The following is a 115,343-nucleotide window of genomic DNA, read 5'->3' as shown; positions in this document are numbered from 1 at the left end:
GCAGCCGACATGGGAGCTTCCCGACGTCGACACACCGGCCTACGAACCCGTCACCCCGACCTGCGCAGTCAACGGAGGCACCTTCTGGCCCTGTCCCTGGGACAGCCCTGGCAACGAGGTCATGTTCCCGGCCACCGAGGCCGCCACGACGCTCACCTACGACATCCGTGTCGACGCCGACAGCCGTGCCGCCGTGATGGGAAACCTGACAGCCACCCTCGAAGTGACCGACGGGGCCGGGGCCGTCATCGGCAGCGGACCCGTCGCCTTCCGCTTCGCCAAGGGCACCCCCGAGGACTACCGGCGGACCACGGTCCTCGCCCGTGACAAGGCCGGTGTGCTCTGGCAGCACGAAAGCACGGGCCTCCCCGACAAGCCGCTCAAGGCTCGCCAGCGCATCGGCGGTGGCTGGAACACCTACACCGCGAGTACCGGGGCCGCAAGGACGAGCCGAAGGGCTTCGGCTGGCGCGACGTCCGCGACCTGGTCGTCCGCGCCCGGATCCAGCTCGGGGGTCCGATCGTGCTGGTCTGGGACAACGTCCGCCTCCACCTGACTGCCTGGATGAAGCCGTTCATTGCGGCGAACCCCGAATGGCTGACCGTGTTCCAACTCCCGGCCTACGCTCCTGACCTCAATCCGACCGAGGGCATCTGGGCACTGGTGAAGTGCGACCTGGGCAACCTGGCCGCCGCGGACCTCGGCGAGATCACCAGGGCTGTGAAACGTCGACTCAAGAAGATCCAGTACCCCCCTGACCTCGTCGATGGGTGCATCGCTACCACTGGCCTGAGCCTGGACGGCTGACCGAATACGGGGATAGGTCCCGCATCACTCGTCCCAGTCCGCGTAGTCCCCCATCTGAACGTCATCACAGAACGTCTCCCAGAACCCGTTCGTCACCAGAGCGGTCTCGTCGATGCCGGAGACGAGATCGCGCAACTCTTCCGCCACCCCATCGCACCTCTCCTCGTCGTCCACCGCGTAGAACGGCCAGCGTGCGATCACGGCCTCAACGCATCGGCTGAAGGAGTCGAGGTCTCTGTTTACGTGACTGGCCGTCGCTGACTCGATCGTGGGAACCTCCACCACGCGACCACTGGCCACTTCGACGCCGATGCGACCGAACAGGCCACTCGTCGCGATGACGACCAGCCCCCGCTTGCTGATTCCCCCGAGGTACACCGGCTCGCTCAGCAGCCGGTACTCGTATCCGATCAACCCGACTGGGATGCCGGTGTCCCGGAGGTTGACAGCGATCCGGCTGGGCACCTCGGGTGGCACCTCGACGCGGGTCAAGACGAACTCGGGCTTCGGCAACTGCGGCAGGGGCTGGCTCACAGGACGATCCTCTCCCGACGGGCTGCCCGGCAACACCCATGGACCCGCTAGACGGACCAGTCCAGCCCCGACATCACGCATTCAAGTTCAGTACCCTCGCTCAGGGCCTGGCTGTACGTAGTGAGTAAGGGACGAAAGCCCAAGCCGAGTTCCGGGTATGGCTTCAGCGACTCGGCATCGGCCCCGTCACCTGAAGCGCCTACGGCGCCCCAGCACCCGTCCTGCTCAGCAGGTTCGTAGCTGACGATTGCCGTGGGGCTGTCCTCGGCGAGCCCGAGGACAGCCTGGCGTTCGGAATCATCGAGATTTTCGTCATCGCTTCGGCGCCCCCGGTCGACGGACCACGCCACCGTGACATCGGAGTGAGCGATGCGCGAGATGTGCGATGAGTCAGAGACCGCAGACCGGCTGCGGGTGCCGGTCGCGGCAGGGCACGGGCCACAGCCTCAAGCGTGGCCCCGCCCGCCGATACCGGGGCCCGGCAGTAGTCCCTGGCAGGCTCAGAACATCAGATCGTAGACGTTCCAGCCGCCGCCGATGAGGCTGCGCTTGGAGCCGGGAACGGTACGGCCCCACAAGGAGCCGGGCTGGTAGACGTGCACGCCCTGGTAGAGCCAGAGCTTGCCGGCGGCGTCGCGGGCGACCAGGTCGGGAAATTCGTCCCGTCCGAGTTCCGCCGTACCGGCGAGGACGGTGTAGATGTTCCAGCCGCCGCCGATACGCTGCCTCGGCTCGAACGGCGCGCAGGGGATGCAGCCCTGGGGGTTGTACTTCCACAGCACGCCGTCCTTGTCGCGGCTCAGAACCCCATCCCACCCGCCCGACTTGACGAGCGCGTTGTATGTGTTCCAGCCGCCACCCACACGCGCGCGTGGCTTGAACCGGCTGTAGCTGTCGTAGGTCTTCTCGTAGGTCCACAACACGCCGTCCCTGTCACGGGCGACCAGGCTCCCGTCGCCCGTGCCGACGAGGGCGGTGTAGATGTTCCAGCCGCCGCCGACGCGTTCACGGGGAGCGAACGGGGCGGCGGGTTTTCCGGTGCCCTCGTAGTACCACAGCACTCCGGCCCGGTCACGGGCCACGAGACTGCCGGTCCCTCCGGCGGTGGCACTGAACAACGGGGTGACGACGGTGTATCCATTCCAGCCGCCGCCCACCCGCTTGCGCGTTGCGAACGGCCGGGTCACGTCACCGGTGCCCTCGTATCGCCACAGCACTCCCTGCTTGTCCCGGGCGTGCAGCGCACCACGCTGACTCGCAGGAGGTGTCGCGAGGACGAAATCGAGGCGGACCGTCCCCTCGGCCACCACCGTGCCCTCGCTGTCCTTCAGCTCGACCCGGGCGTCGGGGCGGCCCAGCGCCACCGCGGTCCGGTCCGCGTCCATGGTCACGGCATAGGCCAGGGTTCCCGCGGCCGGCACCGTCGGGAGATCGAGTGACGGCGGATCCACCTCCTCGCCCGCGCGCACGTAGGGCATGTGCCACGGGCACGCCCCATACGCCACGCCGTTGACCGTGCAGGTCGAACGGATCACGTCCTCGCTCACCGGCGAACCGCCCGCACTCGCCGCCAGCCTGCCGGGCATGCGGAGCACCGCAGTCACGGGCCCCCGTGTCCCCGCCGGCAGCGTGGCCGTGAAGCGCAGCGTCACCGCCCCTTCCTCACCGGCCGGCACCGTCAGCCGGCCGCCCTCCTGGACGACCGTCCCGACCGATCCCGCCTCCGCCGAGGTCCCGGCGGCCGCCGTCGGCACAGGTGCGGCGACGGCCGCCGCACCCCCGAACGTCAGCGGCGCCAGGGCCGAGACCAACACCGCCGCGGCCACGGCCGTACGTATTCGTGCCACAAAGCCCTCCAAGCCATCCGATGCTGTACACCTGTTCGACTTCCTGACGTCGCGAAAGGTTGTACTGAAGCCCTGTCGAGGCCGGCCGTGAACTGCCGTCCTGTCGGGGCCACGACGACCGCGCGACACACCACTGCGGTTCCTCTCGATGTACTCGTCGGCTTGCTCGGCGGCCGCCCCCTGCTGACACCTCAGGCCGGCGCGACCCAGACCGTGTCACCCACACCGCGCACAGGGACGACGCGATCAGACGCGCTTGAAGCAGCAAATCTTTCTTCATGACGGGAACCGATCCGGTCTGTGCCTCCGGAGCCCGGGTGATCTTCCTGCTTGGCTGTGGCATCGGCCGGGGGAGCCCCAGGGCGCGCCCGGTTCCACCACTCCGACTCAGCCCTCGGCCTCCCGGTCGATGGTGGTCGAGATCGTCGGCTACGACCGGGACAACGCCTAAGGGTTGTCCCGTAATGATCTTCGAGTCTCCTCGGACACGATGGGCCGCCGCGCGGCGCGTTGATCTAGCCGGCGAGGGTGAGGTCGTACATCCGGGCGATGCCGAGCATGGCGTGGTGGACGCCGTCGTCTTCGAGGTGGCAGTCGCTGAGGATCTTCCGGGTCTTGATACGGGCGAAGACGTGCTCGACGCGGGCCCGGCCCTGCTTGTGGGACTCCGTCGGTCCACTGGCCGAGGATGTCGCGGATGAATCCGTCCTCGTCGCGGCCTCCGCCAGCAGGGACGTTGAAGCTGAGCCGTGGTCGCATTCTTCTGCAGGAAAATCCCGCCCGAGTTCACCGAGGTACACCTCGACAAGTCGTGCAGGTTGGTGCCGATGGACTCCCCCACAGGCTGAGGCAGCTCACCCGGCCGGCTTCGATCCGGTAGCGGGGGGCTGGGCGGTGTACCGGTGGAGGACCTCGCGCCGGATGTAGACCCGAGTCAGGTGGTGCGGGGTGACGCGGTCGGCGAAGTAGTTGCTCAGTTTCTTGGGGTCGCACGTTGAGGTGATGGGCTGGCCCGTCGAGCCGTCCATGGCGATGGTGTACTCCGGGAGGAGTCGCACGGAGGTGTGCGGGCGGGCCAGGTCGGCCGATTCTCGTCGAGGGGCAGCACGATCTGCTTGCCGACCGGGGGTACGACCACGACACATACTTCGCCGGGCCTGGCCTCAGGGCGTCAAACCGGTGATAGCCCGCCGTGGCCTCCCGCACGGCTACGGACTCGGCGTCCACCACTGGGTCGTCGAGCGCACGATCGCCTGGCTGCACGGCTCCGACGCCTCCGCGTCCGCGTCGGCGTCCGCTGGGAACGACGCGACGACATCCACGAGGCGTTCCTCCGCCTCGCCACCTGTCTCATCACCCACCGACACGTCCCACGTCTTTGTCAGGACGTTCAGGGCTGCGGCTGCCCCGTGCCACCAGGCCATTCGGGGACGCGGAGCTCCCGGGTCCAGCGCCGCCGACGGCCGACCACCTACGCCGCCGGGCTCTCCTCACCGCCGAATGGCCGCTCGCCTCGCCCCTCGGCGGACCTGGTGTCAGGGTCGAGTGGTCGGCGTCCCCTCCTGGGGGCAGCGGCAGGTCGGGAGGCGGCGGTGTGCGCGCCCGCGTACGCGTCGAGTGCCAGGGCGCGGCAATCGGAAGGAGTCGTCATGCCTCGCGGATCGAGCCCCGTGCGGGAACGGCAGCACATCGAGGAGCGCGCGGAGGACCGCGAGGAGGGCCCGAAGCGTGCCGAGGGGATCGCCGTGCGTACGGTCAGCAAGGAGCGGGCGCGTTCCGGTGGGTCGAGGACCGCGAGTGGGACCTCCGCCCGGGGCACGTCGTCGCCGAAGCGGGGTGGGCAGCGCTCGTCGGGCGGTGCGAGGGGCCCCAGGTGAGCTGGACGAGGAGGCGGAGCGCCGGGGGATCCACGGGCGTTCCTCGGTGAACGAGTCCGAGCTCAGGCAGTCACTGGGCCACTGGCCTGCCACGGCCCTGGGCGGCGCCCGGCGGGCGCCGATCCTCTGGGCGTGTCGTGAAGTTCGTGGAGGCGAGCGATGACCTTCCCCCTGCCCGACAGCGTCGACGCGCTCAAGGACATGATCGGCCGAGAGATCACCGCTCTGCGTACGGCGGTGCGCCGGCACGCGGAGCGTCCGCGCGGTGTGTCGGCGGCGAACAAGCTCGCCTCGCCGGTGCAGTCCCTCTCCGTTCTTCCGGCCTCGCCGGAGACGGGTGGGGCGGTCCCGTGTCTGTGTGGGGTGCACGAGCCGGGCGGCAGCGGATTCTGCTCGGTCCTGGCCGCCGTTCCGGCGTCGGCCATGCTCCTCGAGCCGATCCAGGACGATACGGGGGCCGTGCTGGACTTCCGCATCGTGGCCGGCAACCGCGTCCGGTCGGCGGACTGGCTGGAGGCGCCGGACCAGCAGGTCGGGCAGCGGTTCCTGGAGGCGCGTCCCGGCGCGGCGTCCTCGGGGCTGCTGGCGGCACTCGTGAACGTCGTGGACACCGGAAAGCCGCTCGACGGGCTGGTCGTGGACTACACGGAGCAGCGGCTGGGCCGGATCCACCGGGCGCCCCTGCTGTACTCGGCGGCGCGCTGCGGAGTACAGGTGCTGGCGACGTGGCAGCCCGTGCAGACCCGGGCGGAGCTGCTCACCATCGACGCGCAGTTCCTGGCCTCGATGGGATGGGGGCACTGGGACTTGCTGTCCGGGAAGGTCACGTGGTCGGAGGGGCTGAGTCGCATCTTCCACGCCGACGTGCGCATGCCCTGGGCGCTGGAGCAGTTGTGCGACGCGCTGCTGCCCGACGACCTGCCGGCGCTCGCGGAGTTCCTGAGTTCGGTCCTGGCGGGCGAGGAGCCCGCCTGGACCCGGATCCGGTTCCTGGTGCTCGGCGAGGTCCGTACGCTCGACCTGCTGGGGCGTCCGGTCACCGGGACGGACGGCAGGACGTGGGCGGTCAACCTGGTGGCCCGCGACCTGACACCGCAGATCCGCAGCAGGCGGCGGCTCGCGGAGACGGAGCGGGAGTCCGATCGGCTGCGCCGGCAGTCGGAGGCCGAGCGGAGGGTCGCGGACGCGCTGCGCGAGGCGCTCCTGCCCACCCACTCCGAGGCTCTGGCCGCCGTCGGGCTGACGGTCGCGGCCTCCTACCGGCCGGCCGAACCCGACGCCGCGGTGGGCGGTGACTGGTACAAGTGCCGGCTGTTGCCGGGCGGGCGGGTCCTGGTCGCCATCGGCGACGCGTCGGGCCACGGTCTGGACGCCGTGGCCCGGATGGCGCAGCAGCGGCACGCGATGGCGGGGCTCGCGCAGACGGGGGCGTCCGCGGGCGAGATCACGACCTGGCTGAACGAGCTGGTGTGCAGTGATCCGGCCGGCCAGACGGCGACGGTCGTCGTCGGCCATCTCGACGAGGAGAAGGTCCTGCACTGGGCCGACGCCGGTCATCCGGCGCCCCTGCTGCTCCGTGAAGGAGGCATCGAGCCGCTGACGACCGACCGACGCGGTCCCCTCCTGGGCGCCCTGCCGGGGTACGCGTACGAGACCGCGTCGACGCGGCTGCGCCCGGGCGATCTGCTGGTGCTCTACACGGACGGCATGGTGGAGCGCCGGGGCGAGGACGTGACGCAGGGGATCGAACGGTTGGCCTGGGCGGTGGCCGCGGCCCCACGGGATCCGCAGGGGCTGATCGACTCGTTGCTGGCCGACCCCGAGTTCGCCGGCCACGAGGACGACGCGTGCGTCCTGGCCATCAGGGTGGACTGAAGGGGGGTACGGGCCCCGTGCGAAGCTGCGGAGCGCGCCTGGCGAAGCGGCTGGAGCGGACGGCGATGCAGGTGCCGGAGCCGGACGAGGACGAGGAGAGTCCGGGGCGGGACGCGTCGTTCGCCGCTGTGATCGCGGCGTCCTTTGCGCCCGCCGCGCAGCTGCACGCCGAGCATGGCGACGTGCCGGGCGCCCGGAAGACTCTGGGCGGGGCGGAGGAGGCCATGGTCGATGTCCTGCGGGGCATGCACGCCCTGCGCGTCGCCATCGGCGACGCGCGGGGGAACATCGAGGAGTGGCCTGCCCCGCGATGAGCGGTGAGCGAGCCAGGTCCGGATGCGGTCCAGCTCGTCCCACAGGCTGCGGGGGCCGCCCTGGTGGACGGTGGGCAGCTCGCGTGCGCCCGGCGCCTGTGGCGCGGGACCAGGAGCCGCCGGCGTGCGGCACGTAGGCAGTTCGGGAGCCGTCCTTGGTCTTCTCCGTGCGGTGCTGAATGCCCGGGGCGATGAGTTCGAGGGTGGAGCGGACATCCCGTGTCGATGCCCGAGGCCCCGCGGGACGACTCTCCGCGGGGCCTCGGCGGTCACCGGCTCAGATCACGAGCGGTGCCTCCGACCAGCGGCGCACCCGGTACGGCGCCCACCACAGGTGGTCGCCGAAGCGCAGGACGAGGGTCTCCGCCATGAGGTCGTCCAGGATCGGGCGCCCGATCGCGTCGACGGTCGCGCCGTCGGTGAGGGCCGCGACGGCCTCGTGGTACTCCGGTTCGTCGATGGTGAAGCGGCGCAGCTCGCCGTAGCGCCGGTCGCGGACCTGGATGAACCCGGGGCCGTAACGGTAGACGCACTTGCAGATGTAGTACGTGGTGCGCCAGGCGAGCGCCGTCGCCACCGGGTCCGTGGTGCCGAGGACGGCGGTCGGGGGGTGGAGGTGCCCGAAGTGGCGCCAGGCGTCCGGGTCGGAGCCGGTGTGGATCTGCCAGTCGACCGAGACGGCCAGGCTGGAGAGGTCGCCCACGAAGCTCAGCGCCCTGACCGTCCAGGCCGCGTCGGCGGTGTCCGTCAGGTCCACGGGGCGGGGCAGGGTGACGTGCCGGGCCCCGGCGGCGAAGAGCCGTCGGGCGGCCTCGCCGCCGGACATGTCGATCTCGAAGCGGCCCAGGGACATGGCGGGCAGCGTGCCCACCTCGGGGTCGTAGTCCCGTGAGGCGGTCACGGTGAAGGGGGCGGTGCCGGTGAGAACAGGAGTCATCGTCGTCCCTCGGTCGGGCGGTCGCGCGGTCGTCAGACGGTCGTCGGGGCGAGTTCCGCCTCGCGGGCGGCGGTGTGCCGCATGAAGTCGATCCGCAGGAACTCCTCGTTCAGGGCAGGCGGCGCGATCTGCACGAACTGCCCGCTGTCCTCGAACACGATGCCGAGCTCCCGCCACCGCTTGAGGACCCCCAGCAGGGCGGCCTCGCCGAAGTGGTGGTCCGCCTCCAGCTTGCGCGCGGCCGCCTTCACCGTGTGCGGCTGGTCGAGCAGCCGGAACAGGGCCAGTTCGCCCGGGTCGGTCAGTTCCAGGTGCGTCCAGTCGAAGGCCCGTCGCCTGCTGACCAGGACGATGAGGTCCTCCAGGTCGAAGTGGGTGAGGCGGCTGCCGGCGTAGTTCCGCCTCCAGTGCCCGATGCCCTCGTCGAGCCGGGCGACGACGTCCTCGCCGATTCCCCGGGGCGGTACGTCGAAGACGTACGCGAGGTCGAACATCTCGGCGTCGGGGAGGTCGTAGGTGAGCCGGTACGGCTCGGCGGGGCGCAGCTCGGAGAAGCCGAGGCCGGGGTCGTTGAAGTACGGGCTGAACCGCTCGATCGCGATCCGGGAGGAGGGGCCCACGGGCGGGTTCAGATGCTCCAGCGCGGCGAGCTGGTCCACCACGTCGTCGTAGTCCTCGGCGTCCTCGCCCGGGAAGCCGTGCAGGTAGTTCCAAGCGACCGAGAGGCCGACGGTGGCCGCGTCGCGGAGCATCCGCACGTTCTGGCCGCCGGTCACACCCTTGTCCATCAGGGTCAGCACCCGGCTGTTGAGACTCTCGATGCCCGGCTGGACGAAGATCAGCCCCGCGTCCGCCAGGGTCTGGAGCTGTCCCCGCCGCATGTTGGACTTGATCTCGATGTGCATCCGCAGGTCGTACCCGCTGTCGATGATGCGGGGCAGCACCGACTTCACGTACCCCATGTCCAGGATGTTGTCCACGACGTACATGTCCAGGACCCGGTGCCTGCGCGCCAGTTCCATGATCTCGTCGTAGAACACGTCGGGGCTCTTGCTGCGGAACTCCATGAACGAGCCGTTCAGCCCGCAGAAGGTGCAGTGGTGCTTCTCGCCCCACCAGCAGCCCCGCGCGCCCTCGACGACCAGCTTCGGCTCGACCCAGTTCCGGGCGTGGGAGGAGGCGAGCCGTTCGAAGTACCCGGCGTAGTCCGGCGGCAGGATGGCGGCGGGCGGCAGCGGCTTGGTGTTCATGGCGTTCACCACGGAGGTGCCGTCCGTGTCGCGCCAGCACAGCCCGGGGATCTCCGACAGCGGCTCACCGGCGTCCAGGGCTCTGACCAGCGCGGGGAACGACACCTCGCCCTCGCCGCGCAGCACATGGTCGACGAAGGGGAAGTTGCGGTGGACGGCCTCGCCCTGCTTGCCGTCGCAGTTGGCGCCGCCCATGGCCGTCACGATGTGCGGGGCGAGCCGCTTGACGTACTTGGCGGCCGCCAGGGCCGCGGTGTTCTGCTGGAACGTCGAGGTGAACCCGACGACGTCCGGGGCGAGTTCCACGATGCGTTCCGCGATGTGCCGGACGAAGTCGGGCGCGGTGACGTGCAGTGCCTGCGTCATCTCCATGCGGGCCCCGCGCACCCGGTTGGCCATCGCCGCGGTGAACTCGGGTACACGCCATTCGGGATCGTCGTAGAGCGCGGAGGAGAAGACCCAGTCGCCGCATCCCAGGAAATAGGAGCCGAGCGCGTAGTAGGAGTAGTCCTCCAAAGTGAATTCCGTGTTCTTGGTGATCCAGTCCACGTATTCGATATTCGCGTGCAGAACGTCCGCCGTGGCGTTCGGCACGCGCTCGTCGACACTGCGCTTGAGAATTCCGAGAGCCAGCGACGGGAGATCGATCGGGGCCCAGGGCATGTTCACCAGGAGTACGCGCACGGCTCGCCTCTTCTCATGTGATCAGTGCACGGAATGACGTATCGGTCGGGCATCGGCAGGGAGGTCGTCGGGCGCCGGGCTGGGCGCCCGACGACCTCCGTGACCGGACGCCGGTCGGGATTCCGGCCGGGCTTCCGTCCGGACGGGGGCCGGCCGCGTACGGACGCGGACCGGCCCCTGGGGCCTCGCGTGCGGATCCTGGCGGGCTCGCGTGCCCTGATCCGGACGAGTGTCCCCGGCCGCTACTTGTCCTCGTCCTCCATCTCCTCCGCGGAGCGGAGGTAGACGACGACGCCGACGCCGGGCTTGCGGCTCTCCTCGTCACCGTCGAGCGGGTCTCCGTGGATGATGTCCTTCTGCATGATGTTCACCTCCTCTCCGGGGGCGGGGGCGGCTCGGCCTGATCGGGCGCGGAAGGCAGCCCGCCGCCGAGAAACTGGAGGGACCGTCGTATGACGGCCAGGTGCTCGGCTCCGTCGTAGCCGTCGTGGCCCGAGTCCAGCCACATCACCTCGTGGGGGACACCGCCCGCGCGCAGCACGGCCAGGTACGCCTCGATCTGCTCCGGCGGGCACTTGGCGTCCCGCCGCGCGGCGACGACCAGCAGCGGGGAACGGATCGCGGCGGCGTACGAGGACGGGGAGGCGTGCGCGTAGGCGTCGGGCACCTCGTCCGGAGTGCCGCCGAACAGCGAGGTGTCCAGCGCCTGGAGGGCGGGCGTGGAGTGCCGGAAGGCGGTGGCGCAGTCGGCGAGCGGCTTGACGGCCACCCCGACGTCCCACAGGTCGGGGTGGGTGCCCATGGCCAGCAGCGTCAGATAGCCGCCCCAGGAGGTGCCGCACAGGCCCACGGCGCCGGCTCGGCCGATGCCCCGGTCCAGCAGGTCGGCGCGGGCCCGCACCAGGTCGGCGACCTGCGTGTGGCCGACGCCCTCGGACCAGGCGGAGCGCCAGCGCGGCCCGTAGCCGGTCGAGCCCCGGTAGTTGACGCGGGCCACGGCGTACCCCGAGCCGACGAGGGCCTGCACCATCGGGTCGTAGGCGTCGCGGTCGTGGTCGGCCGGGCCGCCGTGCACGAGCAGCACCAGCGGGTGCGGCGCGGGGCGGTCCGAGGGCACGGTGACGAAGGTGTGCACGGGCCCGTCGGGTCCCGGGGTCCACAGGTCCCGGCGGTGGCCGAACCGGGGAAGGCGCCACTCGCTCTGCCCCGGCAGCGACGCACCCGACAGGGACAGCGCGCGGGGCACGTTCACCGCGTCGGTCCAGATGAGGTGCACGTCGCCGCCGGCGGCGGGCGACGCGGCCAGGATGCTGCCCTCGGGGGTGGGCACCCGGGTCAGCTCGCCGCGGTCCAAGTCGGCGGTGAACAGCCTGCTGCGGCCGTGCCGGTCCTGTCGCAGCAGGACCCGCGCACTCCCCGGGCCGGGGTACCAGCGGGCGGTCGTCTCGGTGTCGAAGGAGCACCAGGGCAGCAGCTCCAGTCCGCCGCCCGGGGTCCAGACTCCCAGGTGGTAGCGGCCGGCCCGTTCGCGCATGACCAGCAGCAGCGTGCGGCCTGACGTACCGCCGAGGCCGGAAGCCGACGCGGCAGCGGGCGCGAACCCGAGCGCCCAGGTGCGTTCCGCGGTGCCGGAGAGCACCGCGGCGGTGGCACCGTCCGGGGTCAGCAGCGTCACGGCCCGTGCGGAGTGCGCGGGCCCGGACACCGCCAGCAGTCCGCCGTCCGGCGCCAGATCGCACAGGGTGGCGGAGTCCGTCGTGCGCAGGACGGAGGTGCCCCTGCCGCCGCGCCGCCCCAGGTGCACGCTGAATCCCTCGGCGCCGCGGATCCCGACGGCCACCGTGCCGCGTTCCGTCAGCGCCAGCCCGGCGGGCCGCCCGGCCGGCACCCCGGCCAGCGCCGTACGGTCCGGGCCGCCGTCGAAGTCCTGGGTGCGCCAGGCGCCGCTGCCGCCGCGGTCCTCGTCGAACCACCACACGGCCTCGTCGCCGTCGATGTCGCACAGCAGCGTGCCGTGCGGACGGTCCGTCAACTGCCGTCCGCTGCCGCTGGACCGGTCCCAGGTGAAGATCTCGCACCGGCCGTCGGCATCCCCCGTGTACACCATCCGGTCCGGGTTGCGAGGGCTGGTCACCGGCAGCACCGGGCGGTAGACGCCGTAGGTGCGGGTCGCCGTTCCCGGCGCGGGCGGTGTCACGGCGCCTCCCGGACGACGAGTGCGGACCTGGCCGTCGCGTACAGCGCCAGCCCTGCGAACGCGCCGGCGCAGCCCAGCGCGACCGAGCGGCCCCCGTACGCGGCCACCAGCACCCCGGCCAGCACCGGGGCGAGCACGGCGACGCCCTGTCCTGCCGTGCCCAGCACCGTGCCCATCCGGGCCAGCAGACGGTCGGGGGTCACCAGCACCGCCCGGGTCTGGAGCACGATCGCCACCGACGGCACGATCAGCGACACCCCGCTCAGCAGCAGCCCGTAGGCCCAGGTCTGGGAGGCGAAGGCGAGCCCGGCCGCCGTCGGCACCATGGCCCACGAGGCGCCCGTGACGATCCGGGTGGCCGGCACCCGCCGCACCAGCCACGGCGCGGCGAGCGCGCCCAGCAGCCCGCCGACGCCCGCGAGGGTGAGGATGAGGCCGATCGAGGAAGGACTCGCGCCCTCGGCGTGCGAGGCGAAGACCGCGTGGAAGTACAGCGCTCCCAGCAGGGCATTGATCCCGGCCGTCCACACGACCACGAAGCGCAGGAACGGCTCCGCCCACACGAAGCGCAGGCCCTCGGCGAGCTCACGGGTGAAGGACGCCGCGGGCCCCTCCCGTTCGGGCGTCAGGTCCGCGCGGATCGCCCGGCTCAGCACGGCCACCAGCAGGAACGACACCGCGTCCGCGAGCAGCGGCACCCACCGCGCCATCTGGTAGAGCACACCGCCCAGCGTCGGCCCGACGATCTGCACCGCCTGGTCCCGCGCCTGGAGGTACCCGATCGCCCGGGGGTACTCCTCGGGAGGCACGAGCCGCCGGATCGTCCCGGAGGCGGCCGCCCCGTAGGTGGCGCTCGCCGCCTGCTCGACGACGGCCGCGACGAGGACGAGGACGAGGACGACATGGCCGAGTGCCACCGTCACGAACACCGTGCCCGTGGCGCCCGCGGCGACCAGGGCCGCCGTGTACATCATCGGCTTGCGCGGCAACCGGTCGGCGAACACGCCCGCGATCGGCGAGACGACGAGCCCGCTGACCAGGGCCACCGAGGCGACGAGGCCGGCGAGCCCGGACGAGTATCCGGCGCCCAGGAGGATCAGCGGAAGGAACAGCGACGACGCACAGGTCCCGAGACCGTCGATGGCGCCCGCCGCCCAGAAGAGCGAGAAATCCCGTCTTCGGAAAGGAGAAGAAGGCGAGCCTTTCGATAATCGCTCGTCTTCTGCTAATTCAGGGACGGAAGACGCGGATTTCCCCTCGACCTCGCCCATCAAGAATCCCGCTCGGGGAGTAATTCTGACGCTGACGCACCCACATCGCCCCCTGCAATGAGCGGACTTACGGCCGGTGAGGGTTGCGATCGTAGCGAAGGGATTGTCGTGGCACAATACCGTCCCTGGAATGGAGTTTTCGATCAAGAAAGGACCCGGAAATGCCCGGTGACAGGTGCTTTGGTGCTGCCGTGCCGCATCGCCCGGCCGGAAATTCCGGAACGGGCGCGAGGGCGTGAGCGCGGGCCGCGCTGCCGTCGCCCGCCGGCACGTCCCGGCGTGCACTGGCCGCTGCTCCGGCGGGTGATCGTGCCTGGCCGGATGGCCCTGGCCGCCGCCACGCGGAGCCCGTACCCGCCCGCGGCGTCCACCGCGGGCGGGGGCGCCCGCGCCTCACGGAGTAACGGAGTCCCCTTCCGTTTGCGCGGCGGGACCCCGGTCGGCTGGTGGGCATCGGGGATACGGGCTCTCCGCCGAGGCAGACCAGCAGCCCCTGCCGTCACGGGGTGGCCCGATCGCCGCGGTGGTCACCCTCGGCCGCGGCAGCGGCAGGGCTTCCGTCAGCCCGTCAGCCCGACCCCCGCGCCCATCGGGCCCGTGCCGCCCGGGATCGGCGGCCTCCACCACCGCCCGCGACTACCGTCACGTACCGGTGTCCGGCGGCACCGGACCCCGCCCCCCGCTGGAACGTACGTCCCGGCGGCCGCCCATGAACTCGGCCGATCGCGCCGCTTCTTCAGCCGTCGCTTCGGCCGTCCTCCGGCGTACGGGAACGCTCGCGCGAGGCCGTCGAGCGGCTGGGGACCGGGGCACTGCTGCCGGTGTAGGAGGGGAGGTCGGCGACCAGTTTCGTGAGGTCGGGGTCGCCCGCGTAACGTCGCGCGTGAAGGTCTGCGATCTTCTCGGCGATGGCGGGGTCGTCCGTGTCCGTGGTGTCGTAGGAGACGAAGGACTCCAGCAGCGGAAGACCGATCCGGTCCGTCCGGGCATGCGAGGGCGCCATGAGGTACTCCCAGTACCCGTCGAGATCCTCGATGACGAAGACGGCGCCGTACTCGAACTCACCGCCCACGTCTCGGCCCACGACGTACTGCGTGACCGCGTCGATCGCCTCGCCCTGCTCGCGGAGACTCGCGAGGGCCTCCTCTCGCTGTGAGGCAGTGGCCGTCTCCTTGAAGGTGAAACGGTTGTGGTGGTAGATCATGTCTCTCCCCTGACGGTGTGTGAGTGCGCTTCGGCATTCGCGGGTCGGGCCGACCAGTGGGCAAGGAGCGCCGTCACCGCCTGGTCGGCCAGGTGCGAGGCGCGGTCGAAGCCGATGTCCTCGATCGTTCCGATGCCTGCCAGGCCGTGCAGCGTGGCCCACAGCAGGTCGCAGGCGTCCTCCGCGCAGGGAGGCTCGCAGGCGGTTGCGGCCGCCCACTCGCCGATCAGCTGCCTGGTGAAGGTGATGACGTCGGCGGCCGCGGCGCGGCGAGTGGAGGCGTCGATGCCCGTGCCGGGTGCGCCCGAGATCAGCTGGTACAGGCTGGGGCGCGACCGGGCGAACTCCAGGTAGGCGGCCGCCGCGAGGTGCGGGGTGCGGGAAGCCGGTCCGCGGGCCACCGCGGCCCGCATGCGGTGCGCCAGCTCGCCGTTTCCCCGCACGAGCAGCGTGTGCAGAACCGCCTCCTTGCTCGGGAAGTGCTGGTAGATCACCGGCGCGCTGTAGCCGATCTCCGTGGCGATGCGCCGGATCGTCACGGCTCCCCATCCCTCCCGCTCAGCCAAGCGGTCCGCCGTCTCCAGGATTTCGGCGTACGTCCGGCGGCGTACCTCGTCCCGCTTCCCCACCCGCAACCCCTAACGCTGTTAGGACATCTAACGTAGTTAGTGTTTGACTTCATCCCCTGCCTGTCAAGCATCGAGTGCCTGCGGGCGTTGGTGGAGGAGCACCGCGACCGCCTGGAGGAGTCGCTGCGCGCGTACGGCGCCTCGCGCGGCCGGTCCTCGCTGAGCCCCGACAAGGAGAGTTCATGGCTCGGCCGGGGCCCCGGCCGCCGTCGCATCTGCTACGCCCTCATCCCTGGGGGACTCCGCGCGGCAGCCCACGAGGTCCGGCACCACAGAGCGTGGACTGCCTCGAAAAGGATCACGGGCGTTTGACTCGGCTCATCCACCATGGCGCATCCGGCGGCGCAAACGGATCATTCACGGTTCGCCTCAGGAACCGCTCATCGAGTGGTTCGATGAGCGCCCGCAGGTCCCGTGCCGCTCTCGGAGAAAGGGCGTGCAGGAGCGTTTCCAGGACACCGCGGCACCGCTCCGGACCCGTGTCCTCGCCTGTTTCGTGGTGGTACCAGTTGTCGTACTGCGTCGTCGCCCTCGTGTACATCACGCCACGTCCAGAGCGTCGACAGATCTTCTGCCACTGCTCCAGAGCTTCGTGGGTAGCGCCGATCCACAAGCGCCGCCGCTCGAAGCGAGCGATCTCCGCCAGTGCACGGGACGACAAGCCAGGCACCGTGGCTCTGCGTTCCCATGGCCGCAGGGGTCGTGGCAGATCACGCCGGACCTGCAAAGGGCGCCTACGAGGCATGAGCCTTTCGTGTGTTGAACATGGCGACCATCATGCCCGCCGTCACGACACCCGTCATCCCTCTGCGGCGGTGACCTGCGCTCTGTGGCCGAGACGCTCAAGGAATCGAGCATCTGGACCAAACGCCGAGAAAGCGGCCAATCTGCCCAGGTCAGCGACGACCCATCAGACAAGAAGGACGAGAACCCAGGACGTCTCCCGCCGACGTCCCCGGGGAACGTCGGGCCCGCGAGGTCTGACACCCTGCACGCGGGTGGGCGTCCGTGGGCCGGCGCCCGCTTCCTGTGAGGCAGGTCACCGGAACCGGACGCGCCCGGTGGACAAGGCAGTGCGTGAACTACTCATTGCAGAACCGGATACGCGCCGGGGATCCCGAAGCGTTCAGGGAACTCTTCCGTGACCACGCCCCGCTCGTCCACCGGCACACCGTCCGCGTGACCGGTGACCGCGCCCTCGCCGAGGAGGTCGTCTCGCTGACCTTCCTGGAGGCCTGGCGGCTGCGCGAGCGGCTCCTCGACCACGAGGCAGGCCCGCGCCCGTGGCTGATGGGCATCGCCGTCAACGTGCTGCGCAACACCCGTCGCGCCGCGCGCCGCCACCAGGCGGCCCTCGGGCGCCTGCCGGTCCGTGACACCGTTCCCGACTTCGCCGACGAGCTCGTCGGACGCCTGGCCGACGCCGACCAGCTCGCCGCCGCCCAGCGGGCGTTGCGGCGGCTGCGGCGCACCGAGCGCGAGGTGTTCACCCTGTGCGTGTGGTCCGGGCTGGCGTACGCGGAGGCCGCCGCCGCCCTCGGCGTCCCCGTCGGCACCGTACGCTCGCGCCTCTCCCGCGCCCGCAGCCGCCTGCGCAAGCTCGCCGAACAGGAACTCACGAAGAACCGGGAACCGCTTCCGCGCCCCGGACAAGCACAGGGTGGCCGCACTTCCGCGGCCCGGTCGTACGAGTCGCACGAGGAGACGTACGGATGACCCGCACGTTCTGGAATCGGGCCGAGCCCATGGCCCACACGGAGCCGGACCACGCCGGGCCGGATCACGCGGAGCTCGCCCGGCTGCTGCCGGCCCCGTCGGCCCCCGAGATGTCGCCCGACCGCCAGTTGCTGTTCGAGGAGCACCTGTTGAACGAGATCCAGACGACCATCCCCCGGCCCGCGGCCGGGAAGAGGCCGCTCCGGCGTGCCCTGTTCATCGGCGTTCCGGTCACCGCCCTCGCGCTCACCGCCGCCGTCTTCACCGCCGGCACGCTGACCGGCACGGACGACGGCGCACCGGCATCGGTGGAGGCGCCCGTCGTGGCGATCGAGGCCGGCAGCACGGTTCAGCTCGCCTCGACCGCCCAGCGGATCGCCGGCGCCGCGAGCACGCGGCAGGTCCCGGAGCCCGGCCCCGGCCAGTTCATCTACGTCAGGAGTACCGTCTCCTGGCAGGCCTCCTCGTTCAACGGCGAGACCGACGAGTCCAAGACCTGGGTGCAGCCGCTGCACCAGCGCGAGATCTGGAGGTCACCCGACGCGAGCAGGGGCTGGCTCGACGAGCCCGGCTACCAGGCGAAGGGCGGCGTAGGCCTCGGCAGCGACGGCCCCCGCTCCAAGCCGGTGAACGGCAAGGACATCGAGGGCGACGCCACCCTCCGGTCCTACAACTGGCTCAAGGCCCAGCCGACCGATCCGCAGGCACTGCTGAAGACGATCTACTCGAGGCTGAGCGGCCCGCGCGACCGCGACCAGCAGGCGTTCGAGGAGATCAAGCAGCTCATCAACGAGCAGCTCGTCCCGGCCCCGACCGCGGCCGCGCTCTACCGCGCGACCGCACAGATCCCGGGCGTGGTCCTCGTCCAGAACTCCCAGGACGCCGCCGGCCGCAGCGGCCTGGCCCTGGCCCGCCTGGACGAGAAGACCGGCGAGCGCACCGAGCTGGTCTTCGACCGCACGACCTTCGCCTACCTCGGCAGCCGCGGCGTCCAGGTCAAGGAGTTCGGCGGTATCAAGCCCGGCACCGTCGTCGAGCGCACCGCCGTCCTGGAACGGGCCGTCGTGAACGCCGAAAAGGAGCGCCCCGCGAAGGGCGGCACGGCCTGAGCCCACGCCCCGGCACGGAACACCGCGGCGCCCGGGAGCCGGCTCGGTACGGAGGGCCGTCCCGGGCAGTCGCGTCGACGAAGCGGACGTCTTCTTCCTTCCACACCTTCTCCTGGCCGGGGCCGCTCGTCGTGCACGGCCCCGACCGGGGCTCAGAGGGTGAGGTGCTGCTTGGCGCCGGAGTCGTCGGCAGTCGTCTCGGGGGTGATGCCGTGCTGCTCTTCTTCGGGGCGGCCCTTCCGGGGCAGCAGGAAGGTGATCGCGAAGAAGAGCACGAGCAGACACGCCTGGACGATCAGCGCGCGGTGGAAGCCGCCGGTGAAGTCACCGGTCTCGGCCTGGCCGAAGAACACCGAGCCGAAGACCGCGACGCCGATGGAGCCGCCGACCGCCTGGACCGCCGACAGGACACCGGACGCGGATCCGATCTCGTCGTCGTCGACCGCGGCCAGGATGAAGCTGAACAGGGCGGCGATCACCATGCCGGCGCCGACGCCCGCCACCGCCACGCCGGGGACGATGTCCCAGACCGAGAACGAGGCAGTGTCGAGGCCGTCGAGCTCGAACCACAGCACGGCGGCGCCTGCCAGCTGGACCAGCGGTCCGATCTGGAGCACCTTGCGGCCGATCCTGTCGGCGAGGAACGCGCCGCTGATGGCGCCGCCGATCGCGGTTCCCACGGCGAGGGGCAGGTTGCCGAGTCCCGCTTCGCCGGCGGTGAAGTGGTGGCCGATCTGGAGAAACAGGGTCAGGACGAGCTGGGTGCCGACGAGTCCGCCGAAGAACAGGGCGATGCCGCCGAGGCCGACGGTGAAGGCGGGTTTACGAAGCAGGCCCGGGGTCACCAGCGGATCGCGGCCCGCGGCGGCCGTGCGGCGCTGTTGGAGGGCGAAGAGGGCGAACCCGATGGCCGAGGCGGCCATGGACAGCCACGTCCACAGCGGCCAGCCGTTCTCCTGCCCCTGGTTGAGCGGCAGCACGAGCAGGGCGCAGGAGGCCACGATCAGCGCGGCGCCGGTCATGTCGACCCGCACGGTGCGGTCGCCCGCCTTCTTGGGCACGAACGTCGCGGCGACGATCAAGGCCGCGATTCCGATGGGCAGGTTGATCAGGAACACCGACCGCCAGCCCAGGCCGAAGAAGTCGCCCTCGACGAGGAAGCCGCCCAGGACCGGGCCGATGATGCCGCCCAGGCCGAGGACGGGTCCGAAGATCGCGAAGACCTTGGTGAGTTCGGGGCCAGAGAAGTTCTCCCGCAGCAGGCCCAGGCCCTGGGGCAGCAGCATCGCTCCGGCGATGCCCTGCAACAGGCGGAAGGCGATCAGCGACTCGATGTTCGGCGCGATGGCGCACAGCAGCGAGGCCGTGGTGAAGGACGCGAGGCCGATCAGGAACATCCGGCGCCGCCCGTAGCGGTCGCCGAGCCGGCCGCCGAGTACGAGCCCGGCACCCAGGGTGAGGGCATAGCCGCCGATCACCCACTGTAGTCCGACGGATCCGGCGCCGAGGGATCTCTCGAGGTCCGGTCCTGCGACGTTGACGATCGAGGCGTCCAGGAGATCCATGATCTCCGCGACGATCATCACCGCCAGGATCAGCCATCGCCACCGGTAGGGCTCGGTCGTCTCCACGGGGGTGGGGGACGGGTCACGCATTCCTGATACCTCCATGGTGAAGTAATTCCACCATGAAGGTAAAATGATGGCGGTAGGTTGTCAAAGCGGAGTAGCCGTGCGGACCGCGTGACGCGGAGGGACAGGGAAGGGCTGAGCCGTGGAGGAAGCAATGCGCGACGGCGTCGCGGAGCAGCGTGAGCGGCTGATGGAGTCGCTGAGGATCTACGGCGGTCACTACGCCGAGCTCAGCCGGCGCTTCGCCGCCTGGCTGGGCCTGCACTCCACGGACGCGACCGCGGTCCTGGAGATCGCCGCCGCCGAGGAGCGCGGCGCCCCCCTGTCGCCGGCGCGGCTGAGCGAGCGGATCTCGCTGTCCACGGGCGCCACCACCGCCCTGCTGAACCGCCTCGAAGCGGCCGGACACATCTCGCGGGCCCGCGAGCACTCCGACCGGCGCATCGTCACCCTGCGCAGTGGCGGGCACGTCCAGGAGAGGGCGGACGAGTTCTTCGGCCCGCTCGCCCACCGCCTCGACGCCGCGATGTCGCCCTACCCGCCCCAGTTCCTGGAACAGGTCGAAGCGTTCATCGCCGACCTGAACACCACCATGGACAGCCACCTCGCGGAACAGGACGCAGTGGCACCGCGCTCCCCCACCCTCCCTGATGGACGAACTCCCTGACCGGCTCGCTCCCAGCCGGCTCATCCTCACCCGCTGCTCCTCTTCGCCCGCGCACCGCCCTGCGCACCCGAGGGGCGGCCGCCTTCGCGACGGCGGAAGACTCGTACGCGACCGGGGATCGCGAAACACGCCCTCGCGCAGTCGCGACGACAGCCACGGCGAAGCCAAGTAGCCCTCGACCCAGGATCGACGCAGGAGAGACCCAGGTCAGCCAACCCGCCCCCGGGCCTTCAGCGGAGTTGTCGAAGGGCACGGGATGTCGCCAACTTCCTCCAGCGCGGACGTCTCCGGTGCCACTATGTGTTCTCAACCGGCGTGGGCCGCTCCGCCGGTCGTGCGCGAGGGGGAGAGACGATGGCGGATGAGCCGTCCGCGCCGTTGGACGTCGGAAAGCTCCTCGTCGGCCCGCGGCTCCCGATGGGGGAACGGTCGGCGCCCCGCCAGGCCCTGTTGTCGACCGCACAGCCCGCACTCGCGTACCTGCGCGGGAGGATCGCCGCTGAGGACGTGGCCGCGCTCCGTCTCGTGCGGGACGGGACGACCCAGGTCCACACGCTCATGACGCCCCGCGCGGCAGCGCGGACCACCGTCGCCGACCTGGCGGACCATCCGCCCTTCCGCCCGGCGAGGGACGCGGAGCCGGGGGTCGTGCAGGCGCTTCGCGCGTCCGCCGCGCTCGGGCTCGCCCTCGTCGACGACCTGGACGGTGCCGCGGCACAACTGACCGCAGGCATCCTCTGGCTCGACAAGTCCTGGGCTCGGCTACCGTCCCCCGACGGGCCGGTGGAGGGCCTCCTCCGCTCCTTACCGTCCGGTGGTGCCGGTCACCCCGCGCGGATCCGGCGCCTGCTCGACGGCCTCGGGCCACCGGACCGGGACGCGTCGCTGCCCCTGCTGCTGTGGTTGCTGACACTCGACGGCGCACTGCCCGAGCCCAGGCCCGTGGCATCGGCGAGCGTGCTGTTCGACGGCGGGAACACCGGAGTGCGCGGCGCACTGAGCGTGGCGGTGCTTCCGGAGGGGCCGCCCGCGCTCGTGCCCGATCCTCGCACCATGTCGGGCTTCCGGGCCGACGAGAAGTTCCACGCCTCGCTGCGTCATGCCTGGATCGCGGCGGGCGGCGATGTGCGGGGAACCGTCCTCTGGTCGCTCACCGACGACGAGGGGGTCACGGCGATGGCCACCGACCCCTCACTGGGCTGCGCCTTCGCCGTACTCCTGCACGCGGTGAGGCGAGCTCAGAGCGGACGCGTGCGTCGCCTCACGACCGGCTGGCGGCGGCTCAACCCCCGGATCGCCCTGATCGGCGCGCTCGACGGGAGCACGGAGGGCCGGCTGACCTCGGTGGGCGGCTACGAGGCGAAGCTCAGCGTCGTCGACAACGGACAGACCGTCGTCCTCCCCCACGAGGACCGGCTGCGGGCTCTGGAGGCCTGGGAGGGCGACCGCTCGGCCCGGTTGAGACCCGTCCACACCATCGCAGAGGCGGCCAAGGCCGCCCACACCGTGGACATGCCGGCCGTCCTGCGGTCTCTCCGGCCGGTCATCGCGGTCCTGCTCGCGCTGGCAGTCATCGGCCTCGGAGCGACGTACGCGCAGTACCTGCGCGGCGAGACGAAGGACCGTCAGAAGCGCGCAGCCGACCTCGTGGCCAAGGCGATGACCCGGCGCGGCAGCGAGCCGAGGCTGGCCGGGCTGCTCGCGCTGGCCGCGCAGCGGATCGCAGCCGACACCCCTAACGCCGAGCAGGCCATGCGGGACGTCCTGGAGGCCAACTCGGGGCTCCGGATCTCCTGGAAGGCCAGCCCCGGCAGCGTGGACAGCGTCGCCGTCGACGACGCGCGGGACCGGGTGTACACGACCGGGAGCGATCCCTACCTCAAGTCCTGGGACCTGCGGACCGGCAAGCCACTGGGATTCGTGAAGGGGGAGTTCGGCGGGCTGGTGTTCGGCCCCAAGAGCGGCATGCTCGCCGCTCGCGGGAAGGACGGCACCCTCCTGTTCTCGGCCCAGGGCGCCGTTCCCAAGCTGCTCGGAGCCCTCCCCGGCCCCACCTGCGCGGGCCCGGACACGTACCCGGTGGCGACCGCGTTCACCGAGAGCGGGAGCCGGCTGGTCGAGGTGCGCAACGACGGGACGATCGTCCAGTACGACCTGCTCACGCGCGAGCAGTCCGCCTGCCACAGGGCCGGTCCGGGCGGTGACACGCGGAACCGGTGGAGCGTCGTCGACGCCGCGCTGGCGACGAGCCCCTGGGTCTCGGGGCAGCTTCCGGCCGAGGAGCGGGCCGTACTGCTCCTCGACGACAACACGGTGGTCTCGGTCGGCCTGGACAGCCACAAGGTCCAGGCCGAGATCGAGAACCAGGACATCCCGGGCCGGGCCACCGCCATCGGGGCCGACGACGGTCTCGTGATGCTGGCCACCCCGGGCGGAGTGCTGGCCTGGGACCGGGTGAGGAAGCGTCCACTCGACTATCCCGTCGGCGGACTGGCCGACTCGCCGAAGGTCCTGATCGGGCACGGCGGGAGCGTCGTCATCGCGGGTGACGAGGGCGCCGCGCTGATCCCCCTGGGCACCGGCGGCGACGCGGCCGCCAGCCGGGGCCTGGAAAGGCCGCGCGGAGGGGCGACCGGGGCGGCCGCGATCGGCGAGAGCTTCACCGTGGTCACGGCCGGACGAGACGGCTGGGTCGGCGTCCTGGACCGGCGTCCCGGACCACTCGGGCTCCTCCCTGGAGAGGCGTCGAGCACCGCCACGTTCGACTCGGACGGATCCCTGCTGCTCACGGACGTCAGCGGCAACCTCTCCTACGGTCTTCAGCGCATCCGGCCGGGCCCGCTCGCCTACCAGCAGGACCCGGCGATGGCCGAGTACCCGATCCTGACGGAGTATCCGGCATCCGGCCACTTCATCAACGACGCGGCCTCCTCCCCCGCGTTCGTGGCCGCCGCGGGTCAGTTCCGGGGCGCCTCGCACATCGTCGTGTGGAAGCGGGACGGAACCTGGCTGAAGGATCTCCGCCCCCCGAACGCCGACCAGGGCACCAGCTCCCATCGCATCGCCGTCGGCGTGGGGTTCGTACCGGACAAGGAACTCCTCGTGGCCCGGCACGTCGACGGTCCCCTGTACCTGTGGTCCACCCGCACCTGGAAGCCGCTGGGCACCGTGGCGCTCGGCGCGAGCGAAGGGCTCGGTTTCACCCTGCACGAGAGCCGGCCGCTCGCCCTCGCCCTGGAGCGGCCCGGTGCCGCGGACGCCCGTCTCGTCCTCGTCGACCTCGTCACCCGCACCACCCGGGCCGTGGACACCCCACGGGTCCACCGATTCGCCTGGAGCCGGGACGGGAAGCGGGTGGCCCTCCTCGGTCTCGACAACACCGTGCGGTTCCTCGACGCCGACCTGCACGGGACAGGAGCTCCGCTGCGCCTCACGGGCGCGGTGACCGAACCGTCCTCGATCGCCCTGTCGCCCGACGGTGCGCGGGTCGCGGTCGGGTACGGCGACCGCGTCACCGTGCGGGACACCGGCACCGGCGACCCGCTCCTGCCGGAACTCCAGGTCTCCGGGACCGACCGCATCATTCATCTGCGCTGGTCCCCCGACGGCCAGGTGCTGGCCGGGATCACCCGTTCGTCCGTGGGCCGGGAGGGCGACCGGCCCGCCGGTCCGGTGGAGCTCTGGCGGGTGGGCTCCGTCGACTGGGGCGAGGTGCTGTGCCGTTGGACCGGTTCCGGACTCACCGAAGAGGAATGGAAAGAGTTCGTCGCCCCTGAGCCGTACGTCGATCTGTGCGCCGAGAAGAAGTGAGACCGTCATGGCACCCGTACGTCCTTCCGGTCCCGGCCCTGCCTCCCCGCACGACCCGTCGCTCCCGCTCCGGGAACCGGCCGGACCATCGGGCCACCCCGCCTCCGCCCGTACTCCGGTCGGCCCGGCCGTCCGGCGGAGCGCCTCAGGTGAGGCCAGGCCGCGCCCGGAGCACCGGGGCGGACGACGTTTCCGGCGGCTGGTGGCCCTCGTCCTCGCGGGGACGATCGCCGCGGTCGGCTGCACGGCGGACGACGACGCTCCCCCGGCCGGGCCCCGCCCCGCCACCGGCGCGCCCGGTGCGGAACCGGAACACGCCCACCCGGTGCTGGCCTTCGTCCAGCCGCGGAAACGGACCGTGATGCTGGCGGACGCGGCGGGCCGCACATGGCTCGCCGCCCGGACCGGGGCCGCGCCGCCCACCAAGGTCGTCTGGTCGCCCGACGCCCGCCGCCTGGCCTGGCTGGACGAGGAGAGCTCGGGAGGCACGGGTGAGATCCACATCTACGACGTGGCCACGGGCAAGCCCTACTCCCAGGCCTGCCCCTGCCACGGCCTCGGCTTCCTCGGCGAGGACCTGGCGACCCTGGCGGCCGACGGCTCCTCCCTCGCCCTGTTCCCTCCGGGCTTCCCGGCGGAGCCCGCGCGCCGCGTGCCGCTCAGCGCGGGCCGCGGCGCGTACGCCCGGCTCGCGGCGGGCGGACCCGCTGACGTCGTCGTCTTCGCCCCGCTGCCCGAGGGCCCGGGCGTCACCCGGGGGCAGGGAACCCTGGCCGCCATCGACCGGCGCGGCACCGTTCGCGAGCTGCTGCCGGCGAAGCGCCCCTCGACGTTCACCGACGCTCTGCGCTCCCCCGACGGCAAGGCCCTCGCGTGGGGCACCGCCGACAGCGGCGGCGCCTGCTGGACCCGGTCGACCCTGCTCACCCACTCCGGTCGTACCGCCACGGACCCGGTCCGGAACCTGCCGGACGACCTCCCCTTCCGCCGGGCCCTGATCGGCGACCGACAGCGCACGGTGTCCTCCTTCGCCTGGGCCGGCGACGGGGTCACCGTGACCTACGGCCCCCTCCAGAGCTGCCAAGTCCTGGGTCCCGACAGGTTCGTGTCGTACTACGTGCGGGACGGCGCCCGGACGTTCCTCGGCACCGGCATGCTCGGGATCGCGCTCGGCGCCGACGGGCGGGTGGCCAGGCTCGCCGGGGACGCGTCCTCCCTGGGTCTGACCCGGGCGCCGTCCGGAGTCGCCGACTACACCGGGACCCTGACCCTGACCTCGTCGGACCGGAACCACACCCTGGCCCAGGGAGTGTCCGCGTTCACGTTCACCCCTGCCGAGAGCGCGGCCGCCCGGCGACCGGCCGCCGCCCCGCAGCCACCGGCCCCCGCGGTGACCTCCGTGGACGACCACGGCAAGCACCTGCCGGACGCCGTGATCCGACTGGCGCGCCGGATCGAGGAGGCGGCCGTACGCGGCGACACCGCCGGGTTGGTCGCCCTCTGCGGCACCTGCGGTGCGGGGGTGCACGAGTGGATCCGCGGCGAGGACGGTCCCGCAGCCGTCCTGCGCGCCATCCGCACACACCCCGGACGCAACGGCGCCGAGGGTCTGATGTATCCGGGGCTGAGCAGCTGCGTGGACGAGCCCGGACAGGACATCACCTGCACACCACAACAGCTCCGGGACGTCGCCCTGCTCGGCGCGCGCCCCGACGAGAGCAACGTGGACTACGGCGGGGTCGTCTACAACACGTGGGGCGGCGGCCTTGTCAAGGTACCGCTCCTCTTCCGGACGGACGCGAAGGGAGAAGCCCTGTGGACCGGACTGGCGGCGGGCTGAACGACCGGCTGACCGGGGACTCGGGAGTGCCGGCCCCCAGAGCGCCGGAGCGGGAAGCGGGGACAGCGGAGGCCGGTGAGCGGGCGGCCGAGGCCCGGAGCACCGGGGAGCAGGTGACCGGGGAGGTGTCGCCGCGCCCCGGGCCGGGGCCGATCATGACCGGCGATGTCGTGGACGACCGTCGGGTCCTCGGCTTCGGCCACCGCGTCGGCCCCCTGCCCCGCACCCAGGGCGCCGGACACGCGGCGGACCGGCTCGGGGACCGCCTGCTGCTCGACGGCGACGAGGACGCGAGCGGACCGCCCGAGCGGAGCGCCGACCCGACCGACCATCCCACGCTGGTACGCGCGGGCCGGGCGCCGAACCACCAGCTGGACGACCGGCACGTGCTCGGGGCGAGCGACATCGGTCCCGGACTCGTCGCGTCCCTCGACGGACTGCTGTACGGTCCGGAGGCCCCCGGCTACCTCGGCAACCTCGTGGACCGGCTCGCCTCGGACGGTCACGGCGTCTGGCTGGCGGGAGGAGCACCCCGCGACCTCGTCGCGGGCGGTGTCCCCGAGGCGGTACGCGACCTGGACGCCACCGGCACCGCTCCGGCGGGCGTCTTCCTGCGCGCGGTCGACGCGGTGCTCGCCCTGGACGGCGACAGTGCCGAACTCCCGCCCCGCTTCAGCCCTCGGTCCCTGGTCTGCTCCGTCCTCACCGTCCACCGCGACCGGCGGACCCTGGAGTACCGGGGCCTCGGACTCACCGGCCTGCCCTATCCGGCGACGGGAACCGACCTGAAGGAGGACGCCCGCCAGCGTGACCTCACCGTCAACACCCTGCTGTACGACCCCGTGCGACAGCGCGTACTGGACCCGCTCGGACACGCCCTCGCCGACCTCGGACACGGCACGGAGCGGCCACGGCGTCACCTACGGCTGGTCCCGCCCGGACGCCCCGGGGATCCCGTCACCTGCGCCGAACTCCTGCTGCGCGCGGCGAAGTTCCTGATCCGCTGGGAGACGAGGCCCGGCCTCGACACCGACGGGCTGCTCGCCTGGGTGCGCGAACTCCCCGCGGACCTTCCGGCGCGCATCGACGCACGCGACACCGGCCCGGACGAATGGCTCCGGCTCGCGACGCTCTGGGAGGCGTGGGTTCCGGGCGGTCCGACAACCGCCCAGGTCGAGTCGCTGCGCGCGTTCGGGCCGGCCGCGTCCGGGCTGCTCGACAGGCTCTCCACGCCCGACCGGCGGATCGACGCCGCCCCACCCGGCGGATCGGACGGACCGGAGACGCGTGACACGCCTGAGGGCCACCACGACCACGGCCCTGGGGTCCAGCCGGCCCCGACCGCCCGGCCGGACCGGAGCGGAGCCGTCTGATGCCGCGAACCGGCGGCGCATCCCACCCCGTGCACCGCCCGCTCAGTGGCTGGGTCGCGCGGCTGAACCCGGGGACCACCCCTGGCGCACCAGGACACCTCGGCCCCATCAACGACGGTGACGAACGAGCAGACGCCCGGACCTCCGCGCGCTTCCTCACCCCCGGTTGGACCCGCGCGGCCGCAGCCGTGCGGCAGCCGGCGGGCGACCCCGTACGCGCCCTGGCCCTGCGGGCCCCGGACGACTCGCTGGTGGTCGAACTCGACGACCGGGGCGCACCGGTGGAGGTCTCGGCGAACGGCGCCGAACTCGTCGCGCGGTTCGAGGAACGGTGGTCCGCCCCTCCCGCCGACACCACGACCGTGGAGCGGCTGACCGGCGAAAGCCTGGAGTTGCGGTACTTCCTGCTGCACCGGCTCGACCGGGAGACCACCGCCCCCGCGACCGTCTTCCACTGCCTGCCGTGGCACCGGGTCGAGACCGCCGCCCGCGCGACCGCGGCACTCCTCGACGAGGCCGGCCCACCGTCCGCCGCGTTCCCCGCCCCGGACGGTCCCCTGCGCCACTGGTTCACCCCCGCCGCCACCTCGCTCGCCGGACCGCTGTCCGTCCTCGAATCCGGACTGCGTACGCAACGCCCCGGACCGTGGTTCGGCCGGGAGGCGTCCGCCCTGATCGCCGGGCTGCTGGCGGCCGATCCGCACCGGCTCCCCACACCGACCCGCGCCGCACTGGCCGGGCTCGCCCTCCGCATGGGCGCGGACCCGGTCCTCCATCACAGCGCACGGCTCGCCGCCGCCCGGCTGAGCGCCCCGGAGCCCCGTGCGGCCGACCACCTCGCCCTCCTGGCGCGACTCGACTCCACCTTCGTCCTCCGCGCCGCCGACGACGACGAGGACGGGCCGACATCCGTCTCTCTGGGGCAGGGGCCGGTCGAAGCGGAGGTGACCGTCACACGAGGGGGCCGGGTGACCGTCGAGCTGGAGATCGATCCCGCCGCGACGGAGGTGTCTGGGGCCCTCGCCGGCCGCCGAGCGGACGCGGCCGAGGGGCCCGCGTGCTACCCGGTGCGGCTCGCCCCGGCGGGCGTCGCCGCCGGAGCACCCGGCGGCGATCGCTACTGGATGCTGCTGGACCGCGTCGGCCCCGTCCTGCACGGCCGGATCGCCGCGCCCGCGCCCACCGGCGGGTTCGACGTGGATCTGGACGGGCCCCCGCTCCCCCTGTTGTTCCTCGACCGGGTACCGGCGGCGGAGCTGCTCGCCTCGCTGCGGGCCAACGAAGCGATCGGTGCGGAGCGTTGGCACGAGCTGGTCGACGGACTGCCGGCCCGTCATCCCGCCCACGCCGCGCTGGCCACCTACGAGGAGGAACTGCCCCCGTAGTATCGGTCGTTCCGCCTCCTGACCCAGCATGGCCGGATACCGTGAGCGGGTGGAGACCACACCAGGCGACACAGAGACGGCCCCGACCACCCACGGCCTGGAGGACCCTCCGGGCGGGACAGCGGCGTCCGGCGCCGACGGGGGCGAGAGGCGTCTGCGTTCCGTCGACGCCGAGTTCCGCCGGCTGGAGGAGAGCGCCATGTGGAGCGCGCAGTGCCAGTTCGAGGAGGGCAAGCGCTGGCGGGCGACCCACTGGCTCCTCGGCCTGCCCGCGACACTGCTCGCCGCCATCGCCGGGACGACCGCCCTCGTCGAGTCCACGGGCGCGACGGCGGCCGGCATCCTGGCCCTTCTGTCGGCGGGCCTCGGGGCGGTCCTCACCACCGTGAACGCACCTCAGAGAGCGACGCAGGCCATCACCGCGGCCAATGCCTATCTGGCGATCCAGACGGCCGCACGGCAGCACCGCGAGATCGATCTCCCCGACTGGAGTCCCGTCGAGGCCCGCGCGGCGCTGGCCGCCCTGACCACCCGCCGCGACGAGCAGAACGCCACCGCCGAGCCGCCCAGCCGCCGCGCGTACCGCAAGGCCCGGGCCAACATGGGGGCGGGCGGACAGACCTATTCCGTCGACCGGACGCCTTCCCCGTGACCAGAGCGGCCGCTCGCTGCCGCCGACGACGCCCCCGCCGGTGGGCCCTGGACGCCCCCGCCGCGTCATCCACGAGGACGAGGACGAGTACCAGGTCGTGGTCATGCCAGAAGCAGGGCTGTCGATGTGACGTCAGCCCTGGGAACGGGCAGGAGCCGCGGTCGTGCGGGCGTCACCGGTCCCGCGGTGCCACACTGAAGGCATGACGCAGTCGGATCGGCAGCTCGCCCGGCGACTGGAGACGGCCACCAGGAACCTACTCGAGCGGCGCGCGGAGACGGCCTCGATCTGTCCGTCCGACGTGGCACGCGAGGTCTACGACGGAGACGACGACGGATGGCGGGACCTGATGGAGCCGACCCGCCAGGCAGCCTGGCGCCTGGCGGCGGCCGGTGAGGTCGAGGTGACCCAGGGCGGACGACCTGTCACGGAGAACGAGGCACGGGGACCACTGCGCATCCGCCGCGCACGCCACTCGGGCTGACGCCGGTGGTGCTGGTTCACACGTCCCGCCGTCCTGGGCCTCCTGCCGCACTTGGCGCTCGCTCACGGTGCGTCCATGCTGACCACAGTGCACACCGGTACACGAGACGAACCGGACGGATACAGCCGATCGGTTGACCACGGCTGGGGCCAGCAGCGCTCAAGCCCGGTCCCACTCTCGTGGTCCGGAGAAGCCGGGCTTGAAGGCGCGCTTTGGCATCGCCAGACGTCCGAGAATGCAGCAGCAGCCATCAGCGGTGCGGCAGTTCCGGGAAGCGACCGCAGCCCATCGATAGGCGGCCAGGACCTGCCCTGGCGATCATCCGACAAAGCGCCTCGGTGATACTTCCACCGTAATCGTGGGAAGGGACGGGCGAATCCATGGACAGAGACCTGCGGCGTGCCGTGGTCGTGACGCTCGGCGAACTCGCGCGAAGCGACCACTGGCGTGACCGAGCGGATGCCGGTCATAGCCTGGCAGGGTTCGCCGAGATGCCGGAGGCTGTCGGGCTACTGCTGGGCCTTGTGCTCGACCGTGGTGACACTTTCGTCACCCGGTGGACCACAGAGGCCTTGCTTCGGCGAAAGGACAGGGCCGGACTGTCGATCGTGGCGTCCGCACTGGCAGTCGCCCAGGACAATCACGCCGATTACCTCAACACCGCGATCTTCGACGTCTTCAGCATCTTCGCGCACGATCTGGACGAGGCTCTGCGGATCTGTGACGAGATGTCGGGCGACATCGACGACCGTGTTGCCCTGGGGGCCCGTCGGCTCCACGAGAGCCTGGCCGAGATCGATCCCGTTCTCCGCCCCGCATAGCGGCGTTCACCGGCCAGCCCGCCGCGCTTCTCCACCGCGCGTCGATCGGCACCGGCACGGGCTCCAGGGGCGAGGCGGTCCCGGGGTGGCCGAGGGGAGAGCCACTCGCTGATGCCGAGAAGCGGGCCCCACGAGAGGCCCCGGCCACCGCGTCACCCTTTCGAAGCGGGGGCCGCCGCGCGCCACGATCACGGAGAGAAGCTGTTACGGGATCCAGGACTCCGGCCCCAGCTCGGTGGACCTGCTGGTGGGCGCCGGCAAGCCGAGGAACGGCAGAACGGTTACGTACGGAACTGGCCCGCCCAGCGGGGCGGACGCCGTCGGCCGCGGGGCGAAGGAAGCCCACCGGGCCGACGCGCCCGAGCCGTTCTCCGACCCAGCCGCCGAAGGGGTCGCCGAGTCGGAGATCCCGATCGTCGCCGTGGTGGTGGGCCGGGTGGTCCTGATGGGCCTCCCGGCCCTCGTGGTGTCGTCTGTTGCCCCCGTGGGCGGGCGTCAGGCCCAGGGCTCGGCGCCCCCAGGGCTCGGCGCCCCCCCTGACCGGTGGGTCAGCCGCGCACGGCCTTGAGCAGTACCTTCACGTCGTGGCCCTTGTGCCAACCCGTGTTCACGAGCGGGCTGTGGTGGCTCTCGTTGCCCCAGGCGTAGTACTTCTCCCACGACTGGTACCACCGGCCGTTCAGGTTGGAGCCCGTGGCCGTGTAGACCTGGGCCACCTTGCCGTCGTGACGGTTGTCCCAGATGTAGAACTCGGCCCTCGTCTGGGTGTTCAGCCCGCTGTACCGGTCGCACTCGCGGTACTTGACCCCTGCGGCGTTGTTGTCGACCTGGATGACCCGCCACCCCGTGCACGCCTCCGTCGCGACCGCGGGTGCGGCGGCGGCCGAGGGGACCAGCGTGGCGGCGGCCGCCGCGGCGAGTGCCACCGCCGCCAGCGCCATGCGGCCGCCCGAACGTATCGTGCGTGCGCTCGCGTGGTGCTCCGTGGTCCCGCGTCCGTTCTGCTTGAGCATGTTCACCCCGTGCCTTCCGTTTCGATGCCCATGAGCTGAACGGCCCCGCCCGGCACTGCGGATTCCTCCCAGCGCCTCGGCCGCGGTGGTCGTCGACCGGGCCCGGCCGGGGCCTCTTGCAGAAACGTACGGGGGTACGGACGTCACGTCGTCCAGCACTGGTCTGACATCGCGGTCCACCCGCAGCGGTACGTACGCGTCACCTACAACTCCTGCGGTACGGGCGCCCGTCAGCGGCTTCGCTGCTGGTCGTAGTCGTCCCGGTCGCAGTCGACCTGGCCCGGCCCGACCAGCCCGCACTCGTACGCGAAGATCACCGCCTGCACCCGGTCGCGCAGCCCCAGCTTGGCCATGACCCGGCCCAGATGCTTCTTCACCGTGGGTTCCGCGAGACCGAGGTCGGCGGCGAGTTCCGTGTTGGTCAGGCCCCGGGCGGCCCCCAGCAGGACCTCCCGCTCGCGCGCGGTCAGCACACGCAGCCGCTCCGCGCCGCTCCCGCCACCGTCGTCCCCGGCGGCGGGGAGCCGGTGCGCGAAGCGGTCCAGCAGCCGCCGGGTCACCCGGGGCGAGACCACCGCGTCCCCCCGGGCCACGTCGCGGATCGCCCCCAGCAGCTCCTCCGGCCGGCTGTTCTTCAGCAGGAAGCCGGAGGCCCCGGCACGCAGCGCCTCGAAGGCGTACGCGTCCAGGTCGAAGGTCGTGAGCACCAGCACCCGCGTCCCGGGCACCTCGCGCCGCAGCCGCCGGGTCGCCTCGATGCCGTCGGTGCCCGGCATCCGTACGTCCATCAGCACCACGTCCGGCCGCAGCCGCCGCGCCAGCTCCACCGCCGCCGCCCCGTCGGCCGCCTCCCCGACCGGCTCCATGTCCGGCTCGGCGCGAAGGATCATGCCGAACGCCAGCCGCAGCAGCTCCTCGTCGTCCACCAGCAGCACCCGGACGCTCACGGCGAGCTCCAGGGATCCAGCCGTACGAAGACCCGCCAGCCGCCGTCCGGCCGCGGGCCCGCCTCCAGCGCCCCGCCGAAGGCCGCGGCGCGCTCCCGCATCCCCGCGAGCCCCCGCCCCGACCCGGCGGTTCCCGGCCGCCTGGTCCCGCCGGCCCGCCCGTCGTCGGTCACCTCGACCGTCACGGCCCCCGGCACGCAGACCACCCGTACCTCGGCGCGCGACGCCTCTGGCGCGTGGCGCAGCGCGTTGGTCAGCGACTCCTGGACGAGCCGGTGCACCGTCAGCTGCGCCGCGGCCGGCATCCCGGCGGCCTCACCGTCCACTCTCAGTCGGGTCGCGAGGCCCGCTGCCTCCATCCGCTCGCACAGCGCCCCGAGCTGCCCGATCCCCGGCGGCGACCGCCGGTCGTCCCCGGGCCCCGCGTCCGGACCGGCGTCCTGGAGCAGGCCCAGCGCCCGCCGCATGTCGGTCAGCGCCTGCCGCCCGGTCTCCGCGATCCGGGCCGTCACGTCGGAGGCGTCGGCCGGGCGGGCGTGCCCGAGCGCGTCCGCGAGTGCCACCACCACCGACAGGCCGTGCGTCACGCTGTCGTGCAACTCCCGGGCGATCCTGGCGCGTTCCTCCTCCACCGCCCGGCGCTCCCGCTCGTCGCGGTCCCGTTCCAGCCGCGCCAGCCGCTCCGCCCGCGCGGCCCGCCGGATCCGGGCGTTCGCCCCGAGCAGCGCGCTGGCGGCGACCGCCGCCGTCATCGCGGCGGCCGAGGCGAGGAACCGGCCCTCGGGCGCCCAGCGCGCCGCCGCCAGCACCGCCCCGGCCTCCGTCAGCAGAGCCGCCGCCCACACCGACCGGTACGGCGCCCGCGCGGTCACCGTCCCGAGGGCGATCAGCAACGCCGCGTCGGCGGGCAGCTGGACACCCAGCAGCCACTGCGCGAACGCCGTTGCGGCGATCACCGCGAACGTTGCCCGGGGCGCCTGCCGCCGCCACACCAAGGGCAGCACCAGAGCGGTCTGTAGCGCGAAACCCTTGCTGTCCGCCACCCGCCCCGGCCCGAGCGTGACCAGGAACAGGGCGGCCGCGAGCGCCGCGTCCGCCGCCAGGGGCGGCACCCGCCCCGGCAGCCAGGTGAGGGCGCCCGGCGGGCCCATTCGTACCGCGCCGGTGTCGGTCATCGTGTCCGTCCTCGCGTCGTCGCGTACCCACGTATCCACGTCGTCGCGCACCCGCGTACCCGCGTTCACACGGCTCGCGTACTCGTGTACTCGTCGTCCGGCGTCCTCGCCGGAGCCACAGGGTAGGGCCCCGGGACCCGCCGAGGCGTCCGTCCGTGGGCGGACACCGGTGGAGACTCCGGGACACCGGGGGCTCCTCCGTGCGGAGGAGCGGACGCTCCCCGGGGCGCCCCGCGGCCATCCTCGGGATCGTCCCCCGGCAGGGCGCCACGCACCCCCCGGCGGCGGAACCCTGGTGGCGACCCCGCAGCCGTACCGCCTGAGGAGCCCACCCATGCCCCCGACCCGCCGCGCCCTGCTCGGCACGCTCGGCGCCGCCGCGCTCACCACCGTGGCCGCCGCCCCCGCACACCGCACGGCGGCATCCGACCCGGGAGGCCGCCCCGCCGCCCCGGCCGGGGTACGCGGTCCCGCGCCCGCCCCCGGCACTCCCGTCCCGCTGCGCCTGCCCCCGCCCACCGGGCCCTGGCCCGTCGGCACCGTCGCGCTGCACCTCGTCGACGACAGCCGCCCCGACCCCCTCCTCCCCGCCAAGCCTTACCGGGAACTCATGGCCGGCCTCTGGTACCCGGCGGAACCCGGCGCCGGGCACCCGACGGCGCCTTGGCTGCCCGAGGCCGCGGCGGCCGACTGGGACGCCCACTCCGCACCGGCCCTCGGTGTCCCCGCCGGCGCCGCCGACTGGCGGGGGATCAGGACCCACGCCCGCACCGGGGCGCCCGTCGCCCGCCGCGCCGGCCGGCTGCCGGTGGTGCTGTTCTCCTCCGGCGACGGCGGCTCGCGCGCCCTCGGCACCACCCTGGTCGAGGAGCTGGCAAGCCACGGTCACCTCGTCGTCGCCCTCGACTCCACGTACGAGGCCGAGCAGGTCGAGTTCCCCGGCGGGCGGGTCGAACGCGCCCTCCCGCTCCCCGACGACCTCACCCCGGAGGTCATCGCCGCCCTCCTCGCGGGGCACTCCCGGGCCCGCCTCGCCGATGCCCGATTCGTTCTCGGCGCACTCGACCGGCTCGCGCGCGGGCACCGCCCCGACACGGGCACCGACCCGCTTCCGGAGGGGCTCGCCGAGGCCGCCGACCCGGCCAGGACCGGCGTGCTCGGGCAGTCCCTCGGCGGCTCCGTCGCCGCCCAACTCGCCCACGACGAACCCCGCGTCCGCGCGGCGGCCGACCTCGACGGCGCCCTCCTCGGACCCGTCGCCGACAGCGGCCTCGCCAAGCCCTTCCTGCTGATGGCGTCCGGCACGAAGACCCTGCGCGGCGAACCGAGCTGGGCCTCCTGCTGGGCGGCGTCCACCGGCCCCCGGCACGCCCTGCGGCTGCGGAACGCCGCCCACGGCTCGTACACGGACCTCCAGGTCCTCCTGCCCCAGCTCGTCCGCTGCCTCCCGGTCCCCGACGCGGCCGGACTGATCGGCACCGTCGACCCCCGGCGCTCCCTGGCCGCCCAGCGGACCGCCGTCGCCGCCTTCTTCGGGCGGTACCTGAAGGGCCGGCCCACCGGCTTCCTCGACCGGCCCGGAGACGACTGGCAGGAACTGGAGGTGCTGCGCTGAACCGGCTCGCCCGATACGTACGGTCCGGAAGCCGCGCAGGCAGAGGTACTTCCAGCGCGATCACCGCGGCCGCTGTCGGCCCGAGCCGGCTGATGCAGCGCTCGACGAGGTTGAGCTGCCGGTGGGCGGCCCGGTCGAGGCGGCAGACCGTCGCGCCGCGGCGCATGCGTTCGTGGATCTCCCCCACCGAGTACGGCCTCGGCGTAGGAGGTGGGTCGTGGGCCTTCGGGCCGCGCGCCGGCGATGCCGAGACCGGGAGTCCAGGCGCAGGCAGGTGAGGCGCGGAGCCCGCACACGTGCCGGGGCAGTACCGCCCGATCGCCGCGCCTCCCGGTCACCTGCGTCGACGGTGCATGTCGCACTGCGGATGTCCGCCCCGGCGGGACGACGACCCGGACGGCGCGGCTTCGGCCTCCGCCACGTTCTAGCCCTGTTTGATCGCGGAGATGTCGAACTCGAGGACGACCTTGTCACCGACCAGAACGCCGCCTCCCTCCAGGGCCGCGTTCCAGGTGATGCCCCACTCCTTGCGGGAGATCGTCACCGAGCCTTCGAGGCCGACCCGCAGGTTGCCGTACGGGTCGGTGGCGTTGCCGGTGTACTCGAAGTCGATGGTGAGCGGCTTGGTGGTCTCCTTGATCGTGAGATCGCCGGTGACCTGGTAGTCCGTGTCGGACTTCTGCTCGATCTTGGTGGTACGGAAGGTGATGTCGGGAAAGTTCGGCGCGTCCAGGAAGTCGTTGGTGCGCAGGTGCTCGTCACGCTGCTCGACGCCGGTGTCAATGCTCCCGGTCTTGATCACCAGCTGCCCGGTGGACCTGGACGGGTCACCGCCATCCAGGTGCGCGGTGCCTTCGAACTGGTGGAACGCGCCGCGCACCTTGGTCACCATGGCGTGGCGCGCGACGAACCCGATGCGGGTGTGGGCCGGGTCGAGGACGTAGTCCCCCGTGAGTTCCGCGAGCGTGACGGTCATGAGCAGATGCCTCCATGGGATCATGACCCCGACGGCAGCCCGCCCGGATCGATGCGGTTCACGGTAAGGGGCCGACAGCTCCACGGCCCGGCCGAACGCGCCTGGTCACAGGGGATTCCACTCCGATTGGTCATCCCGATGCGCAGCCCTGGCGCACCGCCCGCGCCCGGTCGGCCGGTCGTGGCCTTCTGGAGAGAGACCGCCGGATACGCCCGGTCGGACGGAGGTGAGGCCACCGGCGCCCCGCCGAGCAGCACCCCGGCCGAATTCGAGGCGGACGGCGTCGACGCCTTCCGCGCAGGAGGCCCGCACCCGAGCCCCCGGTGACACACCGCTACGCACCACCGACCTTGGTCACTCACCGGCCCGGCCCTTCGTCGCCCCCCTGCGAAGTAGCAGATCCACACCTCCATGGCGCCTTGGACTCGCGCGGCACCCGGTCCGGACCGCCGCCTCAGACGTACGCTGGGAGACAACGGGCATCGACCCAGCAGGGGGTCGGCCTCTGTAGCCGATGCCTTGGGATCCACGCCCAGGGGAAGGCCACGGGAGACCACCCAGCCGTCCTCGCACGCGCCTCATGCCACTCCGGCGGCGTCGGGCACGCCGTTCGATCGGCACACAGCGGGGCCGAGGCTCCGAGCAGCCCCGTCGGCCCAGCGGCTCTGCGTCGATCGGCAGCGAGCGAGGAGAACGATCATGGCCACGAAACGCACCGTCTACCACGTCGCCCCGTCAGCCGATCGCGCGGCAGCCGCGGGATTGAAATGGCAGGTCGAGGGCAGGGAGGGGCGCCGTCTCCTGCACGAGCCCCACCACACGCAGAGAGAAGCGATCGACTCCGCACGCCGGCACGCGAAGGCGCACGTCCCCGCACAGGTAGTGGTCCACGCCCGCGACGGGCACATCCGCACCGCGTACGCCTACGGTGAAGCTTCCGAAGCACCCCGCGGCGAGCGTGGGCGCAGGGCTGGTGCACGCGGCGGCATGTTCTAGCCCAGGCCCCTCGTAGGGCTGGTTCCCGGTCGCCCGGGTGGCGCAGCCTTGAGGAGCCCCCGCCAGGGGTGCCGTATTCCGGCCACGAGCAGCGCCCCTGGTGGAACCGTGCGCTGCGAGCGGGGGCTTGCTGAGGTAAGAAGGTAGGTGCCCCCGCCGGGCCGCCCTCCGAGGTCCCCCACCCTCGGCTCGCCCGCCTTCCCGCTCGCCGGTCCGTACCTCGGAACGAGTGCCGCGATCACCTCGAAGAGAGTCGGTCGCGGCACTCGGCCTGGGTACGGGCCGTCCGTAGCGCCGATGGGCAGGGACCGGCATTCGAGGAAAGGATCAGCCATGACCGATCTTCCAGCCCCCACCACGCCGTACCTGGAGCCTGAGGCGAGGGAGCTCGCCGACGCCACCGATCCACACCCGCGGATCTACGAGGTGCCGCCCGAGGAGGGGCGCAAGATCCTCAGCGATCTACAGAGCGGCGCGGGCGTCGCACGCCCGGAGGTCGACGAGCAGTGGGTCGACATCGACGCCGGCGAGTGGGGCACCGTCCGCACCCGCATCATCAAGCCCAAGGGCGCCACGGACCCGCTGCCCGTGGTCTTCTTCATCCACGGCGCCGGGTGGGTCTTCGGCGACGACAAGACCCACGACCGTCTCTTCCGCGAGCTGGCCGTCGGGGCCGGTGCCGCCGGCGTCTTCCCCGTCTACGACTGGGCACCCGAGAAGGGTTATCCCACCCAGGTCGAGCAGAACTATGCCGTCGGCCAGTGGCTCCAGGCCAACGGCGCCGACTACGGCCTCGACACCTCCCGCGTCGCCGTCGCCGGCGAGTCGGTCGGCGGGTGCATGTCCGCGGTCTTCGCGCAGATGAACAAGGACCGCGGCGGGCTCGCGCTCAAGGCGCAGATCCTGCTCTACCCCGTGACCGGGCCGGACTTCGACACGCAGTCCTACCACCAGTTCGCGGAGCACTACTACCTCACCCGCGACGGGATGAAGTGGTTCTGGGACGCGTACACGACCGACGAGTCCCAGCGCGAGGAGAAGTACGCCTCTCCGCTGCGGGCGACCCTCGGGGACCTCGCGGGCCTGCCGCCCGCCCTGGTCATCACGGCGGAGGCGGACGTTCTGCGGGACGGGGGCGAGCTCTACGCCGCCAAGCTCCGTGAGGCCGGCGTCGAGGTGACCGCCGTCCGTATCGGCGGGACCGTCCACGACTTCATGCTGCTGGACAGCCTGCGGGACACCCCGGCCACCAACGTCGCGCGCCAGCTGTCCGTCGACGCGCTGCGAAAGGCGCTCCACCAGGGGTGAGTGCAGCCAGGCACACGGGCGGCAGACCGAAAGGGGTCTGCCGCCCGTCGCCGCGCCGGCCGACCCCGGGCGTCGAGGGGGACACGACGAGCGCCACCGCGACAGGTCCACGCGTCGACGCGACCGGAGGAGTTCACGCTCCCGCCTCCAGCACGGCGACAACGCCATCCGCGCGGTGCGGACCCAGCCGTACGCCTGTCTCCAGGAGCCCCGCTCCGCCGAGCGCGCCGCGCAGACCTACGAGCGCGGCGGCATCGTCTCTTCGGTCTGCCACGGCTACTGCGGCCTGCTCGGCTGCTCGGCTGCTCGGCTGCTCGGCTGCTCGGCTGCTCGGCTGCTGCGACATCTTGCGGGAGTGGAGCAGAGACGTCTCTCCGCCGCCGGCCCGGTCCCCCGTGCGGGGGAGGCGGATCATCATGCAGTGTGACGTGCCGGGCCGGGCGGTACGAGAGATTCAGATCATGACGACGACGGATCCCTCCCCGCCCGCATCCCGCGTGCTGCCGGTCCCGCCGCCCCCGCGCTGGGCGGTGCGTGCCGCCCGCATCGTGGTCTGGTCAACCGTTCCCTCCGGGGTGTGGCGCATCGCGCTCGTACTTGGGGTGCCGGTCGGGGTGATGGAGCGAGAAGAGTTCCTCGCCGCCTTTCCGGACAACTCCGTTTTCATTGCACTGACTTACGTACTGCTCATAGGCGCACTCACGGAAGCCGCGTCATACCTCACACTGGGCCTGGTACGGCCTTGGGGGGAGGTGATGCCGCGTTGGATTCCGATGCTCGGAGGCCGCCCGGTCGACCACAGGATCGCGGTCGTCGTCGCTTCCCTGGGCGCCTTCGTGGTCACCTTCCTGTGGTGGGTGCTCTTCCTCGGAGGATTACTGACGTCCCCCAGTCCGGATCCCGGCATCTCGGCCGGCGAAGCGCTCTTCGTCGCCGCGTACGCCCCACTCCTGTTGTGGGGTCCACTGCTGGCGGCGGTGACCTGGTCCTACCACCGACGACACAAGGCTCGTCCGTGCACGCGACGGGATCCGGGACCCGTCGCTGATGGTGGAGGGATCGACACGACTACGGTCGTGGACGGAAGGGGCGGCGCATGGCCAGGGTGACGGATCTGATCTGCTATCCCGTCAAGGGGTGCGCGGGCACGTCGATGACCGCTGCGCTCCTGATGCCGGCGGGGCTCGCGCACGACCGCAGTTTCATGGTCATCAGCGAGGACGGAATCTTCCGCACCCAGCGACGGCACCCTCGCCTCGCGCTGATCCGGCCCACCATCAGCGCCGACGGCACCCGCCTCACACTGGACTCGGCCGTCAGCACGGACCATCACGGCACGGTCCACCTCGACGTGACGACGTCCACGGCACGCCGTGACGTCGATCTGTTCGGCACCTCCTTCCAGGGGATCGACCAGGGTGACGACGTAGCCGCCTGGCTCTCGGACGCCCTCGGCACCGCCAGCCGTCTCGTCCGCGTGCCGCCGGAACACGACCGGATCGCCGACGGCCTGACCGCCGGCCCGTCCGGCTACGCCGACAGCAGTGCCGTGCACCTGCTGTCCCGCGCCTCCCTCGCCCACCTCAACCGACGGATGACCGACCGAGGCGCCCCGCCCCTGGCGATGGACCGCTTCCGCCCGAACATCGTCGTCGACAGCCACGACCACAAAGGGGACGCCGACTGGGCAGCCCTACCGCACGCCGAGGACCGCGCGCGCCGCATCACCATCGGCAGTGCCGAACTGGGCTACGCCAAACTCGCGGTGCGCTGCGCCGTCACGATGGTCGCGCAGGACGTCGGAGCGCGGCAGGGGCCGGAGCCCTTGCGCACACTCGCCGGCTATCGACGAGCGGCGAGCGGCGGCGTCGTCTTCGGCGCGAAGTTCTCTGTGCTGACGCCGGGGAAACTGTCGGTCGGAGACGAGGTCGCCGTCACGGAGTGGGGCGACGCCGAGCTGTGAGGACACCGGGGGTGAGGACGTCAGGCGCCCTCTGCCCGCCCTTGGTCGCCGCGGACCGCACAGGACCTCTCAGCGCTCCGGTCGGTAGGTCGCGATGATGACTCCGCTGCTCGTGGGCCGGGCACTCACCAGCTCCATCTTCTTCAGGGCGGCATCGTCGGCGAACAGCTTCTTGCGCCCCTCACCGGCCACCACCGGGTGGATCAGCAGGACCAGTTCGTCCAGGAGGTCCAGCTCCAGCAGCGAGCGCACCAGTGTCGGGCTTCCCGCGACGGTGATGTTCTTCCCCTCGCTCGCCTTCAGCTCCTCGATCGCGGTCGCGAGCTCGCCACGGACGAGTGTGCTGTTCGCCCAGCCGTCGACGCCGTCCAGGGTCGACGAGACCACGTACTTGGGCGAGTCGTTGATCCACTTGGCGAAGGCCGCGTCGTCCCCGCTGGTCACCGTCGGCCAGTAGCCGGCCCATTCGGTGAAGGTCACACGGCCCAGCAGGATCGCGTCGGCCGTCTCCAGAGTCTCCGCGAGCGCGGCGCCCATCTCCTCGTCGAAGGCGAACTGCCATTCGTTCGGCGACTGGGCGACACCGTCGAGCGAGACGAACAGACCGGAAACGACCTTGCGCATGATTCCTCCACGATGCGTACGGGTTTGTCGCTGCGTCAGGAGGCTACGCGTGTGCCGTGGGCGAGGGCTTGTACAGAAGCGACAGCGGCTCGGCCGTGTCCGGTGCGCTCAGCCGAGTGGCGGTGCGGCCGATGTATCGGGTCAGGGACCGCGCCAGGTGCGGCTGGTCGAAGTACCCCAGCTGGTGGACGACGTCCTGTGCCGCGACGCCCTCCTGGATCAGTACCGCCGCATGGCGGGCCCGGCGGATCTGTCGTAGGGCGCCCTGGGTGAGGCCCGTCGCGGCGGCGAAACGCCGCTGGAGGGTGCGTTCGGAGACGTCGGGAACCTCCCCGGCGAGGACGGCGGGCACGATCGGGTCGCGGTCCACGATGCCCTCGCGCACCAGCCGCCGTACGAACGCCTCCGCATTGTCGTAGTCGGGCACGTGCCACGCTGAGCCCTTCAGCCACACGGACCGCCGCGTCACGTCGGGAATCTCCGCGCCGCCGCCGACCAGCCGATCGATCGGCGCGTGCGGCATCGACGTACCGACGGCGAAGCTGATGCCGAAGAACGTGGCGTCCTTCGGGACGGGCGCCAGGCCGGCCTCGGGCTCCGGGCCGAGCACCGCGGCCCGCACCCGGCCCTCGTGCTCCCAGAAGACGAGCTCCCCGTGCGCGTTCGCGATCGACATCATCCGCCCCACGTCATCGCTTCGGCTGCGCCAGACCCGCTCGATGTGCGGCAGCTCCGAAGCACGGCTCTCGATCTCCAGCCCCAACCGGATCCACCCCCCGCTCACCGCTGCCGCCTGAGCCGCCAGTCTCCCACCCCGTCCGGAGGTGCGGCCGCCTCCCCGGCAGGCAGGGGAGGCGGCCCTGGTGATCTCGGTGCGTACGACGGGACGCGGTCAGCTCGGTGACAGGTCCCGGCGGTGATGCGTCAGTGGGTGACCGCGGTGGGCTTCATCCACGTGGTCCTGCTCTTGCTGTCGCCGTAGCCGTTGTCGTCTCCGTAGCCGTTGGCGTCGCCGTAGCCGCCGTGGCCGGGCTTGTCGCACTTCTTCTCGACCTTGACCGTGGTGGTGCAGCCGCGGGAGGTGGCGCAGGTGCCGCCCGGGGCCGTCGGTACGGCGACGTTGGTCAGCCGGCGGTTGCCGTTGTCCGGGGTGTCGACCTTCACCTTGTAGGTGACCGTCGCGGTGGCGCCGGGGGCGAGGGTGCCGGTCCAGGTCAGGGTGCTGTCGGTGACGGTGGCGGTGCCGGAGGTGGAGGTCACCGAGCCCGCGACGAGCGTGGCGTCGTCCAGGACGTCGCTGAGGTCGTCGGAGAAGTTGCCGCTGGCGGCCGTGGTGCCGGTGTTCCTGACGGTGACGGTGTAGGTGAGGGTGTCACCCTCCTGCGCCTTGCCCGCCGGGGTCGCCTTCTTGGCGATCGTGTAGGCCGGGGCGACGCAGGTGCCGGCGTCCTGGGTGGAGGTGGCGCCGTAGAAGCCGCTGCCGGTCGCCTTCACGGTCGTGACCGGCAGGGGCGCGGTGGACGCGGTGGTGGGGGAGCTGTTGATCTGGTTGATGTCGCCGTTGGAGGCGAAGGCGTACACCTGGCCGGCGGACTTGGCGGCACCGAAGGTCTGCGGGACCATGCCGATCTGGATGACGGTGTTGTCGGGGCGGATCCGGAAGACGGGAGAGGGGCTGGTGGTGTCCGGGGCGCCGAAGGCGAGGATGTCGCCGTCGTCCAGGGTGATGAAGTCGCCGGCCGAGACGATGCCCGCCGGGAAGGAGGCGGGGAACAGCGTGGAGACGCCGGTGGCGGGGTCGAGCAGGAAGATCTGGCTGGTGGCGAAGGAGCCGACGATCAGCATGCCGTCCGCGCGGGAGGTCAGGCCGTTGATGGCGGTCACGGCGGCGAGCGGCCCCGTGATCGGCGTGCTCGCCGTCTCCGCCCCGTCGACCGGGTTGATCGTGTAGAGCGTGGCCGCGTCGGGGAAGTTGATGCCGTAGAGGGTGGATCCGTTCGGGCTGAACGCGATGTCGCCGTAGTCGCGGACCAGGGGGGCGGTGCTGATCGTGTTGCCCGCGTTGTCGTACTGGATGAGGCTCGCGGTGGCTCCGCCGGTGTTGGCCCACAACGGTGTGGGCGGGCATACCGCGCGCGGCTGGGGGGCGGCCGGGGCCACGCTCCCGCTGGCCTGTGCGAGTCCCGCACTCGTGGTGGCCAGGACGAGGCCGATCGCCGCGCTGGTCAGCACCCGTCCGAGGACGGGGCGGCGGTGGTTCACCATGGAGTCTCCTTGCTTCTCCCGGCTCCCGCAGGAGCACAGACCGCGTCTCTTGCCGCCGGCCGTCTGAAGCCGGCCTCGGCCGACCGGGCCGCTCGACCCGGTCCAAGACCCGAGTCACGATGCCCGCGCCCCCTCCGAGCTGCTATCGCGGTGATCCTTCCGGATGAGGGACGCCACCCGTACGGCCCGCGAGCGCTCCTCGGCGGGGTGACGGATCCTCTCGGCCGAGCGAGGTCGATTGCGCAGCGTGGGCAGGGGGCTGGGCGCGGGGCTGTCCCATGCCGTGACCATGGACACGACGGACCTGCCCCTGGGACGAGGGTCTGCTCGCCCTCCGCGTCAGGGCGTTGTACGCCGACGGACGTCAGGCGGAGGCTCTCGACGCGTTTCACGCGCTGCGCGGGCGGCTGCGGGAGGAACACGGCACCGAGCCGGGCGATGAGCCGCGCCACCTCTACGAAGCCGTACTCCGACACGACGACACCGTTCTGCTGCCGCCCGTCGCCGCCTCCCCGGATCGGCCTCCGGGCCCGACGCCCACGACCCGTCCCACGCCGAGACCTGATCCGGCTCCGGATCGCGCCGCGGCACTCGGCCCCACCCCGACTCCGAATCCGACGCCGACCTCGGTGAACGAACTCCCGGGTGATGGAGAACCGTTGGTGGGCCGACAGCGCGAGCCGGCCCGGCTCACCGAGCGGAGCTCTTCGGGGGGCGTCACCGTAGTCGCGGTGGACGGAACACCCGGCATGGGCAAGTCGAGGCTCATCTTCCAGGCAGTCCGGGAACTTGTTCCAGAGCACCCCGCCGGCTGCCTCTTCCTCGATCTGCGCGCTCACGCGACGAGCCGGCCTCTCTCGCCACGACGGGCCCTGGCCCGCATGCTGCGCGCGATGGGCGGCGACGGCGCCCGAATTGGCGACAGTGAGGACGAGTTGACCGCTGCTCGGCGCTCCGCGACCAGCGACCTGCGTCTGCTGGTGCTCGAGGACGCGGTGGACGCCCGGCAGGTGCGGCCCCAGTTGCCGTCCGGACCCGGGAGCACGGTCATCATGAGCAGCCGAAGGCGGATGGCCGGCCTGGACGCGACGCGCCGGATCTCCCTGGACCCCCTTCTCCCGACGGCGACAGCCTGCGCCTCTTCGGGAGCCTCGTCGGAGCAGACCGCGCGGAGCGCGAACCGGACGCGGCCCGCGCACTCGTGCGGCTCTGCGACGGGCCGCCGCTCGCCCTGCGGATCCTGGGCGCCCGGCTCCAGACCCGGCCCGATTGCCGCCGGCGCACATGTTGGGCTCGCCGAAGCCCTGACGTGCATGGCCGACGCCCACCTCCTTCTGGACGCGCCGCACGAAGCGAGACCTCTGCTCAGAGAAGCGGCGGCCCTGGCGGCCGACGCGAAAGACCTCCTGCTCGGAGCGCTGACGCCGACCCGTCTGGGCACAGCCGTCCACCAGGAGGCGTGCTAGTCATGGCCGCTGTCGCTCTGTGGCTGTAGGCCGGAGCCCCCTCGCGGCTCTCGGCGTGCAACGCGGGGAGTCCGCCGTCGACGGGGCCAGCCCACGGCCTTCACGTACGACTGGACGCGGTGCCTGTCTCGTCTTCGAGGAGGGGGCTGGGCCGTCCGCCATGAGATGCGGACTCCGTCTCCTCCGGGCAGAGTGGGGAGGACCTGTTCGTAACGAGGTGGTCCCCTGTGGTCCCGTGGGCTGGAGACGGGACGGAGTGATGCGAGGATGGTCGACGTCGGAGTGATCGATGTTCCGCAGACGCCCGGCCGACAACAGCGAGGACCTGCTGGTCCGGCTCGGGTCGCTGACCGCCAAGGCTCGGGAGTTGGCCGAGACGCAGCGTTCCCGCGTCGAGCTCGCCGTGGCCCTGCAACGCGGCATGCTGCCCTCGGAGCTGCCCCGTTTCCCGGGCGCCCGCCTGGCGGTCCGCTATGAGCCCGCCAACCACGGGCTGAACGTCGGTGGCGACTGGTACGACGCCTTCCCCCTGCCCGGCGGGATGATCGGCATGTCCATCGGTGACGTGCAGGGACACAACATCGAGGCCGCCGCATACATGGGGCAGGTCCGCGTGGCGCTGCGCGCCCTGGCCTCGGTCTCCGGAGACCCGGGAGAGCTGCTCGGCCGCACCAACGACCTGCTCATCTCGCTGGGCGCCGACCTCTTCGCCACCTGCACCTTCCTGCGGCTCGACCCCGCCGCCGGCACCCTGGAGTGCGCCCGGGCGGGTCACATCCCCTACATCTGGGCCACCGCCGACGGCCGCTCCGGCATCGACGACAGCGAGGGCGGGCCTCCGCTCGGTGTGCTGCGGGGCGTCGACTACCCGGCCACGCGCCACCGGCTCACCGCCGACGGTGTCTTCGTCCTCCTGACCGACGGGGTGGTGGAGGGGCCCTCGCTCCACATCGACGAGGGTCTGGACCGGGTGACGCGGCTCGCCGGGATCACCGCCGTCGCCGGGCTGGACGTCGACGCGCTCGCCACCGCCGTCATGAAGCTGGCGGCCACCGTGGGGCACGAGGACGACGCGGCCGTCCTGGTCGTCGGCCATGACGGTACTCCGGCCCTACCGGCAGCAGAGGGGTGAGGAGACGCGCGCGCCTCGGGCCCGCCCGGGGCCGGGCCTACCGGCAGCCGAGGGGTGACGAGAGGGCCCCGCCCGGGCCCCTGCCGGACGGCGTCGCCCGACACGCAGGGGCCTTGCCCGGTCGGGGCGGCCCGGCCGGTGTCTGATGGCTGACGTGTTGGATACTCGGCAGTTCCGGTTCTCCACGGAGGCGGCTCTGATGTCGCTGGCCGTGGCGGTGTGCTACTACGCGGCCGGACGACTCGGCCTGCTGGGCCGCCTCGTCGTCGAAGGCGTGGTGGTCACCCCCATCTGGCCTCCCACCGGTGTCGCGGTCGCCGCCCTGCTGCTGCTCGGCGTGCGGGTCTGGCCCGGGATCGCCCTCGGTTCCTTCCTCGTCATCGCCTCCCTCACCACTCCCGGTCCCACGACGGTGGTCACCGTGGTCAGCAACACCGTCGCGCCGCTCTGTGCCTTCCTGCTCCTGAGACGGGCCGGTTTCCGGCACGACATGACGCGGCTGCGGGACGGACTCTCCCTGGTCTTCCTCGGCGGGTTCGGCGCCATGACGATCAGCGCGACGGCCGGGGTCGGACTCCAGGTGGCGAAGAGCTCCCTGGACACGAGCGAGTTCTGGCCGGTCTGGCTGGCCTGGTGGGTGGGCGACACGATGGGGGTGCTGCTCGTCGCCCCGCTCCTGCTCGTCCTCGTGGGCCCGGCCGGACGGTTCCGGGTACGGCGCTGGAAAGAGGTGACCTTTCTGGGGCTGGCGACCCTGGTCCTCATCCCCATGGCCGTGCTCAGCCCGATGAGCATGCTGTTCCTCGTCTTCCCCCTGGTGATCTGGGCGGCGCTCCGCTTCCAGCTCGCCGGAAGCATGCTGTGCGCGCTCTTCGCCTCCGTGCTGGCCACCTTCGAGGCGACCTCCGGGCGGGGCGCGTTCCTCCACCTCACGGACGTCGAGATCATGGCCAAGCTCCAGGCGTTCAACGGTTCCGCCGCCCTGACCGCCCTGCTCCTCGCCTCCGTCATCACCGAGCAGCGTGCGACCCGCCGGTCGGTGCGCCGCGCCTGCCAGGAACTGGCGGAGGTCCTGGAGCACCTCGCGGCGGGCGAGCCCTCACCCGGTCCACCCGGCACCGCCCAGAGCCGGGCAGCCCCGCACGGCGTGCAGGGGAGCCCGTGATCCCCGCGCCGAAGCCCGAACCGGAGCAGCGCGGCCGGGAGGGCCCGCCGCCTGGCCACCATCCCTGGCCGCGGAAGGTCGGCCGCCGGTGCCCGGCACCCCACCCCTATGCGAGCAGACGTCCGATCGCCGCGCGGCCCGCTTCCAGGGCCGCGCGGAGGCTCTTGCCGTCCCTCGTGAGCCGTCCGACCTGAGGGGCGTCGAGCGCGGGTCGTACGGAGAGTACGGAGGCGTCCTGGCGCTCGAGAAAGGCGTCGTCCTCCAGCAGACGGCTGGGCCGGGCGAAGTAGGTCTCGTGCAGGGCCTTGGGGTAGCCGCGCAGGGCGGTCGCCGCCACGAGGCGGGCACCGTAGGACGGGCGTACCGCGCCGTCGCCCGCTGGTGCCCCGGCCGTCAGCGCCGTACGGGAGCGCAGGACCAGGACGTGGGTCGCGCCCTGGGCGAGCGCCGTGCGGTAGGGAATGGACTCGGCGAGCCCCGCGTCGTAGAAGTGCCTCCCGCCCAGTTCGACCGGCGGCCCCGCGAGGAACGGCAGCGCCGCGCTCGCACGGAGGGCGAGGCGCAGTTCGACCGGGCCCGTCAGCAGGGGGCGCAGGTCGGTGGAGGCGCCGGTGTGGGCGTCGGTGGCGAGCGGGTGGTACTCGACGGGGTGGGCCAGGACGGCGTCGAAGTCCATGGGGGCCACCTCGCAGTAGAGGTATTCGACCAGGTTGCGGACGTCCACGACGGGGCGTCCGCGCCAGAAGTTGACGGGTCGGATCATCGCCTTCGCATAGGCGGGTTCGGCCCAGCCGGTCAGCTTTTCCGGGGTGCCGCTGAGCAACCACGCTCCGGTGATCGCTCCCGCCGAGGCACCGTACACGGCGTCGAACGCGTCGGCGACGCCCGCCTCGTGCAGGGCGAGGGCCATCCCGGCGGAGATGGTCCCGCGCATGCCGCCGCCCTCGATGACCAGAGCCACCCGCAGGGCGTCGCCGCGTTCGCCGGGGCGGCTGCCGTCGCGCGTGCGCTCGGTGATGACGCGCAGCACCTCGTGCCGGTCGTCGGTGTCGGGGATCTCTCGGCGCATGCGCCCTCCTCTGTCTGTCTCTTCCACCCGGCCCGGGGCGGCCCGGGACCGTCACGCCTCGGGCCCGGTACCGAAGCACGCTCGACTTCGTCGGCCCGAGCACCCGCCCACTGCGACGAGTCAGCGGACACCGATCCGGCCCGCCGCCGTCGGGCGCTTCAGGACGCCGCTGCCGCTTTCTGGATCCGGGGGACGAACTGCTGCGCCAGGGAGTGGGCGGTGTCGGGATCCAGGGAGCTGTTGGGTCCTGCCAGCGTCACCTCGGCGACGACCGTACCGAGGCACATGGTCACGTAGAGACCGTTCTCGCCTCCGACGTTCCGGTAGTACGCGTGGCTCTCGACATCGGAGACAGCGGCTCCGGGCGCCTTGGTGTACTTGGCGGACCAGGTCGCCTCCTTGCGGCAGGCTTCCCCGGCGCCGGCCTTGTCGACGAAAGCCGTGATGTCGAAGTCTGCTTCCTCACCGAACGCCTCGAAGTTCGCTTCGCCGTGCGCGATCTTGGCGCATTCCCAGTCGCGGCTCGAAGCACACTGCGCCGCCGGCTCGGGGTCGTCCTCGATGAGCGCGCTCGCGTTCTGCGGAGTCCATCCGGCCATCGAGGCCGGGTCGGGCAACGCCTGCTGAAACCTCTCTTCGGTCTTGAAGACGGTGTCGAAGCCGACTGTTCCGGCAGACGAGCCGTCCGGTCCCGATCCCGATCCTGATCCGGCGCTGTGGCCGGCGGAGGGCTTCGTCGGCGCCGTGTCGGAGGCAGACCCTCCACAGCCCGTGACGAGGGCCGCCAGCGCCACCAGCACAACCGTCTTCGAACCAGGACGTGTCTTCAAAACCGTTCTCCCCGTTGCCTGTTACCCGACGGACCGCGCACGCAACTCCCCCGTCGCCATCGCAGTAGATCTTGGCAGCCGTCCGCCCCAGCGACCAAACGCACCCCTCTCGGGCCCCGCACGCGGCAGGCACGTCGCCCTGCGCTCGGCGTAAGGTGCGATCGGATCGAGTTCGTCATGTGTGCGTGGACGACGGCGGTTTCGGCACGGGGCGCATGGCCTTGAGGGTCGGCGGTTCGAGATCGTCCACAGAGCCGGTCCGACGCGCCGTCTCAGCGGACGATGCCGTGGGTCTGCGGAGCCGGGGTGGGGCGGGCGCGGGAGAGTCTCGCGGCGGTCCCGCGGGCGTTCTCGAAGGCCACGACCGCGTTGCCGTTCTTCCGCCAGGGCGGGGCGCCGCACCAGGGCCCGATCCGGCGGAACTGCTCCAGGGCTCCCGCGTACAGCATCGACCTCAGCATGTGATGGGCCAGGAGATGCCGCAGCACCGGCAGACGCTCGTCGTCGGGTGCGACCTGGTCGAACGAGACGGCGATCCGCTTGAGCATGCTCCTGGTGAGCGGCGTGACGGTCCCGGAGTCAGCGGCGGACTGTGCGGCGAGCTCGTCGAGCGCATGCAGGTAGATCCCGGCGAGCGGGCTGCCCGCGGGGGCCTTGCGCACGGCCTGGCGGGCGAATCGCAGCATGCGCCGGTCGCTGCCGAACCACTTGGCGCACCAGTACTGGAGCCCCTGCCAGTGGCCCTCGTAGTGGTACGGCGCACGCGCGACGAGCCCGTTCCAGAGCGGCCTGAAGGCCGCGCGGCGGTACTGCGCGCCGCGTGCCGCCGTGACCATGACGACCCACGGGCCCGGGTTCGCCGGATCGAGCAGAGCCGCCTTCCGCGCCTCCTCGATCGCTGCCGCGAGCATCGCCTTGAAGCGCTCCATGTCCGAGGTCAGGATCTCGTGGGCGTACCCGTCGCCCCGGATCGCCCACGCGCGGTGGACCATCAGGCTCGCCCGGAGGGTCGCCGCGTCGCAGTCGTCCGGTGCGGCGGTGCTCCAGGCCTCCAGCCAGGCGTCGTCCTCCTCCGCGACCTGCTGGAGGAGTGCGAGCCGGGTCCAGCGCTCGTCCCAGTCCTCGCCCGCCTCGGCGACGTAGCGCGCGGTGGTCTTCCACTCCCCCGCCCGGGCGGCGTCGACGACGGCCTGCCGCTCCTCCCGCAGGTGCGCCGCAGGGGGTGGCCCGGCGCGCCGGGAGTCGAGTGTCTCGCGGGGCGGGAGCCCGTGGTGGGCGGCGACGAAGTTGCCCGCGACCCAGGTGGTGGCGTTGGAAGGGCTGAACAGGGCGCGGTAGAGCATGCCGAGGAGCATCACGAGCACGGCGCCGAGGAAGAGTGTCACGGCGCGAGATCATTCCCGACCCGGTGACGCTCCGCAATAGTTCAGGCCAACGGAAAGCGCGAGGTCAGAGCTTCGCGGGGGCAGGTGTTTCCGCTCCTTCGCCGGACGCGTGGTGACGGTTCGCGCACCGCGCGACGCGTCGCGCTCCTGCCGTGAGGTTGCCGCCGGGCGACTCCGGGCGCCCCCGTGTCCGGGCAGGGCCGAGACGCCTGGACCGGGCAGCCTCGACCCCGAGTCGACGCTGGACGTCCTGCTCATGGCCGGGTCACGAGGGGCCTCTCGCCCCACCCGTCACCCCATCAATACTGGTGTGCGATTGTCAGCCCCGCGTGATAGTCACTACCCCCGGGTGGGACGATCATCAACCACCCGTGTGCGACAGCAAGGGGTGGGGACATGGCGTTGCTCAGGAACCTGGGGAACACCCTGGGACGGTGGACGGGCAGACCCGTCGCGCACGTCGACAAGGGCTCCGGCGATCCGGACGCCCGGCGCGTCCGGGAGGCCGCCGAGGCGGCTGACTGGGCGACCGTGCGGGACGTGCTCGAAGCCCGGCCCGAGAGCGAGGACCGTACGGGTCTTCTGTGGGCCGTCGGCGACGTCGCCGGCACGGAACGGTGGATCGCCGACGTCGTGGCGGCGAACCCCCAGGCCCCCCTGCCGCGACTCGTGGCCGCCGTCCGCCACATCAGCTGGGCGTGGGAGGCCAGGACCAGCGCCCCTGCCTCGCACATGTCCCGGGAGCAGTTCGAGCTCTTCCACGACCGGCTGGCCACGGCCGAGACCTGGCTGTACGAGGTCGCCGAGCGCGAACCCGGATGGACCTCGCCCTGGTACGCCCTCCAGGCCACCGGCCGGGGACTCCGGGTCGGACCGGACGTGGCCCGGCGGCGCTTCGAGGCGACCGTGCGGCGCGACCCCCATCACCTGGGCGCGCACCAGCAGCGGTTGCAGCAGGTCTGCGAGAAGTGGGGCGGCTCGCACGAGGAGATGCACGCGTTCGCGCGCTCGTCGGCCTTCGCGGCACCCGGCGGGACGCTCCTCGGCCAGCTCGTCGCGGTCGCGCACCTGGAGCACTGGCTGGCCCTCGACTCCGGCTCGGACTCCCGCTACATCCGGCGCCCCGAGGTGGTCGCCTCGCTCGGCGAGGCCGCGGACCACTCGATCCGCCACCCGGACTTCGTCCGGGGACGCGGCTGGCTCCAGGTCTACAACACCTTCGCGATGGCCTTCGCGCTGGCCGGCGACGTCGCCTCCGCGCGGGAGTGCTTCCGGGCCACGGAAGGCAAGGTCACCGAGTTCCCCTGGTACTACGTCGACGGCTCCGATCCGGCCAAGGCGTACAAGGAGTACCGCGGGTACACCGGCGGCTGACCGCGGCCGTACCGCACCAGCGCCCCCCGTCCGCCCACGGGCTCACCACGCCCCCGGCGCACGACACACCCGTTCACGCCGCGCCGCGCCCTCGCGCACGCCGGCACGCACCGAAGGACCGCCCCAGGTGTCCCACTCGCAGAGCTCCGAGACGTCCCCGACCGCCCACACCTTCCAGGTGGACCTGCGCGGTCTGGTCGATCTGCTCTCCCACCACCTCTACTCCAGTCCCCGCGTCTACCTGCGCGAGTTGATGCAGAACGCCGTCGACGCCCTCACCGCCCGCCAGGCCCTCACGCCCGGCGCCCCCGCCACGATCACCGTGCGCACCGGTGAGACGCTGACCATCACGGACACCGGCATCGGCCTGTCCGAGGCGGATGTGCACCGGTTCCTCGCCACGATCGGACGCAGCTCCAAGCGGACCGTCGACGGCGCGCTCGACGGCGCGGGACTCGACGCGGCGCGCGGCGATTTCATCGGCCAGTTCGGCATCGGCCTGCTCGCGTGCTTCGTGGTCGCCGACGAGATCACCGTGCTGAGCCGCTCCGCCGCCGACCCGGCCGCGCCCACCGTCGAGTGGCGCGGTCACTCCGACGGCCGCTACACCATCCGCACCCTGCCGTCCGCGGCGCTCCCCGAGCCCGGCACCACCGTGAAGCTCGTCCCGCGCGCCGACAACGCCGAATGGACGACCCCCCAGCAGGTCATCTCCCTCGCCCGGCACTACGGCGGCCTCCTGCGCCACGACGTCACCGTCGTCGACGCGCGGGGCGAGAGCCACCGGATCAACGCGGCGCCGCCGTGGGAGCAGACGCACCGCTCCCCGCTCGCCAAGCGGGAGGCGTACGCCGCGTACTGCCGGGAGCTCTTCGACTTCGCTCCGCTCGACACCATCGAGCTGGACCTCCCCGCCGCGGGACTGCGGGGCGTCGCCTACGTCCAGCCGACGGCGGTCAGCCCGGCCCAGCGCGCCGGGCACCGGGTCCACCTCAAGGGCATGCTCCTCACCGACCAGGCGCCCGAACTGCTGCCCGAATGGGCGTTCTTCGTCCGCTGCGTCGTCGACACCACCAGTCTGCGGCCGACGGCCTCCCGCGAGTCCCTGTACGAGGACGGCACGCTGTCCGCCGTACGGGACGCCCTCGGCGACCGGATCCGCGACTGGCTCACCGGGCTCGCCGCCAGCGACCCCGCCCTCCTGCACCGCTTCATCGACACCCACCACCTCGCGGTGAAGGCGCTCGCCCGCCACGACGACGAACTCCTCCGCATCGTGCTGCCCTGGCTGCCGTTCGAGACCACCGACGGCAACGTGACCCTGGAGGAGTTCGCCCGGACCCACCGCACGCTCCTCGTGACCCGGAGCGTCGAGGAGTTCCGCCAGGTCGCGCCGATCGCCTCCGCCGCCGGTCTCGGTGTCGTCAACGGCGGCTACACCTACGACCGCGACCTCGTCCACCGGCTGCCGGAGATCAGGCCCGGCACGACGGTCACCGACCTGGACCCGACGACCGTCACCGCCCACCTCGACGCCGTCGACCCCCGCGCCGAACTGCGGGCCGCCGCCTTCCTCGCGATCGCCCGCGAGACGATCGGCGTCCACGACTGCGACGTCGTCCTGCGCGACTTCCAGCCCGTCACCGCCCCCGCCCTGCTGCTGGACAACCGCGACGCCCGGCACGAACGCACCCGGTCGAGCCTCGCCGCCGACAGCGACGGCCTGTGGGCCGACATCCTCGGCTCGCTCCGCGCCGAGACCCCGCGCGCCCAGCTCGTCCTGAACCACCTCAACCCGCTGGTACGCCAGGCCCTGACCATCGGCGAGCGCGGTCTCGCGGTCACGACCGCCGAAGCCCTCTACGGCCAGGCTCTGCTGCTCAGCCGGCGTCCACTGCGCGCCAGTGAGAGCGCCCTGCTCAACCGCGCCTTCATCGGCCTGCTCACCCACGCCATGCACCAGCCCGGCGAAGCGGCCCCCGGCTCCGAGCCCCGGAAGGAACTGTAAATGCTGGACACACCCGAGGCCGTCGTCGAAGCGCTCCGCGAGAACCACGAGCGCCCCCACGGGCCGGTACGCACCGTCACCGCCGAGGAGCTCGTCGAGACCGCCGAGGTCTTCGAGAAGGCCGACGTGCTCGTCACCGCGCTCCTGGAACTCATGACCGCGTACGAGTTCACCGGCGAGCAGCGCAAGTCGCCCGTCGTCTTCGCCCGCATCCTCAAGCTCTGGGACACCACCCCCGAGTCCTTCAGCCCCTACGAGGCGCACCAGGTCTTCTGGCGCTTCAAGTGGGTGACCACCTCGCTCCTCCAGGTGCCCGAGATGCCCCTCGCGTCGATCGACGGCTGGATCGACCAGATGCGCAGCCGGTACGAGGCCGCGGACCACGGCGTCCAGCCCGTGGCGGCCATGCGCTACCACCTCGCCCACCACACGGGTGCCGGAGCCGCCGACGCGTACGACCTCTGGGCCACCCGCCCGCGCACCGACCTCAGCGACTGCGAGGCCTGCGAGACCCGCCACCACGCCTGGCACCACGTCGTCGAGGGCGACGACACCGCCGCCCTCGACATCTGGCGGCCGGTCCTCGACCGCGAGCAGGAGTGCAGCGAGGAACCCCAGATGAGCCAGGCACGGGCGCTGCTCCCGCTGCTGCGCGCGGGACGCGTCGACGAGGCGCGCTCCCACCACCTCACCGGATACCGCAGGGTGCGCGGAGCCACCGGCATGCAGGCCGAGGTCGGCCACCACCTGGAGTTCTGCGCCCACTCCCGCAACGAGGGCCGCGGCCTGGAGATCCTCGCGGAGAACCGGCCCCTCTTCGAGGCGAAGGGCGCCCCTCTGGACCACCTGCATTTCCTCACCGGCGCGGAGGTGCTCCTCGCCCGGCTCGTCGAGGCCGGCCACGACGACACCGCCGTCGCCGGCCCGCCCGGCCCCGCGTGGACCGCCGCCGAGCTCCTCGCGCACGTACGGGGCGAGGCCGAAGCACTCGCCGGCGCGTTCGACGCGCGCAACGGCACGACAGCTGTCGGCGACGGTCGGCGCGCCCGACTCGCCCTCGCCCCGCTGCTCGACGAGCCCCTCCCGCTCGGCCTGCGCGTCACCGCCGCCCGTACCGACTCGGCCGATGCCGCGCCCGTCGCCCCGGCCTCCGCGGGGATCGCGATCCCCGACGACTTCGCCGACCTGGTGCGGGAGGCCCGCCGTCTGGCACGCGACGGACACCCCGGCGACACCAGGCTCTGGACGCGCGTCGCCGAGCGACTCGCCGACGCCACAGAGCCGTACGACGACGCCCTCGGCCCCGAGGACCTCCTCGCCGCGGAGCTCGCCGAGGACAGGGCACAGCAGCTCTGGTTCAAGGACCGGCACACGAGCGGCGCCGTCGAACTCGACACGGCCGCAGGGCACTTCGAGAAGCTGGACATGCCCTGGCACGCGCTCGCCGCCCGGGCCCGCGCCCGTGCGTGGGTGACCTCCCCGGGCTCCCGCGACGGGGACGCCCCGGCCCACGCCCCGGACCGGACCGCCCTCGACGAGCTGCTCCGCGAGGCGGAAAGGCTGCTCACCTCGGCCCCCTTCGACGGAGAGCCCCTCGGCGCGGCCGAGGCCTTCTACGGTGCCGACCTGCGCGCGGAGCGCATCCTCGCGTACCTCGCGGTCCGGTACTCGGTGGCCTTCTCCGCCTTCCAGGAGCTTCACATCGCCCTGACCGACACGGAAGAGGACCAGGAGGCCCCGGACCGGAAGGGCCAGGTGGCCGCCCTCACCGAGCGGTTCGAGACGAGCACCGACACCCTGTGCTCCGAGGCCAGCCGCCTCGGCTATCCCCACCAGGCCGCCAACGCCCGCCAGTTCCGGGCCGACCTCCTGGCCCGCCGAGGCGCCCTGGCCGAGGCCGAGGAGGAACTGCGCGCCGCACTGCGGGACATCGAGTCCGCCGGGCGTCCCTGGCGGCGACCGCGCCCGTCCCTGCACCTCGCCCAGATCCTCCTCGCCCAGCAGCGGCCGCAGGAGGCCACGGACCTGCTCCACTCGGTGATCGCCGACGCCCTCGCGCACGACGACCCCACTCTCCCGCTCGGCCCGACGTACCTGCTGCTCGGCCATGCCTCCACGCACCTCGACGACGTCGGCGGAGCCGTCCGTCACCTCTCCGAGGCCGCCGCCCGGTTCGACCAGGCGGACGCCCCCGGAAGCGCCGTCGAGGCACGCCTCCAGCTCGCCGACGTCCTGGCCCGGTCCGGCCGGCAGGCAGACGCCGTCGCCGTGCTGGAGTCCGCCCTCACCGACGTGCCGCCCACCGTGGACGCCCGCATGACCGCCCAGGGCCGACTGACCCTCGGCCGTGGGCTGCGCGACCTGGAGGAGTACCTTCCGGCGGCGGAGGAGCTGCTCCGGCTCGCCGACACCGTCGCGGGCTGGTCGGAGGAGGACCGTGGCGACGTCCTCACCCTGGTGGCGGCGGAAGCGGCGACGACCCTCGCGCTCGCCGAACGCTGGGAGGCGGCGGACGCCGCGTACGAACGCGCCCTCGCCGCTCACGCCGAGGCCCCCCACCCTCCGCTCATCACGCTGATGATGCGGGAGTTCGCCCGCCTCACCCTCCAGACTCGCGACAGCGAGGGCATCGACACCGCTCTGGAGCACCTCGCCCGCGCCGACGCCGTCCTGGCCGCCGTGCCGTCGGACCAGGAGGACTTCGCCGTCTGGTACGAGCGCGGGGAGAACCACTACCGCCGCGCCCGCGTCCTCGCCGAGGCGGGCCGCTTCGACGAGGCCCTGCCGGAGGCCGAGTCCGCGATCGCCGCGCACGAGGAGGGCGGCGAACGGGGCGAACTCCCGCGAGCCGAGGCGGTCCGCGTCGCCGCCCTGATCGAGGGCAACGGCCTCGACCGTGCCGCCGCCGCCCTCACCCGTCTGACAGCGGCCTCGGCCCGCTGCCGGCAGGCGGGCCACCCCCAGGCGGCCGACGTCCTGGACGCCCTCCGTCAGGAGCTCCGCTCGCGCTGAGCGGCAGAGGCTCCGAAGGGGGCGGGGCCCCGGTCCCGAAGACCGGGGCCCCGCCCCCTGCTCGCTCGATGTCTGCGGCATCCGTGCCTCACGGCAGCACTCCGGTGCTCGCCCCTCGGTCCGCCTCCGCCGGTAGCGGGCTTCTACCGGAAGAACGCCAGGTAGTAGTCGACGAACCGCATCTTGTGCTGTCCTGTCGCGTCGTCCTCCTGTCCGGGGACGAACTCGGGGGCGTTCTTGATCTGTTCCTTGGTACAGCTGACGAAGACGGTCTCCGTCGCGACGTCCACGGCGGTGACCACTCCGCCCGGGATGACGACCTGGCGGCCGATGATCCACGGACCCGTGTCCACCACGAGATGGCTGCTGCCGACCTCGGCCGAGTGCTTGTCGACCTTGCCGATGCCGCCGTCGGAGCACTCGACCTTGTAGCCCGTGATATCCAGTTCCCTCGCGTGGGTCGCCGTCTCGGTGTACGTCCAGACATCACGAATCACGTGTGCTTCCTCTCCGGTGCGGCCGGTGGCCGTGGTGTTCTCCTGCCGTTCCGTGTTCTCGGAAAACGCCGCTTCACACGGGGCAGGTCAGTTGTCCGTCCTCGCCCGCGCCGCGTCCGGTGTCTCCTGAGTGGTCACGCGGTGGGACAGCGGGTCGGCGACACCCCGGCTCCTGGCGGGGGCGGCGCCGAGGGAGCCCGTCAGCGTGACGCCGAGGGCGGCCAGGGCGGCGGTCTTGGCGAGCAGCCGCCCCGCTCGGCGGCGCGGCCGGGACGGCTGCTCCGCTGTCGTGGCAGTGATCGGCGTGCTCGGGTGCGTACCGGGCGCGGCCTGCCGGGCGTCGCGCGCGTCGGGGATCGGCAGCGCGGCCAACACCTTCTGGCAGGTGCGGGCGTCGGGGCGGCCGGAGGGCTCGCGCGCCGTCATGGCCCTCAACAACTCGCCGAGCTCCGGGGGCAGTCCGTCGGGCAGCTCCGGCGGGCGGTGCAGCCGCGCGACCGCCGCCTCCAGCGGCTGACCGTCGTACTCCCGTTCGCCTTTGAGGGCCTCCAGGAGCACGAGTCCGAGGCTGTAGACGTCGGCGCGCGGCCCCGTGGTCCTGCCGAGCGCCTGTTCCGGTGCCATGTAGCAAGCCGTCCCGACGAGGGTGTCCTCGGCTTCGGCGGCCTGGGTGGGCGCGCTGCCCGCGGTGTCGTCGGGCGCGGCCGTGGGGTCTGAGGCGGCGGTGAAGCGGCGGGAGATCCCGAAGTCCGTCAGGCGCGGGGCGTCGGCAGGGTCCAGGAGGATGTTCGACGGCTTGACGTCCCGGTGCACTATTCCCGTTCCGTGGACATGGGCGAGTGCGCAGGACAGCGCGGCCCCGATGCGGCAGGTCTCGGCCATCGAGAGCGCCGAGCGGGCGAGGCGCCGGCGCAGGGTCGTCCCTCGGACGAGTTCCATCACCAGGAAGGGACGGCCTTCGTCGCGACCGGAGTCGAAGAGGGTCACAAGACCGGGATGCCGTAGCTGGGCCAGGAGACGCCCCTCGTTGTCGGAGTGCTCCTCCGCCCGGGCGTCGCCTCGGTGGAAGACCTTCACCGCGACGGGCCTGCGAAGCCTGAGGTCCAGGGCTTCGTAGACGTCGGCCGCTCCCCCGCTTCCCAGCAGGCCGTCGAGCCGGTACCGGCCCGCGACCGCGTGCGCCGTCAGCCGGGGGTCGGTCGGGACGCGCCACGGACTGACCTGCATCTCGGTTCTCCCTGTGTTCCGTTGCCGCCTTCTGCCGTCCGCCCTTCCGTCGGGGAGCGGCGCGCCGCCCGTGCGGACCGTACGGCCCGTCGCGGTGGTCGCCTCCGGACGTCACGGCCGTGCGGCCGCCGCGTGCGGACCCGGGAGTACGGCTGCCCCGGATCCCCCGGGACATCCCCGCGATGTCGGAGGGGGTCGGGAAGCGGGCGTCGATGCGCCTGTCCGTGCGTCCGCGCGCCCCCGCGTGAGGGATGGCCGTGGCCGGATCTCGCCCCCACGATGAGGCACGTCCCGCCCGGCGCGGACGGGACGGTGCGCGTCCTGCGGCGCGCGTGGGCCTGCATGTTCGCGCGTCACCACTTCGGCGATCCGTACGGGGGGATCCATGGGAAGACGTTGGCTGATCACGGGGTGTTCTTCGGGCCTGGGCAGGGCCTTGGCCACGGCGGCGGCACGGGCGGGGCACGAACTCGTGGTCACCGCCCGCAAGACCGCGGACCTGGAGGAGCTGAGCGCCGCCTGGCCCGGACGGATCGTCCCGGTGCCGCTGGAGCTGCGGGACCCGGTCTCCTGCCAGGAGGCCGTACGGACGGCCGTGGACCGCCTCGGAGGCATCGACGTCCTCGTCAACAACGCCGGGGTCGGCCTGTTCGGCGCGGTCGAGGAGGTCTCCGACGCCGAACTCCGGGAACAGTTCGAGATCCTGGTCGTCGGGCCCTGGAGACTGGCGCGCCTCGCCCTGCCCCTGATGCGGGCCCAGGGGCACGGCCACATCGTCAACGTCTCGTCGATCGTCGGCCGGATGGCCTTTCCGGGGCTCGGCGCCTACGTGGCGGCGAAGCACGCCCTGGAGGGCATGAGCGAGACGCTCGCGGTGGAGGGGGCCCCGCACGGCATCCGGGTCACGGTCGTCGAACCCGGCATGTTCGCCACCCGCTACGGCACGTCCCTGACGGAGGCGGCGCACCGGGTCCCCGCCTACGACGTGACCAACCGCGAGATGCTCGAAGGCGCGCGCGGTCTCGCCGACAGCCCCGAGACCGGCCGTCCCGAGGACTTCGCCGCACGGGTCCTCGCCCTGGTCCACACCGAGGGCACCCTGCCCCTGCGCATCCCGGTCGGCGCCGACGCGTACGGCTATCTGGACGCCGCGGAACAGGCCGCCCGCGAGGAGTACGCCGCGGCGCGAGCTCTGGTCGACGGGCCACCACCGGCCGAGTGACGGCTCACCGCGCGCCGTTCGGCGGGCCCGCCGCCCCTTGTGCGTCGGGCCACCACCGGCCGAGTGACGGCTCACCGCGCGCCGTTCGGTGGGCCCGCCGTCGGGCCGTGCGACGGTCCACCGCCGACCGTTTGACGGCTCGTCGAGCGCGGCTCGGCGGGCCCGCCGCCCGTTGTGCGACGGAGCACCGCCGGCCGTGAGACGGCTCACCTCGCGCCGTCGCACGGGCCGGCGGCACCTGTGCGTTCCGCATGGGTGGAAGGTGACAGCGGTGACTTACGGGGCCCTCGGGGGACGTGACAGCGTCGTGTCCGTCACCGACCGAGGGAGTGCGCAGTGAACAAGGGGTACGCGGTGTTCTGCGACGCCGACCGTCACTTCTACGACGCGCCGCACCGTCTGGTCTTCGCCGAGGGCGCGGGTGACTCCCTCTACGGGGCGGCCACCCTCCCCGTACCCGAGGGCTGGACGTCGCACCGCACGGGCGACTGGCTCGCCCTGCGCCCCCTGGAGCACACCCTCCCGTCGCAGGGCTGGAAGATCCACGTCTCGGCCTGCCTGGACAACGCGGAGGCGATCCTCGCCACGGTCCGCGCGTACTGTCTGGAACAGGACCTGGCCTTCAAGTTCGTCCCCAGCCGCTACCTGCTGCACCAGCGCAACGCCAAGTACGCGGACCGCTCGGCGAGCGGCAAGTTCATCACCGTGTATCCGGCCGACGACGAGCGGTGCGGCCGCGTGGCGGCCGACCTGGCGCGGCTGCTGGAGGGCCGGCCGGGTCCGTACATCCTCAGCGACCTGCGCTGGGGCGAGGGGCCCGTGCACCTGCGGTACGGCAGCTTCACCCTGCGCCACTGCTACGACGAGCACGGGGAGCTGCGGCCCGCCGTCGAGGACGGGTCCGGCACGCTCGTGCCCGACCGGCGCGATCCCGTCTTCCACGTGCCGTCCTGGGTGACTCCCCCGGCCTTTCTGCGTCCGCACCTGGAGGCCAGGGCCTCGGTGACCGTGCAGGACATGCCGTACGACGTCGAGAAGGCCCTGCACTTCTCCAACGGCGGTGGGGTGTACGAGGCCCGGGACCGGCGGACCGGTCGGCGGGTCGTCCTGAAGGAGGGCCGGCCGTTCGCCGGCCTCGCCGCCGACGGCGCGGACGCCGTGACGCGGCTGCACCGCGAACGCGAGGCGCTGGAGCGGCTCTCGGGGCTCGCCTGCACACCGGAGGTCCTCGGCAGCTTCACGGTGGGCGACCACCACTTCCTGGCTATGGAGTTCGTGGAGGGCAAGCCGCTCAACACCTTCTTCGCGCGGCGGCATCCGCTGATGGAGGCCGATCCGTCGACGGAGCGGCTCGCCGAGTACACGGAGTGGGCGCTGCGGATCCACGGGCTCGTCGAGCGGGCCGTGGCCGCGGTGCACGCCCGCGGGATCGTCTTCAACGACCTGCACCTGTTCAACATCATGGTGTCCGAGGACGAGTCGTCGGTGACGCTGCTGGACTTCGAGGCGGCCCAGCCCGCCTCGCAGGGCGGTCGCCAGACCGTCGCCAACCCGGCGTTCGTGGCGCCCGCCGACCGGCGGGGCTTCGATGTGGACCGGTACGCGCTCGCGTGCCTGCGGATCGCCCTCTTCGTCCCGCTCACCAGTCTGCTCGCGGTGGACCGGGGCAAGGCCGCGCACCTCGCGGAGATCGCCGCGGCGCGGTTCCCGCTGCCCCCCGGTTTTCTGGACGAGGCGGTACGGGAGATCACGCGCGACCCGGCCGACGGACGGTCCGGCGGGAGCTCGCGGGCGCCCGACCGCTCCCGGTTCCTGCCCGTGGAGCCGGGCGACTGGCCGAGCAGCCGTGACTCCATGGTGGGCGCGATCCTGGCGTCGGCGACGCCCGACAGGGAGGATCGGTTCTTCCCCGGGGACATCGCGCAGTTCGCCACGGCCGGCGGCGGCATGACCGTCGGACACGGCACCGCCGGAGTGCTCCACGCCCTGCACGAGAGCGGGGCACCCCGATGTCCGGAGGCCGAGGACCGGCTCCTGCGGCACGCCAAACAGCCCGACTCCGGCACACCGCTCGGTTTCTACGACGGGCTCGCCGGTGTCGCGTGGACCCTCGAACGGCTCGGACACACGGCCGCAGCGCTCGAACTGGCCTCGCTCGTGGCCGAGGAGGACCACGAGGGCCTCGCCCCCGACCTGTACGGAGGGACGGCCGGTGTCGGCCTCGCCCTGGACGCCCTGGCCACCGCCACCGGTGAGAGCGGCTTCCACGCGGCGGCCCTGCGGTGCGCCGAGCTGACCGCCCGCCCGCTCCGGGCCCCCGCCCGTCCGACGGGAGCGGCGGGCACGGTGCGTACGGGACTCCTGTACGGCTCCGCCGGACGGGCCCTGCTGTTCGTACGGCTCTACGAACGCACCCGGGACACCGCCCTCCTCGACCTCGCCGCCGAGGCCCTCCACGACGACCTGAGCCGCTGCGTGCGCGGCGCCTCGGGGACCCTTCAGGTCGACGAGGGCTGGCGCACGATGCCGTACCTCGGCGCGGGCAGCGTGGGCATCGGCATGGTCATCGACGACTACCTGCTCCACCGGCGCGACGACGTTCTGGACCAGGCACGCCGCGAGATCGTACGGGCGGCGCAGGCCACCTTCTACGCCCAGCCCGGTCTCTTCCGGGGCGTCGCCGGGATGGTGCTCCACCTCGCCCGGACGAACGCCGGCGGGCCCGGCACCACACCGGAGGACGTACGCCGGCAGGTCGGTTGCCTGAGCTGGCACGCCATGTCCTACCAGGGCCGGCTCGCCTTCCCCGGCGAGCAGATGATGCGCCTCTCCATGGACCTGTCCACCGGAACGGCGGGGGTCCTGCTCGCCCTCTCCGCGGCCCTGGGCGACCGCACGGCCCACCTGCCCTTCCTCCCGCCGCTTCCGCGGCCCCACGAACCGGCCCCGTGACGGGGTCGTACCGCACCACCCGTCCCCAATGAAAGGAAACGATCATGAACCTCTTCGACCTTCAGTCGCTGGAGACCCCCAAGGACGAGGCCATCGGCGACGTCGAGACCGGCAGCCGCGCGAGCCTGCTGCTCTGCGGTGACAGCAGCCTCAGCGTCACCACCTGTAACTGACCCGATCCGGCTTCCCGCACGGCGCCCCGAGCGCCGGTGAGGAGTCACGGGGCCCCGGGAGCGACGCTCCCGGGGCTCCGGCCGTCCGGGCCGGAGTCCGGCGACCCGGAAGGCCGGAGTCCCGCGGACCGGCGGGAGCGTCGCTCCCGGAGGAGAAGAGGAGGGGCCGGATGGCCTGGTCGACCGGTTCCGACCGGCTGCTCCGCGGCGCCGTACGGCACACGGCGGGCACCACGGCGGCGCTGCTGCTCTGCTCCGTCGCCGGCGCGGCCTGCTCGCTCGCCGTGCCCGCGCTCGCCGGCCGGACCCTGGACCTGCTGCTCCGTCACCAGGCGCACGCGGACGCGTGGTTGCTGTGGACCGCCGTCCTGCTCGTGGCCGAAGTGCTCCTGGAGACCGGCTCGGTGCTTCTGACGCAGCTCGCCAACGCCCGCGCCACCGCCTGGATCCGGCTGCGCGCCCTGGACGGTCTCCTGGGCACCGCGCCGCACCGGGCGGCACCCCACTCGGGCGGCGACGTCGCCGCCCGGCTGTGCGTCAACGCCACCGACAGCGGCACGGCCCCGGCGGCCCTCGCGACCGCGGTGTCGTCCGCGCTCGTACCGATCGGCGCCCTCGTGGCCCTGGCGCTCATCCACCTCTGGACCGCCGCCGTCTTCGTGGCCGGTCTGCCCCTGCTCCTGCTGCTGCTCCGCGCGTTCGCCACCCAGTCCTCCGACTCGGTCGTCCCCTACCAGCGGGCCCAGGGCGCCGTCGCCGCCCGGCTGGCCGAAGCCCTGAGCGGCGCCCGCACCATCGCCGCCGCCGGCACGGCACGGCACGAGGAGGAGCGCGTCCTCGCCCCGCTGCCGGAGATGACACGGCACGGCACCCGCATGTGGCGCGTCCACGGCCGGGCCGTGGCCCGCAGCGGCGTCCTCCTGCCACTGCTCACGACGGCCGTCGTCGCGGTCGCGGGGGTCGCTCTCGCCGCGGGCGAGGTCAGCGTGGGCGGTCTGCTCGCCGCCTCGCGGTACGCGGCGCTCGCGGCCGGCATCGGAGGCATCGCGGCACCGCTCGGCACCCTGGTCCGCGCCCGCGGCGCGGCACGCCGCACCGCCGAACTCGCCGATCTGGCCCCGATGTCGCACGGTTCCGCGGTCCTGCCCCCCGACGCGCCGGGGACGCTGGAGCTCCGGGGAGTGCGGGTCACGCGCGACGGTGTCCCCCTGATCACGGACGTGACGCTCTCGATCGACGGCGGATCGACGGTCGCCGTCGTGGGCCGCTCCGGGTCGGGCAAGTCGACGCTGGCCGCCGTCGCGGGCCGGCTGACCGACCCCGACGCCGGGAGCGTCTCCCTGGACGGAGTCGACCTGGCGGAACTGTCCCGGTCGGAGCTGCGCGGGGCGACCGCGTACGCCTTCGCGCGCCCCGTCTTCGACGGCGGGGCCACCCCCACGGTCGGCGCCGCGCTGGCCGCCGGGACCGGGGCCGCCGGAAGCCCCGCCACGCCGGCGAGCGTCCGGGACGCCGCGAAGGCCGCCTGCGCCGACACCTTCGTCCGGCTGCTGCCGCTGGGCTACGACACCCCGGTGGACGACGCCCCGCTCTCCGGCGGCGAAGCCCAACGCCTGGGTCTGGCGCGCGCGTTCATCGGCCGGGGTCGTCTGATGATCCTCGACGACGCGACGTCGAGCCTCGACACGGCCACCGAACGTCAGGTGGAGAGGGCCCTCGCCACGCCGTCACGGGCGTGCACGAGGCTCATCGTCGCCCACCGGGTGTCCACGGCCGCACGGGCGGATCAGGTCGTCTGGATGGAGGCGGGCCGCGTGCGGAGGTCCGGACCGCACGGCGTGCTCTGGGAGGAACCGGAGTACCGGGCGGTGTTCGCGGCGGAGGCCCGGACCGCGGAGTCCCCGTCGGTGGACGCCCCGCGCACGTCGACCGCGCCGGACGCTCTTCCCGAACCGGCCGTCCCGGCGACAGGAGCGGGCCAGTGACGCCCGCTCCGCGCCCGGGGCGGGCGAAGGAACCGACCACGCCGACGACGACGGGCCGACCGACGCCGACCGACACCCCGAAGCCGGCCTACCGACCGAAGCCGACCGGCCGTCCGAAGCCGACCGACCGACCCGCGCCGGTGTCCGGCACCGGCGGGACGGGCTCCGCCCGGCGCGTCACGACGTGGCTCGGGTCCCTCCTCGTGCGCCGCCGAGGCGCCCTGGCGAAGCTGGCGGCCTGGTCGGCCGCCGAATCCGCGCAGACGTTCCTCGGCGGCTACTGCGTGGCCCGCTCCCTCGACGACGGATTCCTGAGGGGCGCGCCCACGACCGGTCTTCTCTGGCTGGCGGGGGCCGCCGTGGCCATTCTCCTCGGGGCTCCCGTCGTCCGGGGCGTCTTCGCCCAGCTCCCCCACCTCACGGAGCCCCTGCGCGACGAGCTCGTCCGGGGGGCAGTGGTCCGCGCCCTGCGCACGGCCACGCGTACGGGCGGGGGCGGGGGTGTGGACGCCACGGCGGTGTCCCGGCTGACGAGTCAGACCGAGATCGCCCGGGACAGCTTCGCCGGGCTGGTGCTCGCCACCCGCTCCTTCGTCTTCGTCGCCGCGGGCGCCCTCGCCGGTCTGCTGTCGCTCGCGCCGCAGTTCCTTCTCGTCGTGCTGCCTCCCCTGGTCCTGGGCCTCGCCCTGTTCGTCGCCTCCCTGCGGCCCATGGCACGGGCCCAGCACCGGTACCTCGACGCGGACGAGGCCGTCGGCCGGCGCGCCGAGATCACCCGCACCGCCCTGCGGGACACCGTGGCCTGCGGCACCCAGGAGGCGACCGCCGAGCAGAACCGCCGTGCCGTCGACGAAGCGGCCGCCGCCCAGCGCGCCCTGGCCCGCTGGGCGTCCCTGCGCACGTTCTCGGTGGCGACGGCCGGACAGCTCCCGGTCCTCCTGCTGCTCGCCGCGACCCCGTGGCTGCTCCGTCGGGGCGTCACGGCCGGGGCCGTGGTGGGCGCACTCACGTACGTCCTCCAGTCGCTGCTCCCGGCGCTGCACACGCTGATGACCGTCCTGGGCGCCGCGGGCGCGAGGCTCTTCGTCGTCCTCGACCGGCTCACCGAACCGCTGCCCCCGGCCCCTCCCCCCGCCGCCGGACCGCCCGGCCCGCCCGGTCCACGCAGGGCAGGCGGGACGGCACCGGCGGTGGAGCTGCACCGCGTGCGCGCCGCGTACGGCCCCGGGGCGCCCCCCGTGCTGGACGCGCTGGAACTGACCGTCGAGCAGGGCGAACACATCGCCGTGGTCGGCCCGAGCGGCATCGGCAAGTCGACCCTGCTGCACGTCGCGGCGGGCCTGCTCGGCCCCGATCAGGGCGCCGTACGGCTCTTCGGCCACGCCGTCGCGGCCTGCCCGCCCTCGGAGCTCACCGCCCTGCGCGTGCTGATCCCCCAGGAGGCGTACGTCTTCACGGGCACCCTGCGGGAGAACCTGCGGTACCTGCGGCCCGACGCCGATCCGTCCGCCGTCGACCGGGCCGTCGACGTGCTCGCCCTGGGACCGCTCGTCGACCGGGCGGGCGGGCTCGACCGTACGCTGACGCCGGACGCCCTGTCGCTCGGCGAACGCCAGCTGATCGCGCTGGGGCGCGCCCATCTGGCCCCCGCGCCCCTGCTCCTGCTCGACGAGGCGACCTGTCACCTGGACCCCGTCGCGGAGGCCACGGCGGAGAGGGCGCTGAGCGCGCGGCCGGGGACCCTGGTCGTGGTCGCCCACCGGCTGTCGTCGGCGCTCCGAGCCGACAGGATCCTCGTCCTCGACGGCACCCGGGCGGCGTACGGAACCCACGACGAGCTGCTCGCGCGTTCCGCCCTCTACCGCGATCTGGTGGGGCACTGGAGTCAGGGACCAGGGTGAGCGGGGCGGGCCGGCCAGGACTCGGCGGGGGGGGCCGGCCAGGACTCGGCGGGGGGGGCCGGCCAGGACTCGGCGGGCCGGTTCTCGGGTCCACCCGGCCCCCTGGGCGCCACGGCGCGGCGCTCAGATCCACCCGGCGCCCGGGCGCCACGGCGCCGTGCTCAGGTCCACCCGGCTCCCTGGGCGATCCGGATGGCGTCCACGCGGTTCCGTGCGCCGACCTTGCGGATGACGCTCGCCATGTAGTTGCGGACCGTGCCCTTGGTCAGGAACAGCGTCGCGGCGATCTCGGCGACCGGCGCTCCGCCGGCGGCCAGCGAGAGGACGCTCAGCTCACGCCGGGTCAGGGGCATCTCCGCGGCCTGGAGGAACCCGATCGCGAGCGTGTCGTCGATGAACCGCTCCCCCTTGGCCAGACGGTGCACGGCCTCCAGTAATCGGCCCTTCGGGGCGTCCTGGTCGACGAAACCGGCCGCCCCCGCGGCGTGGGCCCGGCGCAGCACCCCCGGCCGCTGCCCGGGGACGAGGGCCAGCAGGGCCGGACGGACACCCGGGCCCTCGACCGCGAACGGTCCCACCGCCGCCACGGGCCGCGCCGCCGAGGACGGCAGACACTCGGCGTCCGCCACGTACACGTCGGGTTCGGACGTCCCCGTCGCCGGGCCGTGCGGCCACCGAGGCAGCGAGGAGACCACCGTGACCCCGCCCGATCTCAGCAGTTCGACCAGCGCGGTCCGCAGCAGCTGCGCCTCGTAGACCACCGTCACTCGTATCATTCCCACCCCTTCGTTCCTCCGTCGTGCCAGGGACGCACGACGTGAGCGGCCACCCCCACCCCTCTGCCCTTGCCTCAGCGGCCGGAACACAGCGCAGGGTGCACAGGGGGCGCACTCCGGAGCGCCCCGGCCGGATCCGGTACGTCGCTTCCACGGCGAAGCAGGCCGACGGCGTGCGAGGCCGACCGCGCCGCACCAGGAATGTCCTGATTCGCATCCGTACGGCGCGCGGAATCGGGAGTGCGCCCCTCAGGGGCGGGGAGGCCGGAGGGCAGAACTCCCTTGCACACGGCCCCGCCTGGCCCTCCGACGCAGGGCCGGGGGCGCGTGCCGATCTCGACCCGGGGTAGCCGCGGAGCATGACAGCACTCCTCACCACCGCCGCGCTGCTGGCCCAGGGCAACCGCCCCGACGGGCCACCGTGGTTGAAGTGGGTCTTCCTGGCCGTGTGCGCGGCCCTCCTGCCCTGGGTCCTCTACAAGCTGCACCAGAACGGCCACTTCAGAAGACGAGGCTGACGTCTCCCACGGGTCGGCGGTCCGTTCCGCCCGTGGTGCCGGGGAGGGCGTCCAGCGGTTCCGAGCCGGACGCCCTCCTCCGGGAGGGTCGCTCAGACCTGGTAGCGCCCCGGGGCGAAGAGGTGCAGGTGGTCCGCCACCCACGCCGAGGTCCGTTGCAGGCCCTCCTCCAGGCCGACCTCCGGTTCCCAGCCCGCCCAGGTGCGGGCCCGCGTGTTGTCCGAGAGCAGTCGGTGCACCTCGCTGCCGGAAGGCCGGAGCCGGGCCGGGTCCACGACGATCTCGGCGTCCCGGCCGGAGGCGGTGATGAGGGCCTGCGCAAGGTCTCCGATCGAGATCTCGCGGCCGGTGCCGAGGTTGACGCTCTCGCCCAGGGCCCGGTCGCAGCCCGCCAGTGCCAGGAATCCGGCCGCGGTGTCGGTGACGTAGGTGAAGTCGCGGGTCGGGGTGAGGGAGCCGAGGCGGATCTCCCGTGCTCCGGCGTGCAGTTGCGCGAGGATCGTGGGGATGACGGCGCGGGCCGACTGGCGGGGTCCGTAGGTGTTGAAGGGCCGTACGACGGTCACGGGCAACTCGTGGGCGTGCCAGTGGGAGAGGGCCATCATGTCCGCGCCGATCTTCGACGCGGAGTAGGGCGACTGCGGCTGGAGGGGATGGTCCTCGCCGATCGGGGCCGTGAGCGCCGTCCCGTACACCTCGCTGGTGGAGGTGTGCAGGAGGCGGCGGACCGCGTGGCGGCGGCAGGCCTCGGCGATGTTCTCGGTCCCGACGACGTTCGTGCGGACGTAGGCGCCCGGGGAGTCGTAGCTGTAGGGGATGCCGATGAGCGCGGCGAGGTGGAAGACGGTGTCGCAGCCCTCGACCGCGTCCATGACCCGGCCCGCGTCGCCGACGTCCCCGGCCATGAACTCGACCGGTCCGTGCGGGTCGTCGAGGTAGCGGGCGAGGTGCCCCTTGTCGGCGTACGGCTTGTAGTGGACGAACGCCTTGACGCGCGCGCCCCGTCGGACGAGCAGGTCGACGAGTGTGGAACCGATGAAGCCCTCGGCTCCGGTGACGAGCACGGTGCGGCCGGTCCAGTCGATGGTCGTGGGGGTCACGGGGTGAGCTCCTTCGTGGTGGTGGGATGTCCGGCGAGGCGGATGACCGTCTCTGCCAGCAGGTCGGCGGCGCGGGCGTGGTTTCCGGGGTCTGCGGCGCGTCCCATGACGGCGAGCCGGGACGGGTGGGCGAGGAGGGGGTCGATGAGTGCGGCGAGCCGGCCGGGAGTGGTCTCGGCGTCGGGGAGGAGGTGGGCGGCGCCCGCGTCGGACAGGACCCGGGCGTTGTGGGTCTGGTGGTCGCCGGGAGCGTGCGGGTACGGCACGAGGACGGCGGGCACGCCGGTCGTGGCGAGCTCGGCGATCGTGGCCGAGCCGGCGCGGCAGACCACGAGGTCGGCGACCGCGTAGGAGAGGTCCATCCGGTCGAGGTAGGGCACCGCCTGCGCGACGGCCCCGACCCCCGCTTCGACGAGGTCACGGCGGGCCTGTGCGAGAGCGGCCGGGCCGGTCTTGATCAGGAGGTGGACGTCCTCCCGTTCCCTCCAGCGGGCGGCGAGGCCCACGGCGGCGGCGGTGAGGCGGGCCGCGCCGAGGCTGCCCCCGTTGAAGAGGACGACCCGGGCGCCCGGGGGTATCGAGAAGGCCCGCCGTGCCTCCTCGCGCAGGGCCGGCCGGTCCAGGGCCGCCAGGGACGCGGCGATCGGCATGCCGACGGTCTGCGCCCGCTCGCCGCCGGACAGGTGGGCGCGGCTGCCGTCGAAGGCGACGGTGAGGTGCGGGGTGAGCCGGGCGGCGAACTGGTTGGCCCGGCCCGGGACCGCGTTGGACTCGTGGATCACGCTGGGCAGCCCGGCCATCTTCGCCCCGACGATCGCCGGGGCGCTGGGGTAGCCGCCCATGCCGACGACGATGTGCGCCTTCTGGGTGCGCAGGACCTGGCGGGCCTGAGCGCCGGAGCGCAGGAGCGCGGCCGGGAGGAGGAAGCGTTTCGCGCCGAGCGCGGGGTCGAAGGGGATCATGTCGACGGTGTGCAGCCGGTGTCCGGCCGCCGGGATCAGCGTCGTCTCCAGACCGCGTTCGGTGCCGATGAAGGAGATGACCGTCGCCGGGTCGGCGCGGCGCAGGGCCTCGGCCAGGGCCAGACCGGGGTAGATGTGGCCGCCGGTGCCGCCCGCACCGATCACGACGGAGAGTGGTGTGCGCATGGCCGCCACTCTCACGAAGCGGGTTAAGAGGGTTCTAAGAGTCCGGTTTGGCAGGCTTCACGCCATGAACGGCGTGAGCGGCACGAACGGGATGAGCGGGATGAGCGGCATGAGTCCGGGCGACGGGAGCCGGGGCAGCGGGACCCCGGATGGCGGGGGCGGCACGGACGGCTGGAGCGGCAGGGGCGACGGGCGCCCGGGCGGCAGGGGCTACGGGAGCGGTGCCGGCGGCATCGGCGGCGCGGGCGGTGCCGGCGGCTTCGGCGGCGCGGGCGCTCCGCGCGGTACGGGCAGGATCCTGGTCGCCGAGGACGAGCCGGACGTCCGGGCCGCCGTCGAGGACGGGCTGAGCATGGAGGGGTACGAGGTCCGGGGTGTCGGCGACGGCCTGGCGGCGCTGTCGGCGGTGGCCGCCTGGCAGCCGGACGCGGTGGTCCTGGACGTGATGATGCCGGTCCTCGACGGGCTCGCGGTCTGCCGGAGGCTGCGGGCGGTGGAGGACCGCACGCCGGTGCTGGTGCTGACGGCCCTGTCGTCGGTGAGCGAGCGGGTGGAAGGGCTGGAGGCCGGCGCCGACGACTACCTGGTGAAACCGTTCGCCCTGGACGAGCTGGTGGCGCGGGTGCGGGCGTTGCTGCGGCGGGCCGCGCCGCCCGCTCCCGGCGGGGACCTGTCCTTCGCGGACCTGACGCTGGACCCCGTGACACGTACCGGGCGGCGGGGCAGCCGGGCGCTGGAGTTCTCCCGCACCGAAGCCGCCCTTCTGGAGCTCCTGCTGCGCCACCCGGGCCAGGTCCTGCCGCGCGAGGTGATCCTGCGGCGGGTCTGGGGGCAGGATTTCGGGCCCGACTCCAACTCGCTCGCGGTCTACGTGGGATATCTGCGGCGAAAACTGGAAGCCGGGGGCGAGCCGCGTCTCGTCCACACCGTGCACGGAGTCGGCTACCGGCTGGACGTGGCATGAGCGGGGCACGCGGACTGGGCGCGCGCTGGCGGCGCAGACGACCGCTCCGCACCCGCCTGGCGCTCGCGGCCTCGGCTGCGGTGGCGCTGGTCGCGGTCGGGGTGTGCACGGCGGCGTTCCTCGTCATCCGCTACGAACTGGTCCACCAGCTCGACCTGTCCCTCACCCAGTCCGCGACCCGGATCGTCCAGGCCAACCGGGACGAGGGCCCGCAGGTCCTGGCGGGCGAGTGCCGCTACCTCTCCGCGCCGCCCTGCGCCCAGATCGTCCCCGCCGACCCGGCGGCGGATCCCGACGCCCCCTATCTGCTGCCCGTCTCCCCCGCCGTACGCGAGGTCGCGGCGGGCGGACGGGCCGCGTACTACAGCAACGTCGAACGCTTCGGGCAGCCGCTCCGGATGCTGACCACTCCCTTCGGCGACGGGCGGGCGCTCCAGGTGGCACTGCGGGCGGACCCGGTGGACCGGGGCGTGCGGCAGGCGGCCGTGCTGCTCGCGGCGGTCGGCGCGGTGGGGGTGCTGCTGGCCGGGCTGCTCGGACACGCCGTCTCCCGCACCGGCCTGGCCCCGGTGGCCCGGCTGACGGCGACCGCCGAACGGATCGCGGCGACCCGTGACCCGCGCCACCGCATCGAGCTCCCGCCCGGCCCGCCGGGACGGCAGGACGAGGTGACCCGGCTGGCGGCCACCTTCAACACCATGCTCGGCGAACTGGAGCAGTCGGTGGCCTCCCAGCGGCGGCTGGTCGCCGACGCCTCCCACGAACTGCGGACCCCGCTGACCGCGCTCCGCGCCAACGCGGAGCTCCTGGCCCGCGGCGACCGGCTGACCCCCGCCCAGCGCGATCGGGCGGCCGGGGCGCTGGAGCGGGGCATCCGGGAGGTGACCGGCCTCGTGAACGACCTGATCGAGCTCGCCCGGGACGAGGAGCCGCTCCCGCTCCTGGAGGACGTGCGCATCGCCGAGATGACCGAGCAGGTGGTGGGCACGGCCCGGACGCACTGGCCTCGGACCCCGTTCGTCCTGGAGGTGGAGGCGGGCGCGGCGCGGGCCGTGCGGCCGGGAGTCCCGGCACGGCTCGCCCGGCTGCTGACGAACCTGCTGGACAACGCGGCCAAGTTCAGCCCGCCCGGCACCCCGGTCGAGGTGTCGCTGAGCACCTACGGGAGCGGGAGCGGCACGGGCGGAAACGGAGCCGACTCGGACGGGAGCGGCCCGCGCGGGGTGACGCTGACGGTGCGGGACCACGGCCCGGGAATCCCCGCCGCCGACCTCCCCCATGTCTTCGACCGCTTCTACCGTGCCGAGACCGCGCGCGCCCTGCCCGGTTCCGGCCTCGGCCTGGCCATGGCCCGGCAGATCGCCCACGCGCACGGAGCGGAGCTGACGGCCGGGGCGGCGGCGGGCGGCGGGGCGCTGTTCACCCTGACGTTCGCCCCGGAGGACCCGCCCGCGGACGCCCGGGGCCGCCGGCCTGGCCGGTCGCGCCCTTGACGGTCACGAAGCCGGTGATCTCCGCGCGACGCCATCCGACTCAGGGAAGCAGGCAGGGACCCTGTCGCCGCGAGCCGACTCCGCACGCCGTCCGGCGTGTCGGGCTCGGCCGCGGCGACCTTTCGGTGCGTCAGTGCCGGCAGGACGGCCGGAGGTGGAGCAGCTCGGTCCGCAGGACGGGAGTGCCGTCGACCGGTGCCGGGTCCTCCGTGGTCGGCTCGATGCCTCCGGCGGCGATCTTGTCGAGGGTCTTCAGACCGGCGGGGCCGACCGTGCCGAACACCGTGTAGTTCGGTCGCAGCGCGGAGTCTCCGTAGACGACGAAGAACTGTGAACCGTTCGTGTTCGGACCGGCGTTGGCCATCGCCAGCAGGCCGCGTCCGTAGACCCGGCGCGCGCCCGTGGGATCGGTGGGCGCGGGCGGGAGGTCCACCGGGAGTTCGTCCTTGTACCGGTACCCGGGCCCGCCCTCACCGGTGCCGGTCGGGTCGCCGCACTGGAGGACCTTCAGCGTCGGGTAGGCCGTCAGACGGTGGCACACCGTGCGGTCGTAGAAACCGTGCCGGGTCAGGTGCAGGAAGCTCTGGACCGTGCACGGCGCCTTGGCCCGGTCCAGGCGCAGCGGGAGCGCGCCCTGGCTGGTCGGGACCGCCAGGTCGACCGTGCCGCGAGCGGGGGTGCGCCGTGGGTCGGGCGGCAGCGGCACCGGGCGGGCCGGCGGCTCGTCCGGAGTCTGCGTGTACTGGCAAGGCCCGTGCGTGGTGCGCGGCGGAGCGCCCTCCGAGGCGGTGGCGACACTCCCGCCGGACACCAGTAACGCCGCGGCCGCGCATGCGCTGATCAGTGTTCGTCTCATCCTGCACGCCCTCCCGATGATCTCCAGGTCTTGGAGCGGTCGCAGTCTAGGACGCGGTGCGGCCCTCGGGAGCGGGAATTCCGGCCGATCGGCGTGAGCGCAGCCTCGTCGCCGGGCGACATGGCCCGGGGCCTTCCCCTCCGTCGGCCGGACCCGGCGCGATGCTGCGGCGGGCTCGCGTCGCCGACGAGAAGCCCCGAGGCGCGGCCGATAGCCTGATCGGCATGAGTGACGGCATCGCATGGATAGGCACGCATCACCACACCCCTCCGTCGGCCGGACCCGGCATGCTCGGCGGCATCTCCCTGACGCTGGCGCGTGGCATGGAGTCGGACGACTTCCTCATCAACCTGGGTGCCGACCTCGACGAGTTGGCCGCGCGCACCCCGGGCGGGGAGCTGCGGGTACCGGCCGGGCGGCCGGGCCACCCCTCCCCCCTCGTGAACCGCGCGATGTACGGCACGTGCGGTGAGTGGACGTACGTGCTGGAGGACGGGGGCTCGGCGACCTGGGCGACCGGCTACCGGGGCAAGGTCGAGTCGATGCTTCCCTGCGAGGGTGAGGAGATCATCTGCCTGAGCGCCAACCGCTTCAGCCCTCCGGCGCTGCTCGTCCACGCACCCGACGCGTGGGCGTACCGGGCGGACTTCGGCACCGACACGGGACAGGGTTCGGCTCTGGACGCCGCTCTCGGTGCCGCGGGGGCGGTGTTCCCGTCGATGCCCGAGGCCGATGAGGCCGAGGTGGTCGCGTACTTCGAGGAGCACGGTGAGCGTCTGCCCGAGCTGGTGTTCACGGCCGTGGGCGCGTACACGGGTGTGAGCGTCGACCGGGATGCCGTGGAGGCCGGTGAGCTGCCCGGGGTGCTCCTGTCCCCGGCCTGATCGTCCGCGACCGGGGTGACGCCGGCCCCCACCCCGGTAGCGGGGTGGGGGCCGGTGTGTTCGTCGGGCGCTGCTTGGGCGTGGCCTTCTGGACCAGCCACGCGTGTGCGGCGGCCTGGGGGGGAAGGCCTTGGCGTTCATGAGGTAGGTGGGGGCGTGGTGAGGTGCCCACACAGAAGGGCTTCGCCGCCTCCGATGGAGCGCACACCGGGGCGCTCGGCGGGGTGTACCGCTCGTCCGGACCGGCTGACACTTCGTGCGCGGGGTCCGGCGGGCCGGCGGCCCCGGCCTCGACGCAGGGCATCCGCGCAGGCGTCTCACCTGGGTGATCGGATCAGGACCGGGGCGGATCCACAGGCGCGAGGTGGGGCGCCGGGCGGGTCATAACGCGGGTCTTATGCCCGCAGGGATGCCTTCGGCTTGCCATGTACACACCCATACTCGGCGGCGACGTAACCCGAACCCCACGATCGGAGGGGACGTTGAAGCCCACCAGATGGACGGCGGCCGTCGCAGCGATGGCGCTGTCCGCGAGCCTCGTCGGCGCCGTCGCCGGAACGGCGTCGGCGCGACCGGAGACGGTCGCGAAGGACAGCCCCGTGACCCGCGCGGTCGCGGCCGCGGACCTGGCCGTCGACAGCGGTCTCGACACGCTCGTCAACTCGGCCCAGGAACAGTACGAGAGGCGCCTCGTCACCCCCTGGGTGAAGGATCTCTACTCGGTGTCGTACGAGCGCAGCTACCGCGGCCTGCCGGTCGTCGGCGGTGACGCCGTGATCCTCGCCGACGGTTCCGGCAGGATCCGCGCCCTCCAGTCCGCCTCCTCCGTACGCATCGACCTGGCGACCCGGCCCTCGGTCACCGCGCAGCGGGCCGAGACCACCTCGCGGAAGAAGCTGGCCTCGGTCGACCGGGTCGAGACCAGCCGGCTGGTCGTCCGCCTCAAGGACGACCGGCCGGTGCTGGCCTGGGAGACCGTGCTGCGCGGCCGGACCGAGAGCGCGCCCAGCCGCCTGCACGTCTTCGTCGACGCCCGCACCGGTGCCGTCGTCGACAGCTACGACGACGTGGTCGCGGGCTCCGGCAACAGCAAGTGGAACGGTCCCGGCCCGCTCACCATCGACACCACCGCCTCGGGCTCCACCTACTCCCTGCGCGACCCGAACCGGACCGGCCTGAGCTGCGCCGACTACTCCACCGGCACGGTCTTCTCCAAGTCCTCCGACTCCTGGGGCACCGGCAACCCCACGAGCAAGGAGACCGGCTGCGTCGACCTGATGTTCGCCGCGCAGAAGCAGTGGGACATGCTCGGCCAGTGGCTGGGCCGCAACGGCGTCAACGGCAACGGCCGCAGCTTCCCCGGCAAGGTCGGGCTCAGCGACCTCAACGCCTACTGGGACGGCAGCTCGGTGACCATCGGGCGCAACAGCGCCAACGAGTGGATCGCCGGCGTGGACGTGGTGGCCCACGAGTACGGGCACGCCATCGACACCAACACCCCGGGCGGCACCAGCGGCCAGGAGGCTGGGCTCGGCGAGGGCACCGGAGACATCTTCGGTGCGCTGACCGAGGCGTACATCAACGAGCCGGCCCCCTACGACGTCCCCGACTACACGGTGGGCGAGGTCATCAACCTCCAGGGGCGCGGACCGATCCGCAACATGTACAACCCGCCGGCCGTCAACAACGACCCGGCCTGCTACAGCTCGGCGATCCCCAACACCGAGGTGCACGCCGCCGCGGGCCCGCTCAACCACTGGTTCTACCTGCTGGCCGAGGGCACCAACCCCGGCGGCGGCAAGCCCAGCAGCACCACCTGCAACCAGAGCACCCTGACCGGCGTCGGGATCCAGACGGCCGGCAAGATCTTCTACGGCGGCATGCTGCTCAAGACCAGCAGCATGAGCTACAAGAAGTACCGTACGGCGACGCTCAGTTCCGCCAAGTCGCTCGACGCGACCTGCGGTCTCTTCACCAGGACGAAGGCGGCCTGGGACGCGATCAGCGTGCCCGCCCAGTCGGCCGACCCGACCTGCACCCCGAGCGGCCAGAACGACGACTTCTCCATGTCGCTCGCCCCCTCGTCCGGCACCGTCCAGCAGGGCGGCTCGGTGACCACCACCGTCGGCACCGCCGTCACGACCGGCGCAGCCCAGTCGGTGACCCTGACCGCCACCGGTCTGCCCGCCGGGGTGACCGCCTCCTTCAACCCCGCGACGGTTCAGTCCGGCCAGTCCTCGGTGCTGACCCTGACCGCCACCGCCAACGCGGCACCCGGCGCGTCCACGGTCGTCGTCAAGGGCCAGGGCACCACGCTGTCCCACACCGCCGACTTCACGCTCAACGTCGGCGGGACCCAGCCCGGCAACGACCCGCCGGACGTCGACGTCGCCAAGGTGCAGGCGCACCTCTCCCAGCTCCAGACGATCGCGAGCCAGAACGGCGGCAACCGCCGCGCGGGCAGCGCCGGTCACAGCCAGTCGCTGGCGTACGTGAAGGGCAAGCTTCAGGCCGCCGGATACACGGTGACCGAGCAGAACTGCACCACCTGCACCTACCCGTCGAACAACCTGATCGCCGACTGGCCGGGCGGCCCCGACGACCAGGTCGTCATGTTCGGGGCGCACCTGGACAGCGTCTCGGCCGGTCCCGGCATCAACGACAACGGCTCGGGCTCCGCGACCCTGCTGGAGAACGCCCTCGTGCTCGCCGAGAAGAACCCCACGATGACCAAGCACGTGCGGTTCGCCTGGTGGACCGACGAGGAGCAGGGGCTCAACGGCTCGGCCTACTACGTCAACCGGCTCACCACCGCGCAGCGCACGGCCGTCAAGGCGTACTACAACTTCGACATGGTCGGCTCCACCAACGGCGGCTACTTCATCAACAACCTCAACTCCACCGCCGCCGCGCCCCTCAAGGCGTACTGGACCTCCCTGAACCTCGCGCCGGAGGAGAACACCGAGGGCCAGGGCCGCAGCGACGACTACTCGTTCCAGCAGGGCGGCGTCCCGACCTCCGGGTACGCGGCCGGAGCGAGCGCCCGCAAGACCGCGGCGCAGGCGCAGAAGTGGGGCGGTTCCGCCAACGCCGCCTACGACTCCTGCTACCACAGCGCCTGTGACACCACGAGCAACATCAGCGCGACGGTGCTGAACCGCAGCTCCGACGGGGTGGCCTACGCCCTGTGGAAGCAGGCCGTCGGCGGGACCGCCCCGGCGCAGGACTTCTCCGTCGGCGTGAGCCCGGCCGCGGGCAGCACGGCCCCCGGCGGGTCCGTCTCGGCGACGGTGAACACCGGCACCGTGAGCGGCGCCGCCCAGACCGTGGGGCTCTCCGTCTCCGGCGCTCCGGCCGGCGTGACCGCCACGCTCACCCCGACGTCGGTCCAGTCCGGCAGCTCCTCGTCCCTGTCCGTCCAGGTCGGCGCGAGCACCGCGCCCGGCACCTACACCCTCACGGTCACCGGCACGGGCACCGTCAGCCACACCACCACCTACACCCTGACGGTCACGGGCGGCGGCTCCTGCACGCCGCGCCAGCTCGTGGTGAACGGCGGCTTCGAGAACGGCAGCAGCCCGTGGACCGCGAGCGCGGGTGTCATCACCAACGACGCGCGGCAGGCCGCCCACGCGGGCAGCTACAAGGCGTGGCTGGGCGGAAGGGGCACCAGCTACACCGAGAAGGCCACGCAGTCCGTGGCCGTCCCCTCGGGCTGCGCCTCGTACCGCCTCTCGTTCTTCGTCCACATCGACACGGACGAGACCGAGAGCGTGGCGTACGACGTGGCCACGGTCCGCGTGGGGGGCCGGCAGCTGGCGTCCTACTCGAACCTGGACGCGGCCGCGGGCTACGTCGAGAAGTCGTACGACCTCTCCTCCTTCGCGGGTCAGACCGTCACCCTCGACTTCACGTCGGTGGAGGACCAGTCCCTGCAGACGTCGTTCGTCCTGGACGACGTCTCGCTCCAGGTGAGTTGAGACCCGACGCCCCTGTGAGCCGATGAAGCGGCCCGGCCCCGGCATCCCGGGGCCGGGCCTCCGGCGTTCCTCCCGCGGGTCCTCCCGCCGAGGCGCGGCCGCCGGGGGTCAGCGATGGGTGAAGTCGGGGGCCCGCTTCTCCGCGAAGGCAGACATGCCCTCCTTCTGGTCGGCCGTCGCGAACACCGCGTGGAACAGGCGGCGTTCGAAGCGGACGCCCTCCGCGAGGGTGGTCTCGAAGGCGCGGTTCACGGCCTCCTTGGCCATCATCGCGACCGGCTTCGACATCCCCGCCACGGTCCCGGCGACCGCGAGGGCCTCGGAGAGCAGGTCGTCGGCCGGGACGACACGGGAGACCAGGCCCGCCCGTTCGGCCTCGGCGGCGTCCATCGTCCGGCCCGTCAGGCACAGTTCCATGGCCTTGGCCTTGCCGACGGCCCGGGTGAGCCGCTGGGAGCCGCCGATGCCCGGGATGACTCCCAGCTTGATCTCCGGCTGCCCGAAGACCGCCGTGTCGGAGGCGAGCAGGATGTCGCAGAGCATGGCGAGTTCGCAGCCGCCGCCCAGGGCGTAGCCGGAGACGGCGGCGACGGTGGGAGTGCGGAGGCTCCCGAGCCTGTCCCAGGCGGTGAACCAGTCGGTGAGGTACATGTCCATGTACCCCTGGGGCTGCATCTCCTTGATGTCCGCGCCGGCCGCGAAGGCCTTCGCGGAGCCGGTGATGACGACGCAGCCGACGTCCGGGTCCCGGTCGAGCGCCTCGGTGGCGGCCACGACCTCCTCCATGACCTGGAGGTTCAGGGCGTTGAGCGCCTGGGGCCGGTTGAGGGTGAGCAGTGCGGTGCGGTCGCCCGTACGCTCGACGCTGATCGTCTCGTAGTCGGTCGCGGTCATGTGGTGAACGTTCCCTTCGGTGTTTCGGTGGCCGTGTCGCGCAGGACGTGGACGATCCCGGAGAAGTCCTGGGCCGCTCCGGCGCCCTCGGCGAACGCCGCGTACATCTCGGCCGCGCGCGGACCGAGCCCCGCGTCGATGCCGCCCGCGCGCAGGGCGTCGGCGGCGAGTCCCAGGTCCTTGGCCATGAGCGGTGCGGCGAACCCGGGGCGGTAGTCGCGGTTGGCGGGGCTGGCCGGGACGGGCCCGGGGACGGGGCAGTTGGTGGTGAGCGCCCAGCACTGCCCGGAGGCCGTCGAGGCGACGTCGTACAGCGCCTGGTGGGAGAGGCCGAGGCTCTCGCCGAGGACGAAGGCCTCGCTGACGGCGATCATCGAGATGCCGAGGATCATGTTGTTGCAGATCTTCGCGGCCTGCCCGGCTCCCGGGCCGCCGCAGTGCACCACCCGCTTCCCCATGATCGCGAGCAGTGGTTCGGCCTCGGTGAACTCGGGGTCGCCGCCGCCCGCCATGAACGTGAGCGTGGCGGCCTCCGCACCGACGACGCCGCCCGACACGGGGGCGTCCAGGGCGCGGTGACCGGTGGCCGTTGCGGCTTCGTGGGCGGCGCGGGCGTCGGCGACGTCGATGGTGGAGCAGTCGATGAACAGGGTGCCGGGGCGGGCGGCCGCGAGGAGGCCCTCGTCCTGGTAGAGGGCGAGGACATGGCGGCCCTCCGGCAGCATGGTGAGGACGACGTCCGCCCCGGCGGCGGCCGCCCGGGCCGAGTCGGCCGTCTCCACCCCGTGGGCGGCGGCGGCCGTCCGGGCCTCGGGGACGAGGTCGAAGCCGAGCACGCGGTGGCCGGCGGCGGCGAGGTGGGCGGCCATGGGGCCGCCCATGCGGCCGAGGCCGATGAACGCGACGACGGTGGTCACCAGGGCACCTCCTGAAAGGTGTCGGGGGCGGAGAGCCGCAGCTCGCGGTCGGCGCCGAGCGGGGCGAAGTAGCGGGCGACGTCCTCGTCGGTGACGCCCGACAGATGGGCCGGGGACCAGCGGGGGGCGCGGTCCTTGTCGATGACCTGGGCCCGGATCCCCTCGACGAGGTCCGGGGAGGCCAGTGCGGCGCACGAGACGCGGTACTCCTGTGCGAGGACCCGCTCCAGGGGCCCGAGCTCACGGGCGCGGCGCACCGACGTCAGGGCGACCTTGAGCGCGGTGGGCGACCGGGTGGCCAGGGTGGCGGCGGCCTCCTCGGCGGCCGGCACGCCGCTCGCGCGGAGCCGGTCGAGGATCTCCTCCACCGTGTCGGCGGCGTAGCAGTCGTCGATCCACGCGCGCTGGGCCGCCAGTCGTCCGGGCGGCGCCTGGCCGACGTGAGCCGCCAGGGCGTCGTGCACGGGCGCGTGCGCGAGGTCCGTGACGAGGCGCTCCAGGCGGTCGGACGGTACGAAGTGGTCGGCGAGGCCGCAGAGCAGGGCGTCGGCAGCTCCGACGGACGCCCCGGTCAGGGCCAGGTGGACGCCGAGCTGTCCCGGGGCCAGGGCCAGGAGGTAGGTCCCGCCGACGTCGGGCACGAAGCCGATGCCGGTCTCCGGCATGGCGACGCGGGAGCGCTCGGTGACGATCCGTACGGTGCCGTGGGCAGAGACGCCGACTCCGCCGCCCATGACGATGCCGTCCATGAGGGCGACGTACGGCTTCGGGTAGCGGGCGATGAGGGCGTTGAGCCGGTACTCGTCCCGCCAGAAGTCCGCCGAGGCCGTGCCGCCCGTGCGGGCGTCCGCGTGGATGGCGCGGATGTCGCCGCCCGCGCACAGTCCCCGCTCCCCCGCGCCGGAGATCACCACCGTCTCGACGCGGGAATCCTCGCGCCAGGCGGTGAGGGCCTCCTCGATGCGGAGCACCATCGGGTGGCTGAGCGCGTTCAGGGCCCGGGGGCGGTTGAGGACCAGACGGCCCGTCCGTCCCTCGGTCCGGACGACGACCTCCTCGTCCCCGGTCATCGCAGGTGCTCCGTCAGGCCGCGGGCGACGATGACGTTCATGATCTCGTTGGTCCCTTCCAGGATCCGGTGGACCCGCAGGTCCCGGACGATCTTCTCGATGCCGTACTCGCTCAGGTAGCCGTAGCCGCCGTGCAGCTGGAGCGCCCGGTCGGCGACCGAGAAGCCGGTGTCGGTGGCGAACCGCTTGGCCATGGCGCAGAGGCGGGACGCCTCCGGGTCGCCCCGGTCGAGGGCGTCGGCGGCCTGTCGTACCAGCGCGCGGGCGGCGGTCAGCTCGGTGGCCATGTCGGCCAGCCGGAACTGCAGGGCCTGGGCGTCGAGCAGCCGGGCGCCGAAGGCCTCCCGGTCGGCGAGGTGCGTGAGGCTGCGGTCCAAGGCGCTCCGGGCTCCGCCGAGGGAGCAGGCGGCGATGCCGAGGCGGCCGCCGTCGAGGCCCTGCATGGCGATGCGGAAGCCTTCGCCCTCGGCGCCGAGGCGCCGGTCGGCGGGGATCCGCACACCGTCCAGAACGACCTGGCGGGTGGGCTGCGCGTTCCAGCCCATCTTGCGTTCGTTCGCGCCGAAGGAGACGCCCGGGTCGGCGCGTTCGACGACGAAGGCGGAGATGCCGCCGGGGCCGTCTCCTCCGGTGCGGGCCAGGACGACGTACAGGTCGGAGGTGCCCGCGCCGGAGATGAACTGCTTCACGCCGGTCAGGACGTAGTGGTCGCCGTCGCGCTCGGCCCGGGTGCGCAGGGCGGCGGCGTCCGATCCGGCGCCCGGTTCGGTGAGGCAGTAGCTGCCCAGGGCCTCGGCGGAGCACAGACCGGGCAGCCAGCGGGCGCGCTGGGCGGGGGCTCCGTACCGGTCGATCATCCAGGCGACCATGTTGTGGATGGAGAGGTAACCGGCGATCGAGGGGCAGCCGGTGGCCAGGGTCTCGAAGACGAGGACACCGTCGGCGCGGCTCAGTCCGGAGCCGCCGTGCTCCTCGCGCACGTACACGCCGCCGAGGCCGAGCGCGGCGGCCCTGCGGATGACGTCGACGGGGAAGTGCTTGTCCTGGTCCCAGGCGACGGCGTGCGGGGCGAGCTGTTGCTGGGCGAAGTCCAGGGTGACTTCGGCGAGGGCCAGTTGGTCCTCGGTGAGGGTGGTCACGGCGCTCATCCCATCGTCGGCATGGTGAAGCTCGCGGCTTCCTTGACCCCGGAGGGCCAGCGGGAGGTCACGGTCTTGGTGCGGGTGCAGAAGCGGACGGCGTCGGGGCCGTGCTGGTTCAGGTCCCCGAATCCGGAGCGCTTCCAGCCGCCGAAGGTGTGGTAGGCCACCGGGACCGGGATCGGGACGTTCACGCCGACCATGCCGACCTGGACGCGCCGGGTGAAGTCGCGGGCGGTGTCTCCGTCGCGGGTGAAGATGGCCACGCCGTTGCCGTACGGGTGCTCGCTCGGCAGCCGGAGCGCCTCCTCGTAGTCGGCGGCGCGTGCCACGCACAGCACCGGGCCGAAGATCTCCTCCCGGTGGATCCGCATGGACGGCGTGACGCGGTCGAAGAGGGTCGCCCCCGCGAAGAAGCCGTTCTCGTGGCCGGGCAGGGTGAATCCCCGTCCGTCGACGACGAGTTCCGCACCCTCCTCGACCCCGATCCCGACGTAGCGGTCGACCCGGTCCAGGGCGTCCCGGCTGACGAGCGGGCCGAAGTCGGCGTCCGGGTCGTCGGAGGTGCCGATGCGCAGGGCGGCGATGCGCTCCTTCAGCTTCGCCACCAGCGCGTCGGCGGTCTCCTCCCCCACCGGGACGGCGACGGAGATCGCCATGCAGCGCTCGCCGGCCGAGCCGTACCCGGCGCCGATCAGTGCCTCGGCGGCCTGGTCCAGGTCGGCGTCGGGCATCACGATCATGTGGTTCTTGGCCCCGCCGAAGCACTGGGCGCGCTTTCCGTGGGCGGCGGCGGTGGCGTAGATGTGCGCGGCGACCGGGGTGGAGCCGACGAAGCCGAGGGCCTGGACCCTGGGGTCCTCCAGGAGGGTGTCGACGGCCTCCTTGCCGCCGTTGACGACGTTGAGCACGCCGGGCGGGAGACCGGCCTCCAGGAAGAGCTCGGCGAGCCGCAGGGGTACGGAGGGGTCGCGCTCGGAGGGCTTGAGGACGAACGCGTTCCCGCAGGCGAGGGCCGGTGCGGCCTGCCACAGCGGGATCATCGCGGGGAAGTTGAACGGGGTGATGCCCGCGATGACGCCCAGCGGGGAGCGGAGCGAGTGGACGTCGATGCCCGTGCCGGCGCTGTCGGTGAACTCGCCCTTCAGCAGGTGCGGGATCCCGGCGGCGAACTCCACGACCTCCAGGCCGCGTTGCAGGTCGCCGTGGGCGTCGGCGACGGTCTTGCCGTGCTCGGAGGAGAGCAGCCGGGCCAGGGATTCCCTCTCCTCCTCGACGAGTTGGAGGAAGCGCAGCAGGACGCGGGCGCGCCGCTGCGGGTTCCACCGGCCCCACTCCCGCTGGGCCGTCTCGGCGTCGGCGATCGCCGCCTCGGTGTCGGCGCGCCCGGCCAGGGGGACCCTGGCCTGGACGGCGCCGGTGTTGGGGTCGTACACGTCGGCGAAGCGACCGGACGTGCCGGCGGTGTGTTTGCCGCCGATGAAATGGGTGAGCTCGCGGACCATCGAAGCCTGCTCTCGTCAGGTACGGATCCGAGGAAGGCGCGGCGAGGGCGCGGCGCGGCACCGATCGGGGGTGCGCACCGCGGTACGGGCCGCGGGACAGGGAAGGCGGTGACGCCCTCGTCGAGTCACGAACGCGAGGTCAGGGCCTCGGGGTTCGGGTACTCCGCCGGATCACCAGGGTCGTGGTCACGTACCGGTGCCATGCGTGTCTGCTCCATCCTCGTGGACAACACGGAACACCCCACGGCCGGTATCCTGACTCCCGGATCAGCGCATGCTCTCCGGCCTTCCCGACGGATGGTTTCCGTCAGTGGCCTGACCTGCTGGAAGAGCACACTCCCCGGTCACAGTGGCGGGACCGCGCCGGAATCACACCGGCTTCCCTGCACCGCGGGCTCGTCACGAACATATAGTTGGACGTCCTAGTAAGTCCACCCCCCACTCCGGGCGGGCGCCGACGGCGTGCCCTGGCTCCGGTGGAGCCCGGCGGAATCCGCTTGAACCGCGGCCGGAGGGGCGGGCAGGCTTGCGCGGTGATCGTCGAGCTGGCACCGCGTTTTCTGACCTGGGACGATGTGGATCCCACCCGTCACCCCTTCGACAGCGCCTCGGCACCGGAGGTGGTGCGGTCGCTCGGTCCCGCCCAGCGGGTGCCCAGCCGCCCCGAACTCCCCCTCGGCGAAACCGCGATGGACGCGTGGAGCTGGGACGCGGGCAAGCCCTGGGCCGAAGCCATGGCGCACGCCCTCGTCGAGCACTACGGCCGCTGGACCGTGGGCTGGCGCTGGGCGCACGACGAAGGCGACTTCGACGGTGGGCCCGTCGGGAACTGGTGCTGCCCCCGGGACTCGATCACGACGCCGCGGGAGACGGTCGCCCGCGTCGTCGCGGCGTTGTGCGAGTGGCGCGCGTGGCTGGAGAGTCTCGCCGGGTGGTTCGACGCCTATCCGCTGGACCTGGCCGGGATCGAGGACCAGCGGATCCTGTGGGAGCGCGCCGCCCGCAACCTGATCCTTCAGGTGGTCGACCGGACCGGGTGCGGGAGCGGCTGGCACGGTCACTGCCGTCAGGTGCTCACCTGGTTCCTGAGCCGCTGGGGCGTCGCTCCCGATCTCGCGCGGGAGTGGGTCGAGGAGGCGATCGGCGGACGGTTCGCGAGCTGGACGGGCCCCGACCCGGAGCTGGTCGAGGATGTCGCGGAGCGGCTGGCGCTGTCGGTGCGCCCGGACGACACCCCGCGGCCCGCCGGACCGGTGCCGGACCACTTGGAGCGCTGGCTCGACGTGCGCGAGGGCGTGCCGTGGCACGAGGCCACGAAGGACGACCGGGACGACCCGGTGACGCCGTCGCGCGACGGGGTGGTGGAGGACGTACGCGCCTTCGACGGCGCCTTGGATCCCGCCCGCGCCGACGGGCTGCTCGCCGCTCTGGAACGGCTGAGGGCCGATGCGGCGCGGGGCTCCGCCCTCGACTTCGCGCTGCTCCAGCGCTGGCAGCGGCACGTCCTGGGCACGCCGCGTCCGCCGGCCTTCCGCGAGCTGCCGGCCTTCGCCAAGGGGGGCAAGGAGCGGTACGGGATCGGCCCGGACACCCGTGCCCGCCTGGACGCCTGCCTGGCCGAGAGCGCGCGCGCCGCCGACCGGCCCCTTCCGCTCACCGCTCGGGCCGCACGGGCCTATCTCGACGTGTGCTTCTTCCATCCCTTCGACGACGGCAACGCCCGTGCCGCCTTGCTCGCCCTCGTGTTCGTCCTCGCCCGCGAGGGCGTGGCGCTCGACGGGGTCGGTCTGCTGCGTCGCGTCACCTTTCAGGCCGACGAGCCGGGGGACGCGCTGGCCCTCACGCGGTACGTGGGCATCCACCTCGCGGAGACACGCCGCACCGCCGGAGGCCCCGGCTCCTAGGCTCGGGCCACGCCCCGGTGCCCCTGGCGGCCTGGGCCTCAGGCCGGCGGGTCCGCGACCGGGTACGGCACGAAGGTGCTGGCGTTCTGGTCGATCAGGAGGGGGCGGCCGAGGGGTGGGGCCGCGCGTTGGGGGCAGTCGAGGCGTTCGCAGACGCGGCAGCCCATGCCGATCGGGGTCGCCGCCGACGCGTTGTCCAGGTCCAGGCCGTCCGAGTACACCAGGCGGTGGGCGTGCCGGAGTTCGCAGCCGAGCCCGATGGCGAAGGTCTTGCCGGGTTCGCCCCAGCCGCCCCGGTGGCGGGTGAGGGCGCGGGCGGTCCACAGGTAGCGCTGCCCGTCGGGCATGGCGGCGATCTGCACGTGGATGCGGCCCGGCGCGGCGAACGCCTCGTACACGTTCCACAGCGGGCAGGTGCCGCCGGCCCGGGAGAAGTGGAATCCGGTGGCGGACTGCCGCTTGGACATGTTGCCCGCCCGGTCGACGCGGACGAAGGAGAAGGGGACACCGCGCAGCTTGGGGCGTTGCAGGGTGCTGAGGCGGTGGCAGACCGTCTCGTAGCCGAGCCCGAAGCGGTCGGTGAGCCGTTCGATGTCGTACCGGAACTCCTCGGCCGCCGTGTGGAACGCCTCGTACGGGAGGATCAGCGCGGCGGCGAAGTAGTTCGCGATGCCGATGCGCGCCAGCCGGTGGGCCGGGCCGTCCGGGGCGAAGTCCTCGGCCGCCTGCCGGTCCAGACCGTCCCCGTACTCCAGCAGGGCCAGCTGCGTGGCGAGCCGGAAGGCGCGCTGGCCGGGGCGGAGACGGACGGACAGCCGCAGGATGCGGGTCTTCTCGTCGTAGGAGTGCAGCCGGTCCCCCGTCCCGGTGGAGAAACGGACGCCGTGCCGGTCGGAGAGCCGTGTGCTCAGAGCACTGATGATCTCGCCGGGCCGGATGCCGATCTCCGCCGCGAGCGCCTCCGCCGCGAGATCGGTCTCGTGCAGGTAGTTCTGCCTGCGGTAGAAGAAGTCGCGGATCTCCTCGTGCGGGGAGCGCGGCAGCTCCGGATCCGATCCCCTCGGGTCCGCCGCGTCGGCGATGCGCTCGGCGAGGCGCTGGTTGCGCCGCCCCAGGTCGACCAGGACGTGGGCGACCGCCGGAATCCGTGAGGCCAGCTCGGCGAGGTCGGACGAGGAGACCCGGGCCGCGGCGAGCTCCCCCGACAGCGCTTCACGGAGGTCCGCGACCAGGCGGCCGGTGTCCCGCTCCGAGAAGAAGCCGGGATCGACGCCGAAGGCCTCGGTGAGACGCAGCAGCACGGGCACGGTGAGCGGTCGGGCGTCGTGCTCCATCTGGTTGAGGTAGCTGGGCGAGATGGCCAGGGTGCGCGCCAGCTCGGCCTGGCTCATCCCCCGGTCCTCGCGCAGTCGCCGCAGTCTCGCGCCGGCGTACGTCTTGCTCACCCTCGGCCTCCCGGTCGTTCGCCACCTCGGCGTCAGCCTAGGCCGTCCGAGCGCGTCCGTGCCCTTGGCAATCGTGGCAAAAGGCGGCGGAAGGATGCGCAGAACTTGGCATGCGTCCACCGTTGATGGCACTGGGTGCCAGTGCCAGAGTCTGAGTGCGGCCCACCGGACCCAACAGATCCAGGGCGCGAACGGGACCCGATTCATGCCCTGACTTCGGCAGTTCCGGCTCAAGCGCTTTCCGGATCGGCACAGATTGCTCATCTCCGCCCGTCCGGGCCCGGCGGGCCGCACCCCTCGACAAGACACCTGGTGCCACGAGCGCGGAGACCTTCGCGGCCTTGGCACGGCACGACCGAAGGAGACGGTGACGGTCATGGCAGACACGAAGACGACGGCGGCGGAGCTGGCCGAGCGCTGGGCGACGGACCCGCGCTGGGCCGGGATCGAGCGCACGTACACCGCCGAGGACGTGGTCCGGCTCTCCGGCAGCGTCCGCGAGGAGCACACGCTCGCCCGGCGCGGCGCCGAGCGGCTGTGGCGGCAGCTGCACGACCTGGACTACGTGCACGCGCTCGGCGCGCTGACCGGGGGGCAGGCGGTGCAGCAGGTGCGGGCCGGGCTCCAGGCGATCTACCTGTCCGGCTGGCAGGTGGCCGCCGACGCGAACCAGGCCGGGCACACGTATCCCGACCAGAGCCTCTACCCGGTCAACTCCGTTCCGCAGGTCGTGCGTCGGATCAACAACGCGCTGTTGCGCGCCGACCAGATCGCCACCGCCGAGGGCGGCACGGACACCACGGACTGGCTGGCCCCGATCGTCGCCGACGCCGAGGCCGGGTTCGGCGGCCCGCTGAACGCCTTCGAGCTGACGAAGGCGATGATCGCGGCCGGCGCGGCGGGCATCCACTACGAGGACCAGCTGGCCTCCGAGAAGAAGTGCGGCCACCTCGGCGGCAAGGTCCTCGTCCCCACCTCGCAGCACGTCCGCACCCTGAACGCGGCCCGGCTCGCCGCGGACATCGCGGACACCCCGACCCTGGTCATCGCCCGCACCGACGCCCTCGCCGCCACCCTGCTCACCAGCGACATCGACGAGCGCGACGCCCCGTTCGTCACCGGCGAGCGCACCTCGGAGGGCTTCCACCATGTCCGGAACGGCATGGACCCCGTGATCGCCCGTGGCCTCGCCTACGCGCCGTACGCCGACCTCATCTGGGTCGAGACCGGCACCCCGGACCTGGCGCAGGCCCGCGCGTTCGCCGAGGCGATCCACGCGCGGTACCCGGACCAGATGCTCGCGTACAACTGCTCGCCGTCCTTCAACTGGAAGGCGGCGCTCGACGACGACCAGATCGCCAAGTTCCAGCGCGAACTCGGCGCCATGGGCTACAAGTTCCAGTTCATCACGCTGGCCGGCTTCCACTCCCTCAACCACGGCATGTTCGACCTCGCCCGGGGCTACGCGGAGCACGGCATGACCGCCTACGTCGACCTCCAGGAGCGGGAGTTCGCCGCGCAGGCGCAGGGCTTCACCGCCGTCAAGCACCAGCGCGAGGTCGGCACCGGCTACTTCGACCTGGTCTCCACCGCCGTCAACCCGGCCTCCTCCACCACCGCGCTGAGCGGGTCCACCGAGGAGGAGCAGTTCCACTAGGGCGTGTCGTCACACTCCCTAGGAGACCCCCTTGACCGGCCGGGCCGGACACAGCCCGGCCGCACGGGGCGGCGGGCGAAAGCCTCCGCCCCTCACGGGGGGGGCGGGCGACCGTCTCCGCCCGCCCCCCTTCCCGTCTCGACGTCCGGGCCCACCCCCTTCCCCCTCTGCATCAAAGCCCCCTCGAAGCCCAGGAGAGCGCGATGACCACCAGCGTCCCGACCCGACACATCCGCGTCCTGGCCGCCCCCGGCGACCGCCACGACGAGATCCTCACCCCCGACGCCCTCGACTTCGTGGGCCGACTGGCCTCCGCCTTCGGCGAGCGCCGGCAGTGGCTCCTGAAGGAGCGCCGCCGCCAGGCCATCCGGCTGGCCACCGGAACACCGCTCGGCTTCCCCGTCGCGACCTCGGCCGTCCGCGCCGATCCCACCTGGAGGGTCGCGCCTCCGGCCCCCGGCCTCACCGACCGCAGGGTCGAGATCACCGGCCCGCCCGCCGACCGCCGTACGGCCGTCGACGCGCTGAACTCCGGAGCGCGTGTCTGGGTGGCGGACTTCGAGGACGCCACCGCGCCGACCTGGGACAACATCATCGGCGGGCAGCTGGTCCTGCTCGACGCGGTCGAGCGGCGGATCGACTTCACCACGCCGGAGGGCAAGGAGTACCGCCTCGGGCAGGACCCCGCCACCGTCATGGTCCGGCCGCGCGGCTGGCACCTCGACGAGGCGCACCTGGAGGTCGACGGCCGCCCGGTCCCCGCCCCGCTCGTCGACTTCGGCCTGTACTTCTTCCACTGCGCCCAGCGGCAGATCGACGCCGGCCGCGGCCCGTACTTCTCCCTCCCCAAGCTGGAGAACCACTACGAGGCCCGGCTGTGGAACGACGTGTTCCTGCTCGCCCAGGAACTCCTCGGCATCCCCCGGGGCACCGTCCGCGCCGGCGTCCTCATCGAGACGATCACCGCCGCCTTCCAGATGGAGGAGATCCTCCACGAGCTCCGTGAGCACAGCGCGGGCCTCAACGCCGGACGCCGGGACTACCTGTTCAGCCTGATCAAGACCTTCGGCCACCGCACCGACTTCCTGCTCCCCGACCGGGCGAAGGTCACCATGACCGCCCCGTTCCTGCGCGCGTACACCGACCTCCTCGTCCGCACCTGCCACCGGCGCGGCGCCCATGCCCTCGGCGGCATGGCCGCCCAGGTGCCCGGCAGGGATCCGGCGGCGCACGAGGCGGCCCTCGCCACCGTGCGGCTCGACAAGGAGCGGGAGGCCGAGGAGGGCTTCGACGGCTCCTGGGTGGCCCATCCGGGGCTCGTCCCGGTCTGCCGGGAGGCCTTCGACCGTGTCCTGGGCCGGCAGCCGGAGCAGATCCACCGGACCCGGGACGACGTGGAGACCACGGCGGCGGACCTGCTCTCCGTACGACGGATCAGCGGCCCGCCCGCCGCCGCAGGGGTGCGCGCCGACGTCGCCGTGGCCCTGCGCTACTTCGACGCCTGGCTGCGCGGCGAGGGAGCCGTCGCGATCGGGGGCCTGCGGGAGGACGCCGCCACCGCCGAGATCGCCCGCGTCCAGATCTGGCAGTGGCTGCGGCACCGGGTGATCGACCGGGAGACGGTGCTCGACGTGCTCGACGAGGAGCTGGCACGGCTCGGCGCGGAGTACCCCTGGGCCTCGCTCGACGAGGTCCGCGACCTGTTCGAGCGGACCGCGCTCCGGGCCGAACTGCCCTTGTTCTTCACCCCCGAGGCCTACGCGCACCACCTCGTCCGGGCCTCCACCGCGGAGGCCACGGGATGAGTTCGTTCGACCGGGAGGAGAGACCCGGTGGCCCGGGACGGTGACCCGGGCGGCGCGGGGGCACCGGGGGAGGGCCCGGTGGCACGCGTGCGGGGAGGGCGGGCGGCGTGGAGGCCGCCCGCCCTCCTTCGGTCGTGGGGAGGTCGGCTCAGTCGGCGTCGGGACCGGGGCGCAGGAGGTACGTGTCCATGATCCAGCCGTGGGCGGCCCTGGCCGCTCCGCGTACCCGCCGGATCTCCTCGGCGACCTCCCCGAGCGGTCCCGAGATCAGGATCTCGTCGGGTGTGCCGAGGTAGGCGCCCCAGTAGATCCAGGTCCCGTCACCGGCGAACCGCTGGAAGGACTCGTGGGCGTCGAGCATGACGACGATGTCGCCGTCGTCGTTGCCCACGGTCTCCGCGAGCCGCCGCCCCGGCGTGATGTGGATCTGCCGGCCGACGCGGTTGAGGCCGACTCGGTGGCGGGCCGCCAGGGCGGACACGCTGCTGATCCCGGGGATCACCTCGTACGAGAAGGTCACGTCGCCGCGCGCCGTGATCTCCTCCAGGACGGCCAGGGTGCTGTCGTACAGCGACGGGTCGCCCCACACGAGGAAGGCTCCGCGCCGCCCGGGCGCGAGTTCGTCGCGGATCAGGCGTTCGCAGACGTCGGCGCGCCGCAGGCGCCAGTCGTGGACGGCGTCGGTGTAGCCGCCGGGTTCCTCCTGGGAGCGGTCGCGCCACGGGTCCTCGGCCTCGACGACACGGTGGGAGCCCGACGCGTGCGCGGCGAGCATGTCCCGTCGGAGTCGGGTGAGGGAGGACTTCTCCGGTCCCTTCTCCAGGATGAAGAAGACCTCCGTCCGCGCGATCGCCTTGACCGCCCCGAGCGTCAGATGGTCGGGGTCACCGGATCCGATGCCGATCACCGTGATGTGTCTGATCTCCTCGGCCGGAGTCATGCCTCTCCCTCTGTTCGAAGTTGCTCGTCCCGGGCCGCGGCCCCCTCCGGTGCCGTCCCTTGGGGACACCGGAGGGGGCCGCGGCGCTCGGGGTCAGGCGCCCCAGCGCAGGGCGATGGTGTCGCCGACGTTGATCGTCTTCTCGCGGAGGGCCCGGGCGAAGGCGGAGCCGTCGACGCTGACCTTCCAGGTGTTCGAGCCGCTGTCGGCCTTGCCGTTGACCGCGGTGATCGTGCCGGTTCCGGAGGCCGGGGTCACGGAGGTGACGCATCCGGACGGGGTCGCGGCGCTCGTGGCGGCGGCGAGGACGTCGCCGAGGGTCGTGGTCGTCCCCGTGGGGGTGAGCGAGACCGAGCACACCTTGAGGTTCCCCGCGCCGTCGTCGACGGTCAGGGCCAGCTTGGTGGCGGTGCCGGCCGTGAAGGCGGACTGGGCGACCCACTGGGGGGCGCCCGGGGTGACCGGGACGGGCGGGGCCGTGGTGAAGCCGCCTCCGGCGACCGCGCGCAGCGCGTCGATGGAGGAGTACGCGGACGGGGAGGTGTCCGCGGGCTTGTACTTGAAGCCGCCCGCCGGGTTGTACTGGTTGGCGAGGAGGAAGTCGACCGGCGTCTTGCCGGGGACCGTGGTGAAGTCGGCCGACTGCGGGTTGATGCCGCAGGCGTTGAGTCCGGCGATGCCCCAGCCGTTGGAGCTGGTGTTGACCCCGTACAGGGAGTTGAACGCGCCGGAGGAGGCGACCAGCTTGCCCTTGAGGAAGTTCTTGGCCTGCACGACGTCGGTGTCCGTGTGGGGGACGCCGGAGACGCAGAGGGCGGCCATCGCGGCACCGGTCATGTCGACGTCGCCGGCCGAGGCGAGGCCCGTGGCGTTGCCCTCGACCTTCTGGTAGGTCCAGCCGCCGTCGTTGTGCTGGTTGGCCCGGAGGCGGGCGACGATCGCGTCCGTGAGGGCCTGCGGGATGCGGGCGGTCCCCGCCTGGGTCTTCGCGCCCCCCAGGGAAAGGGCCGCGAAGACCGTGCCGTTGAAGTTCGCGGACGGGCCGAAGTAGCCGGGCTCGGCCGTCTGCCAGTACGCGTAGGTGTCGGCGACGAGGTTACGGGAGGCCGAGACGCGGGCCGGGTCGATGCCCGCGGCGTACGCGTTGAGCGTGCCGCGCTCGTAGTCCGTGACCACCGGGGTGGCCGAGGGCCAGGCGGCCGTCGACAGCAGGTTTCGGTAGACGGTTCTCGCGTTCTTCGTGGTGTCGCCGCCCGGCGCGACGTCGACGACGGCCGTACCGGCCGCCGCGAAGGCGCTGAACGCCCACTCGTTGGAGAGACCGGAGCCGGCGTACGAACCGTCGGCGGCCTGGAGGGACTTGAGGTAGGCGACGCCGTTGGTCCTGGAGGTGGCGATCTGCGCCGGGGTGGAGGTGGCGAAGGCGGGGAGCGTGGTGAGCGCGAGGGCGCCGAGCGCTGCCGGTGCGGCGAGCGCGAGGCTGCGGGAGGTACGGAATCGAGGCATGGGCTGCTCCTGGAGTCGGCGGACGCCGGCTCCGGGCGCACACCGCACCACGCCGTGCGCGCGCACGGCCGGGCAGGGCCGGGGAGCCGCCGTCCGGAACGCGTGGCACGGCTTCAGTACTGCGTCGCCGCCATGGGCATTCGGGCTCGGAAACGGCCCCCGCCGTCCCATACCGCTGCGCGTCAGCTCCGGCTTCGCACCGGATTCCCCCACGTGGCAGCCCAGGACGCTACCCGAGCGACGGAGGGTCCGCCACCCGGTCGGACGCGGCGTGCCCGGCACGGACGCCGCGTACCCCTACGCGGGATCCACACCCTCTTGACGGTTCCCGCACATCCGTGTTGCACTCCCGCTGATAAGCAATCAGCACCAGGGGAAGCCGGTCGAAATCCGGCGCTGACCCGCAACCGTAGGCCCGGCTCCGTCCCGGGCGAGTCGGAATGCCTGGGGCTGGATCCAGCACACGAGGAACGCCGTCGCGGACTACGGCGTGGTCGTCCCCGCCCTCCCCTGCCTCGGCTGCGTGGGGGGGCGCGTCGCCACGCACGCGCCGCCCGGCAGAGACGAGGGCCGCGGTGGGCACCGAACAGCAGGCGAGACGGCCGGGCAGAGCGGGGCAGCGAGGGCTGTCGCTCATGACCGCCGCCCTTCTGGCCATCGGCGCGGCAGTGGCGTTCCTCACGGTAGCCCCGGCGGCACAGGCCGACCCGATCCAGCGGTGCACCCGCACCAAGGGCGCCGTCGTCGCGGTGGACTTCGGGAAGTGGGGCGGTCCGGTGGTCCGCGGCTGCGACACCACCCCCACCACCGGCTACGAACTCCTGAAGGCGGGCGGTTTCACCACCGAGGGCACGGGCCACGACGGTCCCGCGTTCATCTGCCGCATCGGCAACCGGGCCTTCAACTCCGGTAAGCAGTACCCCACTCCGGCCCAGGAGGACTGCGTCCTCACCCCGCAGGCCACCGCCTACTGGTCCTACTGGATCGCCTCCCCCGGGCAGCGCAAGTGGACCTACAGTCCGCTGGGCGCCATGTCACGCACGCTGAAGCCGGGCGACGTCGACGCCTGGGTCTTCGGCGGCACGGACATCGGCGGCACCAAGGGCAGGCCCACCTTCACGCCCGACGACGTCCGCGCCGACGGCGGCGACCCGCCGAACCCGAGCGACCCGCCCGCCCCGAACGTGCCCCCGGGCACGGTCGATCTGCCCGCCGCGACCCGATGGCTCACCGGCCGGCTGACCAACGGGCAGCGCGTCGTCAACGACGGCGACACGACGCCCAACTACCTCGCCACCACCGAGGTCGCCTACGCCCTGGCCTCGCTGGACGACGGGAGTCCCACGCCCCGGCGGATCGCCGACTTCCTCGCCCGCCCGGCACAGACCGCCGCCTACGCCTACCCCGCCGGACCGGACGAGGCGCCGGACGCGACCGCCGCCGCGCGCCTCGCGCTCGTCGCCGAGGCCACCGGCAAGGACCCGCGCGCCTTCGGCGGCCACGACCTCCTCGGCGACCTGATGGCGAACGTCTGCCCCAGCGGCTCGGACGCCCCGCAGCCCGTTCCCGGCTGCGCGACCCAGGGCGACTTCCGTACGACCGGGCAGACGGAGGGCCAGGCCCTCGCCGTCATCGCCCTGCTGAACGGTGGCCTCACCCCGCCGTCCGAGTCGGTGGCCCGGCTGGCCCGACTCCAGTGCGACGACGGCGGATTCCCCAGCTTCCTGATCCTGGACGGCCAGGTCTGCGAGAGCGAGGCCCCGACCACCGCGCTCGTCGCCCTCGCCCTCCAGCGCGCCGGCGGCCACACCCCGGTGGTCACCAAGGCCCGCTCCTCCCTCAAGAAGGGCCAGTTCAAGACCGGAGCCTGGCCGGCCGCCTCGTACAGCGTCCCGGGCAGCGCGTACGCGACCGGCTGGGTGGCCCAGACCCTGCGGGCCCTGGGCGACCGTGCCCACGCGAACGCGGGCGTCTCCTGGCTCTCCCGGCAGCAACTGCCGGGCGGCGGCTTCGCCTTCGAGGAAGGCACCACCGACCCGCTGTTGTACGCCACCACCGCGGCCGTCATCGCCGGAGCGAAGAGCGACCTGGTGACGCTCACCACGAAGGAGCCCGCCCCGCCGACCACGCCCCCGACCACACCCCCGACGACGCCTCCGACCACCACGCCGCCGACGACCGGACCCACCCCTCCCCCGGCCGGTGAAGGGCCGGATCTGAAGAAGGGGTCGGCCTACCTCGCCGATCACAAGCGGCTGGTCCAGGGCCGGTACTACGAGGGCAGCCCCCGCTTCGCGGACTACGGCATGACCATCGACGGCGCCTACGCGCTCGCCGCCACCGGCCAGGACGACGCCACCCTGCGCCACATCGTCGACTTCCTCGACAAGGGCGGCAAGGACGCCTCGGGCCGCGGCGTCCACGACTGGACGAAGATCGGCACGAAGTACGCGGGCGGCGGGTTCATCGGCAAGACCGCGGTGCTGGCCGAGTCCGTGGGCCGCGACCCGCGGAGCTTCGGAGGGAAGGACCTGATCGGCGCGCTCGCCCAGGGCACCTGCGCCGCCGCGACTCCGAACGAGCCCCGCAAGTGCGCGGGCAGGGGCAACTACACCTACGCCACCTCGGTCTTCTCCCAGTCCCTCGGCATCATGGCCCAGGTCCGCGCGGGCGAGACGGCCGCCGCGGCCGAACCGATCACGTACCTCAAGAGTCTCCGCGACCCGTCGACGGGTGCCTGGCCCAGCCTCATCGGCGAGCCGAGCGACATCGAGGTCGACTCGACCGCGATGGCCGCCATGACCCTTGACCTGCTCCCCGACGCCGACGCGCAGGCGGCCGTGGACCGGGCCCTGGTCTGGCTGGCCGGCCGGCAGCTCCCCGACGGCGGCTTCCCCGGCGCCTCCGGGAACTCCGTGAACTCGGCGGCGCTCGCCGTCCAGGGCCTGTCGCTGGATGCCGGGAAGTACGCGGACAAGATCGCGAAGGCCCGGACGTTCCTGGCCTCGCAGCAGAACAAGGACGGCGGATTCAACGTCGTCAAGGGCGGCCAGCCGGGGTCGGACGTCCGGGCCTCCACCCAGGCGGTCGGCGGCGCGACCGGCATCTCCTTCGGCGTGCTCACCCGGGACATGAGCGGCACCACCCCGGAACCCGTACCGAGCATCTCCGGGCCGTCCGGCGCCCCCGCCCCCGTGATCATCACTCCCGGCGAGGACACCGGCGGCGCCGGCACCGCCGAGGGCCAGGGTGGCGGCGGAAGCCTCGCCGCCACCGGATCCCAGGTCACCGGCCTCGCCGTCGCCGCCGTCCTCCTCGTCCTCGCCGGCTGGGGCACGACCCGGGCCGCCCGCGGGCGCCGCGCGTCCGACGGCGGCCGCCCGTGATCACTCACCTCGCCCGCGCGACGACCGCCCTGGGGCTGACCGTCGCGGCCCTCGCCGCCACCGCCACCCCCGCCGGAGCCGCCCCGCAGCCGATGGGGCAGTGCACCACCTCGTCCGGTGCCGTCCTCGCCGTCGACTTCAGCCACTGGGGCGGGCCGATCTACCGCTCCTGCGGCACCACGCCCACCACCGGGTACGAGCTCCTGAACCAGGGCGGCTGGCGGACCACCGGCACGGGCCACGACGGCCCCGCCTTCATCTGCCGCATCGGCTACAGCGGCCACCAGGGCGGCAAGCAGTACCCGACGCCCCAGCAGGACGACTGCGTCCTGACCCCGCCCGCCTCCGCGTACTGGTCGTACTGGCACGCCGACGCGGGCCAGAACACCTGGCAGTACAGCCAGCTCGGCGCCATGCTCTACAAGCCCAGGCCAGGCAGCGTCGACCTGTGGATCTTCGGCGGGACGAACATCGAGGGGACCGAGGGACGCCCGACCGTCACCCCCGACCAACTGCGCGCGAAGAACACGCGCCCGACCGGCGGCGGACCGGTGCCCCGCGACACCCGGTCGGCGGCTCCGCTGCCCCCGGGCGTCGACACCGGGCCGGCGCCGGAGAACCCGCCCCCGGCCGATCCGACCACGCCTCCCCCACCGTCCCCCTCAAGCTCGGTGACCGCGAGCCCGGCCCCGTCGAAGAGCCCTTCGCCGACACCGTCGACTCCGCCGAGGAGCGCCTCCCCGACGCCGTCGGCGACGACCGGCTCCCCGGCGGTCGCCGCGCCCGGCCCCAAGGTGGTCGACGCGGCACCGGCGGCGGACGCGGCCCACGACGTGGGTTCGTGGGTTCCCGCCGTCGTCACCGGTGCCCTGGGCCTGCTGATCGGTGCCGCCGCCGTCTTCGCCGCCAAGCGCCGCCGCCGTGCGGAGTAGCGGCGTGCCCCGTGCGACCACGGCCGCCGTCGAGCCGTCCGTGTCCGGCCCCGCGCCGGACACGGGCGGCCGCCGCCTGCCCCGCACCCTGCACCCCGTGGCGTGGTGGATCTGGGCGCTGGCCCTCGCCACCGCCGTCAGCCGCACCAACAACCCCCTGCTGCTGTTCCTGGTCCTCGCCGTCCTCGGCCACGTCATCACCATGCGCCGCACCGAGGCCCCCTGGGCGCGCGGATTCACGTACTACCTCTATCTGGCGCTCACGGTCGTCGCGATCCGGGTGGTGTTCCGCGCCGTCTTCGCCACCGGGATCACCCCCCACGACCACTTCCTCTTCTCGCTCCCGCATCTGCCCACGCCGGACTGGTACGCGGGCATCCAGATCGGCGGGCCGGTCTCCCTGGAAGCCCTGCTGTCCGCCGCCACCGACGGACTCCGGCTGGCGTGCATGCTCTGCTGCATCGGCGCGGCCAACACCCTTGCCAACCCGAAGCGGGCCCTGCGCGTCCTGCCCGGCGCGCTGTACGAACTCGGCGTCGCCGTCACGGTGTCCATCAGCGTGGCACCCCAGCTGGTCCAGAGCGTCCAGCGCGTGCACCGGGCGCGGCGGCTGCGCGCCGGACGGTCCAAGGGGCTGCGCGCCCTGCGCGGGATCGTCGTCCCGGTGCTCGAAGACGCCCTGGAACGCTCGCTCCGGCTCGCCGCGGCGATGGACTCCCGAGGCTACGGCCGGGCCGGCACGGCCACCCGCCGCTCCCGCCGGGCCACCGGCGCCCTGATGCTGCTCGGCATGTGCGGCCTGTGCGCCGGGGCGTACGGGCTGCTCGACGCCACCGCCCCCGTGCTGCTCGGCTTCCCGGCGCTGGCGGCCGGCGGGGCGCTCTGCGTGGCGGGGCTGCGTCTCGGCGGGCGCAGGATCACCCGCACCACCTACCGCCCCGACCCCTGGCGGGCGGCCGAGTGGGCCGTCGCCGGCTGCGGGGTGCTGTCCGCCGTCCTCCTCTTCAGCAACGCGGGCTTCGACGCCGCAGAACTCAATCCTTCGATCTACCCGCTGAGTTGGCCGACGCTCCCGTGGGTTCCGGCCGCCGCGATCCTCCTCGCGGGGACCGCCGGATTCCTGGCCCCGCCTCCCAGCCCGCCGGTCCGTCCGGCCGTTCCCGCGCAGCGCACCGAGGAAGTCACGTGATCACCTTCGACCAGGTCACCGTCCACTACGAGGACGCGGCCGAGCCCGTGCTGCGGGATGTCGACCTGACGGTGGAGGAGGGCGAACTCTGCCTCGTCGTCGGCCACACCGGCGTCGGCAAGTCGACCCTCCTCGGCGCCGTCAACGGCCTCGTGCCGCACTTCACCGGTGGCACCCTCTACGGCCGGGTCACCGTGGACGGCCGGGACACGGCGGACCATCCGCCGCGCGAACTCGCCGACGTGGTGGGCGTCGTGGGCCAGGACCCCCTGGACGGCTTCGTCACGGACACCGTCGAGGAAGAACTCGCCTACACCATGGAGCAGTTGTCGGTACCGCCCGCCACCATGCGCAAGCGGGTGGAGGAGACCCTCGACCTGCTGGGTCTCGCCGACCTCCGCCACCGGGCCCTCCACGAGCTCTCCGGGGGCCAGCAGCAGCGCGTCGCCATCGGATCCGTCCTCACCGCGCACCCCCGGATCCTGGTCCTCGACGAGCCGACCTCCGCGCTGGACCCGACCGCCGCCGAAGAGGTCCTGGCCGCCGTCACCCGTCTCGTCCACGACCTCGGCGTCACCGTCCTGCTCGCCGAACACCGGCTGGAGCGGGTCGTCCAGTACGCGGACCGGGTCATCCACCTGCCCGGTGACGGGCGGGTGGTCTCCGGTCCGCCCGCCGACGTCTTCCGTACGTCGTCGATCGCGCCGCCCATCGTCGAACTGGGCCGCGCCGCCGGCTGGTCCCCGCTCCCCCTCTCGATCCGCGACGCCCGCCGGGCGGCGGCGCCCCTGCGGACCCGGCTGCGGGACGCCGTGCCCCCGCCGGTACGCCCGGCGCCCGGCGCCGACCGGCCCGGGCTGCTGACCGCGCGCGGCGTCACCGTGACGTACCAGGGCGTGCCCGCCGTCCGCGAGGTCGACCTCGACCTCCGCGCGGGCGAGGTCACCGCGCTGATGGGACGCAACGGCTCCGGCAAGTCCTCCCTGCTCTGGGCCCTCCAGGGCTCAGGACCCCGCAAGGCCGGGTCCGTCACGGTCGGGGAGCCCGGCGATCCGAAGGCACCGGATCCCCGGAAGGTCTCGGCGAGCGAGGCGCGCCGCCTCGTCGGCCTGGTGCCGCAGACCCCCACCGACCTCCTCTACCTGGAGAGCGTCAGGCAGGAACTCGACCAGGCCGACGCGGAGTCGGGGGTCGCGGCCGACGGGACCCCCGCCCGCACCATCCTGGACCGGCTCGCTCCCGGCATCCCCGACACCACCCATCCCCGCGATCTGTCCGAGGGCCAGAAGCTCGCCCTCGTCCTGGCGATCCAACTGGCCGCCGCCCCGCGGGTCGTGCTGCTCGACGAGCCCACGCGCGGGCTCGACTACCGGGCCAAGGGCGAGCTGATCACCCTCGTCGACGGGCTCGCGGCGGAAGGCCGCACGGTCGTCATCTCCACCCACGACGTCGAGTTCGTCGCCCGAGCCGCCGACCGGGTGGTCGTCATGGCCGAGGGGGACATCGTCGCCGACGGGCCCACCACGGAGGTCATCGTCGCCTCCCCCGTCTTCGCCCCGCAGACCGCGAAGATCCTCGCCCCGCTCCCCTACCTCGCCGTGGACCAACTGGCCTCGGTCCTCGCCGCCGACGGAACGGACCCGCGCGCGTGAGCACCTCCCCCGCCGCCATCCGCATCCGCCCCCGGGCGGCGCTCGTCATCGCGATGGCGGCCTTCCTCGGCGTGGTCGCGTTCTTCTGGCCGTTCCTCGTGGCGCCGGGCAAGTTCGGCTCGAACTACGCCCCGCCCCTGATCTTCGGCGTCCTGCTCGTGATCGTGCTCTCCGTGGTGATCTCGGAGATCGCCGAGGGCGGCATCAACTCCAAGGCCCTGGCCATGCTGGGGGTGCTGTCGGCCGTGAACGCCGCGATCCGCCCCCTCGGGGCGGGGACCGCCGGCATCGAGACGGTCTTCTTCCTCCTCGTGCTCGCGGGCCGGGTGTACGGACCGGGCTTCGGTTTCACCCTGGGCTGCACCTCGCTCTTCGCCTCGGCGCTCATCACCGGCGGCGTCGGCCCCTGGATGCCGTACCAGATGTTCGGCTGCGCCTTCGTGGGCATGCTCGCCGGGTTCCTGCCGAAGGCCACGGGACGGCGGGAGGTCGCCCTCCTCGCGGTGTACGGCTCGGTCTCCGGCTATCTGTTCGGCTTCCTGCTCAACCTGTCCTTCTGGCCCTTCTCCCTGGACCCGAACAGCTCGATCGCCTACCTTCCGGGGCTGCCGTTCACCGAGCAGTTCCAGCGGTACGTCGCCTTCGACCTGGCGACCTCGCTCGGCTGGGACACCGGCCGCGCCGTCACCAACCTCGTCGTCATCACCCTGGCGGGACCCGCCGTCCTCACCGTCTTCCGCCGTGCCGCCCGCAAGGCCCGCTTCCAGGCTCCGATCCGGTTCGCCGGTCGGGACAGGGGCCCGGACGCCACGGCCGGATGAACCACCGACCACATCCCTCGTCGAGAGGAACACCATGCGCACCACCCTGCTCCGCCGCGCCGCCGTGACCACCGCCGCGCTCGGTCTCGCCCTGACCACCGCACCCGCCGTCGCGCAGGCCGAGACCGCGGCCACGTTCACGAACGCGCCGGTGAGAGTCACCGTCAGCGTCCAGGGCCCCGACGGCCTGCTCTTCAAGAAGAAGATCTTCACCTGGGGCCACGACGTGACGACCGCCGCCGGCGGCGCGCACCAGTGCGACGGCACCAACGGTGGCGCGCACGCCACGAAGGTCCCCACCCCGACGGCCGCCCTCGACCACGCGGCCAAGCGCAACGGCTTCACGTGGGACGGCACCTGGTACGCGTCCTTCGACGACTACGCGGTGGAGACCGTGAAGGGCGTGAGCGGGGGCGGCTCGGCCTACTGGAGCATCTCCGTGAACGGCACCCCGACCCCGGTCGGCGGCTGCCAGTTCGAGATAGAGAACGGCGACCAGGTCGCCTTCACCTGGACTTCCTTCTGACCGACGGCCCGACGGGTCCAAGATCGGCCTGTGGTAGTTTGCCCGGGCCAGTCGCACCTCTGTACGTATCCATACGGTATGTGCACGGGTCAGGGAATCCGGTGGGAATCCGGAGCTGACGCGCAGCGGTGAGGGTGACGGGCGGAGCATCGGCCACTGGGCCCCGAGGGGTCCGGGAAGGCGCTCCGTCCGGACGACCCCGAGTCCGAAGACCTGCTGGCGGCCCGGACGGCGCGTGCCGCCGTCCGGGAAGCACCGTACGACAGGCTCCGCGCATGAGCCGTGACGCAGAGGACCCCTCACCGTGCACCTCGCACCTTCCGTCCGTTCCGCCGTGCTGCTCGTGGCCGGTTCCGTGCTCGTCGCCGGCTGTGGCGCCGGCGGCACGGCCGCCTCGCCCGGGGCGAAGGCGGCCGGGCCCGGCGCTCCGGTCGCTCTCGACAACTGCGGGCAGCGCGTCCAGGTCGATCACGCGCCCCGCCGGGCCGTCGCCCTCGACCAGGGCTCGGCCGAGATCCTGCTCTCCCTCGGGCTGGCGGACCGGATGGTGGGGACCGCGACCTGGACGGACCCGGTCCTCAAGGGCCTGGAGAAGGCGAACGCGAAGGTCCCCCGGCTCGCGGACCGCTACCCCTCCTTCGAGAAGGTCCTCGACACCGAGCCCGACTTCGTCAGCGCCTCCTTCCTCTACACCCTGGGCAAGGGCGGCGTGGCCCCCAGGGAGCGGTTCACGAAGCTCGGCGTACCGACCTATCTGTCCCCCACCGACTGCGTCGGCAAGGACAACAGCGGCGACGGCGACGGCCTGCGCACCCGGCCGCTGACCATGGACACCGTGTACGGCGAGATCCGCGACCTGGCCAGGATCTTCGAGGTCCCGGAGCGGGGCGAGAAGCTCGTCGGAGAGCTCCGCGCCCGCGTGGCGAAGGCCAGGGCCGGTGCCGACTTCGGCGACGCGTCCGTCCTCTACTGGTTCTCCGACTCCCAGGGGCCGTACATGGCCGGCTGCTGCGGTGCGCCGGGCATCGTCAGCGGGACGCTCGGCGTGAAGAACGTCTTCGACGACACCAAGGAGGAGTGGCCGCAGATCAACTGGGAGACCGTCGCCGACCGCGACCCCGACGTGCTGGTGATCGCCGACCTGACCCGCAAGGCCCAGTCGGCCGAGAGCGCCGCGAAGAAGATCGAGTTCCTGGAGTCCCACCCGGTCACCCGGAACATGACGGCCGTGCGGAAGAAGCGGTACGTGATCCTCAGCGGCCAGGCCATGAACCCGACGATCCGCACCGTCGAGGGCATCGAGAAGGTGGCCGCCGCGCTGCGGACGTACGGGCTCGCGAAGTGACGCCGTCGGGCACGGGCACGGCGGAACGGACGCTCTCCGGGAGGGGGATGCCCTCGCGGGCCCTCCCGCCGGTCGCCGGAGCGGCCGGGCTCCTCCTGCTGTGCGCCTCCGTCGCCCTCGCCGTCACCATCGGCCCGGCCGACATCCGCGTCGCGGACGCCTGGTCGGTGGTCGTCTCCCACCTCGGGGGAAGCCCGTCGGACCTGAGCGCGATCCGCGACGGCATCGTGTGGGAGCTGCGGCTGCCCCGTACCCTCCTCGCGGCCGTGTGCGGAGCCGGACTCGCCGTCTGCGGGGCGGTGATGCAGTCCCTGCTGCGCAATCCGCTGGCCGATCCGTTCGTACTGGGCGTCTCCTCCGGCGCCTCCACGGGCGCCGTCGCGGTCGTCGTCCTCGGCGTGGGCGGGGGTCTCGTGTCCGTCGCCGGGGGCGCCTTCCTGGGCGCGCTGTGCTCCTTCGCCCTGGTGCTGCTGCTGAGCCACACGCTGGGCGGGTCGACCGACAAGGTGGTCCTGGCCGGAGTGGCGGCGATGCAACTGTTCTCGGCGCTGACCTCGTTCGTCGTGATGACGGCCGCCGACGCCGAGACCACCCGGGGCGTCCTCTTCTGGCTGCTGGGCTCGCTCACCGGCGCGGGCTGGACGGACGTCGGCGTGTGCGCCGCCGTCCTCGCCGTCGCTCTGCTGGTTTGCGGTGGTCACGCCCGCACCCTGGACGCCTTCGCGTTCGGGGAGGACGCGGCGGCGGCGCTCGGCGTGGCCGTGGGCCGGACCCGTCTGGTCCTCCTCACCGTCACCGCGCTGCTCACGGCCGTCCTGGTCTCCTCGGCGGGTGCGATCGGCTTCGTCGGTCTGGTCCTGCCGCACGCGGTCCGCGCCCTGGCCGGCCCGGGCCACGCCCGGTTGCTTCCCCTGGCGGCGCCGGCCGGGGCGATCTTCCTGGTGTGGGCCGACACCCTGGCCCGTACCGTCCTCGACCCTCAGGAGGTGCCGGTCGGGGTGGTGACGTCGCTGGTCGGCGTCCCCGCGTTCGTCCTCGTCCTGTACCGCACCAGGAGCACCCGGTGACCGGCGTCCCGGCCGGCCGCACGGGACTGCGGGCCTACGGCGTCTCCCGCACGGCCGGCGGGGCGCTCGTCCTGGACGACGTGACCCTCGCACCGCGCTCCGGGGCGCTCACCGGGCTGCTCGGCCCGAACGGTTCGGGCAAGTCCACCCTGCTGCGCGTCCTGGCGGGAGTCCTCGCGCCGGACACCGGGGTGGTGACGCTGGACGGCGACCGGCTGGGCGCGGTGACCCGCCGCGCGGTGGCCCGCAGGGTCGCCGTGGTCGAGCAGCACGCGGACACCCAGGTGGACCTGACGGTGGCCGAGGCGGTGCGGCTCGGCCGTGTCCCGCACCGCAGGGCCTGGTCGGCGTCGACGGCCGCGGACGAGGAAGCCGTACGGTCCGCACTCGCCCGCACCGGGCTGACCGCCCTCGCCGCGCGCTCCTGGCGCACCCTGTCCGGCGGCGAGCGGCAGCGCGTCCAGATCGCCCGCGCCCTCGCCCAGGAACCGCGCGAGCTGCTGCTCGACGAGCCCACGAACCACCTCGACGTCCGGCACCAGCTGGACCTCATGGCTCTGGTGGCGGGACTGCGGCTCACCTGCGTGATGGCCCTGCACGACCTCAACCTGGCGGCCCTGTACTGCGACCACGTGGTGGTCCTGCACGAGGGCGGGGTGGTGGCCGCCGGTCCGGTGGAGGAGGTCCTCACCGAACGGCTGATCGCGGACGTGTACGGGGTCCGCGCGGCGGTGACCCGCCCGGGCCCGGACGGCCGGCCCCACATCCGCTTCCTCGGCCCGGCGCCGGGCGACGGGTGAGCGGCCGGGCGGGCCGACCGGTCTCGGGCGACGGGTGAGCGGCCCCGAGCGGGCCACCGGCCCTCGGTCGGCGTCCGGTCAGCGCCCGGGGTCGCGCCGGGCGGACGCCTCTCCGTCTCCCGGCGCGTGCGCCAGTCCTGCGGTCCACTTCTCCTCGATCCGGCCGAACCGCCAGACGGCGAGGGCGACGATCCAGGTGAGGACGAAGAGGCCGACGATCAGGTAGCCGATGACGTTCAGGTCGAGTCCGCCGACCCAGTCCCAGAACGGGCCGTGCAGATCGAGCTTCTCGCCGACCAGCCCCAGGAGTTCCACGGTGCCGATGATGAGCGCCACGGCGACGGACAGACCGGTGATGGTGAGGTTGTAGTAGACCTTGCGGACGGGCTTGGAGAAGGCCCAGCCGTAGGCGAAGTTCATGAACGAGCCGTCGATGGTGTCCAGCAGCGACATGGCCGCCGCGAAGAGGACCGGGAGGCACAGGATGGCGTACCAGGGCAGCCCGGACGCGGCACCCGTACCGGCCAGGCCGAGCAGGGCGATCTCGGTCGCGGTGTCGAAGCCGAGGCCGAAGAGCAGCCCGAGCGGGTACATCTGCCAGGGCTTGGTGATCGACTTCATGAGCCGGCCCAGGATCCGGTTCATGAAGCCCCGGTTGTCGAGCCGCTCCTCCAGTGCCGCCTCGTCGAAGTGTCCGGAGCGCATCTCGCGGAACACCTTCCAGATCCCGGCGAGGATCACCAGGTTGATGATCGCGATGGCGTAGAGGAACACGCCGGAGACGGTGGTGCCGATCCAGCCGGTGATGTCGTGCAGCCGGGAGTCGTCGTTCTCCACCGGCCCGGCGAGGGCCTTGATGCCGAGGGAGAGGAGGACGGCGAGCGCGAAGACGATGCTGGAGTGCCCGAGCGAGAACCAGAATCCGACCGAGAGCGGGCGCTGTCCCTCGTGCATGAGCTTGCGCGTGGTGTTGTCGATCGCCGCGATGTGGTCGGCGTCGAAGGCGTGCCGCATGCCGAGCGTGTAGGCGGTGACGCCGATGCCGATCCCGAAGGTCTTCTCACCCAGGCTGTAGTGCTCGGGCGCGACGACGGCCACGAGGGTGAACCAGCCGATCACGTGCAGGGCCGCGATGAACGCGGCCATCCCCGCCACCCGCCTCCACTCCGTCCGGGTCATCGAGGCGGCCAGGCGACGCCGACGGGAGGGAGGAGCGGAGGAGGGGGCAGCCATGAAGGTCTTCTCTCGGTTCGTACGCGACTTTTGACGCACTGAGAGTGCACTTGCAACCTGTGTGCAAGAAGGGTTCCGGACGGAACTGACCGAAGACTGGCCGACAGCCGGTCGAAGCTTTGCCCGACCATGGGGAGGGTGTGGCATCCGGCCACACTCTCCCCCGGCCGGTTCAGCGGGCGCCGACCGCGCGGGGCAGTTCCGCAAGGGTCGCGGCGACGCGGTCGGCGGGCAGTCCGCCGCCCTGGGCCAGCTCCGGCGAGCCGCCGCCCCGTCCGCCGAGAAGCCGCTTGACCAGCGAGGCCGCGTTCAGACCCGTGTCGCGGGCCGCCTGGTTCAGCGCGACGACGACCACGCCCGCCGCCGTACCGATGCCGACGGCACCGGGCCGACCGGCGGGGAGGCGGTCGCGGACGGCGGTGGCCAGGGCCCGGGCCTCGCCCGCGCCGCCCTCGGCGCTGGCGGTGACGACCTGGACGCCGTCCACGTCGGCCGCTCCTCCGGCGAGTTCGGCGGCGCGTGCGGTGACGGCCCGCTGCTTGAGGCGGGCGTTCTCCCGGTCGGCGGCCTTGAGCCGGTCGAGGAGTCCCGCGATCCTCTCGGGCAGTTCGGCGCGGGGGGCGTTCAGCTGCTCGGCGATCCGGGCGACCAGGTCGCGCTCGCGGGCGAGGTAGCCGAAGCCCTCGACGCCGACGGCGGCCTCCAGGCGCCGCATGCCCGCGCCGACGGAGGACTCCGCGGTCAGGGCGACGGTGCCGATCTGGGAGGCGTGCTCGACGTGCGTGCCACCGCACAGTTCACGGGACCAGGCCCCGCCGATCTCGACGACCCGGACCTTCTCGCCGTAGGTCTCGTCGAAGAGGGCGAGCGCGCCCTGTTCCTTGGCCTCGGGGAGGGTCATCCACCGGACGCCGACCGGCAGGTCCCGGCGCAGGGCCCGGTTGGCGGCCTCCTCCACCTCGGAGCGGACGGCCGGGGAGAGGGCACCGCGCCAGGGGAAGTCCAGGCGGAGGTATCCGGGCCGGTTGTAGGAGCCTGCCTGGAGGGCGGTCGGGCCGAGGACCTCCCGGAGGGCGGCGTGCAGGACGTGGGTGCCGGAGTGGGCCTGGCGCGCGCCGAGCCGCCACTCGGGGTCGACGGCGGCGTGCACCGTGTCCTCGACGGCGAGTTCGCCGGCCGTGATCCGCACCTGATGGACGACGAGGCCGGGCAGGGGCCGCTGGACGTCGACGACCTCGGCCTCCACGGAGGCGCCGGACAGCAGGCCGGCGTCGCTGTCCTGGCCGCCGGACTCGGCGTAGAAGGGCGTGCGGTCCAGGACCACGGTGACGAGGTCGCCCGTGCGGGCCACCGGCACCGGGCCCTCGGCGCCGAGGAGCACGAGGACGCGGGACTCGGTGGTGAGCGCGGACCAGGCCCGCCAGTCCGTCGGTCCGTGGGCGTCGAGGACGGTGCGGAGGGCGGAGGTGTCGGCCGCGCCGCCGGACTTGCGGGCCCGCGCGTCGGCGCGGGCCCGCTCGCGCTGGGCGTTCATGAGGGAGGCGAAGCCGTCGCGGTCGACCTCGACGCCCTGTTCGGCGGCCATCTCCAAGGTGAGGTCGATGGGGAAGCCGTAGGTGTCGTGGAGCAGGAAGGCCTGCGCGCCGGGCAGCGAGCGACCGCCCTCGTCCTTGACCTTGGCGACGGCGGTGTCCAGGACGGTGGTGCCCTGCCGGAGGGTGGACCGGAAGGCATCCTCCTCGCCGTACGCCTGGTCGGAGATCCGCGCGTACGCCTCCACGACCTCCGGGTACGAGGGGGCCATGCAGTCGCGGGCGACGGGCAGCAGCTCGGGGAGCGCCGGGTCGTGGAAGCCGAGCTGGCGCATGAAGCGGACGGAGCGGCGCAGGATCCGGCGCAGGACGTAGCCGCGGCCCTCGTTCCCGGGGGCGGTGCCGTCGGCGAGGAGCATGAGGGCGGTGCGGACGTGGTCGGCGACGACCCGGAGCCGTACGTCGGACTCGGCGTCGGCCCCGTACCGGACGCCCGCGAGCTCCGCGGCCCGGTCCAGGACCGGACGCGTCTCGTCGATCTCGTAGAGGTTGTCCTTGCCCTGGAGGAGGGTCGCCATGCGCTCCAGGCCCATGCCGGTGTCGATGTTGCGGCGGGGCAGTTCGCCGAGGATCGGGTAGCCGGACTTGCCGGGGCCGTCGCCGCGTTCGTACTGCATGAAGACGAGGTTCCAGAACTCCATGTACCGGTCCTCGTCGACGGCCGGACCGCCCTCGCGGCCGAGGGCCGGGCCCCGGTCGTAGTACAGCTCCGAGCACGGCCCGCAGGGCCCCGGGACGCCCATGGACCAGAAGTTGTCCTCGTCGCCCCGGGCCACGATCCGCTCGTCGGGCAGACCGGCGACCGTGCGCCAGATGCCGCGGGACTCGGTGTCGGAGTGGTGGACGGTGACCCAGATCTTCTCCGGGTCCAGGCCGTAGCCACCGTCCGCCCGGGCCTTCGTGGACAGGTCCCAGGCGAAGGCGATGGCCTCCTCCTTGAAGTAGTCCCCGAAGGAGAAGTTGCCGTTCATCTGGAAGAAGGAGCCGTGCCGGGTGGTCCTGCCGACCTCCTCGATGTCCAGGGTCCGCACGCACTTCTGCACGCTGGTGGCCCGCTGCCACGGCGGCGCGGCCTCGCCGGTGAAGTACGGCTTGAAGGGGACCATGCCCGCGTTGACGAAGAGCAGCGTCGGGTCGGGCGTGGGCAGGGGCGCGCTCGGGACGACGGTGTGGCCGAGGGCGGCGAAGTGGTCGAGGAAGCGCTGGCGGATGTCGGCGGTACGCAAGGGTCTCACTGCTCCGGTCGAAGGGTCGGGGGCGAGGGGGGACCTGCCGGACGAGCGCGGTCCTCAGGCGGCTCTCGCCGGGGGCGCGGCCGGCGGGGTCAGGGAGGCGTACTCCAGGGGCGCCGACGGGTCGATCGACACGTCCAGCGGGGCGGGCTCGGCGCCGGACCGTACGAGGAGGTCGCCGACGGCCGCGATCATGGCGCCGTTGTCCGTGCACAGCGTCATCGGCGGCACGCGCAGCTCCACGCCGGCGGCGGCGCACCGCTGCTCGGCCAGGCCCCGGACCCGGGAGTTCGCGGCGACGCCGCCGACCACGATGAGGGTCTTCACGTCGTAGGCCGCGCAGGCGGCGAGCGCCTTGCGGGTGAGGACGTCGGCGACGGCCTCCTGGAGGGCCGCGGCACCGTCCGCGACGGGCAGGTCGAGGCCCTGGGCGCGGTGCTTCTCGACCCAGCGGGCGGCGGCCGTCTTGAGGCCGGAGAAGGAGAACGCGTACGGGTCGTCCCCGGGCCGGGTGAGGGGCCGCGGGAAGTCGACGGCGCGCGGATTCCCCTCGCGGGCGGCCCGGTCGATGGCCGGTCCGCCGGGGTAGGAGAGGCCCATGATGCGGGCGACCTTGTCGAAGCACTCGCCCGCCGCGTCGTCGAGGGTGTCGCCCAGGTGCAGGATCGGCTCGCGGACCAGGTCCCGCACGAGGAGGAGCGAGGTGTGGCCGCCGGAGACGATGAGGACGACGCACGGGGTGGGCAGCGGGCCGTGGTCCAGGGTGTCGGCGGCGACGTGCCCGGCGAGGTGGTGCACCCCGTAGAGCGGCACCCCCGCCGCGTACGCGAGGGTCTTCGCCCCGGCGAGGCCGACCTGGAGGGCTCCCGAGAGGCCGGGTCCGGTGGTGACGGCGACCGCGTCGATCTGCCCCAGCCGCAGTCCCGCCTGGTCGAGCGCCTCCTTGACGACCGGGTTGAACGCCTGGAGATGCGCCCGGGCGGCGATCTCCGGCACCACGCCGCCGAAGAGGGCGTGCTCGTCCATGCTCGACGCCACGACGTGCGCGAGGAGCTTCCCGTCGCGCACGATCCCCGCGCCGGTCTCGTCGCACGACGACTCGATTCCCAGAACGATCGGTCCGGTCACAGCACTCCTTCTGCATATGGCTACTAGTTGCAATATATGTGCAAGAAGGGGTGTCGGGTGGACGGCACCGGATCAGGCGGTGCCACCCGCCGGTGACCGCGCGTGCCCGTCCGGCGCTCCGCCCGCGGCCGACAGCAGCTCCCTGGTGACGGCGTGCCGCGGCCTCGCGAGGAGTTCGGCGGTCGGAGCGGTCTCGACGACGCGCCCGGCGTCGAGGACGGCGATCCGGTCCGCGAGCGCCGTGGCGGCCGCCAGGTCGTGGGTGATGAACACCAGGCCGAGCGCCTCACGCTCCCTGAGCCGCGCGAGGGCGTCGAGCACGGTGGTCCGGGTGTCCGGGTCGAGGCCCGAGGTGATCTCGTCGCAGACCAGGACCAGCGGCCCGGCCAGCAGGGCCCGGGCCAGGGCCGCGCGCTGGAGTTCGCCGCCGGACAGCGCTCCGGGGCGGCGCCCGGCGAGGCGCTCGCCGAGGCCGAACGAGCCGAGGGTGCTCAGCGCCGCGCCCCGAGCCTCCGCCGGGGTCGCCCCCCGCAGCCGTACGGCGCTGCGGGCGACCTGGTCGAGGACCGGCCGGTGCTCGTCGAAGGCCGCCTTCGGGTCCTGGAACACGTACTGCACCGCGGCCAGCTCGGCCCGGCGGCGGGAGCGCAGGCTGCGGGGCAGCGGGGCCCCGTCGAGCAGGACCGTGCCGTCGTACGCCCGGTGGAGCCCGGCCAGGCAGCGCCCGAGGGTCGTCTTGCCGCTGCCGGAGCGGCCGACGAGGGCCAGGCACTCCCCCGCCGCGACCGACACGGCGATGTCGGTCAGCACCGTGGACGGCCCCCGTGGGGTGCGGTGCCGCGCGGTCAGGTTCCGCGTCTCCAGGCGCAGCGGCCCGCGCGGGCGCGGCGCCGGCCCGGCGGACGGCCGGTCCGGTGCGCGGCCCGCCAGGACCGACGCGACGGGCCCCCGGTCCACGACCCGCCCGTCCCGCATCACCACGACCTCGTCGGCCAGCTCCCGTACGACGTCCAGGTCGTGGCTGAGCAGGACGACGGCGATGCCCCGCGCGGCCACGGCGGCCAGCTCGGCCACGACCCCCCTGCGGGTGAGGGCGTCCTGACCGGTGGTGGGTTCGTCGGCCACCACGACCCGGGCGCCGAGGAGGAGGGCCTGGGCCAGGACGACCCGCTGCTGCTGGCCCCCGGAGAGCTGGTGGGGGAAGCGGCGCAGTACGCGCTCCGGCTCCGGGAGCCGGGCGAGCCGCAGGGCGTCCTCCACGCGGCGCCGGCGGACGCGTCGGTCTCCGCCCCGGCGGGCGGCGATGTCGGTGAGGAGCGCGCCCACCCGGCGGGCGGGGTTGAGGACCTCGGCCGGGTGCTGGGGGATGTGTCCGACCGGCCCCGCGGGGGTGCGGACCTCGCCCTCGACGACGGCGCCGGGCGGGTACGCGCCGAGCAGGGCGAGCCCGGTGGTGGTCTTGCCGCTGCCGGAGGGGCCGATCAGGGCGGTGATCCTGCCCGGGTGCGCGGCGAGGCTCACGCCGTCGACGATCGTCCGGCCGCCGATCGTCACGCGCAGGTCCCGTACCTCGGCGACGGGGGTCATCGGAGGGCTCCCTTCCGGGGGATGTGCCGTTGGAGGGCGGCGTCGAACAGGAGGTTGGTGCCCATGGACAGGGCCGCGACGAGCAGGGCGGGCACGACCACGGCCCAGGGCTGGAGGAGGAGGCCGGTCCGGTTGCTGTCGACCATCACGGCCCAGTCGGACGCGTCCGGCTGGACGCCCACACCCAGGAAGGCGGCGGTCGCGACCAGGTAGAGGGCTCCGGTGAGCCGGATCCCGGCGTCGGCGGCGAGGGTACGGCGCAGCGAGCGGGCGACATGGCCGATGGCCGTGCGCCACCAGGACTCGCCCTGCATGAGCAGTGCCTCGAAGGCCGGCCGGGACGCGACCCCGACCGCCGCCGCGTGCACGACGCGTGCCGCGTCGGGGACGGCGGCCAGCCCGACCAGGACGGTGAGTCCGGCGGGGCCCGGCGTGAGGGTGGCCGCGACGAGCAGCACCAGCAGGAGCGAGGGGACCGCGATGACCACGTCCAGGGGCCGCATCAGCGCCTCCTCCAGCCAGGTGCGGCGGGTGAGGGCGGCGGTGAGGCCGACGGGGAGGGCGACGAGGTAGGCGAGGGCGGTCGCGGCGATCGCCACGAGGACGACGGAGCGGCCGCCGAGGAGGACCTGCCGCCAGACGTCCCGCCCGCTGAAGTCGGTGCCGAGCCAGTGCCCGTCGCCGGAGGAGAAGGAGACCGATCGGGGGCCCGGCGGGCCCGCCAGGAAGGGCCCGACCAGGGCGAGGAGGAGGGGCACGGCGATCAGTGCGAGTGCGAGGAGGTAGCGCGCCGGACGGTGCGTCATGCCGCCGCCTCGGACCGGGGCGCGAAGCGGCGGGCGGCCAGGTCGGCCGCGAGGTTGACCAGGACGGTGACGGTTCCGAAGACCACGGCCGCGCCCTGGACGACCGGGATGTCCCGGGCCGCGACGGCGTCCAGGAGCACCGTGCCGAGGCCCGGGATCACGAACAGGGCCTCCACGACGATCACCCCGCCGAGGAGCCAGTCGCAGGTGCGGGCCAGTTGCTGGGTGGCGGGGGCGAGTGCGTTGGGCAGGGCGTGGGTCCAGGTGATCCGGGTGGATGAGATCCCGTAGCGCCGGGCCTGAGCCACGTACGGCGAGGCCAGCGCGTCGATCATCCCGGCCCGTACGAGGCGGCTGATGGTGCACACGGGCCGCGACAGCAGGACGACGACGGGCAGGACCAGGACGGCGGGCTCGGTGGAGGCGTCGGTGCCCACGGCCGTGGGCGGCAGCCAGCCCAGCCACAGTCCGAAGAGCGTCGCGAGCAGGACCCCGACGGCGAACTCCGGTACGGCGTGCACGGCGAGGGTGAGGGCGCTGACGGTCCGGTCGAGCGGGCCGCCCTCCCGGCGGGCCGCCAGGACGCCGAGCCCCAGGGAGAGCGGGACGAGCAGGGCCACGGTGGTGATGGTGAGGAGGAGGGTGGAGCCGAGCCCTCCGGTCAGGTAGCCGGTGACGGGCCGCCCGCTGACCAGGGAGGTCCCGAGGTCGCCGTGCGCGAGGCCGGAGGCCCAGTCCGCGAGGCGTTCGACGGCGGGACGGTCCAGGCCCATCGTCGCGCGGATCCGGGCGATGCGGTCGGGATCGGGCTGGTCGCCGGCGAGCGCGACGGCCGCGTCACCGGGGAGCGCCTCGGTGAGGGCGAAGACGAACAGGACGACGGCCGCCGTCTGCCCCACTCCGAGGAGCAGCCGGCGCCCGATCCAGGCGAGGTGCGGTGTCACGCGAGCCAGGTCCGGTCGAAGCGGGCCCAGTCGAGGGTGTTGGCGGGGGCGGTCGCGGACACCCCACGGACCCGGGGCGCGGTGCCGATGATCCAGTCGGCGAAGCCCCAGATGAGGAAGCCGCCCTCGTCGTGCAGGCGGCGCTGCATGCGCGCGTAGAGGGCGCCGCGCCGCGTGGCGTCGCGGGTGGACTGGGCCTGCTGGTAGAGGTCGTCGAAGTCCTTGCGCCGCCAGTGGGTCGCGTTGGTGGTGGAGCCGGTGAGCAGCCGCTGGGAGATGTGGGACTCGATGGGCATGGCGCCCGACCGGTAGGAGGCGAAGGTGCCGTGGTCCAGGATGTCCTTCCAGTACGTGTCCTTGTCGCCGACCTTGATCTCGACGGTGACTCCGACCTTCGCGGCCTGCTCCTTGAAGATGCCGGCCGCCTCGACGAAGCCGGTGGCGGCGGGGGCGGTGTCGAGGGTGACCGTGAGGCCCTCGGCTCCGGCTTCCTCGAGCAGCGCCCGGGCCCGGTCGAGGTCCTGGGTGCGCTGCGGGAGGCCGGAGAGGTAGTACTGGTAGCCCTTGCCGAAGAGGTCGTTGCCGATCTCCCCCGCGCCGGAGAGGGCGCCGTCGACGAGTTCCCGGCGGTCGGCGATGAGGAAGAAGGCCTGACGGACCCGGGGGTCGTCGAAGGGCGGGCGGTCGGTCTTCATGACGAAGCCCTGCATCGCGCTGCCCGGGAGGCGGACGATCTCGATCCTGCCCCCGCCCTCGTGGGCGCGGGCGGTGGCCGGGTTCAGCTCGTGGGCGTACTCGACCTGGCCGCCGAGCAGGGCGCCGACCCGCGCCGACTCCTCGCCGGCGACGACGAATTCGAGTGCGTCCAGGTGGGGGGCACCGTCCCAGTAGGCGTCGTTGCGCCGGACGAGGAGGGATCTGCCGGGCTCGAAGGAGACGAAGCGGAAGGGTCCGGAACCGACGGGCCTGGCGAAGGAGACGGAGTCCTTCGGCACGATGTACGCGCCGAACGCGGCGAGGACGTGGGGGAATTCGGCGTAGGGGCGCTTGAGCCGGAACTCGACGGTGGAGGCGTCCACCGCCCGGCTCGCGTCGAGGTCGATCGGCTCCAGCGACGCCTTGGCCCGGAAGGTGCCCCGGGGGTCCGCGATCCGGCGGTAGCTGTGGAGGACGTCCGCGGCGGTGACCGGCCTGCCGTCGTGGAAGGCGGCCTCGCGCAGGGTGACGCGCCACGTGTCGAGGGCGCCGTTCGGCTCCCAGCGCTCGGCGAGCCGGGGGACGGCGGAGAGGTCGGCGCCGAAGTCGGCCAGCTTGTCGAAGAGTGCCTTCGCGCGGGCGGCGTCGACGAACAGGTTTGCGGCGTGCGGGTCGAGAGTCTCGTCGGCGCCGCCGCCGGCGAAGGCCGCGC

88 protein-coding genes, 4 pseudogenes and 4 riboswitches (2 of these 96 running past the window's edge) are annotated in these 115,343 nt (G+C 73.0%); of the genes and pseudogenes, 50 read left to right on the top strand and 42 right to left on the bottom strand.

Translation table 11 applies throughout. From position 1 onward, the window contains the following. Positions 1 to 556: the 3' portion of a hypothetical protein gene (locus ACFYXU_RS20450; protein WP_389459090.1), read on the top strand. Its footprint begins 251 nt before the window's first position; 556 of the gene's 807 nt are visible here — the last part of the coding sequence; its start codon lies off the left edge, out of view; it ends in the stop codon at positions 554 to 556. Then, the gene (locus ACFYXU_RS20445; protein WP_389459088.1) at positions 523 to 807 is read left to right on the top strand and encodes a transposase; all 285 of its coding nucleotides are present in this window, start codon (positions 523 to 525) and stop codon (positions 805 to 807) included. Before ACFYXU_RS20450 ends, ACFYXU_RS20445 begins: the two co-directional genes overlap by 34 nt. Before the next feature lie 24 nt (positions 808 to 831). Here the strand turns inward: ACFYXU_RS20445 and ACFYXU_RS20440 are convergent, their stop codons facing one another. The 4 genes and pseudogenes from ACFYXU_RS20440 to ACFYXU_RS20425 form a co-directional block, all read right to left on the bottom strand. Beyond that, a complete protein-coding gene (locus ACFYXU_RS20440) occupies positions 832 to 1,341 on the bottom strand; it encodes an SUKH-4 family immunity protein (protein WP_389459086.1) in 510 nt (169 codons plus the stop codon). Positions 1,342 to 1,841: 500 nt separating this feature from the next. Next, entirely contained in the window at positions 1,842 to 2,993 is a 1,152-nt protein-coding gene (locus ACFYXU_RS20435; protein WP_389459084.1) for a tachylectin-related carbohydrate-binding protein, read from the bottom strand. Positions 2,994 to 3,703: 710 nt separating this feature from the next. Further along, positions 3,704 to 3,856, bottom strand: a pseudogene (locus ACFYXU_RS20430) (IS5/IS1182 family transposase); the annotation flags it as partial. 186 nt (positions 3,857 to 4,042) lie between these two features. Then, positions 4,043 to 4,246: a hypothetical protein gene (locus ACFYXU_RS20425; protein WP_389459082.1), complete on the bottom strand. Its 204-nt coding sequence runs from the start codon at positions 4,244 to 4,246 to the stop codon at positions 4,043 to 4,045. 59 nt (positions 4,247 to 4,305) lie between these two features. Between ACFYXU_RS20425 and ACFYXU_RS20420 the strand changes: the two are divergent. The 4 genes and pseudogenes from ACFYXU_RS20420 to ACFYXU_RS20405 form a co-directional block, all read left to right on the top strand. After that, a pseudogene (locus ACFYXU_RS20420) lies at positions 4,306 to 4,543 on the top strand (IS5/IS1182 family transposase); the annotation flags it as partial. Between the two features lie 294 nt (positions 4,544 to 4,837). Further along, positions 4,838 to 5,144, top strand: a pseudogene (locus ACFYXU_RS20415) (plasmid stabilization protein); the annotation flags it as partial. Positions 5,145 to 5,224: 80 nt separating this feature from the next. After that, a complete protein-coding gene (locus ACFYXU_RS20410) occupies positions 5,225 to 6,940 on the top strand; it encodes a PP2C family protein-serine/threonine phosphatase (RefSeq protein WP_389459080.1) in 1,716 nt (571 codons plus the stop codon). A 17-nt stretch (positions 6,941 to 6,957) separates the two neighbouring features. Then, complete coding sequence (locus ACFYXU_RS20405; protein WP_389459078.1) at positions 6,958 to 7,254, top strand: hypothetical protein; 297 nt, start codon at positions 6,958 to 6,960, stop codon at positions 7,252 to 7,254. A gap of 277 nt (positions 7,255 to 7,531) precedes the next feature. Here ACFYXU_RS20405 and ACFYXU_RS20400 read toward each other — a convergent pair whose 3' ends face one another. The 6 genes from ACFYXU_RS20400 to ACFYXU_RS20375 form a co-directional block, all read right to left on the bottom strand. Beyond that, the gene (locus ACFYXU_RS20400) at positions 7,532 to 8,191 is read right to left on the bottom strand and encodes a DUF5825 family protein (RefSeq protein WP_389459076.1); all 660 of its coding nucleotides are present in this window, start codon (positions 8,189 to 8,191) and stop codon (positions 7,532 to 7,534) included. Between the two features lie 32 nt (positions 8,192 to 8,223). Then, positions 8,224 to 10,125, bottom strand: a complete 1,902-nt coding sequence (locus tag ACFYXU_RS20395; RefSeq protein ID WP_389459074.1) for a RiPP maturation radical SAM C-methyltransferase — start codon at positions 10,123 to 10,125, stop codon at positions 8,224 to 8,226. 367 nt (positions 10,126 to 10,492) lie between these two features. Next, positions 10,493 to 12,322: a prolyl oligopeptidase family serine peptidase gene (locus ACFYXU_RS20390; RefSeq protein WP_389459072.1), complete on the bottom strand. Its 1,830-nt coding sequence runs from the start codon at positions 12,320 to 12,322 to the stop codon at positions 10,493 to 10,495. After that, entirely contained in the window at positions 12,319 to 13,593 is a 1,275-nt protein-coding gene (locus ACFYXU_RS20385; protein ID WP_389459069.1) for an MFS transporter, read from the bottom strand. The genes ACFYXU_RS20390 and ACFYXU_RS20385 overlap by 4 nt, the downstream gene beginning before the upstream one ends. Before the next feature lie 736 nt (positions 13,594 to 14,329). Then, on the bottom strand, positions 14,330 to 14,797 hold the full coding sequence (locus ACFYXU_RS20380) for a Dabb family protein (protein ID WP_376513609.1): 468 nt from the start codon (positions 14,795 to 14,797) through the stop codon (positions 14,330 to 14,332). After that, positions 14,794 to 15,426 (bottom strand): TetR/AcrR family transcriptional regulator, encoded by a 633-nt coding sequence (locus ACFYXU_RS20375; protein ID WP_389459067.1) that lies wholly within the window; start codon positions 15,424 to 15,426, stop codon positions 14,794 to 14,796. Before ACFYXU_RS20375 ends, ACFYXU_RS20380 begins: the two co-directional genes overlap by 4 nt. A gap of 1,077 nt (positions 15,427 to 16,503) precedes the next feature. Here ACFYXU_RS20375 and ACFYXU_RS20370 point away from each other — a divergent pair. Both ACFYXU_RS20370 and ACFYXU_RS20365 read left to right on the top strand, forming a co-directional pair. Beyond that, positions 16,504 to 17,142, top strand: coding sequence for an RNA polymerase sigma factor (locus ACFYXU_RS20370; protein ID WP_389459065.1), 639 nt, complete (start codon positions 16,504 to 16,506; stop codon positions 17,140 to 17,142). Then, a complete protein-coding gene (locus ACFYXU_RS20365) occupies positions 17,139 to 18,251 on the top strand; it encodes a CU044_5270 family protein (RefSeq protein ID WP_389459063.1) in 1,113 nt (370 codons plus the stop codon). Before ACFYXU_RS20370 ends, ACFYXU_RS20365 begins: the two co-directional genes overlap by 4 nt. A gap of 152 nt (positions 18,252 to 18,403) precedes the next feature. Here the strand turns inward: ACFYXU_RS20365 and ACFYXU_RS20360 are convergent, their stop codons facing one another. After that, positions 18,404 to 19,906, bottom strand: a complete 1,503-nt coding sequence (locus ACFYXU_RS20360) for an MFS transporter (protein ID WP_389459060.1) — start codon at positions 19,904 to 19,906, stop codon at positions 18,404 to 18,406. 130 nt (positions 19,907 to 20,036) lie between these two features. On the opposite strand from ACFYXU_RS20360, the gene ACFYXU_RS20355 reads away from it, so the two are divergent. From ACFYXU_RS20355 to ACFYXU_RS20320, 8 genes are all read left to right on the top strand, one after another. Further along, positions 20,037 to 20,549, top strand: a complete 513-nt coding sequence (locus ACFYXU_RS20355) for a MarR family winged helix-turn-helix transcriptional regulator (RefSeq protein WP_389459058.1) — start codon at positions 20,037 to 20,039, stop codon at positions 20,547 to 20,549. Positions 20,550 to 20,903: 354 nt separating this feature from the next. Next, on the top strand, positions 20,904 to 24,359 hold the full coding sequence (locus ACFYXU_RS20350) for a hypothetical protein (protein ID WP_389459056.1): 3,456 nt from the start codon (positions 20,904 to 20,906) through the stop codon (positions 24,357 to 24,359). A 202-nt stretch (positions 24,360 to 24,561) separates the two neighbouring features. Further along, positions 24,562 to 26,199, top strand: coding sequence for a hypothetical protein (locus ACFYXU_RS20345; RefSeq protein ID WP_389459054.1), 1,638 nt, complete (start codon positions 24,562 to 24,564; stop codon positions 26,197 to 26,199). Then, a complete protein-coding gene (locus tag ACFYXU_RS20340; protein ID WP_389459052.1) occupies positions 26,175 to 27,572 on the top strand; it encodes a hypothetical protein in 1,398 nt (465 codons plus the stop codon). Before ACFYXU_RS20345 ends, ACFYXU_RS20340 begins: the two co-directional genes overlap by 25 nt. After that, positions 27,572 to 28,957 carry a hypothetical protein gene (locus tag ACFYXU_RS20335; protein ID WP_389459050.1) on the top strand — a complete coding sequence of 462 codons (1,386 nt, stop codon included), beginning with the start codon at positions 27,572 to 27,574 and terminating at the stop codon, positions 28,955 to 28,957. The genes ACFYXU_RS20340 and ACFYXU_RS20335 overlap by 1 nt, the downstream gene beginning before the upstream one ends. 49 nt (positions 28,958 to 29,006) lie before the next feature. Then, on the top strand, positions 29,007 to 29,609 hold the full coding sequence (locus ACFYXU_RS20330; RefSeq protein ID WP_389405871.1) for an SLATT domain-containing protein: 603 nt from the start codon (positions 29,007 to 29,009) through the stop codon (positions 29,607 to 29,609). Positions 29,610 to 29,811: 202 nt separating this feature from the next. Continuing rightward, positions 29,812 to 30,093 (top strand): DUF3253 domain-containing protein, encoded by a 282-nt coding sequence (locus ACFYXU_RS20325; RefSeq protein WP_389405872.1) that lies wholly within the window; start codon positions 29,812 to 29,814, stop codon positions 30,091 to 30,093. A gap of 380 nt (positions 30,094 to 30,473) precedes the next feature. Then, entirely contained in the window at positions 30,474 to 30,914 is a 441-nt protein-coding gene (locus ACFYXU_RS20320) for a hypothetical protein (RefSeq protein ID WP_389459048.1), read from the top strand. Between the two features lie 548 nt (positions 30,915 to 31,462). Here the strand turns inward: ACFYXU_RS20320 and ACFYXU_RS20315 are convergent. The 3 genes from ACFYXU_RS20315 to ACFYXU_RS20305 form a co-directional block, all read right to left on the bottom strand. After that, the gene (locus ACFYXU_RS20315) at positions 31,463 to 31,927 is read right to left on the bottom strand and encodes a hypothetical protein (protein ID WP_389459046.1); all 465 of its coding nucleotides are present in this window, start codon (positions 31,925 to 31,927) and stop codon (positions 31,463 to 31,465) included. Positions 31,928 to 32,157: 230 nt separating this feature from the next. Beyond that, a complete protein-coding gene (locus ACFYXU_RS20310) occupies positions 32,158 to 32,874 on the bottom strand; it encodes a response regulator (RefSeq protein WP_389459044.1) in 717 nt (238 codons plus the stop codon). Then, positions 32,871 to 34,049: a sensor histidine kinase gene (locus tag ACFYXU_RS20305; protein ID WP_389459042.1), complete on the bottom strand. Its 1,179-nt coding sequence runs from the start codon at positions 34,047 to 34,049 to the stop codon at positions 32,871 to 32,873. The genes ACFYXU_RS20310 and ACFYXU_RS20305 overlap by 4 nt, the downstream gene beginning before the upstream one ends. 334 nt (positions 34,050 to 34,383) lie before the next feature. Here ACFYXU_RS20305 and ACFYXU_RS20300 point away from each other — a divergent pair, with 334 nt between their 5' ends. Next, entirely contained in the window at positions 34,384 to 35,664 is a 1,281-nt protein-coding gene (locus ACFYXU_RS20300; protein ID WP_389459040.1) for an alpha/beta hydrolase family protein, read from the top strand. 424 nt (positions 35,665 to 36,088) lie between these two features. On the opposite strand, the gene ACFYXU_RS20295 is transcribed toward ACFYXU_RS20300, so the two are convergent. Next, positions 36,089 to 36,640, bottom strand: coding sequence for a YceI family protein (locus ACFYXU_RS20295; protein ID WP_389459038.1), 552 nt, complete (start codon positions 36,638 to 36,640; stop codon positions 36,089 to 36,091). Positions 36,641 to 37,051: 411 nt separating this feature from the next. On the opposite strand from ACFYXU_RS20295, the gene ACFYXU_RS20290 reads away from it, so the two are divergent. The 4 genes from ACFYXU_RS20290 to ACFYXU_RS20275 all read left to right on the top strand — a co-directional run bounded on the left by ACFYXU_RS20290 (position 37,052) and on the right by ACFYXU_RS20275 (position 40,907). Then, positions 37,052 to 37,636 carry a DUF2188 domain-containing protein gene (locus ACFYXU_RS20290; RefSeq protein WP_389459036.1) on the top strand — a complete coding sequence of 195 codons (585 nt, stop codon included), beginning with the start codon at positions 37,052 to 37,054 and terminating at the stop codon, positions 37,634 to 37,636. 333 nt (positions 37,637 to 37,969) lie between these two features. Further along, the gene (locus ACFYXU_RS20285) at positions 37,970 to 38,944 is read left to right on the top strand and encodes an alpha/beta hydrolase (RefSeq protein ID WP_376513641.1); all 975 of its coding nucleotides are present in this window, start codon (positions 37,970 to 37,972) and stop codon (positions 38,942 to 38,944) included. 461 nt (positions 38,945 to 39,405) lie between these two features. Next, positions 39,406 to 40,053, top strand: coding sequence for a hypothetical protein (locus ACFYXU_RS20280; protein WP_389459034.1), 648 nt, complete (start codon positions 39,406 to 39,408; stop codon positions 40,051 to 40,053). After that, on the top strand, positions 40,041 to 40,907 hold the full coding sequence (locus ACFYXU_RS20275) for an MOSC domain-containing protein (RefSeq protein ID WP_389459032.1): 867 nt from the start codon (positions 40,041 to 40,043) through the stop codon (positions 40,905 to 40,907). Before ACFYXU_RS20280 ends, ACFYXU_RS20275 begins: the two co-directional genes overlap by 13 nt. A gap of 69 nt (positions 40,908 to 40,976) precedes the next feature. Here the strand turns inward: ACFYXU_RS20275 and ACFYXU_RS20270 are convergent, their stop codons facing one another. The 3 genes from ACFYXU_RS20270 to ACFYXU_RS20260 form a co-directional block, all read right to left on the bottom strand. Next, positions 40,977 to 41,531 (bottom strand): dihydrofolate reductase family protein, encoded by a 555-nt coding sequence (locus ACFYXU_RS20270; RefSeq protein ID WP_389459030.1) that lies wholly within the window; start codon positions 41,529 to 41,531, stop codon positions 40,977 to 40,979. Positions 41,532 to 41,574: 43 nt separating this feature from the next. Further along, positions 41,575 to 42,294 carry a helix-turn-helix domain-containing protein gene (locus tag ACFYXU_RS20265; protein WP_389459028.1) on the bottom strand — a complete coding sequence of 240 codons (720 nt, stop codon included), beginning with the start codon at positions 42,292 to 42,294 and terminating at the stop codon, positions 41,575 to 41,577. A 161-nt stretch (positions 42,295 to 42,455) separates the two neighbouring features. After that, entirely contained in the window at positions 42,456 to 43,796 is a 1,341-nt protein-coding gene (locus ACFYXU_RS20260) for a hypothetical protein (protein ID WP_389459026.1), read from the bottom strand. A 314-nt stretch (positions 43,797 to 44,110) separates the two neighbouring features. On the opposite strand from ACFYXU_RS20260, the pseudogene ACFYXU_RS20255 reads away from it, so the two are divergent. The 4 genes and pseudogenes from ACFYXU_RS20255 to ACFYXU_RS20240 all read left to right on the top strand — a co-directional run. Beyond that, positions 44,111 to 44,254: pseudogene (locus ACFYXU_RS20255) on the top strand (BTAD domain-containing putative transcriptional regulator); the annotation flags it as partial. 273 nt (positions 44,255 to 44,527) lie between these two features. After that, on the top strand, positions 44,528 to 45,262 hold the full coding sequence (locus ACFYXU_RS20250; RefSeq protein ID WP_389459024.1) for a hypothetical protein: 735 nt from the start codon (positions 44,528 to 44,530) through the stop codon (positions 45,260 to 45,262). 289 nt (positions 45,263 to 45,551) lie between these two features. Beyond that, positions 45,552 to 46,394: a PP2C family protein-serine/threonine phosphatase gene (locus ACFYXU_RS20245; protein WP_389459023.1), complete on the top strand. Its 843-nt coding sequence runs from the start codon at positions 45,552 to 45,554 to the stop codon at positions 46,392 to 46,394. Between the two features lie 145 nt (positions 46,395 to 46,539). Then, positions 46,540 to 47,559 carry an MASE1 domain-containing protein gene (locus tag ACFYXU_RS20240; RefSeq protein WP_389459020.1) on the top strand — a complete coding sequence of 340 codons (1,020 nt, stop codon included), beginning with the start codon at positions 46,540 to 46,542 and terminating at the stop codon, positions 47,557 to 47,559. Between the two features lie 106 nt (positions 47,560 to 47,665). Here the strand turns inward: ACFYXU_RS20240 and ACFYXU_RS20235 are convergent, their stop codons facing one another. The 3 genes from ACFYXU_RS20235 to ACFYXU_RS20225 all read right to left on the bottom strand — a co-directional run bounded on the left by ACFYXU_RS20235 (position 47,666) and on the right by ACFYXU_RS20225 (position 50,843). Further along, a complete protein-coding gene (locus tag ACFYXU_RS20235) occupies positions 47,666 to 48,628 on the bottom strand; it encodes a patatin family protein (RefSeq protein WP_389459018.1) in 963 nt (320 codons plus the stop codon). Between the two features lie 158 nt (positions 48,629 to 48,786). Continuing rightward, complete coding sequence (locus tag ACFYXU_RS20230; RefSeq protein WP_389459016.1) at positions 48,787 to 49,422, bottom strand: hypothetical protein; 636 nt, start codon at positions 49,420 to 49,422, stop codon at positions 48,787 to 48,789. Between the two features lie 308 nt (positions 49,423 to 49,730). Beyond that, positions 49,731 to 50,843 (bottom strand): hypothetical protein, encoded by a 1,113-nt coding sequence (locus ACFYXU_RS20225; RefSeq protein WP_389459014.1) that lies wholly within the window; start codon positions 50,841 to 50,843, stop codon positions 49,731 to 49,733. A gap of 396 nt (positions 50,844 to 51,239) precedes the next feature. Between ACFYXU_RS20225 and ACFYXU_RS20220 the strand changes: the two genes are divergently transcribed. The 3 genes from ACFYXU_RS20220 (at position 51,240) to ACFYXU_RS20210 (ending at position 57,237) form a co-directional block, all read left to right on the top strand. Beyond that, positions 51,240 to 52,217, top strand: coding sequence for a hypothetical protein (locus ACFYXU_RS20220; RefSeq protein WP_389459012.1), 978 nt, complete (start codon positions 51,240 to 51,242; stop codon positions 52,215 to 52,217). A 127-nt stretch (positions 52,218 to 52,344) separates the two neighbouring features. Further along, complete coding sequence (locus tag ACFYXU_RS20215) at positions 52,345 to 54,225, top strand: HSP90 family protein (protein ID WP_361391796.1); 1,881 nt, start codon at positions 52,345 to 52,347, stop codon at positions 54,223 to 54,225. Beyond that, on the top strand, positions 54,226 to 57,237 hold the full coding sequence (locus ACFYXU_RS20210; protein ID WP_389459009.1) for a hypothetical protein: 3,012 nt from the start codon (positions 54,226 to 54,228) through the stop codon (positions 57,235 to 57,237). It abuts the gene before it with no gap. A gap of 143 nt (positions 57,238 to 57,380) precedes the next feature. Here ACFYXU_RS20210 and ACFYXU_RS20205 read toward each other — a convergent pair whose 3' ends face one another. Together ACFYXU_RS20205 and ACFYXU_RS20200 are read right to left on the bottom strand one after the other, a co-directional pair. Beyond that, positions 57,381 to 57,734, bottom strand: a complete 354-nt coding sequence (locus ACFYXU_RS20205; protein ID WP_376511612.1) for a PRC-barrel domain containing protein — start codon at positions 57,732 to 57,734, stop codon at positions 57,381 to 57,383. A gap of 87 nt (positions 57,735 to 57,821) precedes the next feature. Continuing rightward, on the bottom strand, positions 57,822 to 58,961 hold the full coding sequence (locus ACFYXU_RS20200) for a serine/threonine-protein kinase (RefSeq protein WP_389405889.1): 1,140 nt from the start codon (positions 58,959 to 58,961) through the stop codon (positions 57,822 to 57,824). Between the two features lie 385 nt (positions 58,962 to 59,346). On the opposite strand from ACFYXU_RS20200, the gene ACFYXU_RS20195 reads away from it, so the two are divergent. The 5 genes from ACFYXU_RS20195 (at position 59,347) to ACFYXU_RS20175 (ending at position 67,194) form a co-directional block, all read left to right on the top strand. Then, positions 59,347 to 60,183 (top strand): SDR family oxidoreductase, encoded by an 837-nt coding sequence (locus ACFYXU_RS20195; RefSeq protein ID WP_389459006.1) that lies wholly within the window; start codon positions 59,347 to 59,349, stop codon positions 60,181 to 60,183. A gap of 336 nt (positions 60,184 to 60,519) precedes the next feature. Continuing rightward, positions 60,520 to 63,135, top strand: a complete 2,616-nt coding sequence (lanKC, locus tag ACFYXU_RS20190; RefSeq protein ID WP_389459004.1) for a class III lanthionine synthetase LanKC — start codon at positions 60,520 to 60,522, stop codon at positions 63,133 to 63,135. A gap of 44 nt (positions 63,136 to 63,179) precedes the next feature. Further along, positions 63,180 to 63,308 carry a SapB/AmfS family lanthipeptide gene (locus tag ACFYXU_RS20185; RefSeq protein WP_015037662.1) on the top strand — a complete coding sequence of 43 codons (129 nt, stop codon included), beginning with the start codon at positions 63,180 to 63,182 and terminating at the stop codon, positions 63,306 to 63,308. 170 nt (positions 63,309 to 63,478) lie between these two features. Beyond that, the gene (locus ACFYXU_RS20180) at positions 63,479 to 65,293 is read left to right on the top strand and encodes an ATP-binding cassette domain-containing protein (protein WP_389459002.1); all 1,815 of its coding nucleotides are present in this window, start codon (positions 63,479 to 63,481) and stop codon (positions 65,291 to 65,293) included. A 140-nt stretch (positions 65,294 to 65,433) separates the two neighbouring features. Next, positions 65,434 to 67,194, top strand: a complete 1,761-nt coding sequence (locus ACFYXU_RS20175; RefSeq protein WP_389459656.1) for an ATP-binding cassette domain-containing protein — start codon at positions 65,434 to 65,436, stop codon at positions 67,192 to 67,194. Between the two features lie 161 nt (positions 67,195 to 67,355). Here the strand turns inward: ACFYXU_RS20175 and ACFYXU_RS20170 are convergent, their stop codons facing one another. Next, positions 67,356 to 67,970 carry a LuxR C-terminal-related transcriptional regulator gene (locus tag ACFYXU_RS20170; RefSeq protein WP_329858692.1) on the bottom strand — a complete coding sequence of 205 codons (615 nt, stop codon included), beginning with the start codon at positions 67,968 to 67,970 and terminating at the stop codon, positions 67,356 to 67,358. 359 nt (positions 67,971 to 68,329) lie between these two features. Here ACFYXU_RS20170 and ACFYXU_RS20165 point away from each other — a divergent pair, with 359 nt between their 5' ends. Continuing rightward, entirely contained in the window at positions 68,330 to 68,488 is a 159-nt protein-coding gene (locus tag ACFYXU_RS20165; protein ID WP_389459000.1) for a hypothetical protein, read from the top strand. 92 nt (positions 68,489 to 68,580) lie between these two features. On the opposite strand, the gene ACFYXU_RS20160 is transcribed toward ACFYXU_RS20165, so the two are convergent. Continuing rightward, positions 68,581 to 69,588 carry a GDP-mannose 4,6-dehydratase gene (locus ACFYXU_RS20160; protein ID WP_389458998.1) on the bottom strand — a complete coding sequence of 336 codons (1,008 nt, stop codon included), beginning with the start codon at positions 69,586 to 69,588 and terminating at the stop codon, positions 68,581 to 68,583. After that, on the bottom strand, positions 69,585 to 70,736 hold the full coding sequence (locus ACFYXU_RS20155) for a glycosyltransferase (protein WP_389405895.1): 1,152 nt from the start codon (positions 70,734 to 70,736) through the stop codon (positions 69,585 to 69,587). The genes ACFYXU_RS20160 and ACFYXU_RS20155 overlap by 4 nt, the downstream gene beginning before the upstream one ends. Positions 70,737 to 71,031: 295 nt before the next feature. Here ACFYXU_RS20155 and ACFYXU_RS20150 point away from each other — a divergent pair, with 295 nt between their 5' ends. Together ACFYXU_RS20150 and ACFYXU_RS20145 are read left to right on the top strand one after the other, a co-directional pair. Further along, positions 71,032 to 71,700, top strand: a complete 669-nt coding sequence (locus ACFYXU_RS20150; RefSeq protein WP_389459654.1) for a response regulator transcription factor — start codon at positions 71,032 to 71,034, stop codon at positions 71,698 to 71,700. Beyond that, a complete protein-coding gene (locus ACFYXU_RS20145; protein ID WP_389458996.1) occupies positions 71,697 to 73,193 on the top strand; it encodes a sensor histidine kinase in 1,497 nt (498 codons plus the stop codon). The genes ACFYXU_RS20150 and ACFYXU_RS20145 overlap by 4 nt, the downstream gene beginning before the upstream one ends. A gap of 130 nt (positions 73,194 to 73,323) precedes the next feature. On the opposite strand, the gene ACFYXU_RS20140 is transcribed toward ACFYXU_RS20145, so the two are convergent. Next, positions 73,324 to 74,049, bottom strand: coding sequence for a peptidylprolyl isomerase (locus ACFYXU_RS20140; protein WP_389458994.1), 726 nt, complete (start codon positions 74,047 to 74,049; stop codon positions 73,324 to 73,326). 224 nt (positions 74,050 to 74,273) lie between these two features. Between ACFYXU_RS20140 and ACFYXU_RS20135 the strand changes: the two genes are divergently transcribed. Next, positions 74,274 to 74,933, top strand: a complete 660-nt coding sequence (locus ACFYXU_RS20135; protein ID WP_389458992.1) for a hypothetical protein — start codon at positions 74,274 to 74,276, stop codon at positions 74,931 to 74,933. 518 nt (positions 74,934 to 75,451) lie between these two features. Beyond that, positions 75,452 to 78,913 carry a M28 family peptidase gene (locus ACFYXU_RS20130; RefSeq protein ID WP_389459652.1) on the top strand — a complete coding sequence of 1,154 codons (3,462 nt, stop codon included), beginning with the start codon at positions 75,452 to 75,454 and terminating at the stop codon, positions 78,911 to 78,913. A gap of 108 nt (positions 78,914 to 79,021) precedes the next feature. On the opposite strand, the gene ACFYXU_RS20125 is transcribed toward ACFYXU_RS20130, so the two are convergent. From ACFYXU_RS20125 to ACFYXU_RS20105, 5 genes are read right to left on the bottom strand one after another with little or no spacing between them, the layout of a single operon-like run. Further along, positions 79,022 to 79,807, bottom strand: a complete 786-nt coding sequence (locus ACFYXU_RS20125; RefSeq protein WP_389458990.1) for an enoyl-CoA hydratase — start codon at positions 79,805 to 79,807, stop codon at positions 79,022 to 79,024. Then, positions 79,804 to 80,724: a 3-hydroxyisobutyrate dehydrogenase gene (gene mmsB, locus ACFYXU_RS20120; protein WP_389458988.1), complete on the bottom strand. Its 921-nt coding sequence runs from the start codon at positions 80,722 to 80,724 to the stop codon at positions 79,804 to 79,806. The genes ACFYXU_RS20125 and mmsB overlap by 4 nt, the downstream gene beginning before the upstream one ends. Further along, positions 80,721 to 81,794, bottom strand: a complete 1,074-nt coding sequence (locus ACFYXU_RS20115; protein ID WP_376511587.1) for an enoyl-CoA hydratase/isomerase family protein — start codon at positions 81,792 to 81,794, stop codon at positions 80,721 to 80,723. Before ACFYXU_RS20115 ends, mmsB begins: the two co-directional genes overlap by 4 nt. Then, positions 81,791 to 82,942 carry an acyl-CoA dehydrogenase family protein gene (locus ACFYXU_RS20110; protein ID WP_389405901.1) on the bottom strand — a complete coding sequence of 384 codons (1,152 nt, stop codon included), beginning with the start codon at positions 82,940 to 82,942 and terminating at the stop codon, positions 81,791 to 81,793. Before ACFYXU_RS20110 ends, ACFYXU_RS20115 begins: the two co-directional genes overlap by 4 nt. Further along, the gene (locus tag ACFYXU_RS20105) at positions 82,939 to 84,438 is read right to left on the bottom strand and encodes a CoA-acylating methylmalonate-semialdehyde dehydrogenase (protein ID WP_384572421.1); all 1,500 of its coding nucleotides are present in this window, start codon (positions 84,436 to 84,438) and stop codon (positions 82,939 to 82,941) included. Before ACFYXU_RS20105 ends, ACFYXU_RS20110 begins: the two co-directional genes overlap by 4 nt. A 227-nt stretch (positions 84,439 to 84,665) precedes the next feature. After that, a riboswitch (cobalamin riboswitch) is annotated at positions 84,666 to 84,846 on the bottom strand. 125 nt (positions 84,847 to 84,971) lie between these two features. Between ACFYXU_RS20105 and ACFYXU_RS20100 the strand changes: the two genes are divergently transcribed. Next, positions 84,972 to 86,342, top strand: coding sequence for a Fic family protein (locus ACFYXU_RS20100; protein ID WP_389458985.1), 1,371 nt, complete (start codon positions 84,972 to 84,974; stop codon positions 86,340 to 86,342). A gap of 38 nt (positions 86,343 to 86,380) precedes the next feature. Here ACFYXU_RS20100 and ACFYXU_RS20095 read toward each other — a convergent pair whose 3' ends face one another. Next, complete coding sequence (locus ACFYXU_RS20095; RefSeq protein ID WP_389458983.1) at positions 86,381 to 87,787, bottom strand: short-chain fatty acyl-CoA regulator family protein; 1,407 nt, start codon at positions 87,785 to 87,787, stop codon at positions 86,381 to 86,383. 376 nt (positions 87,788 to 88,163) lie between these two features. On the opposite strand from ACFYXU_RS20095, the gene aceA reads away from it, so the two are divergent. Both aceA and aceB read left to right on the top strand, forming a co-directional pair. After that, entirely contained in the window at positions 88,164 to 89,444 is a 1,281-nt protein-coding gene (gene aceA / locus ACFYXU_RS20090; protein WP_389458981.1) for an isocitrate lyase, read from the top strand. 203 nt (positions 89,445 to 89,647) lie between these two features. Beyond that, complete coding sequence (gene aceB, locus ACFYXU_RS20085) at positions 89,648 to 91,249, top strand: malate synthase A (RefSeq protein WP_389458979.1); 1,602 nt, start codon at positions 89,648 to 89,650, stop codon at positions 91,247 to 91,249. Between the two features lie 148 nt (positions 91,250 to 91,397). Here aceB and cobF read toward each other — a convergent pair whose 3' ends face one another. Together cobF and ACFYXU_RS20075 are read right to left on the bottom strand one after the other, a co-directional pair. Next, positions 91,398 to 92,189 carry a precorrin-6A synthase (deacetylating) gene (cobF, locus tag ACFYXU_RS20080; RefSeq protein ID WP_376511573.1) on the bottom strand — a complete coding sequence of 264 codons (792 nt, stop codon included), beginning with the start codon at positions 92,187 to 92,189 and terminating at the stop codon, positions 91,398 to 91,400. Between the two features lie 93 nt (positions 92,190 to 92,282). Beyond that, the gene (locus tag ACFYXU_RS20075; RefSeq protein WP_389458977.1) at positions 92,283 to 93,695 is read right to left on the bottom strand and encodes a hypothetical protein; all 1,413 of its coding nucleotides are present in this window, start codon (positions 93,693 to 93,695) and stop codon (positions 92,283 to 92,285) included. Positions 93,696 to 93,829: 134 nt separating this feature from the next. After that, positions 93,830 to 93,905: riboswitch (cobalamin riboswitch) on the bottom strand. Between the two features lie 120 nt (positions 93,906 to 94,025). Further along, positions 94,026 to 94,162: riboswitch (cobalamin riboswitch) on the top strand. 108 nt (positions 94,163 to 94,270) lie between these two features. Between ACFYXU_RS20075 and ACFYXU_RS20070 the strand changes: the two genes are divergently transcribed. The 9 genes from ACFYXU_RS20070 (at position 94,271) to ACFYXU_RS20030 (ending at position 105,413) form a co-directional block, all read left to right on the top strand. Further along, positions 94,271 to 97,081 carry a prenyltransferase/squalene oxidase repeat-containing protein gene (locus ACFYXU_RS20070; RefSeq protein WP_389458975.1) on the top strand — a complete coding sequence of 937 codons (2,811 nt, stop codon included), beginning with the start codon at positions 94,271 to 94,273 and terminating at the stop codon, positions 97,079 to 97,081. Beyond that, on the top strand, positions 97,078 to 98,013 hold the full coding sequence (locus tag ACFYXU_RS20065) for a hypothetical protein (protein ID WP_389458973.1): 936 nt from the start codon (positions 97,078 to 97,080) through the stop codon (positions 98,011 to 98,013). The genes ACFYXU_RS20070 and ACFYXU_RS20065 overlap by 4 nt, the downstream gene beginning before the upstream one ends. A 4-nt stretch (positions 98,014 to 98,017) precedes the next feature. Beyond that, on the top strand, positions 98,018 to 99,202 hold the full coding sequence (locus ACFYXU_RS20060; RefSeq protein ID WP_389458971.1) for an energy-coupling factor transporter transmembrane component T: 1,185 nt from the start codon (positions 98,018 to 98,020) through the stop codon (positions 99,200 to 99,202). After that, positions 99,199 to 100,854, top strand: coding sequence for an ABC transporter ATP-binding protein (locus ACFYXU_RS20055; RefSeq protein ID WP_389458969.1), 1,656 nt, complete (start codon positions 99,199 to 99,201; stop codon positions 100,852 to 100,854). Before ACFYXU_RS20060 ends, ACFYXU_RS20055 begins: the two co-directional genes overlap by 4 nt. Continuing rightward, the gene (locus ACFYXU_RS20050) at positions 100,851 to 101,675 is read left to right on the top strand and encodes an ECF transporter S component (RefSeq protein ID WP_376511561.1); all 825 of its coding nucleotides are present in this window, start codon (positions 100,851 to 100,853) and stop codon (positions 101,673 to 101,675) included. Before ACFYXU_RS20055 ends, ACFYXU_RS20050 begins: the two co-directional genes overlap by 4 nt. 34 nt (positions 101,676 to 101,709) lie before the next feature. Then, positions 101,710 to 102,201, top strand: coding sequence for a DUF4430 domain-containing protein (locus ACFYXU_RS20045; protein ID WP_389458966.1), 492 nt, complete (start codon positions 101,710 to 101,712; stop codon positions 102,199 to 102,201). A 65-nt stretch (positions 102,202 to 102,266) separates the two neighbouring features. Beyond that, positions 102,267 to 102,418, top strand: a riboswitch (cobalamin riboswitch). Between the two features lie 87 nt (positions 102,419 to 102,505). After that, a complete protein-coding gene (locus ACFYXU_RS20040; RefSeq protein WP_376511557.1) occupies positions 102,506 to 103,546 on the top strand; it encodes an ABC transporter substrate-binding protein in 1,041 nt (346 codons plus the stop codon). 47 nt (positions 103,547 to 103,593) lie between these two features. Beyond that, positions 103,594 to 104,613 carry a FecCD family ABC transporter permease gene (locus ACFYXU_RS20035; RefSeq protein WP_389458964.1) on the top strand — a complete coding sequence of 340 codons (1,020 nt, stop codon included), beginning with the start codon at positions 103,594 to 103,596 and terminating at the stop codon, positions 104,611 to 104,613. Next, positions 104,610 to 105,413 carry an ABC transporter ATP-binding protein gene (locus ACFYXU_RS20030; protein ID WP_389458962.1) on the top strand — a complete coding sequence of 268 codons (804 nt, stop codon included), beginning with the start codon at positions 104,610 to 104,612 and terminating at the stop codon, positions 105,411 to 105,413. The genes ACFYXU_RS20035 and ACFYXU_RS20030 overlap by 4 nt, the downstream gene beginning before the upstream one ends. 78 nt (positions 105,414 to 105,491) lie before the next feature. Here the strand turns inward: ACFYXU_RS20030 and ACFYXU_RS20025 are convergent, their stop codons facing one another. The 7 genes from ACFYXU_RS20025 to ACFYXU_RS19995 all read right to left on the bottom strand — a co-directional run. Then, positions 105,492 to 106,592, bottom strand: coding sequence for a HoxN/HupN/NixA family nickel/cobalt transporter (locus ACFYXU_RS20025; RefSeq protein ID WP_389459650.1), 1,101 nt, complete (start codon positions 106,590 to 106,592; stop codon positions 105,492 to 105,494). 226 nt (positions 106,593 to 106,818) lie between these two features. After that, positions 106,819 to 109,464: an alanine--tRNA ligase gene (gene alaS, locus ACFYXU_RS20020; RefSeq protein WP_389458960.1), complete on the bottom strand. Its 2,646-nt coding sequence runs from the start codon at positions 109,462 to 109,464 to the stop codon at positions 106,819 to 106,821. A gap of 63 nt (positions 109,465 to 109,527) precedes the next feature. Further along, the gene (tsaD, locus tag ACFYXU_RS20015) at positions 109,528 to 110,586 is read right to left on the bottom strand and encodes a tRNA (adenosine(37)-N6)-threonylcarbamoyltransferase complex transferase subunit TsaD (protein ID WP_389459648.1); all 1,059 of its coding nucleotides are present in this window, start codon (positions 110,584 to 110,586) and stop codon (positions 109,528 to 109,530) included. An 84-nt stretch (positions 110,587 to 110,670) separates the two neighbouring features. After that, positions 110,671 to 112,185 (bottom strand): ABC transporter ATP-binding protein, encoded by a 1,515-nt coding sequence (locus tag ACFYXU_RS20010; RefSeq protein WP_389458958.1) that lies wholly within the window; start codon positions 112,183 to 112,185, stop codon positions 110,671 to 110,673. Beyond that, complete coding sequence (locus ACFYXU_RS20005) at positions 112,182 to 112,991, bottom strand: ABC transporter permease (RefSeq protein ID WP_389458956.1); 810 nt, start codon at positions 112,989 to 112,991, stop codon at positions 112,182 to 112,184. The genes ACFYXU_RS20010 and ACFYXU_RS20005 overlap by 4 nt, the downstream gene beginning before the upstream one ends. Further along, positions 112,988 to 113,935, bottom strand: a complete 948-nt coding sequence (locus tag ACFYXU_RS20000) for an ABC transporter permease (protein WP_389458954.1) — start codon at positions 113,933 to 113,935, stop codon at positions 112,988 to 112,990. The genes ACFYXU_RS20005 and ACFYXU_RS20000 overlap by 4 nt, the downstream gene beginning before the upstream one ends. Beyond that, positions 113,932 to 115,343 carry the 3' portion of an ABC transporter substrate-binding protein gene (locus tag ACFYXU_RS19995; protein WP_389458951.1) on the bottom strand. Its footprint extends 154 nt past the window's final position, so the window shows 1,412 of its 1,566 coding nt (coding positions 155–1,566); its start codon lies beyond the right edge, outside the window; the stop codon is at positions 113,932 to 113,934. Before ACFYXU_RS19995 ends, ACFYXU_RS20000 begins: the two co-directional genes overlap by 4 nt.

It is taken from the genome of Streptomyces sp. NPDC002232, assembly GCF_042890295.1.
Lineage (GTDB): Bacteria > Actinomycetota > Actinomycetes > Streptomycetales > Streptomycetaceae > Streptomyces.
This window is presented reverse-complemented; position numbering and strand designations above follow the sequence as displayed.

Bases quoted from the DNA above. Each gene is read 5' to 3' on its own strand.
- ACFYXU_RS20290 (WP_389459036.1), top strand. From the start codon at position 37,052: ATGGCGCCTTGGACTCGCGCGGCACCCGGTCCGGACCGCCGCCTCAGA.
- ACFYXU_RS20385 (WP_389459069.1), bottom strand. From the start codon at position 13,593: ATGGGCGAGGTCGAGGGGAAATCCGCGTCTTCCGTCCCTGAATTAGCA.
- ACFYXU_RS20125 (WP_389458990.1), bottom strand. From the start codon at position 79,807: ATGACCGCGACCGACTACGAGACGATCAGCGTCGAGCGTACGGGCGAC.
- ACFYXU_RS20135 (WP_389458992.1), top strand. From the start codon at position 74,274: ATGAGTGACGGCATCGCATGGATAGGCACGCATCACCACACCCCTCCG.
- ACFYXU_RS20155 (WP_389405895.1), bottom strand. From the start codon at position 70,736: ATGCGCACACCACTCTCCGTCGTGATCGGTGCGGGCGGCACCGGCGGC.
- ACFYXU_RS20410 (WP_389459080.1), top strand. From the start codon at position 5,225: ATGACCTTCCCCCTGCCCGACAGCGTCGACGCGCTCAAGGACATGATC.
- ACFYXU_RS20325 (WP_389405872.1), top strand. From the start codon at position 29,812: ATGACGCAGTCGGATCGGCAGCTCGCCCGGCGACTGGAGACGGCCACC.
- ACFYXU_RS20035 (WP_389458964.1), top strand. From the start codon at position 103,594: ATGCCCTCGCGGGCCCTCCCGCCGGTCGCCGGAGCGGCCGGGCTCCTC.
- ACFYXU_RS20355 (WP_389459058.1), top strand. From the start codon at position 20,037: ATGCGCGACGGCGTCGCGGAGCAGCGTGAGCGGCTGATGGAGTCGCTG.
- ACFYXU_RS20400 (WP_389459076.1), bottom strand. From the start codon at position 8,191: ATGACTCCTGTTCTCACCGGCACCGCCCCCTTCACCGTGACCGCCTCA.
- ACFYXU_RS20200 (WP_389405889.1), bottom strand. From the start codon at position 58,961: ATGCAGGTCAGTCCGTGGCGCGTCCCGACCGACCCCCGGCTGACGGCG.
- ACFYXU_RS20305 (WP_389459042.1), bottom strand. From the start codon at position 34,049: ATGACCGACACCGGCGCGGTACGAATGGGCCCGCCGGGCGCCCTCACC.
- ACFYXU_RS20110 (WP_389405901.1), bottom strand. From the start codon at position 82,942: ATGAGCGCCGTGACCACCCTCACCGAGGACCAACTGGCCCTCGCCGAA.
- aceA (WP_389458981.1), top strand. From the start codon at position 88,164: ATGGCAGACACGAAGACGACGGCGGCGGAGCTGGCCGAGCGCTGGGCG.
- ACFYXU_RS20350 (WP_389459056.1), top strand. From the start codon at position 20,904: ATGGCGGATGAGCCGTCCGCGCCGTTGGACGTCGGAAAGCTCCTCGTC.
- ACFYXU_RS20380 (WP_376513609.1), bottom strand. From the start codon at position 14,797: ATGATCTACCACCACAACCGTTTCACCTTCAAGGAGACGGCCACTGCC.
- ACFYXU_RS20235 (WP_389459018.1), bottom strand. From the start codon at position 48,628: ATGCGCCGAGAGATCCCCGACACCGACGACCGGCACGAGGTGCTGCGC.
- ACFYXU_RS20315 (WP_389459046.1), bottom strand. From the start codon at position 31,927: ATGCTCAAGCAGAACGGACGCGGGACCACGGAGCACCACGCGAGCGCA.
- ACFYXU_RS20360 (WP_389459060.1), bottom strand. From the start codon at position 19,906: ATGCGTGACCCGTCCCCCACCCCCGTGGAGACGACCGAGCCCTACCGG.
- ACFYXU_RS20275 (WP_389459032.1), top strand. From the start codon at position 40,041: ATGGCCAGGGTGACGGATCTGATCTGCTATCCCGTCAAGGGGTGCGCG.
- ACFYXU_RS20165 (WP_389459000.1), top strand. From the start codon at position 68,330: ATGACAGCACTCCTCACCACCGCCGCGCTGCTGGCCCAGGGCAACCGC.
- ACFYXU_RS20270 (WP_389459030.1), bottom strand. From the start codon at position 41,531: ATGCGCAAGGTCGTTTCCGGTCTGTTCGTCTCGCTCGACGGTGTCGCC.
- ACFYXU_RS20025 (WP_389459650.1), bottom strand. From the start codon at position 106,592: ATGACCCGGACGGAGTGGAGGCGGGTGGCGGGGATGGCCGCGTTCATC.
- ACFYXU_RS20010 (WP_389458958.1), bottom strand. From the start codon at position 112,185: ATGACCCCCGTCGCCGAGGTACGGGACCTGCGCGTGACGATCGGCGGC.
- ACFYXU_RS20285 (WP_376513641.1), top strand. From the start codon at position 37,970: ATGACCGATCTTCCAGCCCCCACCACGCCGTACCTGGAGCCTGAGGCG.
- ACFYXU_RS20240 (WP_389459020.1), top strand. From the start codon at position 46,540: ATGGCTGACGTGTTGGATACTCGGCAGTTCCGGTTCTCCACGGAGGCG.
- ACFYXU_RS20300 (WP_389459040.1), top strand. From the start codon at position 34,384: ATGCCCCCGACCCGCCGCGCCCTGCTCGGCACGCTCGGCGCCGCCGCG.
- ACFYXU_RS20105 (WP_384572421.1), bottom strand. From the start codon at position 84,438: ATGGTCCGCGAGCTCACCCATTTCATCGGCGGCAAACACACCGCCGGC.
- ACFYXU_RS20365 (WP_389459063.1), top strand. From the start codon at position 17,139: ATGACCCGCACGTTCTGGAATCGGGCCGAGCCCATGGCCCACACGGAG.
- ACFYXU_RS20140 (WP_389458994.1), bottom strand. From the start codon at position 74,049: ATGAGACGAACACTGATCAGCGCATGCGCGGCCGCGGCGTTACTGGTG.
- ACFYXU_RS20245 (WP_389459023.1), top strand. From the start codon at position 45,552: ATGTTCCGCAGACGCCCGGCCGACAACAGCGAGGACCTGCTGGTCCGG.
- ACFYXU_RS20130 (WP_389459652.1), top strand. From the start codon at position 75,452: ATGGCGCTGTCCGCGAGCCTCGTCGGCGCCGTCGCCGGAACGGCGTCG.
- ACFYXU_RS20075 (WP_389458977.1), bottom strand. From the start codon at position 93,695: ATGCCTCGATTCCGTACCTCCCGCAGCCTCGCGCTCGCCGCACCGGCA.
- ACFYXU_RS20145 (WP_389458996.1), top strand. From the start codon at position 71,697: ATGAGCGGGGCACGCGGACTGGGCGCGCGCTGGCGGCGCAGACGACCG.
- ACFYXU_RS20170 (WP_329858692.1), bottom strand. From the start codon at position 67,970: ATGATACGAGTGACGGTGGTCTACGAGGCGCAGCTGCTGCGGACCGCG.
- ACFYXU_RS20280 (WP_389459034.1), top strand. From the start codon at position 39,406: ATGACGACGACGGATCCCTCCCCGCCCGCATCCCGCGTGCTGCCGGTC.
- ACFYXU_RS20180 (WP_389459002.1), top strand. From the start codon at position 63,479: ATGGCCTGGTCGACCGGTTCCGACCGGCTGCTCCGCGGCGCCGTACGG.
- ACFYXU_RS20005 (WP_389458956.1), bottom strand. From the start codon at position 112,991: ATGACGCACCGTCCGGCGCGCTACCTCCTCGCACTCGCACTGATCGCC.
- aceB (WP_389458979.1), top strand. From the start codon at position 89,648: ATGACCACCAGCGTCCCGACCCGACACATCCGCGTCCTGGCCGCCCCC.
- ACFYXU_RS20335 (WP_389459050.1), top strand. From the start codon at position 27,572: ATGCCGCGAACCGGCGGCGCATCCCACCCCGTGCACCGCCCGCTCAGT.
- ACFYXU_RS20320 (WP_389459048.1), top strand. From the start codon at position 30,474: ATGGACAGAGACCTGCGGCGTGCCGTGGTCGTGACGCTCGGCGAACTC.
- ACFYXU_RS20295 (WP_389459038.1), bottom strand. From the start codon at position 36,640: ATGACCGTCACGCTCGCGGAACTCACGGGGGACTACGTCCTCGACCCG.
- ACFYXU_RS20210 (WP_389459009.1), top strand. From the start codon at position 54,226: ATGCTGGACACACCCGAGGCCGTCGTCGAAGCGCTCCGCGAGAACCAC.
- cobF (WP_376511573.1), bottom strand. From the start codon at position 92,189: ATGACTCCGGCCGAGGAGATCAGACACATCACGGTGATCGGCATCGGA.
- ACFYXU_RS20185 (WP_015037662.1), top strand. From the start codon at position 63,180: ATGAACCTCTTCGACCTTCAGTCGCTGGAGACCCCCAAGGACGAGGCC.
- ACFYXU_RS20220 (WP_389459012.1), top strand. From the start codon at position 51,240: ATGGCGTTGCTCAGGAACCTGGGGAACACCCTGGGACGGTGGACGGGC.
- ACFYXU_RS20260 (WP_389459026.1), bottom strand. From the start codon at position 43,796: ATGGTGAACCACCGCCGCCCCGTCCTCGGACGGGTGCTGACCAGCGCG.
- ACFYXU_RS20045 (WP_389458966.1), top strand. From the start codon at position 101,710: ATGCGCACCACCCTGCTCCGCCGCGCCGCCGTGACCACCGCCGCGCTC.
- ACFYXU_RS20115 (WP_376511587.1), bottom strand. From the start codon at position 81,794: ATGACCGGGGACGAGGAGGTCGTCGTCCGGACCGAGGGACGGACGGGC.
- ACFYXU_RS20195 (WP_389459006.1), top strand. From the start codon at position 59,347: ATGGGAAGACGTTGGCTGATCACGGGGTGTTCTTCGGGCCTGGGCAGG.